A 115,343-nucleotide genomic window follows, 5' to 3' on the forward strand; every position below is an offset into this window, starting at 1 on the left:
CATGATGAGTATGGGCGCCGATGATCACATCAATCTCTTCAAATTCAGCCGCAATCTCCTCATCGCGAAACAAGCCGAGATGAGAAAGCAAAATGACGATATCCGCTTCTTGCCTCAGCGCGACGAGCTGCTCTTTTAGCACAGGCTTCGGCGGAGCAATTCTCCAGCCCAACTGCTGATAAAACGTTGTAAATGGAGCCGTCACGCCAATCAATCCGACCGTCAGCCCGTTACCCAATCTATGTAAAGCCGTCGGTCTTACCCAGTCAGGCCGCCGGCCGTTTTGCTCAAACAGATTAGCTAACACAACCGGAAACGCAGCATCGTCATAAAGGTGCTCCAGCTGCTCCTTCGCAAAGGTGATCCCTTCGTTGTTGCCAATCGTGACATAATCAACTTGCGCTTCATTCAGCAGGCGCGTATTTCCTTGACCAATCGAGGCTTCTGTCACTGGGTTGCTCCGATCGGCATGATCGCCTAAATCAAAATAAAGCGTGTTCTCATCCCGCTGATTTTTAATATGGGCGACCATCTGTGCCCAATGCTCAAAGCAGCTGTGGATATCATTTGTATGAAAAAGCGTAAGACGTTTTACAGCCACTCCCTCGCTGCCCCCCTTCTAACCTGTATCTTTCTTATGTTTGTCCATCGTCAAAGAAGAGATTAAGCTGCCGTGGCGCCAGATCCTGATAATCAATCCCCAGCAGATTAATCATTTGCTTGGCGTTATCGGCGGCATCTCCCCCCGAGTTGTTATTAAACAGAATGTATATATCTTTTGTTTGTTCGTCTACTTTCATGATGTTTTCTTTCCATTCCAAAAGCTCAGCTTCATTGTAACGGTATAAATAGCGCACCTCGCGCCATCGGCCATTGCCAGGATCGTTCCAGCCATGAATGTTCCTGCCGTGTAAGCGGATCAGCGTTTTTTCCGGATGAGTCGCCTGCAAAACCGTCGGAATGGAACCGGCTCCGGCCTGGGGCTCGTCACAAATGCTATGAATCCAGCCCTCCTCCTGCATAAAGGCTAACGTTCTTTCCTTCATTCCCTCTGCAAACCATGATTGGTGGCGAAATTCAAGCGCCAGAGGAAACTCCTTCAGCTCCTGCTTCACATAACGCAGCCATTGGACATTTTCTTTTTTGCAATCAAACCATGGCGGAAACTGACAAAGAACCATTCCGAGCTTGCCCGCCTCGGCGATCGGCCGAACCGAAAGGCGAAATGCTTCAAACATCTCCTCTTTTGTCTCATACGGCTGAATCCCCCGCTGGTGTCCCGTCATTCCCTGATAGGCTTTGACAATGAACTGAAAGCTTTTTGGTGTCTCTTTCAGCCATTTCTCGATATTGCGGCTCGGCTGAATAGCATAAAATGAAGAATCCAGTTCAACAATCGGAAAATGCCCGGCATAGGCCTCCAATCCCTTTCCTCTGCCATCATAAAGGGAATCATGATCGTTCCAGCCCGTTACCCCGATATAGATCATCTGATTCTCTCCTTCGTCCAGCAATTACAATGTACCGTCTCTTTTCCCTGATTCATGTAAAGATAATCCGTTATCCGCACGTTCTCTCTATTATAACGGAATTCGGTCCGATCCTCACGCCTCACCTTTTCTGCCATCCATTTTTACTCTTCTAAAGTCGATTTCCTTTGCTGATTATCTTTATGAATCTTTTTCAGCGTGTTGTTTATATTATGTAAACTTAACAAGATAAAGCCAAGCATGATAAAGGTGATGAGTTCTCCTGTAAAAAAAGCGATGATCCCTAAAATGAGGAAATATAAACTATACCACCAATTGTTCATGTAAAAACACCTCCCACTTTGAATTTATTTTTTTCTATGTCTTTTCTGCTTAATAGCCCTGACGGAGTTTCACACTATAAAACCTCATTGCCCTTGGGACACCTTCTATTTCAAAAACTCCTTTTACCACTAAATGCACGAGTCTATATTCAAAATACTCGTCACCAATCCTTTGATCCAAATGACCAATCACCTCGCCAATCAGTCTTGCTGATTTTATAAAGCCTTTATTTTTCTGCTCATCATGTAATTTTCTTGCTGTCTGTATGATGTATTCATCGTAATAACCATCATCTACATTGAATAATTGTTCATCCTTCCATACTCTCAGGTTCTCTATCTGATTAGATAGCTCGCCCCATTCAAACTCATAGCGTGCCCTTTCTTTTTGAGATAAAGGCTGATTAGTCTTATTTCTATCATAAATCGCCCCTAATTTTTCAGGTACAATTTCACCTGTATGGCTAGGAACAAATTCAACTTCCGGCTTAGCCACAACGGTTTTATACGCAACTGTCGTATTTATTAACATAATAGTATTTCTTTTTTTCCTTAATAAATAAAGGACATAGCGCAACGCTGTTTGTTCATCAGAGTTATTTCCCGTCCAGATGAAGATTCTTACATGCTCAGCAATTGCCTCAATCGCGGAAACTGTCTTTTTAAAGGAAGCTAAATAAGTAAACAAGTACTCCTCCTCTACATTTATATGGTTCATCAACCATTTGTATCGTTGCAAGAGACCCGTTTCTTCGTGCAATTTCCATATTGGTCCAATCGAAAATTGATCCGAAAAGAAGATAACCTTTTCCTCGTCTTGGATGTTTTTTAAACTGCCTGCGGAGGAAGCACCAAATGCAATATGCACAACCTTAACGCTCTTATCATCCTCGGACCTTTTTTGCCTTTCTTTCAAGTCGAGAAAATCGCTGTAAATCTTTTTCATATCCTTTGCCAGCTCTTCATCAGTCTGTGCCTCGATGCCTATCTTACTTAAAAGCAAAAACAACAGAGACCTTACTTCATCTTCACTTGAGTTAGCTACAATTTCCTTTACCTCTCTCAAAATTCCCACCCCCATTTCTTTATAGTAGCATGAATTGCCAAATTCTTTTCTCCATTACATGAATGTAACAAACGACACCAGTCTCCCCATTCATTGCCGCCCTCCTAAAGAAAAAAGAAGACAAACTCTATGAGTCCGCCTTCTAAGGTAACGTCCGTTTCTCCACTACACCTATTGATCCTTCTTCTTTTTTTCCTCCCAAAGCCGCAACCGTTCTTCATGACTGACCTCTTTATGGACTTGATGCAGCATCCATATATAGCCAAAAGAGTCCATAAAGATCGCGTTCGATACCCCGTAGTCCGGAAGCTCCGTCACCGGTTGCACCTCTGTGCAGCCTAGCTCCATCGCCTTGTCGTACGTTTCTTTAATATCCGGCACCGATACATTGATCCAGCTCGTTTTTGGATCTTCAGCCGTTGGGGCGACCAAATGAAACTCAGGATTTTCATCTAACAGATGAAAACGAACGCCGTATAACGTAAAGACCGCCTCATTTTCACCACGGGGCAAATCGGAAACCTCCACCCGCTCAATCTCAAATATCGTTTCGTATAGCTCCAGAGCCTTTAAGCTATCCTTCACAACCATATCAATTTCTACTCCAACCATAACGCTCACTCCTTTCAGACGTATTCTTCCCTTGTCATTTTCCCAATTTCTTGACTAAAGTATACCAAATTCAGGGCGGGATAAGACGGTAAGAAGTTAATCCTTCACTTATAAATACTCTAAAAGAGAGGTAGCGATCGAAAAGTAGATTGATAAACTGAGGATATCACCAATCGCCGTCACAAATGGACCCGAAGCTAACGCAGGATCAAGTTTCAGTTTATTAATAAGTAAAGGCATAACAGCTCCCACGACACATACGACACTTAATGAGGCCATAATTGAGCCACCAACAATTAGCCCCAATAACCACGAACTTTGCAGGAAAGGAATAAGAGAGATCACAATGGCGATCACCAATCCACATAAAAAACCAACAATAATCCCGATAAAAAATTGACGTTGTATTAACTTTCGTACACTTTTTTTATCAATTGTTCCTACAGCTAAGCCTCGGACTACTACGGCTAAAGACTGTGTTCCAATATTTCCAGCCTACCCCATGACCATCGGGATAAAAACAGCAAGCATCACCACTGCTTCCAGCGACCACCTAGAATAATTGCAGTCGCTGACTATTGGAATTACAATTTTTATGGTGGAGTCACTCAAGTTCCTGCAACATCTGTTACTAATGGTTCAAATTATAACCAAGGAAGAATAAGATATGATCATGATCAATCAGTAGATGAAGGATATCATAACTGTAAAGTAGCCGGGCATGAAATTGGACACATTCTTGGACTCAATCATTTTAAAAATAGCCCTGCACACGCAGAAATCACTGGATGAAGAGTTTGTCTACTTCCAACGTCGACTGATATTACGCACTTAAGAGTAAAATGGGGGTATTAAAGTGAAAAAGAGTTTATTCGTTTCGTTGTCCTTGATTTTTATTGCCACTTCCAGTTACGTAGTTGCAGACAATGTCATCGTTAAAGAAGTAAGAAATCAAGCTGAACATGTTTTGTTTGAAAGTGCCGAAGAAATTACGAACCATTCAGACCTTGTTATTGAAGCAGTAGCAACAGATAAATCAGAAAATATTATTATGAATGAGTATGGCTTTAGAGATGGTCGAACAAACACAGAGGTATTGATAACAAATATTATAAAAGATGATCATGCGGTTCTAAAGGAAAATCAAACTCTTAAAGTTACAGAACCATACTATCGAATAGATAACGGAATTCAACCTGGAGAAACCATTTATTTCTACGATGACTATACACCTCTACAAGCAGGAGCTGAATATATATTATTTTTAAAATATAGGGAAGGCTCTAAAAGTTATTGGATCAATTCACTAAACCAAGGTAAATTTAACATTGATGAAAAAGATGAAATGGAAGAAGAATTAAATATAAATAACGAACAATATTCTGAATTGAAAGTAGACGTATTGGAAACCTATGACGATAACTGAAATAGAATATAATCCGAAATAGACGAAGCTGCTGAAAAATACGATTTTCACTTTCAGCAGCTTTTTAGTAATGGGCCTTAAAGCCTTGCTACGAGTAGGTACTTCGAAGCAAGGCGCGCAACGCATCGTCAAAAACATCTCCCATTCCTCTCAATTCCCTCGAAAAACATTCACTCGCTGAACTTCAGGAGGGACATCCCAACGTGCTCCAGCGAATGTTTTTGAGGCATACAAAAGACCCCGGTTATCCAAAAACGATAACCGGAGTCTTTTGATGTTTTTATTAAATTGTTTAGTTCCAGCCTCAATCATTCATTATCCAATAGAGCCTTCCATCTCGAACTTAATCAAACGGTTCATTTCGACGGCGTATTCCATTGGAAGTTCTTTTGTGAATGGCTCGATGAAGCCCATGACGATCATTTCTGTTGCTTCCTGCTCAGAAATACCGCGGCTCATCAAGTAGAACAATTGGTCTTCCGATACTTTTGAAACGGTTGCTTCGTGCTCTAGTGTGATGTTGTTATTTAAAATTTCGTTGTATGGGATTGTATCTGATGTTGATTCGTTATCCATAATCAACGTATCACATTCGATCTTTGACTTCGACCCATCCGAACGGCGGCCGAAGTGGCAGATTCCACGGTAGGTGACTTTCCCGCCATGCTTAGAAATCGACTTCGATACAATCGTTGAAGAACAATTTGGAGCAAGGTGACTCACCTTCGCGCCGGCATCCTGGTGCTGCCCTTTACCGGCAATCGCGATTGAAAGCACTGTTCCTTTCGCTCCTTCGCCACGCATGATAACAGCAGGATACTTCATTGTCAGCTTCGAGCCGATGTTACCGTCAACCCATTCCATTGTTGCGCCGGCATCCGCAACGGCACGCTTTGTTACGAGGTTGTAAATGTTCGGCGCCCAGTTTTGGATTGTCGTATAACGGCAGTACGCATTTTTCTTAACGATGATTTCAACGACCGCACTGTGCAAGGAGTTCGTTGAATAAACCGGTGCTGTACAGCCTTCCACATAGTGGACAGAGCTTTCTTCGTCGGCGATAATCAACGTCCGCTCAAATTGACCCATGTTTTCTGAGTTAATCCGGAAATACGCTTGTAATGGCGTATCCGACTTTACTCCTTTTGGCACATAAATGAATGAGCCGCCGGACCAAACCGCTGAATTCAATGCGGCAAACTTGTTGTCGGATGGCGGAATTGTTTTACCGAAGTGCTCTCTGAAAATTTCCTCATGCTCTTTAAGAGCGGTATCTGTATCAGTAAACAGAATACCTTGTTCAGACAATTCTTCCTTCATGTTGTGATAAACAACTTCTGATTCGTATTGCGCTGAAACACCGGCTAAATACTTCTGCTCCGCTTCTGGAATACCGAGCTTATCGAACGTATTTTTAATTTCTTCCGGCACTTCATCCCATGATTTCTCGGACTTCTCTGATGGCTTTACATAGTAAGTGATGTCATCAAAGTTTAATTCCGATAAGTCGCCACCCCATTGAGGCATCGGCATGCTGTAAAACAATTCTAATGATTTTAAGCGGAAATCAAGCATCCACTGCGGTTCTTCCTTCATCCGTGAAATTTCTTCCACGATTTCACGTGTCAACCCGCGCTTCGAACGGAAAATCGATACGTCACGGTCTGAGAACCCATATTGATATTCCCCGATTTCAGGCATTTTTTTCGCCATTTGAAACCCTCCTTGTAATTATCTTTACCAAAACCTATGAATCATGATGATCATGAAGTCCTTTTTCCATCGCTTTCCATGCCAAAGTCGCACATTTAATCCGAGCCGGAAACTTCGCTACTCCTTGCAGCGCTTCAATATCGCCTAAATCGAAGCGATCTTCATCATAATCCTTCCCAAGCATCATATCTGAAAAGATCGAGGACATTTCCAACGCCTCTTCCGGCTTTAGCCCCTTCACCGCCTGCGTCATCATCGACGCAGAAGCGAGGCTAATGGAACAGCCTTCCCCAACAAACTTGGCTCCCGCTATTTTCCCGTCCTCCACTTTCATTTGCAACTGAATCCGATCCCCGCATGTCGGGTTATTCATGTTCACAGTCAGTGTCTCACCTTCAAATTCACCGCGGTTACGTGGATTTTTGTAATGATCCATGATGACCTGTCTGTACAGTGTATCAAGGTTATTAGAAGACATCACCAAAGTACTCCTTTGTTTTTACTAAGCCCGCCACAAGCGCATCAACATCTTCTTTTGTGTTGTACAAATAGAAGCTCGCCCGCGCAGTTGCTGTGACGTCAAGCCATTTCATCAATGGTTGCGCGCAATGGTGACCGGCTCTGACCGCGATTCCTTCACTATCCAAAACGGTTGCGACATCATGCGGATGCACGTCACTTATGTTAAATGTGACAAGACCCGCCCGCTTTTTCGGATGATGAGGGCCGTAAATCGTAATCCCTTCCACCTCTGCAAGCTTCTCCATTGCGTAATCCGCCAGCTCTGTCTCGTGCTTCTCGATTTCATCCCGGCCGACTTGCTCCAGAAAGTCGATTGCTGCGCCAAGACCGATCGCCCCGGCAATAATCGGGGTGCCGCCTTCAAATTTCCACGGAAGCTCTTTCCACGTCGACTCCTGTAAGCCGACAAAATCGATCATTTCACCGCCAAATTCAATCGGCTCCATCTTTTCAAGCAGCTCTTTCTTTCCGTATAAGACGCCGATTCCGGTAGGCCCGCACATTTTATGAGCGGAAAGAGCAAAGAAATCACAATTAAGCTCCTGAACGTTGACTTTCATATGAGGCGTACTCTGTGCGCCATCAACAACCATGATCGCCCCGGCACGGTGAGCAATCTCGCCGATTTCTTTCACCGGATTGATCGTACCAAGCACGTTGGAAACGTGCACGACAGAGACAATCTTCGTCTTGTCTGTGACCGTTTCTTCCACATCAGCCAGATCAACCGTTCCGTCAGGCTGAAGCGGAATATACTTTAACGTTGCTCCAGTTAAGCGTGCCACCTGCTGCCACGGGATGATGTTACTGTGATGCTCCATCGGCGTAATCACAATCTCATCTCCGGCTTTCAGGTTGTCACGGGCATAACTCGAGGCGACGAGATTCAACGCAGTCGTCGTACCGCGGGTGAAGACGATCTCTTCTCTTTGCTTGGCACCGATAAATGCCCGCACTTTGTCTCGAGCTCCTTCATAGCCGTCGGTCGCCAATGTTCCGAGCGTATGCACCCCGCGATGAACATTCGAATTATAGCGGCGATAATAATCCTCAATCGCCTCAATCACGGCTACCGGCTTCTGCGAAGTAGCGGCACTATCCAAATAGACAAGCTGATTTCCGTTGACTTGCTGATCTAAAATGGGGAAATGCTGCTTAATCTCTTTTTCATTCATTAGCGCACTTTCCTTTCGATAGCCTCGCGCAAACTCTCCTTCACAGATTCAATTGGAAGCTGATTCACGACAGGGGCCAGGAACCCGTGAATGACGAGACGTTCTGCTTCCTTCCGAGAAATTCCGCGGCTCATTAAATAGAACATCTGAAGTGGATCCACTTGCCCGACTGAAGCAGCATGTCCAGCAGTAACGTCATCCTCGTCAATTAATAAAATCGGGTTGGCGTCTCCACGCGCTTTCTCACTGAGCATCAGTACTCGTTCTGTCTGTACGCCGTTTGACTTTGTCGCCCCGTGCTCAATTTTGGAAATACCGTTGAAAATCGAAGACGCTTCGCCATTCATGACACCATGCTTAAGGATGTGACCTTCTGAATGCTTGCCGTGGTGAAAAATTTGCGTCGTGAAATTCTGCTTCTGCGTGCCGCGTCCGATGGAGACGGTTTTTGTATCAGCCCACGAGCCGTCACCAATGAGATGCGTTGTATTTTCTGATATTGTATCGCCATCATTCATTTGACCAAGCGCCCAATCCACACGGCCATCGCGTTCAACATGAGCACGACGGACTACATATGTCGTCACCCCGGCTGAAAGCGTATCAACGGCTCCGAAAGCCACCTTCGCCCCAGCGGCGGCATAAACTTCTGCCACAAGGTTTGCTGAACCTGCGCCATCCGTCAAGGACGTGTAGTTCTCGACATAGGTAACGGAGCTGTTTTCTTCGGCTACGACAATCACATGATTGTAGAGCCCTGTTTCTACCGTATCAATAGTGAATACTGCCTGTAAAGGTACTTCCACCTGAACGTTGCGCGGCACATAGAGGAAAACGCCTCCGTTTACTAAAGCGGCATGCTCGGCAAGCAGACGGTTCTCATTCAGCTTGACCGCTTCGCCGAAGTATGGCTTCACTTTGTCTCCGTGCTCGGCAAGCGCCGTCTGCAAGTCAGTAAAGATCACGCCCTTTGACTGCAAATCAGCCGACAACTGCTGATACACCGTTTCTGCATCCTGTTGCACGAGGAGGTTATCTCCTGAATGCTTTTCACCAATCAGTAGCTGGATCTCCGACGCTAATGCCTCAACAGCGTCCAGTTTTGCTTTTTTGGCCACTTCCGTATTAGGAAGAGTGAAATTCCATTTATCTATTTTTGTTTTGTCCGGCTTTGGAAGCTCCGCCGTTTTCATCTGCTCCAAGCCGTTTAACCGGATCGCGCGGAACCATTCCGGCTCCTTGCGTGCATCCGAGAATGCCTGAACCCGCTCCTTCGCGAACAAAGTGTTCGTCTCGACTGTCATACATACCACCCTTTACTATTGTTTCTGCTGTTTTCTTTTTCTTTAAAAGTTCTTACGCTTCCTGATTGACACGTTCATCTTCAATACCAAGCTCTTCTTTGATCCAGTCATACCCTTCAGCTTCAAGACGAGTTGCAAGCTCTGAGCCGCCGGACTTGACAATGCGACCCTGCATCATGACGTGTACTTTATCAGGTGTAATATAGTTAAGGAGGCGTTGATAGTGTGTAATAATCAGACAGCCGAATTCTGAACCGCGCATCGCGTTAACGCCTTGAGAAACGACTTTAAGAGCGTCAATATCCAAACCTGAATCAATCTCATCAAGAATCGCAATTTTCGGCTCAAGCATTAATAGTTGAAGAATTTCATTACGCTTCTTCTCTCCGCCTGAGAAACCTTCATTTAAATAGCGATGTGAGAATGATTCATCAATTTCAAGCAAGCCCATCTTCTCGTCAAGCTGGCGAATAAATTTCATTAAAGAAATTTCGTCACCTTCTTCACGCTTTGAGTTAATCGCAGAGCGTAAAAAGTCTGCATTTGTAATCCCGCTAATTTCGCTTGGATATTGCATTGCTAAAAACAATCCGGCCTTTGCCCGTTCGTCAACTTCCATTTCAAGTACATCCTCGCCGTCCATTGTAATAGAGCCGGATGTAATCTCATACTTCGGATGACCCATAATCGCTGACGCCAAAGTTGATTTACCAGTTCCATTCGGCCCCATGATAGCGTGAATTTCTCCACCTTTTATCTCAAGGTTAAATCCCTTCAAAATTTCCGTACCTTCAACTGCTACATGTAAATCTTCAATCTTTAAAAATGGTGCAGACATACCAATGACCTCCAATGTATTTTCCTTCATCTACCCTTAGATAGGATGAATCTTTTTTTGTGTTATTCTCAATCTATTCTCATTCTAATCTTATAACAAATCCATTATAAGTTCAAGGCAAGTGAATGATTCTACCTTACATTCCCTGTCGTCATTTTGCAACTAAGACAGCGGGCAAATCTGACAAGCTCTCATGTAAAAAACTGAGCAGCCGGCGCACCACTCAGTTTTCCCTTGTTATGCTGTTAGGTGGTTTCCACTTTCTGATCCATTACTGAATCTGTTTATCTTTACCCGAAAGGTCACGAATCGTCTCCTGCACGAGCGTCACCGCCTGGCTTAAGGCCGCTCCTCCGCCAAAGGCAGCCGTCACGCCAACAGCCTCAAGAATTTCTTCCTCTTCACAGCCTTGATCGAGACAGCCTTTTGTATGGTAAATAATGCAGTACTCATCCTGAGAAAAAATACTGATGCCGAGCGCGATCAGCTGTTTTTCCTTTTGGGAAAGCTTCCCCTTGGCAAAACAGGCCTCAGTGAAAGCATTGTATTTCTTGGCGATTTGCGGCATTTTTTCGGTAAAAAAACCGATTCCTTCTTTATAATCCTGTAGCGCCATTTCGATTGGACTGTTCTCCTGTTGCTGCTCCATCCTTTTCAGCCTCCTTTAGTAATGGCCTTATTATTTGTAAATTGCCCTTAAATATTCGCCAGGACTGATCGATGCTGGATGGTTAAAACAAATTGATGATAAACTCCCTTATTAGTCGGCCCGACCATTGCCGAATACATCATCGCTCCAAAGATGACCGGATAAAGAGGGAAAGTACATGGACACTCCAGCCGCAAAAGCTAAATTAAAGAAAGGGAGTGTGGCAAAAAGGGAACACCTTTTTCTCCACACTCCCACTTTCTTCTTATTTAATTGTTATTGTGAAATCGGAATAACGGCTCCGTTATACGTCTCTAAAATAAACTGTTCGATTTCCTCGGATTGGAGAACTTCCAGCAGCTTTAACACTTCTGGACGTTCTTCATCCTCAGCCCGGACAACAATTAAGTTCGGTTGAAGGACGTCTTCCCCTTCAAACGCGATTCCGTACTGTTCAATGTCGATGCCGCCTTCCAGCGCGTAATTCGTATTAATCGCCACGGCATCTCCTTCGCCGCTTTCAAAGGATGGCGCGAGCATTCTTGCTTCAACCTGAGTTTCACCGAAACGGAGATTTTTCGGGTTGGAGACAATGTTATCGACTGTGGCAAGCTCGCCTTCCGCTACATCCAGCTCAATCAAGCCGGCACGTTCAAAAATCGGCAAAATCCGGCCATGGTCGCTGATTGAATCACTCATAATAATGTTCGCGCCCTCTGGAAGCTCATCGAGGCTGCTGTACTCCTGTGAATAAATCCCGATCGGTTCTGCGTGTACTTCTCCGATACTAACAAAATCATAATCATTTTCTTCGATCTGCATTTCTAAATAACCCGGCGTCTGAAAATAGTTTGCATCAATATCGCCGTCACGCAACGCGTGGTTCGGCAAAATATAATCCTGGAAAGGCACAATTTCGAGCTCAATTCCTTCTTCTGCTAATAAAGGCTTCGCCGCTTCAAGAATTTCAGCATGTGGCACAGCTGATGCCCCCACGCTTAATGTAACAGCTTCCTCCTGCGCCTCACCTGCTTCATCCGCTCCCGTATCAGGTGCTTCTTCATCGGTGCCCCCGCACGCCGCCAAGGACAGGGCCAATGTCGCTGCTCCAATCAAGTGTAAAAACTTTTTCATGTTTGTTTCCCCCTTCGTTATCGTTTGTCTGTTTTATTGGTAAAATAGTCGCCGATCCATTGAATAATAAAGACAATGATCACGATGACTATTGTTGCCACGAATGTAATCTGACTGTTGGAACGCTGGAATCCTTCCAAAAAGGCAAAATGCCCAAGACCGCCGGCGCCGATCACTCCGGCCATCGCCGTATAACTGACGAGCGCGATCGCCGTCACGGTAATGCCGGATAGTAACGCCGGCAACGCTTCCGGAATCAAGACCTTGCGGATAATCGTCCAGTTGCTCGCACCCATTGCCTTGGAGGCTTCAATGACCCCTTTATCGATTTCACGGAGAGCAATTTCCACCATCCGCGCGTAAAAAGGAGCCGCTCCAATAATTAAAGCCGGCAGGGCGGCGTTCGCGCCAAGCATCGAACCGACAAGGGCACGCGTAAACGGGATCAGTAAAATAATCAAAATAATAAATGGAATAGAGCGAAAAACATTAACAAATAAACTGAACAGCTGGTTGATAAACCTGTTTTCCCACAGGTTCCCTTTACTTGTTAAATACAAAATCAAGCCGAGAATAAGACCGAGGAAGAATGTTGCCGCTACGGAGATGCCGGTCATATAAACTGTTTCCACTGTCGCATTCCACAATCCGTCCCATTTCACTTCATTCAACATGCGAAATCACCTCCACCTCAACCTGCTTACTGCGGATAAAGGCAATCGCCGCTTCGATTTGTTCGGGTTTTCCATCAAGAGCAATAAACAACGTTCCATAAGAGCCCGCCTGGATTTTCGTTATTTTCCCTTGAACAATATTGACGTCGATATCAAATTGACGGATCAGCTGGCTAATAAGCGGCCGCTCTGTTTCTTCTCCGACAAATGTCAGTTGGACAACTTTCCCTTCAGGAGATTCAGCCAGCATATGCGAAATCGCGTCGGCTGTTTCCTCCGGCTCGGTTATTTGCTTGACAAACTCCTTTGTCATCGCCTCTTTTGGCTTTCTAAACACTTCGCGTACCGGCCCTTGCTCAACGACCTTGCCCGCTTCCATTACGGCGACCTGATGACAGATTTTCCGGATGACATGCATTTCATGCGTAATCAAGATAATCGTCAATCCAAGCTTTTCATTAATGTCGACGAGTAAGTCGAGAATCGCGTCCGTTGTTTTCGGATCTAAAGCGGATGTCGCTTCATCGCATAGAAGAACCTTCGGATTATTCGCCAGGGCCCTGGCGATCCCGACCCGCTGCTTTTGACCGCCACTAAGCTGTGAAGGATAGCTTTCTTCTCTGCCGGCCAGACCGACAAGTTTAATTAATTCATCAACGCGCCGATCACGCTCTGGTTTCTTTACTCCGGCGATTTCAAGCGGGAATGCGATGTTTTCGCGCACGGTACGGGACCAAAGCAAATTAAAATGCTGAAAGATCATCCCGATTTCCTGTCGCGCTTTCCGCAACTCTTTCTCATGTAACTGCGAAAGGTTGCGCCCGGCTACCGTGACTTCCCCTTGAGTCGGCCGTTCCAGCATATTCACCATTCTGATCAATGTACTTTTCCCAGCGCCGCTATAACCGATAACGCCAAAGATCTCGCCTTCGTTTATCTGTAAATCAATCCCGTCCACCGCACGGACCGGACCATCCTTCGTCTGAAATACTTTGTAAATATCGCGCAACGTAATCATCAAATCACACCTTTCCGATCACTTAACTTTCTTTTTGCACAGTACTTGTTTCCTGGATGTCAGAACGTTTCTCATAAGAAAAACCCTCCTGTGCATCAGCAAATGAACAGAAAGGTTGCGAACACGAGCCTCTCTCTCATCTTTCAAAGCATTCCGCTTTGCAGGATTTAGCACCATTGGTATGGTTGCCGGGTTTCACAGGGCCAGTCCCTCCACCGCTCTCGATAAGAGCTAAATTATACTTACTTTTAGCATGAAGAAATAATAGCACGAGGAAAAAATACTTGTCAATCTTTTTGCCTTTTCCAATGTTAAAGGAAGATATGGAAGATATTTTCTGAAAAATAGAACTATTTAAGAGGAGGAGAGATCATGGTAAGAAGGCGCCAGTGTGCCAGGGGAAATACTTAGTGGATAGCGATGCCTTACTGCTGGCAGTGGCTTCGTTCTGCGCAAAGTCTGTACCGAAGAAAAACGCTTCGGTACAGACTTTTAAACATAAGGCGCAGACTTCGCTTACTGCTTGGGGTTGTATCAAAAGGAAAACCATCTTTTGATACAGCTCTTTAACACCAGCCTTCTTCGCAGCTGTCGACATAGGAGGTGATTTGTTCGGGTTTTTCTTGCTCATAGCGGTAAATTTTGTCCTGTTCAAATTCATAGCCCTGGAACATGTCATGCTGCAGGCCTTGACTCGTTTCCGACACTTTCCCAATTTGGGTGTCACCAATGTAAAGATTCAGCGTCCCCGCTTCGTATTTCCCTTTTACTTGTCCTGTTACATCGACACGGACAAATCCCATGTTCATAACCTCCTTATCAGAAGTTACTGTTATGGTGCCCTTTCATCGTTTTACGATGCCGTCGCACGAGAAAAAAGAGCTGGGGCAACAGGTAACATCAACCTGCTTATCCCAGCTCCATTAGCTTTCTTTTAGTCCTCTGAAATCATTTCCTTGTATTGCTCCGCTGTCATCAGCTTGTCAATTTCTGAAGAATCGCTTGGCTCGACAACGATCATCCACGCTTTTTCATAAGGGGATTCATTGACAAATTCAGGAGAATCATCAAGCTCTTCATTCACTTCAACAACCTTGCCGCTTATAGGAGCATAAAGCTCAGAAACCGTTTTGACCGATTCTACGCTGCCAAAAGGCTCGTCCGCTTCGATGTCGTCCCCGACTTCCGGAAGCTCGACAAACACGATGTCGCCAAGCTCGGATTGAGCGAAGTCCGTAATCCCGATACGAACTTTATCTCCTTCAACTTTTACCCACTCATGCTCTTCAGAATACTTTAACTCATTTGGTAAATTGCTCATAAAAAATCCCTCCATCATGATCCACTGTTTTTTCTAATTATACCTACTTTTTCAATAAAACAAAATGAATTATTGCCAAACCTGTTCAAATTGCTCTTCCTTAAATCCAACGGTTACGTTCTCTCCGTCGGTTGTGAGCGGGCGCTTGATCAGCATCCCGTCAGAGGCCAGAAGTTCCAGAGCCTCATCCTCTGACATTCCCGCAAGCTTGTCCTTTAAACCTAATTCGCGATACTTTTGCCCGCTTGTGTTAAAGAACTTCTTTAATTCCAATCCACTCTTCTTCCACATTGTTTCCAGTTCATTTTTTGTCGGCGGATGATCGACAATATGTATGTCTTTCACGGCAATCCCATGCTCGTCCAGCCATTTTTTGGCTTTTCGGCAAGTCCCACATTTTGGATAGTGGTAGAAGCTAATCGTCATCATACCCCTCCTTTCCATACGCCTGCTTTCATTATTGCCGATCTGCTTTTTTTGTACAATGATTTTGCCTATCATTTTCTTTCAATCTTATGACAACTCTTTTTCGCCACATCCTCATTGTCCCACTTTCCTGCTATTTCATACTTTGGAACTGTCTTTAAAAAAAACTGAAGGGGGAGCGGGAAGGTTGATTTGTCACCTTTTGCCCAGCCCCACCCTCTATTCAAATCTCCTAGCTGATATAGCCGCTCTCCTCGAGAACCGCAGCGGCAATCAGCCGTTTTTTCTTTACAACATCAATCGCTTCGTGCCGTGTCAGCTTGCGCAAAATACCGAGCAGCATCCGCCGCTGATCGCCCTCCTCCATCATAATCAGAGATTCCTTTGCGTTGGTCTCAATCCGCTGAAACGCTTCCTGGCAGAAGATTTGCGTCATGATCAGCTTCCGGTCCCCTTTGTCGTTCGCCCCGCTTCGTGCCTTTTCCGTCCGTAAAATAGCTGACTCCATCTGATAAATATCATTGACAATATCGGCGATATTGGCAAGCAGCTCCTGCTCCTGCTGCAATGCTTCGCCGTACGTTTGAACGCCCAGACCCGCAACAAAAAGAAAGATCTTCTTCGCCATCGAAAGCAGCTGCTTTTCCTGTTCGAGCGGCCCTGACCCGACCTCGGCCGGAAGCAGCTGAACAAGCTCCTCTTGCAGCGCGCCTGCTTTTTCCAAAAGGGGAAGCTCGCCTTTCATCGCTTTGCGCAGCAATGTGCCGGGGACGAGCAGCCGGTTGATTTCATTCGTCCCTTCAAAAATCCGGTTAATTCGTGAATCACGATACATCCGTTCCACTTCATATTCCGCCATATACCCATAGCCGCCATGGATTTGCACCGCCTCATCGACAACAAAATCAAGCAGCTCAGAGCCGGCAATTTTATTCAGTGAGCACTCAATCGCATATTCGGCGATCGCTCCTGCGACAGCGCGCCCGCTTTTCTGCTCCTCCTCTGTTAAGCTGCCGAAGCGTTGCTCGATTAACCCCCCGGTCCGATAGACCGCGCTTTCTGTCGCGTATGTCGCGACCGCCATTTCCGCCAGCTTCTCCTGAATTAAGCGAAATCGGCCGATCGGCGTGTTGAATTGCTTTCGCTCGTTTGCATAGCCTGCCGCCAGCTCAATCGCCCGTTTGGCGCTGCCTACACAGCCGACTCCAAGCTTAAATCGTCCAATGTTCAAAATGTTGAAGGCGATCAGATGACCTTTCCCCGCTTCTCCAAGCAAATTCTCCTTCGGCACCTGGGCATTTTCCAAAATAACAGTCCGAGTCGAAGAGCCTTTAATGCCCATCTTCTTCTCTTCTACCCCTGTCTTCACCCCTTCGAAATCCCGCTCAACGATAAAGGCGGAGAATGCCTTGCCATCGATTTGCGCATAAACGATAAAAAGATCCGCAAAAGCTGAATTGGTAATCCATTGCTTTTCCCCGTTTACTACATAATGTGTCCCCGCTTCATTCAACACCGCCGTCGTTTTCGCACTGAGCGCATCCGATCCCGAGCTCGGTTCAGTTAATGCGTAAGCGGCAATCCGTTCTCCTGTCGCCAAGGAAGGGAGATACTTTTTCTTTTGCTGTTCATTTCCGAAAAAGACAATCGGCAAAGAGCCGATGCCGACATGCGCGCCATGGCTTAAGGCAAAGGAGCCTCCACGCGCCAGTTTTTCGGCGATCAAGGTCGAGCTGATTTTATCAAGCCCGAGGCCGCCATATTCCTCAGGAATGTCAGCGCCGAGCAGGCCAAGCTCGCCTGCCTGTTTCAGGAGCTGAATGGTATGCGAGAATTCATGCTGCTCAATCTTATCGAGCAGCGGTACGACTTCATTGACGGTAAAATCAGCCGTCAGCTTGGCGATCATTTTTTGTTCATCAGTGAAATCCTCCGGAGTGAAACTATCTGCTGCCGCATCCTCAATTAAAAAGCTGCCGCCTTTCACGGTCCGATCCGACGTTTGCCCCATCGTTTTCTCCTCCTTTTTTCGCTACCAGTTAGCCGATTAATTCAAATACGCCGGCTGCTCCCATCCCGCCGCCAATACACATCGTCACAACACCAAACTGCTGCCCGCGCCGCTTCATCTCATGCATTAACGTCAGCGTCAGCTTTGTTCCCGTACAACCGAGCGGATGGCCGAGAGCAATCGCCCCGCCGTTGACATTGACCTTTTCTTCATCAAGCTTCAGCTCGCGAATGACTTGAAGTGCCTGAGCGGCAAACGCCTCGTTCAACTCGAACAGCCCAATGTCCTCCAGCTGCAAACCGGCCATTCTTACCGCCTTCGGAATTGCCTCTACCGGGCCAATGCCCATGATTTCCGGGGCAACACCCGCCACGGCAAAGGAACGAAACTTTACGACAGGACTCAGCCCTCTGGCAACGGCCTGATTTTTCTCCATCACCAGGACCGCCGCCGCTCCATCACTCATTTGCGAAGCATTGCCGGCTGTTACAGTCCCTTTTGGATGAAATACCGGTTTGAGCTGCTTGAGCACCTCAACAGTCGTCTCCCGCCTTACCCCTTCATCAACCGCAAAGGTAAACGGTTCCTCGACGAGCTGCTCCTGATCAACGGCTCGTTTAACACCCTCAACGGCGATGATTTCCTCGTTAAACCGCCCCGCTTCCTGGGCAGCGCCGGCGCGTTTATGACTTTCAGCAGCAAACGCATCCTGATCCTCGCGCGAAACACCAAAGCGGCGCGCGACTTCTTCCGCCGTATGTCCCATTGTCATATAATACTCAGGCTGTTCGCTGATCAGACGGGGGTTGGCGGCAATCACATGACCGCCCATCGGAATCATGCTCATCGACTCGACTCCTCCCGCGATGATCGCATTCGCCTGACCGAGCATAATTTTTTCCGCCGCAAACGCAATGCTTTGCAGGCCGGATGAGCAATAACGATTCACGGTGATCGCCGGCACGCGATGCGGCATTCCGGCCAGCATCGCGATCGTGCGCGCGACATTCATCCCCTGCTCGGCCTCAGGCATCGCGCAGCCGATGATCAGATCATCAATGTCAGCGGCATCGAAATGATTTGCCCGCTTTAACGTCTCCTCGACGGTTAAGGCGCCTAAGTCATCGGGCCGTACAGCGGCAAGGCTCCCGCGCTTTGCTTTTCCGACCGGCGTCCGTGCACCGGCAACAATAACTGCCTCTTTCATATGCCATCCTTCCTTTCTCCTTTAATTGCGAAGCGGTTTTCTTTTCAGTAGCATATGCTGCATCCGCTGCTGTGTCTTCGGTTCTCCGATCAGGCTTAGGAAAGCCTCGCGTTCAAGGTCAAGCAAATATTGTTCATCGACATACGCGCCTTTTGCCACCCGTCCTCCGGCGATGACAAAGGCAAGCTTATCGGCAATTTTTACATCATGCTCAGAAATTCTCCCGCCGGTTTTCAGCGCTTTGGCACCGAGCAGCATCGTCGCGTAGCCGGTTTCCCCGACGACGGGGATCGGCCGCTTTTGCGGAGGGCGGTAGCCTTTTTCAGCCAGATGAATGGCCTGCCGCTTCGCTTCGGCAATGATGAAGGCCTGATTGGCAATCCAATCATCACGTTCGCTGAAAAATCCGATCTCTCTTGCTTCCTCGGCCGAGGTGGATACTTTCGCCATCGCGACCGTTTCAAAAACAGCATTGGCGATTGGCTGCAGATCGAGCTTCACTCCTGACGGGAGCCGTTCCAGCTGACGAAGATACAGCTCCTTATTTCCACCACCTCCCGGAATCAGGCCGACACCGACTTCGACTAAGCCGATATACGTTTCCAATGCGGCTTGAATGCTCGCTGACGGAAGGCATATTTCAGCACCACCGCCAAGCGTCATCCCGTACGGCGCCGTCACAACTGGAACAGCGGCATAGCGAATCGCCGCGGATGCCTGCTGAAATTGCCGGACGACATAATCAATCTCCGGATAGTTGTCATCCTGTGCTTCCATCAGCAGCAGCATCAAATTCGCGCCAACACAAAAGTTTTTGCCGTAATTGCCGATCACAAGCCCCTGATAGTTCTGTTCTACCTCGACAATCGACTTGCGGATCATCTGAATGGCATCAAGCCCGATTGAATTGGTCTCAGAGTGAAATTCCAGCAAGGCGACCCCGTCGCCAATATCATGAAGCGACGCTCCGGCATTTTTCATAATCAGCTTATCCGCTTTTGACAGATGAATGATTTTTTCTGATACAGCCGGTAGCTCATACTGTCCCTGATTGTAAAAGCTGTCCTCATGATAAAAACGATCAAAACCTTTATCGAGCATCTCCTTGATCCAATCGGGTACCGTTTCGCCTTCCTTCTCCATCCGCGTCACAGTTTCGGCGACACCGAGGGCATCCCAAATCTCAAAAGGACCCAGCTCCCAGCCGAACCCCCATTTCATCGCCTGATCAATTGATTGAATCTCATTGGCGATTTCATCAACCTTTTCCGCCGAAAATAACAGCAAAGGCTTGAGAATGGCCCAGACGAGCCGTCCGGCGCGATCCTCGGCAGCCGCCATCATCTTTATCTTTTCCCGTGCGTTTTTTGCTTTCTTTGCCTGCTCAACAGACGGAGCCTGCAGCTTTTTTCGTCGTTCGTATTCAAGCGTATGAGGGTTAATTTCAAGAATGCCGTCCGGCTGTTTTTTGTAAAAGCCTTGCCCAGCCTTAGCGCCGATCCAGCCCTTGTCAACCATCTCCCGGATAAAAGCGGGCGGTGTCATAACTTCGCGTTCTCTGCCGCTGGCGACCTTTGTAACGTTTTGCGCCACATGCAAAAACGTATCGAGGCCGACAACATCGAGCGTGCGAAAGGTCGCGCTTTTCGGTCTACCAAGCAGAGGCCCGGTAACAGAATCGACTTCCCCAATCGAATATCCATTGGCAAGCATCTCGTTGACGGTGCTGAGCAGTGAAAATGTCCCGATCCGGTTAGCGATAAAATTGGGCGTATCTTTACATAACACAACCCCTTTTCCGAGTGTCGTTTCAGCAAACGCTTTCATAAAAGTCGTGATTTCGTCATTTGTGCGTGATGTTGGAATGAGTTCTAGTAAAGGTAAGTATCTGGGGGGATTGAAAAAATGAGCACCAAGAAAATGGGCAGAAAACTCGTCAGAACAGCCGGCTGCTATTTCCTCAATTGAAATTCCGGATGTATTCGAGGTAACAATTGCATCTTGCTTCCGCACCGGCTCAATCATCCGCATGATCTCTTTTTTAACATCAATATTTTCGACGACGGCTTCAATAATCCAGTCAACGGTTTTCAGCTTATGCAAATCATCTTCGAGGTTCCCTGGTTCGATGTAGGATAGACGTTGTTTACTGACAAGAGGGGCCGGTTTTTGTCCTTGCAGTTTGTTGATTGCTTCAAGGCTGTAGCGATTACGCACGCTTTGATCAGCAAGTGTGGCGCCATGCTTCTTCTCCATTGGTGTCAGTTCTTCTGGAACAATATCGAGCAGAATCGACGGAATTCCAATGTTGGCTAAATGGGCGGCAATTCCCGAGCCCATAACACCAGAGCCGATCACTGCGGCTTTACGAATACGACGCATCATCATATCCTCCTTTTGAGCAGGCTAGATCGGATTGAATGAATATTCATTCAGTTTAGTTTAGGATACCGGAATGCTGCCCGTTTTGCAAGGAAGATTCTGAAAAAAATGTAATCTCCTGTTTCCTCGCTAATAACTGGAACTTACTCCTCGTACTGACTGGATAAATGTCACTCGTTTTTTTCACACTATAACATGTATCCGTCCAACGGATATGTCTTTGACAACAAAGGGGGATTCTCATGCAACAGCAGCAAATGAATCAATTTCAAGCCAATCAGCAGCAACCGATTATGCCTGAGCCGCCGGCTGTTATTTCAACGAAGGATCAGCTTTATCTTACAGATATGCTGTCTTGGAACTTACTTGCGATGAAAAAAGCCCACTTCTTTGCTGAACAATGTCAGGACCAGGAAATTAAGCAGGTCCTTGATCAAGCAGGTCAAATGCACCAGCGTCATTACACAAAGATCTTGAACCATCTGCAGGCGACAAATCAGCAAGCTGCATCGCTTCAATAATTTTTCACTATTCGTGAGGAGGCTATTCCATGAATCAACAGCAAAAGATTCAAAATCCGGAAATGCAAGTTCCAAAAACCCCGCAAATGTCAGAGCGCGACTTTCTCAACGACCAACTGTCGACTGAGAAATATATGACTTCCGGCTACGGCATTTTTTTAAATGAAGCCAGCCATCAACAGCTGTATCAGGATATTGCAGGCATTTTCCAGGAAACCCAGGACTGCCAGCGCCAGCTCTATACTACGATGTTCCGTAAAGGGTTCTATGCGCTTGAAGCAGCCGACCAGCAAAAGCTGTCTCAGGAGTACCAACAGTTTTCTGGATATAGCAACCAATTTCCTTATCAGCAGTAGAGAAAAGGACTAAGATGAAAAGCCTGGGTCAGAAAGGTGAAAATCAGCCTTTCTGGCCCAGGCTCATGCTATACTAAGGGCAAAAAGATGAACGCTACGAAAGGAATGTGACACATTGCGCTTAGACTTTTCCCATAAAGATGAACATATCGATGAGCATATGATCAAGCTGGAAGTTAATCTTGATGATATGTCGCCCGAATGGCTTGGTCATTTGCTTGATAAACTGCTCGAAAAAGGGGCAAACGATGTCTTTTACATACCGATCTACATGAAAAAAAACCGGCCGGGTGTGATGCTGCAGCTTCTTTGTGCCGCGAATAAGCTGGACGAGCTTAAGACGCTTATTTTCGCCGAAACGACGACGCTCGGCGTCCGCTACTACCCGCTCCACGTTCACCGGCTTGAACGGCGCTTTCGCCAGGTCGAGACTCCCTGGGGCGCTGTGACGATCAAGGAAGGACTCCATAACGGCCAGGTCGTCCAGGCCGCGCCGGAGTATGACGATTGCAAGCGTCTGGCCGAAGAAGCGGCGATTCCGCTCAAGCATGTGTTTCAGGCTGTTTGGAAGGAGTTACCGCGCTATCAGCGCGATTGACCTAATACGACACGAAGGACATTTGGGTGGTGCGGGAAATCCTTTTCTCCCGCCCCATAACCGATTTTTTCCACGGTCATGCTCGGCATCGGCCCAAATTCTGAGACAATCCCTTTTAAAATTCCCGCGCCTGTCGGTGTCGTCAGTTCGCCACGGATCGTCGTGCTTTCGACAGGGATCTCCGTCAGCATTTCCAATGTGGCCGGTGCAGGAATCGGATAGACGCCATGATCGATATGGATCGTCCCGGAACCGACAACGACCGGCGCGGCGACTATTTTTTCGACCTCCAGCTGTTCCAGCGCGAGTGCCGTTCCGACAATATCGACAATGGAGTCAACTGCGCCGACTTCATGAAAGTGAACCTTTTCCAACGAAGAATGATGAATCTTTGCTTCCGCCTCGGCAATCGGTTGAAAAATTTGCAGGCTCAGCTGCTTGACATTGTCAGAAAGCGCTTCACATTCTTCGATCATTTTTTTAATCGTAGAGAAGTGACGATGATTTGTCGCGCGCTCGTCTTCCTTTTCAATCACTTTAAATTGCTGGGCGTAGATTCCTTTTTTGATGACGCCCTCAGCCTTTAACGTGAATGGCTCAATCGGCAGGCTCGACAGCTTTGCTTCAATCTCGGCCACATCGGCACCAAGATCGATTAACGCTCCCATCGTCATATCCCCGCTAATGCCGGACAGGCTGCAATCGATATATAACGTTTTCATTTGCTGTACTCCTATTCTTTTTTTATTCGTGAAATGAGCGCAGCCTGATACGCCGCACCAAATCCATTATCTATATTCACAACCGAGACGCCGGACGCGCATGAATTAAGCATCGTCAAAAGAGCGGCGACCCCATGAAAGCTCGCCCCGTAGCCAATGCTTGTCGGCACTGCTAAGATCGGCTGCTGGACAAGTCCGCCGACTACGCTGACCAGCGCTCCTTCCATGCCGGCCACGACAATTAATACATCACATGTGCGGATTTGTTCAAGCTGATCAAACAGACGATGGATGCCGGCCACGCCAATGTCATAAAAGCGGGCGATTTCAAGCCCCATTGCCTGGGCCGTTATCGCCGCTTCTTCGGCGACAGGCAGATCACTCGTCCCGGCGCAAAGCACGCCAACTTTGCCATAGCTGCGGAAGCTTTTTCGCTCGTCATAGAGCAGCGTTCGGGAACATTCATCATAGGTCACATGGACAAGCTGTGGCACTAATTGTTCAGCCTTCTCCTTTGATATTCTCGTCGCTAAAACGGTTTCATGATGGGTCATTAAACGGGAGAAGATCGCTTGAATTTGCTCCGCTGTTTTTCCTTCCCCATAAATCACCTCGGGAAAGCCTTTACGCTTTACCCGCTGGACATCGATCTTGGCAAAGCCGTCAATATCCTCATAGCCTTTTATTTGTTCATAGGCTTCCTCTGCCCGAAGCTCTCCAGCTTCGACCTTTTTCAGCCATTCCTTGATTTCATTGCTCATGCATTCTGCTCCTTACTACCTGCTGCCAGTACTTCATTCATGCTTCCGGTACGATACCCTTGAAGGTCAAGTGTCACATACTGAAAGCCGATTTCTTTAAAACGTTTATGAATCGTTTCATGATAATCAATCACTTTTTGCAATTCATTCGGCATCACTTCAATTCTCGCCAGCTTCTCATGATGGCGGACACGCACCTGATAAAAGCCAAGCTTTAATAAAAAGTCTTCCGCGAGGTCGAGCTGATCAATCGCTTCCTGTGTAATTCGTTTACCGTAAGGGATTCGCGAAGACAGGCAGGCGAATGACGGTTTGTTCCACGTTCGCAGATTCATTTCTTTTGAAAGATCTCTAATCTCCTGCTTCGTTAACCCGGCTTCAAGCAACGGGCTTCTCACCCCTTGCGAGCGGGCCGCCTTCATCCCCGGACGATAGTCACCGACATCATCACGGTTTGCGCCGTCAAGAATAAATGGATACCCTTCCTTTTGCGCCAGCTCATTTAAATGCTGATACAAGCCGTCTTTGCAGTGGAAGCAGCGGTCCGGTTCGTTTTTCACAAAGTTCTCGTTCGCCAGCTCACTTACCTCGGTTTTCATATATTTAACGCCCATCTCTTGCGCAAGGGCAATCGCTTCATTGAATTCACGTGTCGGGAACGTTTCTGAAGCTGCTGTTACAGCAATAACTTGATCCCCCAATACTTCTTTGGCACGCGCTAATAAAAACGTACTATCTACTCCTCCGGAAAAGGCCACCAGCACGCGCTCCATGGAACGTAAAATGTCATCGAGATGCGCAAGCTTTTCTGCTGTTGAATGGGTTTGTTCCATCTATCCTACACTCTCCTTTTTCACTCTCTTATGTTTGTATAGGCAAGAGCCTCTTTATACCAAAGAGGCTCTTATCATACGTTATCTTTATTTTAACATAAGTACGGGATAGAACGGGAATTGAAAGATTGCTTATTTACCATTTCCATAGATCTCATCATTCACAATATGAGTCAGCCGCTCCCCCGCCAAGCCTTTTTCAATATTTTCGATCGCCAGGGTGGCCATTTTCATTCTTGTTTCGACATTCGCACTTCCAATATGAGGAAGAGCGATCACATTGTGAAGCGTCAGCAAAGGATGATCGTTTGAAATTGGTTCTGTTTCAAAAACATCCAGACCGGCAGCAAAGATTTTTTCTTCTTTTAACGCCTGATACAATGCTTCTTCGTCAACATTCGTGCCGCGTGATGTATTAATAAAAACAGCGGTCTTCTTCATCATCTCAAATTGCTCATGAGAAATCATGTTTTTCGTTTCCGGAGTCGACGGGGCCAGCAGTACGACGTAATCCGACTGTCGCAGCAGCTCCTCAATGGAACAATACACAGCGCCCAATTCAGCCTCGGCCTCCGGCTTGCGCGAACGGTTATGGTAAAGAATGTTCATATCGAACCCTTTGGCGCGTCTTGCCACACCTTGTCCGATTCTTCCCATGCCGATGATGCCGATTGTCGCTTTGTAAAGGCTTTGCCCTGTTAGCAAAAACGGGCCCCAGCTCTGCCACTCATTGCGCCGGATTACATCCATTCCTTCCACAATTCGCCGGCTCGTCGCGACCAAAAGGGTAAAGGTTAAATCGGCTGTCGCTTCCGTTAACACACCGGGAGTGTGTCCGACCGCAATGCCGCGCGCCGTCGCCGCTTCCATATCAATATTGTCATAGCCAACCGCCATTGTACTGATCACTTTCAACGAAGGTGACTGCTCAATAAGCTGCTTATCAATACGGTCGGCAACATTTGTAAACACCGCGTCAGCATCCTTCATCTCCTGAAGCAGGCGTTCATAAGGCATCGGCTCATTTTCCCGATCCCACATGAAAATATCATATTTTTCTTTCAGAGGCTCTACTAATTCAGTCGGAATCTTTCTCGTAAATACAATCTTCACAGCTCCAGTTCCTCCTTCGTCCCTTACCCGCGTTTTGGCGCTAAATCAATTGCTTGACGCATCGCTTCGATCAAGCTTTGTTCGCTCGCAATTCCTTTTCCGGCAATATCAAAGGCAGTTCCGTGATCGACACTTGTACGAATGATCGGCAGCCCAACTGTAATGTTGACGCCAGCTTCTAAGCCAAGCACTTTGATCGGTCCGTGTCCTTGGTCATGATACATCGCAACCACAATATCAAAGTCGCCACGGTTCGCGCGGAAGAACAGTGTATCAGCCGGAAGTGGACCGACAACGTCGATTCCTTCCTCTTGCGCTTTTTCCACAGCCGGTACAATCTTTTCTTCCTCTTCTCCGTAGCCGAAAAGCCCGTTTTCGCCAGCGTGAGGGTTGATTCCACAGACGGCGATCTTAGGCGCCTTAATTCCGGCACGCTTCAATGTTTCATCGGCAAGCTTAATCACTTTATACGTTCGTTCTGGATTGATCAGCTTCACTGCATCAAGCAGCCCGACATGTGTCGTAACATGAATCACTCGCAATGTCGGCGAGGAAAGCATCATCGCAAAGTCCTTTGTTCCCGTCAGCTCAGCCAAAATTTCCGTATGGCCGGGGAAAATATGTCCCCCTTTATGAAGAGCCTCCTTGTTTAAAGGCGCGGTACAAATTCCTTCAATCTCTCCATTGTTAGCCAGGGCAATCGCCTTTTCCAAGAAACGGAAGGAACCATCACCGGCAACAGCGGAAATTTCACCAAACGGCAAATCAGCAGGGAGTAAATCTAAATCGATACAATCGACTGTGCCATATTCAAATGCAGCCTCTTCGACTGATTGAATCGAACGAACCGTCAAGTTTGTCTTAACGACCTCATTCGCCCGCTTGAGGATTTTCGCATCTCCTACGACGAAAGGAGCACAGCTCTCATAGAGCGATTGATCGGCCAAGGATCTCATAATGATTTCAGGTCCGACCCCCGCTCCATCTCCCATCGTAATGGCAATTCTTGGTTTTTCACTCATGTCCATTCCACCTTCACACTATTAATAAGCTTGCTTTAACAATTCAACCAGGCTGGCTTGATTCGGAACGCGTGGGTTGTTACGCACTAAACGCTCGATTGGCAATGCTTTTTCAGCAATGCTTTCAAGATCTTCTTCTTTCACGCCGATCTCGGACAGCTTCGTCGGAAGGTTAATATCTTTTAGAAGCTGAAGAACCGCTTCTGAGGCTGCTTCTGCGTATTCTCTTGTTGTTTTTGAGCCTTGTTCGATCCCGAATGCCTGAGCAATTTTGACCATTTTGTCTTGCTCTGTAGCTGTATTATACTTCATTACATAAGGAAGTAGTAGTCCTGTCAGCTCACCATGAGGGGATTTTGCTTTTCCGCCAATCGGGTACGCAAGGGCGTGCGCTAAAGCTGTTCCGGCATTCGAGAACGCTAAACCGGCAAGCAGGCTTCCAAGCAGCATATTGCCGCGCGCTTCTAAATTACTTCCCTGTTGAACCGCGACCGCCAAGTTACCGGCAATAAGCTCGATCGCTTGAAGCGCAAGCGCATCTGTAATTGGCAAAGAGCCTTGGAACAGAAGCTTTTCTTTTGATTGAATATAACGGAAATCTTTTGCTGTATATGCTTCTACAGCGTGAGAAAGCGCGTCGATTCCTGAACATGCCGTTACATAAGGAGGCAATCCTACCGTTAATTCCGGATCAAGCAAGGCGACTGCCGGACGAAGGAAGTTATCGGAAATCCCTACTTTGATATTGTTTTCCGTATCGGTAACAACCGCTACTGACGTTACTTCCGAACCAGTACCAGCCGTTGTTGGGATCGCGATTAACGGCGCAATCGGTCCAGGTACGAGGTTTTCGCCGCCGAAATAATCTGTCGGGTGTCCGCCGTATTCCATTAACAGGGCCACAACCTTCGCCAAGTCGATACTGCTTCCCCCGCCAAGTCCAATGATGACATCTGTCTTCATTTGTGATTTTGCAAATTCATACGCTTCGACAACACTTTCAATCGGCGGCTCCGGAATCGCTTTATCATACACAACCGTCTGGTAACCATGCAAATCCAATTGCTCAGTCACTTTCGCTAAAATGCCCGCCTGAGCAACTCCTCTGTCTGTGATGACGAAAACATTTTTAGCCTTTAATCGCTTTAACGCTCCATCAAGTCGAGTAATGGCTCCATTTCCAAAAATAATATTCTCAGTTGAAAAATATTCCCATGTGTTTCTCATTCTCGCTCATCCCTTCAGGTTTGTTTGTCTTTTCCTTTTCTATCGAAGCTGTATGTAGGTTTGATCCGGAAGGCATTCCTCCCCTCCGGATCAGAAAGAAAGCGACAGCTCCAACCTACCACGCTCTTAAAGCTGGATTGTAATTAACTTCTCGTCTGTCATTTCTTCCACCGCGCTGCGTGGACCTTCTTTGCCGACACCGCTGTCCTTCACGCCGCCATATGGCAAAATATCAACGCGGAAAGTGGAGACATCATTGATGTTAACACCACCGAATTCAAGCACTTGAGCAGCCTTCATCGCAAGCTCCAGATTTGACGTGAAGAAGCCGGCCTGCAAGCCGAATTTCGAATCGTTCGCCGCAGCGAATGTTTCATAAATATCATCATAAGGAATGATGCTGACAATCGGCGCAAAGACCTCTTCACACATAACCTTCATTTCTTCTTTTACATCCGTCAATACAGTCGGCTGGAATAACGCTCCATCGCGCTTGCCGCCCGTAATGATGCGCGCTCCATGCTCAGCCGCTTCCTGCACCCATTTCTCGGCACGTTCTGCTTCGTTGATACTGATCATTGGTCCGATGTTCGTTGCTTCGTCCTCCGGATTACCAACGACAAATGCTTCTGCGACTTTTTTCGCTTTTTCGAGTACCTCTTCGTAAATATCACGGTGAACATAAATGCGCTGAACTGAAATACAAGCTTGCCCGGAGTTTACATACCCTCGTGATACACAAAGCTCGACAGCACGGTCAAGATCAGCAACATCATGATGAATAATATTCGGGGAGTTATTTCCTAATTCAAGAGTCACCTTACGAATCCCTGTCTGACTCTTAATCATTTTTCCAACAGTCGGACTGCCGGTGAACGTGTACATCGCAATGCGCTCGTCTTCAAGCAAAAGTGGCCCTACTTCATGACCGAAACCATTGACGACATTTAAGAAGCCTTTAGGCAAGCCGGCTTCCAGGAGGATTTCTGCCATCTTGATTGCGGATACCGGCGTTTTTTCAGCAGGCTTCAACACAACCGTATTGCCAGCTGCGATCGCAGGAGCAACTTTGTGAGCAGTTAAATTAAAAGGGAAGTTAAATGGGGTAATCGCACAGACAACACCAACAGGAACGCGGATAGAAAACGCCATTTTCTCTTCGTTGCCCGGTTGACCGTGAATCGGCATTCCTTGACCGGTAATCCGTTTTGCTTCCTCGGCGGATGCGATAAATGTCGCGATTCCGCGATCTACTTCACCGCGTGCATCTTTAATCGTCTTACCTACTTCGCGCGTAATCGCCAGGGCAATATCCTCTTTCCGCTCTTCGAAAAGCTGAGCCGCCTTCATTAAAATTTCGTAGCGCTTTGTCGCAGGAAGCTTGACAGAGTTAAATGTCTCTTTCGCATTCGCGACCGCTTTATCAACTAATGCTTTATCTGCTTTTGCAATTTCTGCATAAGGCTCATGAGTGTATTTGTTTTCGACCGTAAATGTCTCAGTTCCTTCGATCCATTGACCATCTACCAGGTTTCCGTAGGTAACCACCTTGTCTGTTTGTGTATTCATTTGTTCGTCCTCCTCATGATTTGGTTTAAGAAAACCGCGTAGCGGCTTTTCTTAGAAGCGGCGTGCGAAGCGTTACATCTTTTAAGAATGGCTGAAAACGAGCTTGTTTCCAGCCATCCGCGTAACGTGCGAAGCCGACGCCCTTCCTCGAATCTACCCGCAAGGTAGACTTTCTTATGAACTCTCCTGTCGGTTGACATGATAAGCCCGAAATCAATTAAAATCCGTTAAAATAACCTTCTCCGTCAAATTCCATCTCTTTCAATTGCCCGATTACTTCTACATTATCAAGCTTCTCAACTTCAGGCAATAACGATTCTGAAACATAAAGCTCTTCGAGATGAAGGGTATTCGGAATTCTCATAAAACGGATTTCCTCCGCCTTCTTTCCCCAGCTTCCCCGCAGAGCCGTTTCGATAGCTGCGCGATCGCTTTCCAGAACAATCGGCACGCTTGCCCGCTTCAAAAATGTGCTCGTAATGACATTCTCGTTCATCTTCTTGTAATCAATTTTGTCGAAGAAGCGTTTTGTCGTCAAATCGGCGAGCCCGATTCCGAGTGCATTTCCGTGCGAAGCCTCGCTCAAATCCGAAGTAATAATATAGTCGATTTGCGGTGTTTCAGGCTCCTTCGTATTCAAAATGCGAAGGCGGCCGATCACATTCGTATCCATCCCGGTTCCACTATAGTTTTTGCCGATCTCATCAACGAAAAGAACGTCAATCTTATCGACTGGAAGCTTCGGCATTAACGACTTCGAAAAATTCAATAACGCTTCTTCACGCTCCTTGATCTTTTCCACCGGAATGACTTCAATTTCAGCCGTATCTTCAAAAGCATTCTCGACGATTCCAATTCCCATCAGAATCTTGCCACTTTTGAAAACTTCCTCGGCGACAAGCGGCATATGATCGCGGATTCCGACGACACCAAGCGTGTGGATCGCCTGCGCCTGCTTATGATTACCAAGACCGATTGAAGCTACTTTCATCAAGCCGCTCTCAATGTTCGCAGAGAAATCAGTATGAGCTTTAATCCGGTTGACGAGGATTACGCCGTCCGACTCGTAGGCGATTTTGTCCATGTACACTTTGATGCCAGCTTCTGTCACGCCAATTTCCTCTACTTCCATCGAAGAGCGGATTTCAGCACCACAATATTCTTCCGTCACACCAAGGCTTTCCAGCACTTCAATTTGTCCTTCAGCCGTCGCCCCGCCATGACTTCCCATAGACGGCACGATAAAGGGATGACCGCCGCGCTTTTTCACTTCATTGGCAGCCGCACGGATAATCTTCGCAATATTAGCGATCCCGCGGCTCCCCGCTGTAATGGCAATGCTCATCCCCGGCTTTACACGTTCAGCAATTTCCGTCTTCGCAAACTCCTCCGCCACTTTCTCATCAATGTCGGCAACGGCCGGTCCGGTAAAATGCTGCTTGATCTTCACGACTTTAGGCAAACTCATTCGCTTTCACTCCATTCATTTTCTTTCATCTTGTACTATTTAAAGACATCCAGCAAGATTGTAGAAATTTTCGGAATAAAGCTGATCATCAGAACGTTAATAATCAACATCGCGATAAACGGCAGCACAGCCCGCGATATCTTCTCTAACGAAGTACCGGCTATCGGCGCAGCAACGAACAAGTTAACCCCAACTGGTGGCGTTACCATCCCAATCGCCAAGTTCACGACCATAATAATCCCGAAATGCACCGGATCAATTCCAACCATAACGGCAATCGGCGCTAAAATTGGCGCAAGAATAATAATCGCCGCTGATGTTTCAAATATCATACCGACAAATAGAAGCAACAGATTAATGAGCAGCAGGAAAATAATCGGGCTTTCTGTGTAGTTCAAGAATGATTCTGCCACCATTTGCGGCACACGCTCACGCGTAAGCAGCCAACCGAACACACCGGCATTGGCAATAATAATCATAATAATTGAGGTCGTAATCGCAGAACGCGAAAAGATCCCCATCACACTCTTCCACGTAATTTCGCGGTAAACGAATTTCCCGACGACAAAGGCATAGACAACGGCGACAACCGCAGCCTCGGTCGGCGTAAAGATCCCACCGTAAATACCGCCAAGAATAATAACCGGCATTAACAAGGCAAGCGCGGCTTCTTTAAAGGCAACCAGCTTCTGCTTCGTCGTGCTCGACTCCGTGCCTTTGTAGCCTTTGATGCGTGAAATAAAATAAACTAGCACTAGCAATGAAAAGGACACAAGAAGTCCTGGCAGGATGCCGGCAATGAAAAGATCACCAACAGACACCTCAGCTGTTACCCCATAAAGAATAATCGGAATACTTGGCGGAATAATGACCCCAAGTCCACCGGATGTCGCTTGAACGGCAGCGGCAAAATCACGGTGATAGCCACGGGCGACCATCGCCGGAATCAAAATCGAACCAATCGCGGCAACCGTTGCCGGGCTGGAACCGGAAATCGCGGCAAAGAACATGGAAGTGACAACCGCAACAGCCGCAAGGCCGCCTTTCATTTCCCCAACGAGCGCACTGGCAAAGTTAATCAGACGCTTGGAAATTCCCCCTGTTTCCATAAGACTCCCTGCTAAAATAAAGAATGGAATCGCCATGAGCGGGAACATGTCAACTGAGTTAAACATCCGCTGGACAATCGCCAAAACAGGCATTTCACCAGTCCAGATAACAGCAAGCGCTGTCGCTGACCCGAGCGCAATTGCGATCGGTGTACTAATTGCAAAAAGGATTACAAGCGAAATAAGTAAAATCCAAATCATTTTTCTCCATCCTTTCTAAATAACTCGATAGCTACTACGATGGAGTTTAGCGCCATTAGAACCCCACTTACCGGTATGGAAGCATAGACATATGTCATCGGAATGCGCATAGCAGGAGAACGTTGATTTTCTACCACTTGAACCATTTCAATTCCTTTAACAATTAAAAAAATGCTGAACGCGATACATACGATGCATACGAGCAATTTCAACACTTTTTTAATGTTGTCAGATGAAAGATCGACAATTGCCTCAACCCCGATTAATTCACCTTTTCGGATTGCAAGGGCAGCACCCATAAAGACAACCCAAGCCATTAAATACCGAGCGAGTTCCTCTGACCATGACAACGACGCACCAAGAGCGAAGCGCGAGAATACTTGATACGCAATCGTAGCCGACATTACAATCAACATGATTCCAATGATATAAAAGATTACTTTGTTTAAACGGTCGATGTTTTTTATTAAAGTGAGCATAGTTGTTCTCCCTTCCTATGAGGAGGAGGGTGACTCTTAAAAGCCGGCCCGATACTGGTTCGATTCCGAACGGAAGCACCAATTTCAGAAGCTTTTTTAGATGAGCCACCCTCAACATTGTTACAAATTACTGGTTTCTAATTGAATCAATTAACTCTTGTCCAAATACTTCACTATATTGGTCATAAACCGGTTGAACTGCTTCAATGAATGGATCTACATCAATCTCACGAATGACTTCCATCCCTTGTTCTTCTAATTCATTAAGGTATTCTTCATCCATACGTTGAACGACTTCACGCTCAAAGAGTCCAGCTTCAACGGCTGCTTCTTCAAGTGCTGTTTGAAGTTCAGGCTCAAGGTTGTTAAAGAAGCTGTTTGATGTTAGCAAGATTGACGGGTTATAGAAATGACGGGTCATTGTCAAATAATCCTGTACTTCATAGAAACGCGAGCTGTAGATAACCGGAATCGGATTTTCGTTTCCATCTACTACCCCTTGTTGCATCGCTGTGAAAAGCTCAGTGAATGCCATTGGTGTCGGATCTGCTCCTAGCTCACGGAAAGCAGCCATATGAATGTCATTTTCCATTGTACGAAGCTTTAATCCTTGAAGATCTTCCGGCTTTTCAACAGGACGAGTATTATTCGTCACGTTACGGAAGCCGTTTTCCCACCAAGCAAGACCTTTCAAATCAATACCTTCCAATTTAGCAAGAAGATCCTGCCCAACTTCTCCATCAAGAACAGTGTGAGCATGCTCTGCATCACGGAACAAGAACGGTAAATCAACAACTGTAATTTCTTCAACGAAACCACTCATTGGACCAGTTGACGTTAGAACTAAATCAACACTTCCAATTTGCAGACCTTCCACCATATCACGTTCTCCGCCAAGAGATCCGTTCGGGAAGATTTCAACATCCATACGGCCATCTGTTTTCTCAGCAAGAATTTCCTTGAAATATTCAAGTCCTTCTTGATAGTGAGATGTGTCAGCCAATGTGTGACCTACTTTTAGCGTAATTGTTTCTCCGCTGCTTTCTTCACCTGATGTGTCAGTGCCTTCTGAGTCTGAGCCGCCACCGCATGCTGCTACGATCGCAACCATCATTGCCAGCATTGCTAGCATAAGTAACTTCTTCATGATAGTTCCCCCTATATATGTGTGTTTTTTATAATATCCATTGCATGATGCAATGAAGATTCCTGACCAAATGCGCCTGCCTTTGTGACGATAGCTGTGTCAGCATAAGGACCTCCGACGACTTTCGAGAGTGGAATACCCTCTTCAATTTCTTTCATGACTTCAAGCGCATGAATATCAAGCTTGAGACAGGTTTGATAGGCAATATCGCCACCGGTTAGGATCAGCCCGCTTACTTTCACTTCTTTAATCAGCCTGCTCGCAAATGCGCCAAGCGTCGAAGCAATCTGATTGCCAAGCTCAAGCTTATCGATTCCTGCTTCAGCGATATACGCTTCCAATTCAACCGCTACCTCCGGCGTGAAAACAGTCGTGATCACAAGATCCTTTTTGTTTCCAATGATCCGCTTTGCTTCGTCAAACCAGGTGTTTAATACTTCTTGATCGTTTTTCAGCAAATGAAGCGGATGAATCGCTTGCACAAAAGCACCCTTTTCCTTTTGAAAGGCAATCTGCTTCCTCGTGACAGTGCTTACACTTCCGGCAACAGTTAATGTCGGCAATGGTTTTTCAACTTGCTCCTCAGCATCAGAAGTAAGCTTTTGTGCCTGTTCACTTGTAAATGCTTGCGCCAATCCGGCAGACCCGACCCACAATACCTTTTCTTGGGTTTTCAGGAAATCAGTAACCGTTTTCAAATCGGCATCAATAGCGCTGTCAAAAACAATTACCTCTACCCCGCGAGCAAGAAGTGCATCGACTTCTTCTGCCAGCTTGCCCCTACGCAATGTTTTCACACCGATCAACCCCACACTGCGCTTAGTCTGCCCAGCCAATAGATCAGGTATGAAAGATTCCGTCATCGGGAATTTTACATCGTTTGCAAGTTCACTGTCCTCAAGTAATGTGCCGTGAACTAAATGATAGCCTCCAATCGTCAACCTTCCATTTTGCGGATATGCAGGCACCACCGCACAAAACGAAAACGACAATTCATCCATCAGGCCATCAATTTCTTGACCGATATTTCCTCTTAAAGTGGAATCAACCTTTTTATAAATAAAAGGTTGCTGATCACCCTTCATCTTCTTCGCAAGCTCTCGGTTGCGTTTATATGCTTCATCTGGAGACAAGGAACGGGAATCGGTGTTGATAACGTTTACTTTCTCAGTCTCCGTAAGTGATTCAATGAAAGAAGTCAAATGAACAATCGTCGGCTTTCCTTGTTTCACAAACTGAACACCCGTATCATTAGCTCCCGTTAAATCATCTGCGATGACTATCATTTTTATTCACCTCAAGCCTAATTGATAATTGTGATCATTTTTCAACATTTCCTACTTGATTATAGACCATGACTGTTTAAAAATACAATACAATAAAAAACAGAAAATGTCGCATTTTGCAACGTTTTCTGTTTCTACTCCGAAATATGTTTAATTTTCCGCCATAATGTCGAACGATTGATTCCAAGTCTTCTTGCCGCCTTCGATTGATTGTATTCCTCCTGCTTCAAAACAGCCAAAATCACTTCCTGCTCAATCTCATGCAATGTTTTATTGGCAAGCTGCAGCCCAGTCGGTTCCCGCACTTTTTCGGTTTCTTGTTCTCTCAGCTTATGCAGAAGAGCCTGAACTTCTTTTTTCTCGATAAAAGGTCCGTCACTCATCAAACACATTTGCTCAATAACATGCTTCAACTGCCGGATGTTCCCAGGCCACATAAATGTCTTCAATTCATTCAAGACGTTCTCGCGCAGCCCGGAGATTTGTTTCCCCATCGTCGTATTACAGGCAGCGATGAAGATTCTGATCAAATCGTCAAGATCATCCATCCGCTCTCGTAATGGCGGTACTTTCAACGTAAAGCCGTTTAAAGCATGATAGAAATCATCGCGAAAACGTCCGTCACGCAAATAGGTTTCCAATGGCTGGCGGTGGGCTGCGATAAAGCGGATATCAACTGGAAACGATTCTGTCTCCTGGAAACGATTCATCCGCCCGGAAATTAAGACAAGCAGCAGCTTGCTTTGAATGCTAGGCGGCATCGAACCAATCGCATCGATAAAGATCGTTCCTTTGTGCGCCGTTTCGAGCGCCCCTTTATGGCCGTTTACTCCTGAGGTACCAAAGAGCTCTCTTTCCAGCTGTCCTTCCGAATATGCCTCACAATTAATGAACACATATGGCGCCTGCGCGCGCTCACTATTATTATGAATCGCCTGGGCAAGACTATCCTTTCCGACCCCCGGTTCCCCGTAAATAATAACCGGCAAGTCAGAGCGACTGATTTTCTTCGCTACTGTAATCAACTGATGCATACTTTCCGAACGGGCAACGAGAGAGCTGAAATGAAAGTATGCTGAATGGTCTTGCTTCTGTTCGGTCAGCTTCCGTTTTTCTTCCTTCATAAGTAACGCGAATCCATCAGAAGGACCTTCGGTGGGCAACTCAACCTTTTTCCACTTGATCCAACTATTTTCGAATTCCTCATATACTTCATTAACCGCTTCATCATTTGTCTCCATAAGCTCCTTCAGCTTCGGCACAAGCCCACTTAACGTGTTCACATCCAACAGGCCCGGCTCCTCCACCAGTCGAAAGCGCTTTCTGGCAATTTCATTTAAAAAGATACATTGCCCCTCTTCATCAAACACAAGAACTCCATCATCAAGGTAATGAAAAATCTGTTCGATCTTTTTCAATTTTTCTTTTTGCTTTTCCATATAGTAAACGGTTTGCTCCGCATTCGTAATCGTTTCGAGCACGGCTTCTTTCCCGGAGGAGATTAAAATGCCTTGTATGCCAAATTTTGCAGCAGTTGTTGTCGAAATGACATCGCCAATAATAACTTGTACCCCTTCGTTGGAAGCCCTTTCAATTTCCCCTTCAATTTCTCCTTCTTCCAGAATCGGATAAAAGGTTAAATCCATATTAAGCAGCTTCCCGATCATATTCGCGCCAGGAATTTTGTTTAAATAGGTCATCATCCCGATTTTTCCAGCATAGCCATTCAGCAATGTGAGCGTTCGCAAAATATCATAGCCCGTCATCTGCACTTCCAACACAGGGATGGAAAAATGCTTGCGCAAAAGCTTCGCTGTCGCTCCCCGGCTAATAATCGCATCATACTGGCGGTGTTCAACCGAACGGGCAATCGCCAGACCATCATATAAATTCCCGACGAACACGTCTAAATCTTTTTTCAGCTCCTTATTTACTTCAAGAAAGAGATCCTTCAATCCGCCATATGGTGAAATCACTAAGATTTTACACAACCTAACTCCCCCAATCTTGTTGCAATATTAATCAGATTGTATAGAATAATTTCATTTATTGCAACACTATCTGGGAAATTTCTCTCAAGTAAGCGCCGGTAGAAGGAAAGGAGCACGGGCAAAAGGTTATCTAATCCCGTTTGCCCGGCCCCTATGCATTCTCACATTCTTCTGCGTGCTGCAACTTGAAATGAACATGCCAAGTTCCTCACTGAACCTTTTTTCTAGCGATTTTCCCAGTTCCAAAATGCGACTTCATCTATTTCTAATTCTGTGATCCATGCTTCATCCCGCAGCTGTAATATCTCCTTTGTCGGCCCCGTGATAACCGCTCCATAGTGATGAAATCCATTTTCATTTAGATACTCAATCCGTTCAGCCAGTCGAAGCCTGTCAAACACTAAATTGTTTGCTTTACGCTCATGCCGCTCCAGAAAAGCTAATGTCTTCATAAATTGCTGCTGGAGCACGCTTTGATCCCCAGCCTCATACTCTGGTGAAGACGCACTTTCTGATACAATGCTTCCTCCGAACCATCCACCTGCTTCTTCTTTTCTCTCCGTGACAATAAAATCATCATCATGCCAGATCGGAAATTTCGGAAAACCAATCGGCTCAAAAATAACTCCTTCAGTAAGTTCATTTAATTCAATTCCGGTATCAACTGCAAGCCATAGCAGATCCATGTTTCTCCCTTCAAATGAATCGAGTACTTCTTTTGTTTCCAGCAGCTCGGAAAAAGAGACATAAGCAGAAATGACAGTTCCTTCAGGCAGCTCCTCCAGCTGTGCCCAATCGGACATCCCTCTGGAGCCTGTACCGGGATAAGTAAATGCCGGCCAATCCTGCGATACTCTTCCGTACTTCTGCTCCTCCGGCATAGCCATTAATGAAAAGAGGAAATTCACTTTCATTTCTCCGACAATCATTCGATCATGACCTACCATTTTATTTAGATCTCTTGTCGCCTCTAAGCCAAAGTAAGCCTTTGTGCTCGTACTTGTTCTTCCGAGATAGCCATACGGATTTGTAACCGTAAGCGTGTGATCAATAATATTACGGAACACATCAATTCGGTCGGGCTTTCCCCACGAGTAATAAACCGACGTGAAAATTCCAGACAAGATAGTGAACACGATAAACAATGAGAGCGCCACTAACGCTGTTTGAATTCTCGCTTTCCATTTTCCACGTCTTAAAATTTTCTTTTGCCTTTTATCATGTGCGGCATCGGTTTTTGTGCCTATTTGCTCGTCAGTCGCCTGCAAAAATTCCTGGTATGTTTCCAGCTTATCCAATTCACTTTCAAATTCGTCCACTTCCGCTTCAGGTAATTCTCCTTTTTCATATGCTTCAAGCTTTCGTTTAAATTCATCGTTCATGGTCTCCCGCCTTTCTGCGCCTGATCGCCTGTCTTCCTCTGAATAACAATACTTTGAAATGACTTTTTTGAATGTGCATAATCTCCGCAGCCTCAGCTTGTGATAACCCGTGGAAATCGTGGAGGAGCACCGAGGTTTTATGCTTCTCCGGTAAGCTGTCCAGCAGCGTAATGATCTCATTCATTTCTTCTTTCGTAATGATAGACTCCAATAAGGCTTTTTTAGAATCAAAGACGGTTGAGAAAAAACCTTGCTCCTTGATCACCACTCGTTTCTGTTTCCGGTAATAGTCGATATAGGCTCGATAAGCAACAGAAAACAACCAGGATTTAACAGTTTCCCCATCATAATGCTCAAGATGAAGATAAGCCCGGAAAAAAGTTTCCTGCACCAGATCTTCTGCTGTGTAATGATCATAGCTAAGGGAGAACAGAAATCGGTAAATATCTTGAAAATAATGTTGATAAAGACGATCGATAGATTCTTTCATTGTCTCCCCCTTCATCATTAAAACGAATAAAAGACCAAACGGTAACAGGAAATATAAAATCTCATTATAACTGATCACATCCCTTTAACATTTCTGTCATGATGTATTTTGCAAAAAAAGAAGCCGACCGCCAAAGGTGCTTCTCACCTTCGCGAACGACTTCTGCCATTTATTCATTCACCTATGGAATCGTTAATGGGCCGAGCGGCAGGACGAAAGTCTTTACCCACCCCCCAACAAAGCAGTAACGTAGCGGAGTCTATTTCAGAAGTAGTACCTAAGATCAATATCGCCTCTATAAGAACAGCTTTACATATAAAGAGCCTAAAAATCTCCATGTTGCATCATGTAGGAAAAGAAAGAACATGCAGACCACAATCGTACTTATAAATGAATAGGTCATTAATTTCTTTCTGCTTGTTTTTTCTTTCAGAAAAAAATCCACTGTTTTATTCAAAACGAATAAAAGAATAAATACCAAGATGAAACTCATTAGAAATTCTATTACGAGCATATTAAAAACCTCCATTATGAATTTCTAGTTATTTCTAACTTTATCATTAAAAAAACAGAGTGAATAGCTATTCCCGGTTTTTTGTGCAGTTCAGCATAATGCCGTCCTTCATGAGAAACTGCTCTGTCCGAATCAGCTCAAATCAAAACCGCCCGCAAAAGGCTTTTACCTTCCCGGGCGGTTTGAACTTATTCATTCACATATGGAATTGTTAATGGGCCGAGCGGGAGAACGGCGACCGTCATCTGCTCTCCGTATTTTTGCTTTAGTTGCTCGAGCGTTTGTTCAATGCTATTGGTCGGCGTGAGCATCGCGTCGGCCACATCCTGCTCGGACAGCGTAGAATAGACATAGACATCAGCCCATACTTGGATCACGGCCTGCTTTTGCACTTGCCATTGGTCAAACATTTTAAACTCGGGATCATTAATCATATCAAGAATTTCCTGCGGGCTTTTGCGCATCTTCAAAATCTCGCCGAAGTTGCCGTGATTCGGCAGCCCGTCCGCGCATTCCGACGCGCAAATAATCGTTCCGCCTTTCTTGACAATTTTATGAGCAGCACTCATCCCTTTTACAGCCTGATAAAGATTCTGATCGAGCGGATAGCCTGAATTTGAGGTAATGACTACATCAAAACGCTCCGGACATTCAATCATCGTATGCTCCTTCACGTACGCACATCCGGCGTCATGGGCTTCATACAATTCACCGGCAAACACATTCGTAATTTCCTTTTCTTTATTTAACGTGACATTAAGCATAAAGTCAGGCTTACAGAAGCTGTTCACCTCGCGCGTCATATCCTGGACAGGGTTATTTGTCATGTTCCCCCATGTTGAAAGCGGGTCACCGATCATTCGCGCGTTATGGAAGGTCATGATCGTTTCAATTCCGGCGATACCCGGCATAATCCCTTTTGGTCCACCTGAGAAGCCGGCAAAAAAGTGCGGCTCAATAAAGCCGGTGACAATTTTGAAATCAGCCTCGACGTATTCCTTGTTTAAATACACATCACAGCCAAAGCGGCTTTCTCCGACCTTTTTCAAGCTCTCTTTATCATGACAGTGGTTGTTAATGATCCGGATGTTATCAACGACCCATTGCCCAAGCATTTGGACGAACTCTTCCTCTGTTTGGTCGCGGTGCGTGCCTGTGCCATTAATCACAACAAAGTTCTCAAGCGGCACATGGGACAGCTCTTTAATCAGCCACGGGACGAGCTTCTCATTAGGTGTCGGGCGTGTAATATCGCTAATGACGATCACCACTTTATCCGTTTCTTTGACCATCTCACGAAGCGGCGCCGTCCCGATCGGATTGCGTAAGGCTGACAAAACAGCGGCCTCATCATCCTCGAGCTTAGGTATATCCTTCGGCTCCACGATTGTTGCTTCATCGGGCACAGTGATAGTCAACCCTTGTTTTCCGTACAATAATGTCGTTTCCATGAAAAAAACCCCTCGCTTTTCATTACTTTGTTCGTTTCTTCCTTCATATGGCGAAATCCCCTGAAGTCGCCTACACCTCAGGGGTCGCTCATGTAAAGAGACCGTCATCCATTACCTTGCCATTCTACTTCTCATTATACTCTATTTTAGCATCAATACCTTTTCTCCGTTGATATTTATCCATGAGGATTACAGCAATCGGACAAAGAATCGCAGTCGTCAACGTTGATAAGGAAATTTGCGCCGTCGCAATGTTGACGATGTCATGATAGCTTTGCGCTTCCTCCGCCGTCATCATGCCGGAATTGGCCGCGACCGTCGCTGCAGCCGCAATCGCCGCCGGTGTCGCTGCGGCATTCCCCGATGTCGAGGCTTCTGCCACCGGAGCAATTTGGCTCTTCTCTTTAAACAATTTAAAGACGAGTATGCCGACTCCCCCTGTAAGGACGACCGTCATCAAACCAAGCAGGACTCCCGCGCCGACAACATCCGGATTAAAGAAGTTTGCCAGATTCATCCCTGCTCCTAAAGCAAAAGCAAAGAATGGGACCGGCAGCAATTCTCCCGGACGTAAGAAATCACGAATTTCAGAATCAAGGTTCCCAAGCAGCATGCCAATCCCGATTGGCAATAACACGGCGATGAAAGCGATAACAGGGAAGCTTGAGCCCATCAATCCAAGCGCGATTAATGTCAGGAACGGTCCATCATTTAAGGAAAGAACAGAAACTGCACCGACGTCTGAACGGTTTCCGTATTGGCCTGCCAAAGCGGCATACATTCCACCATTCCCGTTTGTCATCGCCGCGATAATCGCGATCGTCGATAAGCCGAGCAGCCCATCCATCGGATCAAAGAAATAGCCAAAGGTCAGACCGACGGCAAGACCCGTTAAATACTTTGACAGCATGAGCAATGTCCCTTTTTTCAATGCTCTTCCGCCGACGCGCAAGTCCATTTGGCTTCCGGCGCAGAACAGGAAGAGACCGATCAGCGTCAGCGCCCCAGTTTTAAACAGTTCTTCGGCAAAGCCGCCGATCATCAGCATTTCATAGTTACCATCCGCATTCGGCGCAGCGCCCAATGCTTGAAGAATATTCATGATAAACGGGATATGCATCTGGTCAATTGTATTAATGAGTGCTCCGAGCATGAGTGGAACAACCATCAGCCCACCCGGTACTTTTTCAATCGATTGTTTAATTCTCATCTTTCTCACTCCTGTCTTCTTATTATTGATGGAGATACATCGTCCGTATCACTTGCTCCGCTTTTTGCTGGAGCAGCTGTTCAGCCTTGTTCATCGCATCAGCCAGTGACATCGGTCCATTGACAATACTGTGCACGCTTTGAATCCCGTACTGGTAAAGCTCCTCGATGCCTTTTCCAATTGAACCGGCAAAGGCAACTGTCGGAATCCCGTGCTTCTGCGCCGCCTGGGCGACCCCCATCGGTGTTTTCCCTGAGGCTGTCTGATAATCAATCTGCCCTTCGCCAGTTATCACGACATCGGCTCCGGCAAGCGCTTCCTCTAGTCCGGTATATTCAATGACAATGTCGATTCCCCGTCTCATTTCCGCGGAAAAGAACGCCTGAAACGCTCCGCCAATCCCGCCTGCCGCTCCTGCCCCGGCCTTGTTATGAAGGGCGATCCCTGTTTGGGCTTCGACAAGATCAGCCCAGTGAGACAGCTTTTTATCGAGAATCTCCACCATCTCCGGTGTCGCTCCTTTTTGCGGGCCAAATATGTGAGACGCTCCCGTTGGACCAATGAGCGGATTCTGAACATCACAGGCCAGCAGAAAAGTTGAATCTGTAATTCGCCCGTCAAACTCCCGGTCGTCTATCGTAGCAATTTGATCAAGCTCGCCACCGCCAAAACCGACCTCATGACCATCCTTCGTTAAAAGCTTCATCCCGAGCGCCTGCAGCATGCCACTACCGCCATCATTCGTCGCGCTTCCTCCCACCGCTAAAATAAATTCACGGCAGCCGGCATCGAGCGCAGCTTTAATGAGCTGACCCGTCCCGAATGTAGTCGCTTTCATCGGATCCCTTCGTTCGGGAGGGATAAGATATAAACCGGACGCATCGGCCATTTCAATGACACATGTCCTTCCGTCCCCAAGCTGACCGTACGCGGCGCGGACTGGATCTCCTAAAGGCCCTGTTACTTCAAGCTCAACTTTTTTTCCACCTGTGGCCGCGACAAGGCTGTCCATCGTGCCCTCTCCTCCATCGGCGACAGGAATTAATACAGTTTCCGCCTCCGGGAGATACTGTTTAATGCCTTTTTCAATTGCTTTGGCGGCTCCCATCGCGGAAACGCTGCCTTTAAATGAATCCGGCGCGACAATGACTTTCATCTCTCCACCCCCACAGAAGATAACGCTTTCAAAGATTTGACTTTATATTCAAATTACTTTCCTCTTGATTAGTTTTCATTATACAGCGTTTACATGAATAAATCTTCGTGTTCAGTGCACAAAAAAAAGTCGTTTTTTGTTGTCTTTTTTAGGCGAAACACCTAAAATGAAATGGCTAGAAACATCCGAGGCCATTGAAAAACTTCCTTTTTCGCAATTTAAAGAAGAGTAATGGCTCCGCGTTGCGCCTTGCTTCGACAAACCCATTCGTAGCCAGGCTTTCAAAATCAGGCAACGGCTACGCTCATTACGAAAAAAGCTGCTGCAAAAGTGAAAATCGTACTTTTTCAGCAGCTTTGAAACATCCGAGGTGGTTACTGTGCTAACAAAGGAAATCGCAGAAGAAATCGTTAAAGAAACGATGGATCGTTTAAAGCGGAACATTAACATCATTGATCCTGATGGTATCATTATCGCTTCGGGAGACCCAAGCCGGGTTGGACTTTTCCACGCCGGCGGTCTACAGGTGATTAAAACCGGACAGCCATTGGTCATTACAGCGGAAAATGAAAAAAACCTTCCCGGCAGTAAAACCGGCATTAATCTCCCGATCGAATTCCAGCACGCTATCGTCGGGGCAATCGGCATTACCGGGCAAAAAGAGGATGTCGAGGAATTTGGTGATTTAGTAAAAATGACAACCGAGCTGATGATCAAACAGGCTTCGATGGCCTCAAAACAGGAATGGCAGCAGCGCTTGAAGGAAGACACCTTCACCGCCCTGCTCAATCCTCCAATAAATGCGGAGCAGATCGAGCAACAGCTTAAGCAATTAGCGATTCAGCTTCACGCGCCGTACCATGTTTTTTTGATTGACTTGCAGCAGGAGAAGCTGGCTGATACAACTATTTTGAAGCAGATTGAGCAAATCATCTATCCGGATCGTTCACTCGTCGGCTTCCATGAGGGGAGCAAAATATTCGCGCTTACCTCGGGCTATACGCCGCAGCGCTTACGAAAAAAGCTGCAAGCCGTGAAGGAGATGCTGAAAAAAGCCAATGTCCGCTGCCAGATCGGCTACGGCACACCTGCTGAGCAACTTGAAGCGGTCGCAATTTCCTTCAAAGAAGCAGAGCTTGCCCTCCGGATTCGCACGGGCTCCAAAACATTCGTCTCCTATGAGGACATTGAAACAGAGGCGCTGATCTACCAGCTCGATCAGCTGACAAAATCCCGTTTTCTGACGCGGGTGTTTCCGCAGCTCACGCCAAAAACGAAGGAAACATTGCAAACGTTCTTTCAATACAATATGAATATAACCGAAACAGCGCAAGCCCTCTTCGTTCACCGCAACACGCTGATGTATCGGCTAAAGCGAATAAAAGAAAAAACAGGCTACGATCCACAGCTATTTGCCGATGCCGTTACGCTGCAAATCGCGATTTGGATCGCCGCTCATCTCGAAGAAGAAAAGATGTAACGATGCGAATACGAGTGGAAAGCCAAACGGCGACCCACTCGTTATTTTATGCTTTCTTCCCCCGCTTCAAAATGAGGCTGATGAGATAAAGAACAGGCGGAAGAAAAAAGAGTTTGAATATCGCTCCGTTCCCCACCAGCAAAATGTAAAGACAAAGCGGTAAAGAAAGCAAGAACGCCGCCAGCATCAGGTTTCCATTCCCTTTTATCGTTCCATACAACCCGCCAAAGCCTGGCAATAACAGAAATAACACGACATTTCTAACAAAGCTTCCATCATCATGCCGCAGCCCGCTGACCAGCAAGAACAGTGAAAGACCTATCAAAACGAGCGAAGCGACAACGCCAAACCGTTTAAACATTATTCTCCCCCTTGCTTTCATCTTCAGGCTCTCATTTTCACTTTCCCGTTTAACCGGATGGGAATACGGGCATGTAAATACTAATTTCCGAGAGAAGGAGTGTCGATCAAATGCTGGCCTTAACAAATCAGGGAAAAGGGAAAGTTGAAGTAAAAAAAGTAGATGATCCTGCTATTGAAAAGCCGGATGATATGATTATTAAAATAACGTCAACGTCGATTTGTGGATCTGATCTTCATTTATATCATAGCACGATTCCATTGAGCAAAGATTATATTATCGGTCATGAACCGATGGGAATTGTCGAAGAAGTCGGACCGGACGTGAAGAACGTTAAAAAAGGGGATCGGGTCGTGATCCCGTTTAATGTAAGCTGCGGCGAATGTCATTTTTGCCAAAATCAAATGGAAAGTCAATGTGATCATTCGAATCCGCACAAAGATAGCGGCGCCTACTTCGGCTATTCCGAGATGTTTGGAAATTATCCGGGCGGGCAGGCGGAATACATGCGCGTTCCTTATGCCGACTTTACTTCATTTGTTGTGCCGGAGAGCAGTGAGCTCGAAGATGAAAGCCTGCTTTTTATCTCGGACGTGATGCCTACCGCCTATTGGAGCGTCGAGGATGTCAAGCCCGGAGACACGGTGATTATCCTCGGAAGCGGGCCGATTGGCCTGATGACCCAGAAGTTCGCCTGGCTGAAAGGAGCGAAGCGGGTCATTGCCGTCGACCATGTTTCCTACCGGCTTGAGCACGCCAAACGAACAAACAATGTCGAGACTTATAACTTCAAAGACTATAAAGATATCGGCAAGCACCTGCACGAGATCACGAAAGGGGGAGCCGAAGTCGTGATCGACTGTGTCGGGATGGACGGCGATGTTTCGCTGAAGGAACATTTAAAAACGCTTACCGGACAGGTCGGTTCGATTGATCCGATTATTACCGCCGCCCACTCGGTGAAAAAATTCGGCACGATCCAACTGACCGGCGTTTACGGGGCTCCGGCCACAGCGTATCCGCTGCACTCGATCTTTTCACGCAATATTACAGTAAAAGCAGGGCAGGCCCCGGTGATCCATTACATGCCGGAGCTCTATCAAATGGTTGAAAAAGGCACAATCGATCCGACCGACATTATTACCCATAAAGAAAGCCTAAAAGATGCCGCTGCTGCTTACGACATCTTCGATAAGAAAAAAGATAACTGTATTAAAGTTGTGTTAAAGCCTTAATTCACTCACAAAAAAACCTGTCTCAAAAGGGCGAACCGCCATGAGACAGGTTTTTTTGTGCTGGATAAAATCCGCCAAGTTGAAAAAAATAGTAGTATCACTTTTTTAGGAGGATCAAAGCGATGGAAGAACCATGCTTTTATTGTGATGATACATTTGAAGACAGCTATCATCATGGCTTATTCATTTACCAGAACGAGCATGTCGACAAAGCTCTTTGCCCCCACTGCTACAGCGAATGGCTGGAAGGAATCAAGGAGTAACCAACTCGATACGATGAGTAGCCGCTTTTCCTTTTTAAACGATGAAATCAAATCCTTTTTTCCGGACTTCATCAATGATATCCGGTAACACGGCAGCTGTTTGCGGCAGTTCATGGAGTAAAATGATCGAGCCATCCTTTATATGGCTGACGACGTTGTCGATTATCTTCTCAGGCTGCTCCTTAAGCTGCCAATCATAGGAGCTGATTTCCCACATAACCGGAAGCAAGCTAAGCTCCTCAAGGATGTCCATCGTCTCCTCGTTAAACTGCCCGAATGGCGGGCGAAAATGCCTGATCGTTTCCCCGGTGACCGCTTCAAGCTGCTTGACACTCGTTTTGATTTGCTTGTATTGCTGCTCTCTCGTTAATTTGCACAGGTTCTGATGCTTGTGCGAGTGGGAGCCGATAATATGCCCTTCGTCAATCACCCGTTCCCACGGTCTTGCCTCGTAGAACGTCCGCGTTAGCCAAAAAAACATCGCCGGAGCTTCCCGTTCCGCTAAAATATCCAATATCCTTATGAGATGGCGGCCTGGACCGTCGTCAAAGGTCAGAACCACTTTCTTCCTCGTCGGGGTCAGTTGATTTCGATTTGTCAGCCACCTGTCATCCTGCAGATCGTACACGACCTGATCTGTCACTACTCATGGTGTACACATCGTTTACCACCTCATGTCTTTTCTCTTTATTATACAGCAAGTATCCCTTAATCATCCTGCCTTCCCCCTTTTTATCCGGCGTTATTTTTGCTTAAATAAAGAGAAAGAAACAGTAGAGAGAAAGGATGAAGAAGATGCAAGCCACATTTCAACTGAAGACAACAGCCCGCGATCAAATGATTGATATCACTGACCGAATCAGTGAATGGCTGCGTGACAACAATGTAAAGGAAGGAATCGTCGTCGTCTCCTCGCTCCACACGACAGCCGGAATTACCGTCAACGAGAACGCCGATCCCGATGTCAAAACAGATATGCTGCGCCGCTTTGACGAAATCTACCCGTGGCACCATCCTAAGGACCGCCACGCCGAAGGAAACACTGCCGCCCATCTAAAAACGAGCACGGTCGGTCACGCCCAAACATTGATTCTCTCCCAAGGCCGGCTCCTCCTCGGCACATGGCAGGGCGTCTACTTCTGCGAATTCGACGGACCAAGAACGCGATCCTTTGTCGTTAAAGTAATTGCTGGATAAATGCGGAGCGGAGACATCTTTACAATTTTTCTAAAGAATGAATTCCACCCTTTTATTTGATTTATCAAGAGTACGCGAGTAAGACGTTCAAAAATCAATAAGAGAGGCAACCTTCCGTAGGCTCCTCTCTTATTTTCGGCTATTGTCTTATACCGTCAGCATCTTCTCTAAATGCTTAATTGTCGGCGTCAAATTAATCAGGAAATAGGCTTCCCGCAGACGGCGGGCCTCCGGACTGTTGCTCAGGTAGGCCGCTCCACCGCCATGAAGCATCGCTGTATGAACCGCTTCAATCGTTAAAGTGGCGGTTCGTTTGCGGAGCGGGAGCAGCGCCTCCCAGCTTAGACCGCGGGAAGCCAAGTGGGTGACCTCCGTTTGCAGCTCTTCCAGCTCGGCCTGAATCGCTTCCGGCTGCAGCGGCAAAAACTGATTGCAGCCTCCCTGCCGGCTTCGATAGCGCTCAATCGAAGCAAGAGCGGCCTTCGTTACGCCGAAGCCAAGCGGAATTTGATAGGCGAGAAAGTCCGGCCGAATCTGTTTAATAAATGAATCGGCGTCCTCTGCGAGAACATCCTCCTCCGAAATAAACACGTCATCAAAGTGGCAGGCATAGGTACCGCTGCCGTTAATGCCGAGATAATTTGTTTTCGCTTTTCGTATCAGACCATCAGCCGCACATGAGACAAACAGCATCACCCTTTGATCCGCGTTCACTTCAGCAATCGCCCCGAACCAATGCGTCTGATCAAGATTGGAAACCGATGGCAGCGTTCCATTGACGACATAGCCGCCATCAACCTTTGCCGCCTGCAAATGCAGCGTCTCCAGCCCGGCATAATATTTCATCGGATTGGAAAGCCCCGTTCCGGCAAGCGTGCTGCCATTTTCCAGACGCGACAGCATTCTCTTTTTCAGCTTATCATTTTCGCTCTTTCGCATATAGGTGAGCGCAGCTAAATGGCACCAAATCAGAAAGCCTGTCGTCATGCAAAAGCGCGATGCTTCGGCTACGACGTCAAGCTCTCGCTGAAGATAAGCGGAGGAAGCTGCTCCTTCCGAAGAAAAATACCCCTCCTCACCCAATCGCGTTAACAGCTCCTTTGGATAAAAACCGGCATCAATTGACCGGACCTGAGGTTTAAGCTCCTTCTCGAACAAATCGGTAAGGCGTTGCTGAATGTTTGTCATCACGGCTTCCTGGTCCTCCTTTAATTTTACTGATCTGAGGCGATTTCCGTTATCGCGTCAATCGGTGCCTTAACGGCTTGACGCGCTCTTTTTACAGCCTCATCATCCGGTGCATCATAGAAGCAAAGGCATTTTGTCATATCCTCGCATACATACGTTCTTGAAAAGGACACCTCCGGAACTTCCGCATAATGAACGGAATTCGCTTTTTTACGGGCCAAATACCCTTCCATTGTCAAGTTCTCCGGCAAGTTCCATTCCACTAAATAATTGATTTTGTCCTTTTGCTTTTTCACTTCTTCCAAGTCCTGGCCGACGATTCGCACTTCTTTGACAAGTGACGGAACGATGCCGGCATCGCTCAAGTTTTTCGTAAGCGCACCTTCCTCCGCCGCTTCAAAAATAAAGAATGCTCTGTTGAAGTCCTTGGCGACTTGAACTTCAATTAGCTCCTGCCCGCTATCGTCTTCTCTCAATGCCTCTACTTTCCCTTCAAAAGCCGCCTTATTTTGCAGCTCCTCACTCAACTGTGATTCCACTAAATATAACGCCATCATCCAGTCCTCCCTTGAAAGATTGATAGTCATTCGATCGCATCGAACGCTAATGTAATTTTATTATACTAAGTACTAAAAAACAACTTACTTGATTGTGTGGTATACTAGGACTGCTTCTCATAAGAAAAACGTCCAAGATGTCAACTTTAGCAAAGGAGTCTGATGAAAGTGAAAGAGCGTTATAAATTACCTTGCAACATCGCGCAAACATTAAATATTGTCGGCGACCGCTGGACACTGCTTGTCATTCATGAGATCCTCATCGGTCATTCCACCTTTAATGAAATCAAGAAAAACCTTGAAGGCATCTCCTCCAACCTCCTGTCAGACCGGCTGAAGCATTTAGAGGAGGTCGGCCTGATTGAGTCAACCGTCTATTCCAAGCATCCGCCCCGTTACCAGTATACCTTGACTGAAAGCGGACAGGATTTGGAGGATGTCTTTCACGCTTTCGTCCTCTGGGGCAGCAAGCATCTTGAAACCTGTTATAAAAAACTGGTTCACACACGCTGCCAGCATGAAGTCGAACTGCTTTATTACTGTCCTTCATGCAAGCAGCATGTCGACAAAGACGAACTCCAGGCAGTGCCAATTGAACCGGAAAGCCAGGCAAATCAGGCTTAGCCTTGTACGCCCCATTGTCTGCCAACCCAGCGTTCAAACAAGCCAATCGCTTTATCAAGCAGCAGACCGAGCACGCCGATGAAAATAATCCCGGCGAGCACGAGGTCAAGATCAAGCGCATTGCGTGAATCAATGATGAGGTAGCCAAGCCCTGACTGCGCGCCGATCATTTCTCCAGCGACAAGAAAAATCCACGCCGTCCCAACGGCGATATGCAGTCCATTGGCAATGTACGGAAATGCCGCCGGAAAAATGATTTTAAACAGCTGGGCCGGCTGCTTCATCTCCAAATTCTCGGCAATCTTTAAATAAGTCGGGTCGATTTTTTTCACGGCGGACACCGTTGAAAGCAGCACCGGAAAGAAGGCGGCGATAAAAATAATGACAATCGCCGGCATATTCCCAATCCCGAACCAGAGCACGATGAACGGCGCCCAGGCAACCGGAGCGACAGGACGGAGCACCTGGATGACCGGATCGACAATCGCCCACACCTTTGGTGAACGGCCAAGGATTAATCCGAGAACGACAGCGACCACGACCGCCGTCAAATACCCGCTCAAAAAGCGGAACATGCTGATTTGGACATGGGTGAATAATGTTCCATCGCTAACCAAGGCGACGATCCCTTTGCCGACTGCCAGTGGCGGCGGCAATAATGCTTCAGGGTAGCCACCGATCCAAATGACCAGCTGCCAAACGACAAGCACGAGAATAAACGCTATCGTAAAATGCTTCACCGTCTTCATCGCTCTCACCTTCTCTCCAACGCTTCTTCAAAAAATGACTGATCAACAAACTCCTCATATGCCGGCGGGTTCTCAGACAGTCCCATCTCAACTAAACGCTGGCGCAAATACTCGTAATCTTCCTGTTCGATTCGCAGATTATCATAAGAAATCCAGCCAAGCGACAGCGTCAATACGTCCTCATCGACATTTAAAAACTGCTTAAACGGGTCTTCATGCTCGTCATGGGTATGCACATCATAAGCTTCTGCTTTCTTCCCGGCTTCAATGTAGCCTGTCACAAAGGTTTGCGCAAATTCAGGCTGCTGTTCGATAAAGTCACTGCGAAGCACAAGCACGCAGCACAACGAATTGGCCCGGATTTCATTTGACTGAAAAAGCACCTTCCCTGTGTTCAGACTGACGCCAAGCGCGCCGAACGGCTCAGCGACAATATAGCTCTGGATTCGCCCTTCCGATAGAGCTGCCGGCATCTCGGCCGGCGGCATTTCAACCGGATTCACATCCTCATACGTTAAGCCGGCGTTTTGCAGCATTTCATCAAGCAAGAGATTATGAGCGGACAGCGTATGAGGAATCGCGACCGTAGCCCCTTTCAAATCAGCGACCTCCTCGACATCGTGCGAGACCACAACAGCGTTCCCGTCACGATGACCGAGCGCGACAGCCTTTAAATCAATCCCTTTTTCACGCGCCTTCATCGCCAGCTCGAACAAAACCGAAGCGCCGTCAATCCGTCCGGTATTTAAAGCGTCCATCAATTCAATCCACGAACCGAAGCGAATCAGCTCAATTCGCCCGCCGTTCAAATACTGATCCTCAAACTGCTTTTCAAAATAAAGAGGTGCCGCATGCGTAATCGGCAAATAGCCGATCCGGATCACCTTCTCCTCAGGCGGTGCTCCGCCCCCGCAAGAGGAAAGGATCACAGTCAAAGCGAGCATCAGGCTCGCCCACGTTCTTCTCTCCCGATTCATGTTCTCACACTCCACATTTAAATATTAAATTCCAAGGTTGCCCCGTCCTTTGAAAAATGAAAGGAATCCAAAATCAGCTTGCGGTAATACTGAAAGTCACTATGACTCCGGTCACGCGGGGAAGGCAGATTAATTTCAAGGGTTTGCTTAATTCGGCCGGGATGAGCATCCATAATCAGAATGCGGTCCGACAAATAAATCGCTTCATCAATATCATGTGTGACGAGCACAATATTGTTTTTCTCGCGCTCACGGATGCGCAGCAGCTCATCCTGCAAATAGTAGCGATTAAATGTATCCAAAGCGGCAAACGGCTCATCCATCAGGATCAGCTCCGGCCGGATCGCCAACGCCCTGGCAATTGCCACGCGCTGCTGCATCCCGCCGGACAGCTGCGCCGGAAAACGATCCTTGCTCTCCTCAAGACCTACGAGCTTAATAGAATCAAGGGCGCGCTCCCTTCTTTCTGCCGTTGAAAGAGACTTTTCCGGCTCCAGCCCAAGCTCGACATTTTTCAGAACCGTGCGCCACGGCAAAAGTCCATAGTGCTGAAAAAGCATGATCGCCCTGCGGCTCGGCTTTTTCACCTCTTCCCGGTCAAAATAGACACTGCCTTCAGACGGGCTGTCAAAGCCGCCGATCAAGTTAAGCAATGTACTTTTTCCGCACCCGCTTTTCCCGAGTACAGATACAAATTCGCCTTTCTTCATCGTAAAGGAGATATTTGAGAGCACTCTGATAGTCTTTCCCTGAGCAGAAAATTCCTTCCCAACCTCGTTAAGCTCGACAAACGCCTCTGCCTTCAATGTCACTAACCCCTCTCTCCACGCTATATAGGTTAATTCCTATAAAAATAATATGAATAATAAGTTTATTTTAGTATACAAAGTTGAAAAAATCAATCTAATTATCAACAAAGCAAAATTCTTATTCCACATCGACAAAAAAGCCGCTGCCATGCCGGCTGCGGCGTGAGTTATTTTTATCTTTTAAGACTTTACGTCGACTTAAATAAAAAGAAGGGCCGTAGATAAAACAGATCACCTGTCTTTATTTGAGGAGAAGCAAGCTCCCTTTTTCCCACTAGAAAAAGCGGACGGGAGGGGCGGGAAGCGCAGGTTGACATCCACCGGCGCAGCCGGTTAGTTCAACGCCCGCCTGCGGAAAGCGTTTCCCCATCCCACAAGCGAGGTCGAAGAGTAAAAAAAACCTATTCGACGTAAAATCGTACAGTTTCTCCCTCTTCTGCTTTAAAAGTCGGTCACGTCCATTTTTCATTCCACTATTTTTTCAAACTTACTAAATCCCGCTTGCCCCGGATCACTATATAAAACTCTCCCGTCTTTGAACCATACCCTAAGATGTTGATTTACGTTTATCTCTTCGATTGGAAAATTTGAAACCCAGACCGCAGCGTCACGATTTTCGATTAAAATTGAACCACTCGTGTTATCTCTCTTTACATAATTAAAACAAGCTTAATATCAGCATAATTATCGAACCGATTTTCCTCATGCGCTGTCATTGAAAAAGTCAAAACACCTTATTTATCGAAGCTGCTGAAAAAGGACGATTTACACTTTTTCAGCAGCTTTTTCGTAATGAGCGTAGCCGTTGCCTGATTTTGAAAGCCTTGATACGAGCGGGTTTCTCGAAGTGAGGCGTGCAACGCGCGGAGCCATTACTCTTCTTCGAGTTACGAAAAAGGACGGTTTTCAGTGGGCTCTATTTATCAGTATTTCTTCTCACTTTTACGTTCCTTCACTTTAATTTAACACCACCTTAACCAACTTTATATGAAACTAGTTTAATATAAGCCCCAAGGAGTGATGCACATGGTGACGATGAATGATGTTGCCAAACAAGCTGGTGTCTCCAAGAGCACAGTATCCAATGTTTTCAGTAAAAAACGACCGATCAGCAAGGAGGTGAGCGAACACGTTTTACAAGTAGCCAGACAGTTGAACTATAAGCCGAATTATTTCGCGAGGAGCTTAACGACACGGGAAACAAGAATTATCGGTTTAAATATGCGCGGCGAAAAGGCGAAATTCAGCCAATTCCATTTATCCCTGATCAACGGCGTGCTGCGCCAGTGCTACGAGCGCGGCTACCGGCTGTTAATCAACACGTTGGCGGAAAAATATGCAAACCGGGTCGAATTTCAATCATCCGACCCCGTTGACGGCGAGATTTTGCTTGATCCGATTGAGAAGGACCCAAGAATTGAGGAATGCCTTGAAAAAAACCTTCCGATGGTCGTCATCGGCCGGACAGCACGGGAATACAGCGCCAAAGTAGCGACCGTCGATAACGATAATGTCGAAGCGGCCGCACTCGTGACCGAGCATTTAGTGGGTCTCGGTCATCGCCATATTCTGTTTCTGAATGCCGCCAAAAAACGCACGGTTTCGATTGACCGTGAAGCCGGCTTCCAAAAAATTATCCGCGCTACATATCAGGACATCGACCAGCCTTTCATCGCCTACAAGGCGGAAGAGGAGACGGCAATCGACTACGGCTACGAGCGGACGTTGGACATGCTGCGGCATAACCCGGCGATCTCGGCCGTGATCGCCGATACTGACAAAGTCGCGCTCGGGGTGTATAAAGCGGCAGCTGAATTAGGGCGAGTGATTCCCGACGATTTATCGGTGATGGCCTTCAGTGATGAGCCTGTCTTCTTATCGGAGTTTTCCCCGGCGCTTTCAAGCATGAAGCTCAATTCCGAGTTACTGGGAATGGAAGCGGCCAATACGTTGATTGACCAAATTGAAGCCGACTCTCCTTCCGTTAAAAGGACGACGATTGCAACTGATCTGATCCTGCGCGCTTCCACCGAAAAAAATAAACGATAACACGATAGGAGGACCCTATGAAAAAGTTAATGGTAAAACTATTGCTTGCCGCATTGTTAATGACGTTGCTGGCGGCATGTCAGCAAACGTCGACTGCCGATGAGTCAGGAGAAGAAACGGACGCCGACCAGGAAGAAAAAACATTACGCATCCTGACGAGTGTCGTTGGCGGAAAAACGCCTGAGGAACACGCTGAATTTGAAAAGGAAATTGAACGTTTGACAGGGATTAGCGTCACCATTGAAAAAGTACCGACTGATTACGACCAGCGTCTGCTTACCTCGATGTCGGCCGGTGAACAATATGACCTTGTGTATATGACAAAGCCAATGATGGATGTGCTCGTTGACCAAGGGGCGCTGACAGAGCTCACTCAATCGATCCAGGATTCCGAGATTCTCTCCGACCCGACGGTCATTCCAACGGAAGAATGGGAGCTAATTACGTACGACGACGGTAAAATCTATAGTGTTTTCAACAAGTTTGAAGGCGGAACGATGCCGCTTATCCGTCAGGACTGGCTGGAAGCTTTGGGGCTTGAGGAGCCGACAACGCTTGATGACTACTATCATGTGCTGAAGGCCTTTACAGAACAGGATCCGAACGGGACCGGACAGGACGACACGTACGGCTTAACGACGGCCGGCCTTTACGACATTCAAGGGTTTATGAGCGCGGCGGGCGTAAAGGCGCGTTATGTGATCAAGGATGACGGATCGCGGACAATTCCGTACGCAACAGAGGCGGCGATTCCGGTGTATGAATGGTTTGCCAAGCTTTACGCGGAAGGAATTCTCGACCCGAACTTCGCGACAAATGACAGTGGTAACATGCAGGAGCTGTTCCTCTCCGACCGTGTTGGCGTCGTCACATATTGGGATGCCTGGGTCGGGCTCTTTAACAACATCCGTTTGAACGATGACCCGAATACGAGCTTTATGGCCAAAGGACTGCCTGGTGTGCCTGATGAAAATGGGGAATTTATGCTGCGCCGTGGTGACCCGAGTGTATGGGCGATCCCAGTTAACGCCGAGCATCCGGAAACAGCACTTGAGTTTCTTGAGTTCTGGCATACTCCAGAGGGTAATACGGTCAGTACGTTGGGCGTTAAAGACCTGCATTACACAGTCGATGAAAACGGGGAATATGAATTAACTGAATTAGGCGAGATCGCCAATATGGATCACGGGGTTGTCTTCCCGAATAACACGAATTGGGAAAACCCGTTCGGCACACTGCCCGGCGTTGAAGAGGCGCAGGCGGTCATTATCGAGCATGCCCAGCCGGAAGTCTCAACTGCCGATTGGCCGCAGGCCGAGAAAATCGTCGAGCGCTACGTGTTTGCAGCGATTACCGGCGACATGCCGGCCGCAGAAGCGGTGGAAAGAATGCATGGCGAGCTGCTCGCTGCTGATCTGATTGACAACTAAACAGCTATGAAATGAAACGAACCAAACAGCAGTACGGCCCTGTCGTAAATGAGCAGCCGGAAGTGCTTTTCATCATGCCGCTTCCGGCTGCTGTTCCTGCTGTTATTCAAATGCAGGAGGACGATTGGCATGCTTTTTAAACGTCATTTTACTCTTTATATCATGATGATTCCGATCTTTATCTATTTTCTTTTATTTGCATATTACCCGCTGGTTCGCGGATTTTTGATCAGCTTGCAGGATTTCAGGCTGATCGGCGACCGCCCCTTTATCGGCTTCCAGAATTACGTCACCGTGCTGCAGGACCCACAATTCTGGCTCGTAATGAAAAACACCGTTCTGATCGGCGGCGGCATCTTAATCATCGGCTTTGCGTTCCCAATCATTGTCGCGATCGCGATTAATGAACTGACGAAACAATTCCTGAAAAAGTTTACGCAAACGATCATCTATCTCCCCCATTTGTTTTCCTGGGTCATCGTCGGCGGCATTTGGATCTTTATTCTTTCACCGGACGGGGGGCTTGTCAATGAATTATTAAAATGGTTTCAGCTGGAGCCGGTGCAGTTTTTAACCCAGGAGCAATACGCCCGTCCAGTGATGATCTTCACCGCCATCTGGAAGGAAATGGGCTACATCTGCATCATCTATTTAGCAGCGATCGTCGGCATCAATCCGTCGCTCTATGAATCAGCGCGAATCGACGGGGCTAATTTCTGGCATGAAACCCGCTATATTACGCTGCCGCAGCTGATACCGACGATGAAAATCGTCCTGATGCTGAACATTATGTCCGTGCTGAAAATCTTTGATCAAATTTTTATGATGAGCAATCCGGCGATTGCCCACAAGGTGGATGTCATTATGATGTACACCTATGAAAAAGGAATTTTGCAATTTCAAATGGGTGTCGCCTCGGCTGCTGCTTATTTAGTCATCTTAGCAACATTTCTACTAACGATTGTCACGCGTATTCTCATTCGCTATGACAAGGAGGATTGAGCTTCTTGAATCGAGGAATAGCTTTTCGACTTATCAATGGAATTTTTTTAACGGTGCTTGTCCTGACGATGCTGCTGCCGGTCCTGAATACGCTGGCGATTTCACTGTCCACCAGCCTGGCATCGATGTCACCCGGCGTGAAGCTCTGGCCGCGCGAGTTCAGCCTTGAAGGCTATACGACCGTCTGGAGCCGAATCGAGCTGTGGCGCCCTTTTCTAAACAACTCGATTGTGACAATTTTCGGTACGTTTTTTCACGTCTTCCTGGCGGCGATTGCCGGCTATGTCCTGATTCAGCATGACTTGCCGGGAAGGAAGCTGTTGACGACCTTCATTATTGTGACGATGATTATCCCGGCTGAGGCGATTATGATTCCGCTGTATATCGTCAATCGTGACCTCGGCCTTTTAAATACACTGGCCTCCCTCGTGATCTCTGGTCTCGTTTCCGGCTTCAGCATTCTTTTAATGAGAAATTACTTCCTCAGTGTGCCGAAATCGTTGGCGGAAGCGGCCAATATTGATGGAGCCGGTCATATTCGCATCCTGTTTTTGATTTACTTGCCTTTGTCCTTACCGGGACTGGCGACGGTGACCTTGTTTGAATTCGTGAGCAGATGGAATCAATTTCTTCCGGCACTCCTTTATATTACGGACTCAAGCAAATATACATTGCAGGTTGCCTTGCGTTCGCTCATTTTGCAAGCGGACGCCTCATCAAGCAGCTATTTTTTAACGCCGAATATTCGCATGGCCGGAATTATGATCGCGCTCATTCCGTTGCTGATCATCTACCCGTTCATCCAGAAATATTTCGTCAAAGGGATTATGTCAGGTTCAACGAAAGAATAGGAGGACGACGCGTTGAAACAAAAACAACTCACACTTACGAGAATGATTATGCCCGAAGAACAACATCAGTACATTGAGCTTTCCTTCGCCGTCCCGCCGCGGACAGCAAGCATTCAGGCCGACTATCACGTTGAGGAAAATGAGTGCGTAATCGACCTCGGTGTCCGGGACACGGAACAGGTTCGCGGCTGGAGCGGCGGCGCCCGCTCGTCTTTTACCATTGAGGAAACGACGGCGACTCCGGGCTATCGGGCCGGCAGCATCCCTGCGGGAGAATGGGCGATCATCCTCGGTGCCTACCGCGTACCAAAGCCGTGCAACGTCACGGTAACAGTGATACTTACCGAAATGGAATCCGTCTGGCTAAAGGGCGATCTTCATATGCATTCCGTTCACAGCGACGGCTCGTACACGCTTGATGAAATCGTGGAGCTTTGCGAGCAAAAGGGCTTGGATTTTATCGCGACGACCGACCATAATACAACAAGCCAAAATCAGTTTATTCATAAAGAAAGCCCGCTTACGATCATACCGGGTATGGAATTAACGACCAACTTCGGTCATTGTAATTTTTTCGGCGTCGCTGACCCGGTGCGTGATTTCCGGGCGATCACCGGCGACCAGGTCAGAGAACGGCTTACCGAGGCGAAGACGGCCGGCGCCACAATAAGCCTCAACCACCCCCATTGTCCTCAGTGCGGCTGGCACTGGGCTTGGGATCTCGACTATGACTTTGTCGAGGTATGGAACGGCCCTTGGCGCGAGGCAAATGCAAAAACAGTTGACTGGTGGCATCAGCAGCTTTGCCAGGGGAAACGAATTCCCGCCATTGGCGGCAGTGATACGCACCGGCCGCACCGCTATATCCAGCACGGTTCGCCGACAGTGTGGGTGTACAGCGACTCCCGCTCCGGCGAAAGCATCTTACGGGCGATCGAACAGCGGAGAGTGTCGTTAAGCTATTTACCGGAGGGACCGTTTGTCAGCCTGTCGTGCGAGCACTATACAACGGGCGATGTCGTCCCGCTTCCGTCTCCTGCACAGACCACCGTTCGGTTTGAGAGGCTGTCGCGCGGGGACCGAATCAAGATTATTTCAAATGATCAGGTGGAAAGCGAATCGATTCATCAGTCTGACGAGGGGCAGCTGCAAATTCCAGTCGAAGTGAACGGGCAATTATTTCTCAGAGTCGAGGTATGGCGGTATATGGAAGAGGCGGGACGGGAGATGATGGCGGCGATGAGCAACCCACTGTACTTTGAAGGAAAGCCGGGCCGTTGAACGAACTCTCCTTGCAGCATGAAGCAGTCCTTCCCCGTGAGACGAAGCTGCTTCTGGCCATTATCAGCATCAATGCTCTGGCAAACAGTTTATCGAATGTGTTTGTGAATGTCTTTCTCTTTCGTCTGTCTGACAATATTTACGAGGTGGCTCTCTTTAATTTCATCGCCTATGTCACCTGGCTGCCGGCCTTCGTCTTTGCCGGCTGGCTCTGTAAAAAGAAGGATCGGAAAATCGGCCTGATCATCGGCGGCTGCTTGCAGCTGCTGTTTTATCTCGCTATTTTAGCGTTAGCAGAGCAGGCGATCGACTGGGTGCCGTTGCTAGGTTTTGTTTTCGGAGTCGGCTCAGGCTTTTATTGGCTTTCGATTAATGTTCTCTCCGTTGATTTAACGAGTGAGCATAACCGGCTTTGGTTTAACGGAGTCAACGGGTTGTTCGGCTCTCTTTCGCAAATGCTCGGTCCTTTTATCGCCGGGCTGATCGTGACTTTCCTGCCTGATTTTTACGGCTATCAGCTGATTTTTTTCCTGTCTCTCCTCTTGTTCGCCAATACAATCTGGCTCACAACGCTATTGCCGGCCTACAAGCTGGAAGAACGGTTTCGCTGGCGAAAAATCATCGACGTTCATCGCAACCGTGAATGGAAACTGCTCTCCCTCGCCTTTGTCGGGCTATCTTTCCGGGACGGGGTAATCTCCTTTGTGATTGTCGTCTGGGTGTTCATGGTAACCGGCAGTGAATCGGTGTTGGGTAATTTCGTCTTCGTCACGACGCTTCTGTCGGTCATCACTTATTACGTCGTCGGAAAATGCAAAATGAGTCTCTCGCAGCAAGCATTGCTCATTACAGGCAATCTTGGTTTAAGCAGCGCGCTCAGCCTGTTCCTTTTCGATGTCAACTGGGTGATTCTCATCGCGTACGGGATTGTGGCGGCGATCAGCATTCCGCTGTTTGAGGTGCCGTTTAACACAATGTCGCTGAATAATATTGCCGAGCTGGATGACCAAGGGGCTACAAGAGTTGAATTGGTCATCTCTCGTGAAATCGCCTTAAGCGCCGGACGGGTGACAAGTGTCGGATTACTCGCGGCCGTTTACAGCTCCAGCTTGACAGAATCCTACCTCCCGGCCTTTTTAGCACTACTGATCGCCGTTGGCATGACCCCGCTTCTTCTCGTAAGGAAGTTGAAGCTGGCGGGAAAAGCGTGAGTGGGTTACATGAAGCTGCTAAAAAAGTGGAAATCGTACTTTTTCAGCAGCTTTTCCGTAATGAGCGTAGCCATTTCCTGATTTTGAAAGCCTTGCTACGAGAAACCCACTCGTAGCAAAGCGCGCAACGTGCGGAGTCATTACTCTTCTTCAAGTTACGAAAAAGGACGGGATCGTGGCGGTTACGCTCATGGCTTCGGACTTGTATAGGTCATGAGGAAGTGGAGGACGGTTATTTCTGAGGTGGGATTTTGGTAGGCGTGCACTTTGTCTCCGTTGAAGGTGATCGAGTCATATTGGTTTAACTCGTAGTGCTCCTCTTCGATTTGTATTCTTAAACGGCCTGTCATCACTGTGACGTATTCTGTCACGCCCTGCTGATGCGCGCCGGGACGATACTCGCTATGCGGTTGAAGAAACGCCCGATGAATCTCGCTAGATCCGTAGCTGGACACTTCAAACATCGGTTCGAGCGTGCACACTTCATTGGCACTGACTACTTTATTTCCTTCATGGCAGCGAGAAATTTGAATATCCTTTTGTTCATTTAGCAGAACGGAAAGCGGCACTGCCAGCCCATTCGCGATTTTCCAAATGACGGCCAGCGACGGATTCGATTCCCCCCGCTCGATATTGCCAAGAGTTAGCTTGCTGACGGAGGTGATCTCCGCTAGCTCCTGCAGGCTCATTTTCCGCTCCTGTCTTAGCTTCCGCAATGTCGCACCAAGATGTTTGGCCAATGCTTCTGCATCGTTCATATGCGAATTCATCAGCAGACCTCCTTTTTTAGTAGTTTTTTCACTCGAAAGGTAGTATATTATAGTTTATCAACAGTATATTTTAATATACAAAATGAAAAAGGTGAGTCGATGAAAGAAATTCTTATCGGAATCATTGCATCCATGTTTTTTGCCGTGACCTTTATTTTAAACCGTTCAATGGAAGTAACGGGGGGAAGCTGGATTTGGAGCTCGTCGTTGCGCTTTATTTTCATGTTTCCTTTTTTTCTTCTTATTGTACTTGCAAGAAAGAATATGAAACAAGTTTTATTTGAAATAAAGAGCCGTCCGCTGTCGTGGATTGGCTGGAGCTTTGTCGGCTTCGTGCTCTTTTACGCGCCGATCACCTATGCCGCCGCCTATGGACCGGGCTGGCTCGTCGCCGGCACCTGGCAGCTGACGATTGTCGCCGGCGTACTGCTGACCCCTTTCTTTTTCCATGAAGTAAAAACTACGACGGGTCCGAAGCGAATAAAAAACAGCTTGCCGCTCAAGTCACTGGCGATCTCTTTTATCATCCTTGCGGGTGTCATGCTGATCCAGCTCCAGCACGCGACGACGGTTTCAATTCAAGTTGTGCTGTTCAGTACACTCCCTGTCATTGTCGCGGCGTTTGCTTACCCTTTAGGCAACCGCAAAATGATGGAGCTGTGCGGCGGGCGGCTCGATACATTCCAACGGGTGTTTGGCATGACAGTGGCAAGCCTTCCGTTTTGGCTTGTACTGGCAAGCTATGGCTTGATCACAGTTGGTCCTCCCTCTTCAAGCCAGCTGCTGCAAGCGTTTATCGTTGCCGTCAGCTCCGGCGTCATTGCCACGACGCTGTTTTTTATCGCGACCGACCGCGTTCATGAAAACCCTGATCGTTTAGCTGGCGTGGAAGCGACCCAGTCAGCCCAGGTTTTATTCGTCCTGCTCGGTGAAATGTGGCTGCTCTCAAGTCCATTCCCTTCTGCCGCGGCGATCATTGGCCTGCTGATCATTATGGGCGGCATGCTAGCCCACAGCTATTTAACCAAGAAACCACAAAAACAAAGGACAGCCCCGTCACAGGGATAAAAAATCCACGTGGCGGTTTTTTCTTTGCAAACGATGTGCGGAGCTAAGGTCTTCCTCAATTCCTGTACTGCCTCACCATCAAAAAAACTATTTTTTCAGATAAGTTAGAAATTCGTTTTCAAATTGCGTTTTTCGGAGTATGATAGAAGTAAGCTTACAAGAAGGAGGAAACGGCTGTGAAACGATTTTGTGCTTTGACAATCTTGACTGCGTTTCTTCTTTCCATCTATGTCTACTTTCATGATCAGTCCAGCTATTCGACGGTGCATCCGCTGGAGACAGCCGACATCACTCACTTCTATGATCATGGCAGCGGTCATGCTTTTTATGACCTTGGAGACGGTAAGCTGAAAGTGGTCGTATCGTGGGCTCTCCCGGTTGAGCAGCTCCTGCCGATACTGCTTCTTGTCTTCGCCGTACCGGTATGGTATTACTTACGGGTCTTTCTTTTATTAAGGCCGATTATGTACCAAAGTAATTACGTTATCTCATCCCCTTCCTATACACGTTAAAAAAACTAACTTACTAGGGAGGTCGTTCGATTATGATGTGGATGAGATTGGTTGTAGTTGGCATGCTGTCTGTTACTGCGGTTAGTATTTTTGCCTTTCAATTTGTGGAAAGCTTCAATGCGTTTTTTGACATGTTTAAAAACAAATAAAACTGTTATGTAAAAAAAGGATGTCTCTCTCGTTCAAAACGTGCTGAGACATCCTTTCCTTTTTACCCAATCACATCTTTTTCAATTTCCTTCATTTGATAAAAGTAGCCGTTCGCTTTCATTAACTCCTCAAAGCTGCCTGCCTCAACTATACGGCCATCTTCCATCACAATAATTTGATCCATCCGTTCCAAACCGGTTAGACGATGACTGACCAGCACGACAGTCGCCCCCTCAGCCTGCCGGAAAAGCTCCTGATAAAGGCGCTCTTCCGTCAAAGCATCAACAGAGGAAGTCGGCTCATCGAGCAGCCAGACACGCGCCTGTTTCAGCATCGCCCGAGCCAGCGCCAGCCGTTGTTTCTCCCCGCCGGAGAGGTTCTCTCCCTTTTCAAGCACTTGATCATCTAATGACAGATGCTCCAACGCCACCCGCTTTAGCACAGCCTTCATCTCTTGATCGTTGGCCTCAGAAGAAGCAAGCTGCAAATTGTCACGAATCGTTCCGTAAAAGAAATGATTTTCCTGCAGAACCACATTCGCCTGCTCCCATATTTTTTCTTTCGATAGCTGCCGCAGCTCACTTCCGTTCCAACGGACGACGCCCTGCTCAGGCCCGACGATTCCGAGAAGCAATTGGAGTACCGTCGACTTGCCGGAGCCGCTCGCCCCGACGATCGCCGTTTTCGAGCCTCGCTTCAGTTCAAGGCTTATGTCCGTTAACGCCCGTCGCCCCTCCCCTGGATAGGTGTAGCTGACACGCTCAAACCAAATCTCCGGCACTTCATTCCCCGGCGACTGTAGCTCCGCTTCTGTCTCTGTCTGCGCTGGCTGCTCCACGACGGAAGCCAGGCGCCGCGCCGCACTTCGGCTATCTTCAAAATAGCTCGGGAAAGCAGCCATCGGTGTCGCGTTCTCAAAGACCGTGAGCGAGATCATGACAAGCATCGCTAAAAACAAACCGTCAAGCTCTCCTGTCGTCACCAAATAGGCGCCGAGAGCAAGCACAACCCATGAAACGAGCAGCGAGGCAGCCGTATTGACCGCTCGGCTCGCCAGAATCTGCCGTCCTTCCCTCTCCTGCTCACCAACATATTCAGCAGCGGCCCGCGACAGCTCAGCTTCTTTATTCGCCTGCTGCTGGTAAAGCGTAAGATCTTTAAAACCGTAAAGGAACTCCGTCACTTCCGTTGACAGCTCGCCCCGCTTGTCACGCAGATTACTATTCAGCCTGCGCTGGCGCAAAGCGAACCATGCCGGAATGAGGACACCAGTCAAAAAAAGACCGGTCAGCAGGACGAGCGCAATCGCCACTGAATAAAAAGCGGTGAAGACAATCGTCGCGAAAAAAACGAGCAACAGGACAACGAGCGGATAAAAGACCCGTAAAAAGAAATGCTGCAGGCTTTCAACATCGCCAACAATCCGCGCCAGCAGATCACCACTGCGATACGTTTGAAAAAGCGACGGCGCCAACGGTTCAAGCTTTTCATAAAAGGAAAGGCGCAGCCGGCTCAACATCGTAAACGTAGCGCGATGCGAATAGTACCGTTCGACATAGCGTCCGAGCGCCCGCAAAAAGCCAAAGAGCTTGACGAAAGCAATCGTCACCGTCAAGGCGTACAATGGCGGCATTAGCGCCCCCTTGGAGATCAGGTAGCCGCTTGAAGCAAACAGGCCGACAGCGGCGATCCCGGCCAAAAATCCGGCGATAACCGAGTAGACAATGTCCCTTTTTTCATGAAGCATCAGTTTCATAACCGCGGCAAGTTCCTTCATCCATCTCTCCCTCCCCTCTGTATCGAGATCATCTTACGGTAGTCCTCAACACGCTCCAGCAGCTGCTCATGTGTGCCGGCTCCAATCACCTTCCCGCCCTTTAGAAAAAGGATGTGGTCGGCATGCTTAATCGTGTGCAAACGGTGCGCAACCGTGATCACTGTCGATGATTGGGCAAGCTCGGCTAGCCCCTCTGAGAGAATCCGTTCTGTGCGCAAATCAAGACCGGTCGTCGGCTCATCAAAGACAATCACCGCCGGCCGCTTTAGAAAAGCGCGTGCGAGAGCGATTCGTTGCCGTTCTCCACCTGAAAGGCCACGGCCTCCCTCGCCGATTTGCGTTTGATAACCGTCTTTCAAATTTGCGATTACCTCGGCCATCCCAGCCTGCCGGGCCGCCTCTTCAATTTCTTGCCTGCTTACATCACGGGTGCTGCCAATCGCAATATTCTCAGCGATCGTTCCGCTGAATAAGTAAGGCTGCTGGGAAATATAGCTTACCTTGGCGAACCATGCTGTTTCGTCATAGGAAGAGAGCGGCTTTCCATCCACCAGCAATTCACCTTGGGAAAGCGGCAGCAGACCACTCAGCACATTGAGAAGTGTCGTTTTCCCCGATCCACTTGGCCCAACAATCGCCACTTGCGCGTACGGTGGAATATCCACGGTCACATCCGTTAAAGCAAACCCTTTCTCTTCATAACGAAAGCCGGCATTTCGTAAGGCGATCGCCGGAGGCTGATCATCCGGCAGCGTCAGACCTCCCCATTCCAGCCTCTGTCCTTCTTTCGTCAGCTCTGCTGAAATTTTTGCCGCGGCGCCCTTGCTGCTGCGGCCGGTATGAAAGGCGCTTCCCAGTTCCTTTAACGCCAAATAAAATTCAGGAGCGAGCACGAGGACAAAGAAGGCGGAGAAAAAGCTGATCCCCTGAAAGATAATAAGCTGCAAGCTTACTTCGAGCGCGATAATCCCCATGCTGAGCATCGAAATAAATTCAAGCATCAATGAGGAAATGAAGGCAATTTTCAGTACTTCCATCGTCGCCTCGCGAAAGCCGAGACTGCTCGCGCGGATTACTTCCTTCTGGCGCTTCGCCTGGCCAAAAAGCTTAAGGGTTACGAGGCCTTGAATCGTATCAAGAAATCTACCCGAGAAGGAGGCGAGCTTCTCCAGTTGCTCCTCCGACTTTGCCTGTGTCTTCATCCCGATAATCGCCATAAAGAGCGGGATAAACGGCGCTGTCACGATCATAATAATTCCAGTCGGAATATGCTGGGAAAAGACCGCGCCGAGAATGACGAGCGGCACGACCGCTGTTTGTATCAGCTGCGGAAGATAGGTGCTGTAATAGCTGTCCAGTTCATCGACCGCATCCATCATCATGCTCACCTTCTCTCCCGACTGACGCTGAAGCGCGGCCTGAAGCGGATCATCCCGGTATTTTTCGAGCAAGGCCCGACGGACCCGCTGTTTCACGCGGGTGGCGATCCCCACGCCGATTCGGCCGTTGATGTACGTGAGAAGCGCTCTTGCTCCAAGGACGGCGAGCAGCCCGTATAAAAATGGCAGAACTTCGGCAAAAGACTGCCCCGCTAAAAAGACCCGCTCGACAACCGTCACGAAGAAATAAGCCTGAGCGACAATCGTCGCCGCCGTCAGCACCGCAATGATGACGAGCCAAATCCGGCTCATTTTATATTCATTTGCAAATTGCTTGAGTTCCTTCATAGTAAGAATCTCCTCACTGCAAATTATTGTTTCAATTTAGTGAAACATTTCACATATCAACTGAAGCAAATACACCTTCGGAACATCAGAAAGACTTTGCTTCTCCTATTAGTATAGTGGAAACAGGAGAACAATGCCCGCTTTGAGAGTGACTGTTTTATGACAAAAAAAAGCCTGTCCCCCCCTGGAACAAAGCGATTAAAGAGCTTACAACGGTCCGTACTTCAGAAAACCAAGCCCATTCCAGTTCCCTTCACTCATAAACCATTTCTTTCAGTAAATAAATCGCAAGAAAACTACTGTATATGATTCCATCATAGACTTGTGAATTCATCATAATCAAGCTCACGATCCCAATAAAGAAAAAAAGCTTTATCACCAATGAAGAAGAAAAGGAAAACTTCTTATTAATAAAGCTCAGAATTACTTGAAAGATCAACAAGATAATCAGAAAATACACAGAAAATACCACTATACCCAAAACCAGATCTTGCTTTGAAAAATGGAGAAGGGTTTCTTTACTTTCACTAATAGAGATAAACATGACGGAAGCAATGAAACTATAAAAACTGATAAATATGAAATTTTTAACACTGACAAATTCTCTCTCATTCTCCATCTGATTATCACATCCCTATCATTACTTAGAAGTAAAGTGAACTACTTTTGACCGTCGCAAGTGGAATTAATAGCGACTTATTAGTACTTATATTATCTTTTTTTGGTAATATATTCAATGTTTTCCATTCTTGGCAATGGCTTCACACGCCACAAGCCCGTTGTGAGAAATCCACTCACAACGGGCTTTTAAAAAAATCGTGACGGTTCCGCTCATTGCTTAGAGGATGGGGCAAAAGGTAAAAAACAACCTTTTATCCCGGCCTCTACTAATGTTACGGTGTTTTGCTGTTATTGATTTCCTTTTTTCAGCGACTCGGCTACTTGTACGGTGCGTTTCGCTTGGTACTTTGCCGCTTCTTCTACATTTTCCTGCATATTGCCTTCCTGGTCGACGGTTACACTTGTTCCGTACGGGTTTCCGCCGGAAGCAAACAGCAATGGATCTGTATAGCCAGGAGCGGCGACAATCGCACCCCAGTGATACATTGTCGTATAGATGGAAAGAATTGTTGCTTCCTGACCGCCGTGGGCGTTGCTCGCTGAAGACATCGCGCTGACAACTTTATTCGCTAATTTGCCTGTCGCCCATAATCCGCCAGTCGTGTCAAGAAACTGCTTTACTTGCGCAGGTACGTTACCAAAGCGTGTCGGTGCGCTGAAAATAATCGCGTCCGCCCATTCAAGATCGTCAAGCGTTACTTCAGGGACGTCTGAAGTTGCCTCAAGATGAGCCTTCCACGCCGGGTTTGAGGCAATCGCCGCTTCCGGGGCAAGCTCAGGAACTTTCAGCACTTTCACTTCAGCACCCGCTGCTTTTCCACCTTCTTCAGCCCACTTTGCCATTTGATAATTGGTTCCTGTCGAACTGTAGTAAATCACCGCTAATTTGATTGACACATGCTCCAACTCCTTTTGATTAGATTGACCAAATAATTTCGCAAAGAAACCCATTGCTATTCACCTACTTTTCCCCATTTTGGCCGTGGGTAACCTTCGATAAACGAAAAAACCGGCTCGTTTATCTCTGCTTTATATAGTACCACGTAATATATTCTTAATTCAAGATATTTTACTTTAATTTTGTAAGTGAATTTAGATTTCTATACTTGGTCTTTCTACATCACTAGGTTGCACATTTCGGTACGATCTATCCCTCGTCTTTCGCATCGCGCAGCTTATCGACACCTTGAGCGTAATAGCCTAACTTCTTTAACAATTCAATCAAGCTCGTTTTCTCTTCTGACTCCAGCCCGGCAAAAATCGTCATCAGCGCTTCCTTATGGAGAGGGAAAATTTCGTCCATCCGCTCTTTGCCTTTCTCTGTAATCGAGGCATGGATGATCCGACGGTCTGTCGGACAGGGCTTTCGTCTGATCAGCTGTTTTTTTTCTAATTTATCGACGACATAAGTGATACTGCTGCTGGCAATTAACACCTTTTCGCCGATCTTCTGAATGGGCTGGTCCCCTTTATGGTAAATAAGCTCCAGCACAGCAAACTCGGTCGGATTCAACCCATAAGACCGGATATCTTCTTCCACCTTTTTTCTTACCGTCTGCACAGCACGGGATAATACGATAAATAACTTTAACGATAGTTCCTCACCCGTTGACTCAATCTTCTCTAAAGTCACTTACTATCCCTCCTTTGAACGTAATCTTTTCTCTTTGATGTTCAACATTCCCCACAATCAAAAATCACTCCCTTGATCCGCCATTACCATCTTCTTCGACTACATATTTAAGAGCCGTCATCTTATTATCCCAAAATTGCTCATAAAAGGAAAGCCACTCCTTCACCTCAAGCAGGGCCTGCGCTTCAAGCTGATAACGCCTTTCACGTCCTACCTTTTTAGCAGACACAAGCTTTGATTCTTCAAGGACGCGCAAATGCTTAGAGACCGCAACACGGCTTATTTGGAAATGCTGACTGAGCATCGTCACCGACTGACGTTTCCCGGCAAGCAATCGCAATAATTTCCTTCTTGTCGGATCAGCAATCGCCTGAAAAATATCAAGCTTTTCAGCTCCCATTATGCTTCCACCACTTGTCGCAGTCTTTCTTGAACAATAGCCTCCCAACCTTGATTCATCCGCTCGCGAATCTCTTTATTCGTTTGTCCAGGTCCTCCCGGATGAATCTCATCAGCGGCTCCCCAGCCTGAGTGAATGAGGGTAAATTCAGTTTCATCGCCTGTCTCTTTTAAAAGAAAAGTGACTTGCCAGCCCTCTTCTCCCCAGGAAAACGCCAGGCGGTTCGGGGGATCGAGTTCAAGCACTTTACACGCTGTCGGTCCAAAAGGAGAATGGATCGTAAACGAATAGCCCATCTCCGGCTTGAAATCATTTGGCATAAACCAAGCTTCCATTCCCTCCTGTGTTGCGACTGTCTTCCATACTTTCTCAATTGAAGCGCGAAACGTCGCCTGCTTGCGAATTTCAGGTACTTCCATTTTGCTCATCTGCCATTCCTCCTGTTTCAGTTGCTTTTGCATTCATCATACGAAACCTTTTGGTTACATGTCAACAAAAAAACCACAGTGCGGCTTTTTCTTATCGTCCCTTACATTTCCACTATAATTTTGCAACATAAGGCTACACTATATGTACGAACTCAAATGAGAGGTGATAAAAATGGCAAAGAAGGAAGAGGAATATACGGACTTTTCAAATGTCGAGACACAGCGCTCGTTTCTGACAGCGGAGGAATTTCCGGAAGGGTCTTACGGTACGCCGAAAGGGAAGGACGTACCCGTGGAGAATAAAGATACCCCGTGGCGAGAGCATCAAACATACTACAATAGCTACGGCTATGAATTTCGCAATTTGCATCAGGACCTTCCCCGCCAGTTTCCCGAGGCTCATCATACGCATGATGAAGCCGATAAAAATGAAGAAGAGCCTTACACATAACAAAGCTGCTGAAAATGTGAAAGTCGGACGTTTTCAGCAGCGGCCTTTTTCCCTTTTTTGAAAAGGAATAACGTTTGAAAATTGGTAGAAGGCCTGTCGTTCTTTTTCATGTGGAATGAGGCGGTGGACATCTTCGAGCTGCGCAACTCGCCTTAATTCCGCCAGCAGAACATCATGAAGTGACCTCGTCTCCAATTCAGCAAGCAAAACTGCGTTTAAGGTAAACCACTCGATGCTTTTCGTTTGAAACTGTTCTAGTTCATTCCAGCGTAAATAGCGGTAGGCAATCGGCGGCAAGGCCGCCTCGCATGTCGGTTCCAGCAGACTTTCGCAGCATTTCTTTACGGTTTGTTGATGTTGGTTCATGAGCGCACAATCCTTTTTCCAGTCTTCCTTTCATTATATAGAGGAGCCGCCCGCATCCTCTACAATAAAATACAGGCTCCGCTTGAAGATATTAGCATTGAAAAAAAGGATAGGCCGGACGAAAGGTAAAAGAATCTTTGTCCAGCCTCTTTGCTCATACTCCGATTCGGCAATAGCCCGTCACAGGTTTATTAGGAGGGGGGCTTCCCAATAACCCTTGTGCCTGAAGAGGCTGCTGAAAAAGGATGATTTTCACTTTTTTCAGCTTTCAGCGGGCCCCTGCCCGAACGGCTTATTGCTGGAACTGCGCTTCTTCGGTAGAGCCCGTCAAGGCAGTCGTCGAAGCTGTCCCGCCTGATACGACCTGTGCCACCTCGTCAAAATAGCCCGTGCCAACCTCACGCTGATGGCGCGTCGCGGTATACCCGTGCTCCTCCGCCGCAAATTCAGCCTGCTGAAGCTCCGTGTACGCGCCCATTCCACGCTTTTTATAGTCTCTGGCCAGCTCAAACATACTGTAATTTAAAGAGTGGAAGCCGGCTAATGTGACAAACTGGAATTTGTAGCCCATTTTACTCAATTCGATTTGATACGTTTCAATCGCCTCGCGGTCGAGATTGGCTTGCCAGTTGAAGGAAGGAGAGCAATTATAGGCCAGCATTTTTCCAGGAAAACGAGCATGAATCGCTTCAGCGAACTGCCGTGCCTCCTCCAGACTTGGCTTCGAAGTTTCGCACCAGAGCAAATCAGCATACGGCGCATAGGCGAGACCGCGAGCAATCGCCTGATCAATTCCAGCCTTTGTCCGGTAAAAGCCCTCTGCTGTTCGCCCCCCGGTAATGAACGGGGCATCCGCCGGATCGATGTCACTCGTAATCAGGTCGGCTGCGTCGGCATCCGTCCGGGCAATAATGACAGTCGGCACACCAGAAACATCGGCCGCCAGCCGGGCGGAGACGAGGTTGCGAACCGCCGTTTGTGTTGGAATAAGAACCTTCCCACCCAGGTGGCCGCATTTCTTTTCCGAAGCGAGCTGGTCTTCAAAATGAACGCCCGCCGCCCCGGCTTCAATCATCGCTTTCATCAGCTCAAAGACATTAAGCTGTCCGCCAAAGCCGGCCTCCGCGTCAGCGACGATCGGGGCGAAATAATCAACGTCGCCTTCTCCTTCCATATGTTGAATCTGATCAGCCCGGGCAAGTGCATTATTCATTCGCTTCACAACCTGAGGGACAGAGTTCGCCGGATACAAGCTTTGATCGGGATACATCTGACCGGCAAGATTGGCATCCGCCGCGACCTGCCAGCCGCTTAAGTAAATCGCTTTCAAACCGGCCTTCACCTGCTGGACGGCCTGATTTCCTGTCAGGGCGCCAAGTGACTGAACAAACGGTTCTTCTCTTAACAGCTTCCACAGCTTCTCCGCTCCTGCCCTCGCAAGTGTATGCTCAATCTGAATCGAGCCTCTTAGACGCATCACGTCGTCTGCTGTATACGGCCGCTCGATCCCCTGCCAGCGCGCCTCTGTTTCCCATTGCTCCTGCAGCCTTTCCGCTTCCAATCGTCCATTTTGCTTCATCATACTCTCCTCATCTCCTGTCTTTATAATGTTTTGCAAAATATCTGTCGTCCCCATTTCATACTAGCAATGTACTATAACAGAATATATTTTGCATTTTTATAATATAACAGAAACAACATAAAAACAATCACTTATTTTAAAATTTTTTGACTATTTTAATGATTTGTCTTATAAATCCTCTAATTCCTCTTTTCTGTTATACATCAGAACAACAAAAAAATGCCGCCAAAGGTTGTGTTTCAACCTTGTGACAGCATTCCTTTCGCTATGATTTTACAGCATGCAGCCGTTTAGAGACTAAGCCGTGCTTCGGCGAAAAAATAAAACTGATCAGAAACACCAGGCCTGTCGCAAAAGCCATTGAACCGGAGATCGACGTATCGATCCAGGCTGCGAGATAATAGCCGACGACTGCTGAAATGACGCCAAAGGAGCTGCTCAGAACAAGCATTGTCAACAGCTTATCTGTCCACAAATAGGCGGAAGCAGCCGGAGTAATCAGCATCGCCACGACCATAATTGCTCCAACAGCATCGAACGAAGCGACCGTCGTAATCGAAACGAGGCTCATAAAAAGATAATGCATCAGCAAGACTGGTATACCTAAGCTTGCCGCCAGCGCCGGATCAAATGAGGTGATTTTCCACTCTTTATATAAAACAATGACAAAGAAGAGGACAATCAGAAAGACAAGGGCCAGCATCGCCGTCGTTCTTGGGATTTCCCCGATGATCGGCAGCTCCATCATGTTAAAGGGAACAAAGGTGATCTCGCCCATTAACGCATGCTTCACATCAAGATGAGCATTTCCAGCTGACGTCGCAATTAAAATAACGCCAATTGAAAATAAAGTCGTAAAGACAATTCCCATTGACGCATGAAGCTCAATGTCCAATGAATGGAGCCATTGGACGAGAAAGGCAGTCAGCAAACCGGCGAGAATCGCTCCGATTAACATATGCGGGCCTTGGAGTTCCCGCGTGATCAAAAAAGCAATGACGATCCCGAGCAGGACGGTATGACTGATCGCATCCGACATCATCGCCATCTTTCGCAAAATAAGAAACACGCCGATCAAGCCGCAAGACAGACCAACTAAAGACGCCGTCAAAAGAATCCAGGCTGTATACGTCATGATCCTACCCCTTTAGTATAAAGCTGTGCCTTCTGCTGCTCCCGCTCTACTTGCTTTTTCTGAGCCTTAAATTGCAAATGTTGGACCAATACCCCTTTTTCCTTGCCGAAAAGAAGGGAAACGACAAAGCAGGCAGCCGCGGCGACAACGATAAACGGACCTGTCGGCCAGCCGCTTCCTAACGCACTGATCGCGGTGCCGACCGAGCCAGCTATCCCGCCAACGATTGCTGATAGCAGAACCATCCATTTAAACGATTGCGTCCAGTAACGCGCGCTGACCGGCGGAATAATCAGTAAAGCAGCGATCAAGATGACGCCGACCGCTTGGATGCCGATAACGATCGTCATGACCAGCACAGCTGTATAAAGTATATTCATCCACGTTAGCGACAAACCGAGCCCTTTGGCAAAGCCCGCATCAAACAAATAAAGCTTCCACTCCTTAAAGCCGATTACAACTACGAAGATGACGAGAAGCGCTAAGCTGGTCATCGTATACACATCGGCGCGGACCATCGAAGCTGCCTGACCGAAAATGAAGCTGTCCAGACCGCTCTGATTTCCGCCGGCTGTCCGGTTCACCACCGTTAACAGCATAATTCCGAGCCCAAAAAAGACCGAAAGCACCATGCCCATCGCTGTATCAGCGGTTACCCGTGTCGCCGTTTGAATCCATTGAATAAAGAAGGCACCGAGCAAGGCACTGATCGCCGCTCCGATAATCATAATGAACAAATTCTTTTCTCCTAATAGGAAAAAAGCGAGCACCACCCCAGGCAGGGAGGCGTGAGCAAGCGCATCACTCATCAGGCTCTGCTTGCGCCAATAAGCGAGGCAGCCAATCGTGCCAGCCGCAATTCCAAGAATCATCGTACTAATCAATACCCATTGAGTGTTACTACTTAAGAGAATGGACCACATGCTGCTGCTCCTCTCTTAGTAAACGCATATTTCCTCCATATGCTCTTGTAATATTATCATTTGTAAAGACTTCCTTCGTTTTACCATGATCGATCACCGTGCGGTTCAGCAGCAAGACATGGTCAAAATAATCCGCAACCGTCTGCAAATCATGGTGGACGACCATCACCGTTTTCCCGCGCGCCTTTAATTCCTTCAACGTCGTCATAATCGCCCGTTCCGTCGCGGCATCGACCCCGGCGAGCGGCTCATCCATAAAATAGAGATCAGCCTGCTGCACCAATGCCCGCGCTAAAAAGACACGCTGCTGCTGGCCGCCTGACAGCTGGCTGATCTGCCTGTTTGCATAATCAGCCATCCCCATTTTATCGAGCGCTTCATAAGCCTTTTTCTGATGCGAACGGGATGGCCACTTGAGCCATCCGATCTGTCCATATAACCCCATCGTCACAACATCCAAAGCATCGGTCGGAAAATCCCAATCAACCGATCCCCTTTGCGGCACATAGCCGATTCGCTTCTTCGCTTTTTTGAATGGCAGGCCGAAAAAGCGGACCGTTCCTGACAAAGCAGGATGAAGCTGCAGAATCGTTTTCAAAAACGTCGACTTTCCCGCGCCGTTCGGGCCGACAATTCCCGTTAACGAACCGGCCTCTACTTCTACATCGACATCGTGCAACACCGTTTGCTTCCGGTAAGCCGCAGCTAAATTTTCCACTTGCAGCACTGCTTCTGCCATCTTACTCATCTCCTCCGCTTAACGCTTCATAGATCGTCTCGACATTGTGGCGGTACATCCCGATGTACGTTCCTTCCTCGGTGCCAGCTTCACCCATCGCATCCGAATACAGCTCTCCGCCCAATTCAATCTCAACGCCCTCATTTGCCGCTCCTTCGATCACCGCCTGGATCGTCCGGGCCGGTATACTCGTTTCAACGAAAATAGCAGGAATTTGGTGCTCCTTCACAATCGCAATCGTTTCATTAATGTCAGAAACCCCCACTTCATCTTCTGTGCTTAGCCCTTGGAGACCGATAACTTCCATCTCAAACGCATTTCCGAAATACCCAAAGGCATCATGAGCTGTGACAAGGACGCGCTGCTCCTCCGGGATCCCGCTGAGCTTCTCCAGCGCCTCCTGATGCAGCTCTTCAAGCTCGGCGAAATACGCTGCTTTATTGGCTTCAAAATCATCAGCATGATCAGGAGCATAAGCTTTTAATTCCTCTACCGCCGCCTCAAGCGCCTGCTTCCAAAGACGGATGTCAAACCAGATATGAGGGTCAACCACTCCGTCCTCCTCTTTTAACAATTGATCCTCTGAAATCGTATCACCAATCGCCACAACCGGTTTTTCCGCAGCAATTTGATTGAAAATCTCAACCATATTGACCTCTAAATCAAGACCACTGTAAAAAATCACGTCCGCTTCCTGCAATGTCGCAATATCTCCCTGAGTGGCATTATAGAGATGAGGATCAACGGATGGTCCCATTAAACTGTTTACCTCAATATAGTCGCCGCCAATCACCGATAACGGTTCCCCGATTTGTGCAATCGTCGTTACGACTTTTATCGTTTCTTCCGCCTCTTCCCCTTCACCACCTGTCCCGGTCTCCGCTTGATTACAAGCAGCGATCATCCAACCGAATAGGACAGCCAACACAACAAACCTCCAACTTTTCTTTTTCATGATTTCCCCTCCAAATTCTTACTCGATTATCCTGGTTGCAAATATGCGTACATGCACAAACATTTTATGTAGACAAATATATTTGTCTAGGTAATGTTTGTTTCCCTAAGGAAACTTTACTCCCAAAAAAAAACATTGTCAATATCTTTTTTTCCGCTGCCGGTCTTTCCTAACAAAACCATGAACGTATTTTAGCAAAAGAGAATGGACCAGACTGGACCATTCTCTCCCTTTATTCTATGCAATTGTATTCATCCGGGCTACTGGGGTTATCCCGTTCTCTTATAACCTAAGCCTCTCGTATTCCGGGCAATAAACTGCTGAGTTTCTTCCACAATCCGTTCCTGGTCGTAATCGAGTGAAGCGACATGATAGGAATTTGTCAGCGTACGCACCTCTTTTTGTTCTGAGCCAATCGCACGTAAAATGAGATCGGTGCTCGCCGGCGGGACGACATGATCTTCCGTTGATTTGAAGCAAAAAACAGGTGTATTGATTTGGGCGAGCTTCGCTGGAGTACGGTTCATTAATGTCTGCAGCTGGTGAATCGCGGCTACCGGTACTTTGTCATAGGTGATTTCCTGAACATCCTGGCGTTTGATGTCTGGGTTGACTTCATCGACATATGCAGGAGCTGAGACATCCCGCAAATACTCATAGCCTGGAACGCGCAAAGCGGCATTGATGAGCACCAGTCCTTTCACTTCCGGGTATTTTTCGGCCAGCCAAAGCGCCAATGTTCCTCCCATTGATTGTCCGACGACAAATACAGACGAGCATTGCTCCTTTACGTATTTGTAGCCTGCTTCGATATCAGAAAACCAATCCTGATAGGTCGCGCGCTCTAAATCCTGATAATGTGTGCCATGTCCCTTTAAGCGGGGCGCATAAACAGTGTAGCCGTATTCCGCCAGCTTTTCCCCGAGAAATGCAACACTTTGCGGCGTACCGACAAAGCCGTGCGAGATCAAGATTCCAATGTCGTTTCCTTTCTTATAAAAGGCTTCTGCTCCTTCGATCACCGGGTAGCTTTCTTTCATCTCTGTTTCCTCCTTAGCTTTGTTCGCTTTTATGAAGCGCTCTTCGTTTCCGAACATTGTCATATTCTGTTTCAACCTCTGATAAGGTCAGCTCGTAAAGATGATGGCCATCTTTCTTATAAACGCCTAAGTGCAGTAATTTTTTAATTAATTCTTCTTTCCTCCGAAGAACTGCTTCACTTAATTGTGACATTTGCTTACCTCCTCAACTGATAGGTTCATGTATCAAATTGACATTGGATAAACCAGTTCCTAGCTTTCAGCTGACCTAAACAAAAACGCCTAACCTTAAAACACGAAAAGGTTAGGCCTTCGTTTGCCGATCAGCTTAAGATACACCTATTATAAATCTTATTATTCCGACCTGTCAACTATATTTTATAACAAAAAGAAAAGCAGGGCTAAGACAAAAGGGTTTTTTTATCTTTTGCCCAGCCCTTACCGAAAAAACAAATAATACATGAGGCGACTTCAATCTGAAGCCGCCGGCAGCGAAAACCTGAATACATAGGCTTGCTCGTATTGCGCCTTCACCTGATCCTGAACCGACTGAAAGTATTCACTCTCTCCAGAAATGTCGATAAAGCTGCCAGGTCTTTTTCTCATCAACTGGACATGGAAGCCTTCATTCGTAAAAGCCGAGGCAATCTGATCAAGCGTATGGACATTCGCCTTTAAATGACTGTACTGTTCAATCGTCTTTTGAAAATGAGCGGCGCTCGGGTTATCACTCAGGTCGGTATACGTTACATAATATACGCCACCCGGCTTCAATGCCTGCTTGATTTTACGCGCATGTGTTTTCAAATCGTCGATTAAATAAATAACCGACAAAGCGAAGGCTAGATCAAACGTTTGCTCCAGCTGTTCAGGAGAGCCTGTCGCCACATAGCTAAGCGGCAGATCCCGCTTTCTTTCATTGGCGAGCTTGACCGACTCCACCCCGCGATCAATGCCGACGCCTGCCTTAAATGGCTTCACGCTGTACAAATAGCGTAAAAAACCGCCGCGGTTGCAGCCGAAATCAAGCACCGAATAAGTGGAAAGATCCTCTTCCTTCATATACGAAACAATCTCTTTCCATCCATCAATATGCTGCGCTTCCATGTTTTCTTCCTCTGCGGCATGATCCCACCAAACATCGTAAAGCTGCTCATTCTTACTCATTGCTGTCGCCACTCCTTCTCTATTTTAGTTAAACAGGTTCGGATAAAAGCCTTGCGCTAAAGTTTCCACCGTATAGGCCATCCGATTTCCAGGAAGAACACTTTCGAGCGTAATTGCGACAAAACGTTCATTTTGTACGGCTTCCAGTTGCGAAAGCGCCGGATCATTTTTAATATCCTCTATTTTCTGCTCCAATGACGGCGAATCGTAATCGTGAACGACGATCACGTCTGGGTCTCGCGCCAGCACTTCCTCGTAGCTTACGGTCGTCCACTGCTGGTCGGTAATATCATCGAATACATTCCTTCCGCCGGCATATTCAATCAGTAACGTTTCAAAATTCGTCCCTCCGGCTGTGAAGACGCCATCACCACCACTGTCATAAACGAGGACCTTCACCGGTTCTTCGCCGGAAATTGTCTCCTCTACAGCGGCAATCCGCGCTTCCTGATCGGCAACATACGCTTCCGCCGCCTCTTCAATCTCGAAAATTTTTCCGATATCGCGAATTTCCTGATACATTTCTTCAAGAGACGTTGCGCTGTTCATGTATGTTGTCATCCCTAATCCGGCTAATTCGTCAACATCCAGTCCTTCGCCGCCAAATTCCCAGTCAATGCCGTAAATAAAGTCGGCTCCGCTCGTCGTCACCGCTTCTCGCGTCGCTGAGCCATACGTCAATTCAGGAATCTTCGCATACTCTTCTTCATACTCAGGAAGCGGTCCTCTGCTGTGATTTTTAAGGCTGTTGCCAATCACATAATCCGTTAAGCCAAGAGCAATAAACAATTCAGTCGTGTTCGGACCTAATGTCAGCACCTTCGTCGGCTTTTCCGTTACCGTTACTTCTCTGCCGTAGTTATCTAAAGTCAGCGCTTCAGAATCCGTCGCGGCCTCTTCAGCCGTTCCTGTTTCCTCCTGCGAACCCGTTCCTTCTGCTTCCTCCGTTTCGCCTGTTTCCTGATCCGCCGTCCCGCAGCCGGCCAGTAGTAAGCCAATCAGCGCGATCATTATGAAGCCACCTATCCATCTTTTTTTCATCCTGTTCCTCTCCTTTATAAGTGTAGGCTTTCCGGTAAATAAGTAATTGAGATTTTTTTCGTTACCGGATGTATCATCACATCGGCTTTAATGCCGTAAACCTCCTGAATCGTTGCCGGGGTCAAAATGTCCTCCGGCGTTCCGGCCTTTTGCAATCGACCGTCTTTTAGTACGTAAAGCCGGTCACAGTACAAGGCGGCGAGATTCAAATCATGGATCGCCGATAACACTGTTACGCCGAGCCCTTTGATCAAATCAAACATTTGCAACTGAAAGTGGATATCCAAATGATTGGTCGGCTCGTCCAAAAGCAGAAAATCTGTTTGCTGCGCGAGCACCCGTGCCAGTAACACCCGCTGTTTCTCCCCACCGGAAAGTTGAAGATAATTTCGTTTCGCCATCTCTTTCATCCCGGTCTGCGCCAACGCTTTTGCGACAATCTCTTTATCCGCCGGCGTGTCGCCATCAAACAGCTTCTTATGCGGGCTCAGCCCCATCGCAACAATTTCCTCGACTTTAAAATCAAACGGGACTGCATTTTCCTGGCCGACGACTCCGATTTTCTGAGCGGCTTTCCTGTTGTTCATTTTCAGCAGATTTTCGCCGTCTAAGAGCATCGCCCCGGAATCCGGCTTAAGTGCCCGGTATAAATTTTTCAGCACGGTCGATTTGCCGCTGCCATTCGGACCGATAATGCCGATAAACTCCCCCTTCGTCACATGAAGGTGAATATCTTCAATGATTTTGTTCTCGTCATACGAAAAGCTCAGCTGCTCTACTTGCAGTTTCATCATTTCACCACCTTCATACTCGTGATTTCCGCTTCAAAAGCCAAATGAAGAACGGTCCGCCTACTAAAGCGGTCAATAGCCCGATCGGCAATTCCTGCGGGGCGATCACCATTCGCGCCGCGACATCGGTCCAGACGACGATAATCCCGCCGAGCAAAGCGCTCACAATCAGTACCCGCTTATGGTCTGAACCAATGAGCAAGCGTGTCATATGCGGCACCATTAAGCCGATGAATCCAATCGATCCGCTGACGGCAATCGTCACCCCGGCTAAAAGCGAGGCAATCAGGACGAGCAGCTTTTGCAGCCGGCTCACATTGAATCCTAACGTCCCGGCTGCTTCATCTCCCAGCAATAAAGCATTTAATGCCCGATGCTGAATCATCAGCACCGTCATACAAATGACGATCACAATGAGAGGAAGCTGCAAATATCCCCACTTCGCCCCGGCGAGACTGCCCGACATCCAAAAGGTGGCGTTATGTAACCCTAGTGCATTCGGGGCGCTTAAGGTTATAATGTTTGTAATTGCATCCATGATCATCGCGATCGCGACACCTGAGAGCAGAAGCTGGGTAATGTTGATTCTTCCTTTCACCCGGGAAATCGTATAGACGATGATAATCGTCGCCGCCGCTCCGATGAAGGCGCTGATCGAAAGCGCATATGTTCCTAAAAAGGCAAAAACCCCGAACAGCATGCCTAATGTTGCCGTTGCCGCCGCCCCTGACGAGATCCCGAGAATAAACGGGTCAGCCAAATGGTTGCGGACTAATGCCTGCATCGTTACCCCGGTGACAGCAAGCGAAGCGCCAACAATCATGCCGAGCAGCACCCGTGGCATCCGCAAGCCCCAGACAATATTTTCATCGAGGTCCGTCCAGCTCACAACAAAAGACTCGGACAGAAAGGGAATCCTGCTAAGAACGATTTTGGCGACGGTCAGCGGATGAACCGAAACAGGGCCGATGCCGATTGCTAAAATAATCGATAAAATACCGATGAGGACGAGTAATGAGACAATCACCTTCATATTCGGCTCATCTCGGTTAAATCGTTTTCTTATTCCGGCTATTTTCTTCCCAGACATGATCTTTCCTTTCGCAGTGTTTATTTTCGATTAAGAAAAACGCGTAGTGGCTTTTCTTTGAATCATCCCGCACATTGTTCCCCATTCTTATCTTTTCTACCTAACATTGAATTCACTATAAAACGATCGGTGTTACGTTTCTGTAAAATTGTAACACGGTTGGACTGGCCTGTATAGTTTTAATTATCAATCTTTTTTCGCCGCAGAAAAAAACGGCAGTGGAAAAAGGGGAACAAACATCCCTTTGCCACTGCCGTTGTCACACGCTCTCGTCTACTTCCTTAAAAGTCAAAATGATCCGGATCGGGACCGACCCGTTTGTTCTGATTCAACTGATTGATTCTCTCCATGTCTTCTTGCTCAATCTCGAAATCAAAGACGGAGCTATTTTCAATAATACGCGTTTCCTTTGTCGACTTCGGAATCGTCACGACACCATTTTGCAAGTCCCAGCGTACAATCATTTGCGCTACGCTTTTTCCATATTTGGCCGCCAGCTCGTTTAACTCTTCATTCTGCAAAAGCTGCCCCTGCATCAATGGAGACCACGCTTCCAGCTGAATCCCCTGCTCGTGGCAGTAAGCATGCAACTCTTTTTGCGCCAGGCGCGGGTGGTATTCGACCTGATTGACCATCGGTTTGACAGTTGCTGCCTTAAGCAGCGTCTCCAGATGATGAATATGGAAATTACTAACGCCAATCGCTCTCACTTTTCCCGCTTGATAAAGGGTTTCCAGCGCTCTCCACGCTTCTTCATACTTCCCTTCCACCGGCCAGTGAATTAAATAAAGGTCAAGGTAATCGAGCCCCAGCTTCTGCAAGCTGGCATCAAACGCAGCCAATGTTTCCTCATAGCCTAAATCCGCATTCCACACCTTCGACGTCACAAACAATTCTTCCCGCGTGAGATCGTTCTCCCGCAAGGCTTCACGAATGGCTTGTCCGACTCCTGCTTCATTGCCGTAAATCGCTGCAGTATCAATACTGCGGTAGCCATGCTTAATCGCTGCCTTCACAGCGGCTACAAGCTCCGCTCCCTCTTCGACTTGAAAAACACCAAGGCCAAGCCACGGCATCTTGACTCCATTATGCAAAGTTGTTGTTGATTGTAGGTTCATTTTTATCGCTCCTTAAAATAATTAGTAATTATGCAGCGTCTGCTGCAAGCTGCTCTTTCTTTTCCAGCGCGCGGCTGATCACCGTTAAGATGACGGCGATGACGACCATCAGCGCGCCAATCCAGGCCGTATGAATCAGTCCGATCGAGTCGACAATCTGACCACCCATGTACGAGCCAATCGCGATCCCGGCGTTGAACGCGGCGATATTCACCGCAGAAGCCACATCAACGGCGCTCGGCACAAAACGTTCCGCGAGCATGACGACATAGACCTGCAAGCCCGGTACATTCATAAAAGCAAGCAGCCCCATCGCCAATACGGTAAGTAAGCCGGCGACTTTAAACGGGATCGTAAACGTCAGCACAACTAGGACGAGCGCCTGTAAACTGAACATCACGAGCAATGCCCGCAACGGATTGCTGTTCGCGACTTTTCCACCAATCATATTCCCAATGGCAATCGCCAAACCATAGATAAACAGGATGAATGTCACCGTTCCTTGCTGGAATCCTGTTATTTCCTGAAGCAGCGGTGATAAATAGGTGAAAACAACGAATGTCCCGCCATACCCACATGCCGTCATCAAGAAAACGAGCAACAAACGTCGATTTTTCACAAGCTTAATTTGCTCGGAAAAGCGGGTTGCGACTCCCCTTCTCAAGTTAGATGGAACAAGAATACTGTTGGCGATAAAAGCAAGCAGCCCGACCGCCACGATCGCGACGAATGCTGTCCGCCAGCCAAATTGCTGTCCGATGAATGTCCCGATCGGCACGCCGGTGACCGTCGCCACCGTTAACCCGGTGAACATGATCGAGATCGCACTTGCTCTCTTATTGGCCGGCACCAGATCGGCCGCCATCGTCGAGCCGATCGACATAAAGACGCCGTGCGCCAACGCGGAAATGACCCTTGCGACAAGCAGCATACCGATGCTTGTCGCACCGGCGGCAAGGCTGTTACCGATCATAAAGACAAGCATGATCCAGAGCAGCAGCGATTTCTTTGACATGCCTGATGTTAATGCCGTTAAAACCGGCGCGCCGACCGTCACCCCCAATGCGTACAACGAAACGGTTAAACCCGCCAATGAGACGGAAATTCCCAAATCGTCAGCAATTAACGGCAGCAGGCCGACGCTGATAAATTCAGTCGTCCCTATCGCGAACGCACTGACCGCCAAGGCGAGCAGTGCGAGGATATGTCTGTTTTTTCCTTCTGTCATTCTGCAGCCTCCCCTTGTTTTATTCGTCCAAAAAAGCGATCATGGACGAAGCAATTGTTATTATGCGCCCTACACTTGCAAAAAGGAAGAACGCACTTTAAAGTAAGATAAGCACCAAAAAGTGCGATAGGTACTTTTTAGTGCCTATGAACATGGAGGTTATTATGAAAAGGAAAAAATATAATATTTCGGTCGAAGCGACGTTGGAAGTCATTGGCGGGAAGTGGAAGTGCGTGATTCTTTGCCATTTGACACATGGAAAAAAACGCACGAGCGAGCTGAAGCGGCTGATGCCCAATATCACACAAAAAATGCTGACTCAGCAGCTGCGTGAGCTGGAGGAAGACGGCGTGATTAACCGCATCGTCTATCAGCAGGTTCCTCCGAAGGTCGAATATGAGCTAAGTGATTACGGACAAACATTGCGGGGAATTTTAGATGCGCTTTGCAATTGGGGGGAAACGCATATCACCAAAGTATATGGCGATAAATTCGCCGTCCTTGAAAAAAGCGTTTTAACTGAGCAGCCGGAAGAGGCGCAAACGGAAGAAGATCTTGCGCCGAACAGAAGCTAAATATGAAATCTAGGGGCAGCGCCAAAAGGTAAAAAAATAACCCTTCGGCACTGCCCCGTTGAGAATACGAAGTCTCGTCTTACATTGCGGATTGATGGGCGCGGCGTCACACTCATCAAACTACTTTATTTAGCACCTCGTTTAATCCCCAATCGTTCTTTAATCGCAAACTGAAGCAATTGAGAAAAGTTTAGCTTCTCTGCTTCTCCGGCATCGTTCAACCATTTGGGAATCGTCAATGTTTTCTTTATCGATTTATTTTCAATCTCCTCAAAGCTCCGCCGTTGGATTTCCACCTGCCCTTCCCTCCTGCAGGAGTCGACCCTCCCATCCCGTCCGCTTTTTTAGAGGAGATAAGGAAATCTACTTCTTGCTTTCACCATGTTCACAGAATAGTTCATTTTCTTCTCTCCGAACTTATCATTGTATTGAGATTATTTTCATTTATCGGTATGATAAGAATAGTGCAACGTTAAAGGAGGACTTTTCAATGACAGAAGCAGTGAATAACGAGCAGGGATCGGTCAAGCTGGAGCGGCAGGGAGCCGTCGCCGTTCTCATTCTTTCCCGTACCCATGCGTTGAATGCGATTACATGGGAAATGTATAAGCAGTTTCAAGAATACCTTCAACAATTAGCAGAGGATTCGACAGTGCGGGCATTGGTCATTCGCGGTGATGGCGAGAAAGCGCTTGCTGCTGGAACGGATATTTCCCAATTTGAAGGCTTTACCGGAGCGGACGGAATCGCCTATGAAAAAAGAATTGATAAAATTATTGATGAGCTCGAAAACTTTCCAAAACCAACCATTGCCGCAGTCCACGGGTATGCCGTTGGCGGCGGAATGATGATTTCAGCCACTTGTGATTTGCGCTACGGAACACCAGATGCCCAATTTGGCGCGCCAATGGCGAGAACACTTGGAAACTGCCTCAGTCTGGCAAACTATCAACGGTTAGATCGCCAGCTCGGTTCGATGGTGCTGAAAGACTTACTGTTCACGTCCCGCCTGCTAAAAGCGGAAGAAGCTCTGTCACGCGGCTTTTTAACTGCGATTTTTGATCAGGAGAATTTCTTCGACGAAGTTATGGCCATTGCAGAGCGGATCAGTAAGAACGCCCCATTAACGATTGAAGCGACGAAAGAAGCGCTAAACCGGATCCACCAGACTCAGGCTTCCGCTTTGGATGAAGACAGCTTCGATGATGTCGTTTCCAAAGTGTATGGAAGCGACGACTTTGCCGAAGGCGTAAAAGCCTATATGGAAAAACGCAAGCCTAATTGGCAAGGAAAATAAGCCGTTCAACGGCAGCACTGCCGATTTGCAGGCATGCAGAATGAAGCGAAAGAGAGTGTCCTCCGTTGGATACTCTCTTTTTGCCGTGCGCTTCTCCAACAGAAACAACCATCCATCGTCATTGATGAATGGCTGCTTCGTTCATTGCCGCGTATTATCTTACATGCATCTCATTCGGATGTGAGCCGCGGCGTCTATTGATGTTCAGCTGACTGATCTGTTCGATCTCCTCTGCTGTTAACGCAAAGTCGAATACATTAAAGTTCTCTTCAATTCTTGAAGGTGTTACCGATTTTGGAATAACAATTGTGTTGTTTTGCAAATGCCAGCGCAGCACAACCTGTGCCGGAGTTTTCCCGTGAGCCGCTGCGATTTTTGTAATGACATCGTCCTTTAACACATCCCCGCCCTGTTCAAGCGGGCTCCAAGCCTCAACAAAAATATCATGCTTGGCGCAAAATTCCTTTATTTCTTTTTGAACCAAATATGGATGGCACTCAACCTGGTTAAGCACCGGCTTGACATCACATTCATTCAACAGGCGCTCAAGATGCTCAATCTCAAAGTTACAAACGCCGATCGCTTTTACGCGGCCATCGTTATAAAGCTTTTCAAGCGCTTTATATGTATCTACATATTGATCAAATTTCGGTGTCGGCCAGTGGATCAAATATAAGTCAACATAGTCAAGGCCGAGCCGTTCCAAGCTTTCATCATAGGCGCGCAGCGTATTGTCGTAGCCCTGATCACTATTCCACACTTTTGTCGTAATAAACAATTCCTCGCGCGGAATAGACGATTCCTTCAACGCTTTCCCGACGCCGGCTTCATTTTTGTAAATCATCGCCGTGTCGATGGAGCGGTAGCCGACTTCCAACGCCTTTGCCACAGCTGCCGTTGCTCCGTCATTCTCCACCTGCCATACACCAAATCCAAGTTGAGGCATCTTTAAACCGTTGTTTAAAGTTACAAATTCCATCTTCGCTTCTCTCCTTTTTCTTCATACTTTGATCGTATAGCTTTTGTTACTTCGTCGTATGTTATTCTTGGTGAATGGATGATAGCATGAAATCATCTATTGTTATTTTACAAAAGCTACTATAGTATTGAAAGTAGTGATTTAATTATAATATAGTTAAATTTTGAAAGTAACTTATTTAATGTAAGTAAGGAGAAAGAGGATGAAAACCTATCCATGCAGCATCGAGAAAGCATTGAACATTATCGGAAATAAATGGTCTTTTCTCGTACTTAAGGAACTATATGACGGCAAGAAACGATTTAACGAGCTTAAAAGAACGATTAACGGCATCAGTCCAAACGCGCTGACAACAACGTTAAAGCATCTTGAGAAAAACGCGATTTTAAAGCGGACTGTTTATCCGACGGTTCCCGTCACGGTTGAATATGAACTGACTGAAAAGGGTCAGGCTTTCCACAGCGTGTTAAAGGAAATGAAAAAGTGGGGCGCCGAATGGGGAGATGTCACCCTTTAGACTTCATTGGGGCATCCCCCTGCAGCCCTTCCCCTTCCCTATTATTACATGGAGGAATCAATATCTTGATCAACTTTCTTTTTTATTCCTTTCAGCATAGCCGGCAGAATCAGCACAAGTCCAATAATGACGATAATCACTAATGAAACAGGCCGTTCAAAGAATATTAACCAGTTTCCGCTTGCCGAACTGATCGCCCGGCTCAAATTTTGTTCAATTAAAGGACCCAATATGACCGATAGCACTAAAGGTGCCAGTGGAAAGCCAAACTTTTGCATCCCGATACCGAGCAAGCCAAATAAAAATAGCAGCATTAAATCAAATTGATTCAAATTCAGCCCATATACCCCTAAGACAGCGAAGGCGAGAACACCTACATAAAGCGGGACGCTCGGCAGCTTCAAAATCGAGGCAAACAGCCCGACCAATGGCAGGTTTAAAATCAATAGAAAAATATTCCCGACGTACATACTCGCAATAATCGCCCAAATCAGATCCGGATTTTGCTCCATCATCGCCGGACCCGGCTGAAGTCCATACATCATAAAAATGACAAGCAACAGCGCCGTCGTGGCCGAGCCGGGAATCCCCAAAGTGAACAACGGAACGAACGCGCCGCCAACCGCCGCATTATTTGCTGCTTCCGGACCCGCGACTCCTTCAATCGCCCCTTTGCCGAATTGCTGCGGTCGTTTCGATACTTTCTTTTCCATTGCATAGGACATAAAAGAGGCCAACGATGGACCGATGCCTGGCAAAACCCCAATTAAAAAGCCTAATACAGAACCTCTTCCATATGATTTTCCGGAACGCTTCCAATCATCTTTGGTCATCCAGAGAGAGCCTTCCATTTTTTGCATGTTGCTCATATTTTTATTTTTTTTCGTGACATTCATCAATGCTTCCGGAACAGCAAATAAGGCGATCGCAATTAAGACAAAGTCAATTCCGTCAAGCAAATTCGGAATTCCGAAGGTGAATCTTGACTGTCCTGTCTGTAAATCGATGCCGATTGTCGCAATGGCAAGTCCCAGCAACGTGGATAGATAAGCCTTTAAACGTGAGCCTGTCGTAAAGCTTGTAACCATCGTGATCGCCAAAATCATCAATAAAAAATATTCCGCCGAACCGATAATTTGCGCGGCATTTGCTAACACAGGCGCCAGTGTCATCAGACCAATCACCGACACCGTTCCCCCGACAAATGAGCCGATCGCCGAAGTCGCCAGCGCCGGCTTCGCCCTGCCTTGCTTAGCCATCTCATACCCATCCAGTGTCACAACAACGGCAGAGACATCTCCTGGAGTCCGGACCAGAATGGAGGTGATGGAGCCGCCATACATCGAACCGTAATAAATCCCGCATAACAGGATGAGGCCATTTACAGGAGCCAGCCCATATGACATCGGGATCAAAAGGGCAATGGCTGTGATTGGACCAATTCCAGGCAGAATTCCAATCAATGTTCCGATCAACACCCCTAAAAAGGCAAATAACAGCGTTTCTAAAGACATCATTTGACCGAAACCTGTTAGTAGATTTGAAAAGATCTCAGACATTGTAACCCCCCTTTAAAAAATAGTCCCCGAAGGCAAATAAACGGATAAAATATGGTTAAATAAAAAATAGATGACGAGCGGAAAAAGGATGGAATAAAGCGTATTTCGAACCCATTTCTTTTTTTCCAAAAACATCGTCATACCGAAAATAAATAGAAAAGTAGATAATAGATAGCCGAACGAAATGAAAATGGAAATGTAGAGGAGCAGCATCAGCAGTAGAACAATGACCTTACGTCTCGTTCTTTTTAATGAACCGCCCTCTTCCTCATGCGATTGTTCTGCCTGCGGCTCAGCTCCCCTTTGCTGCCGTTGTTCCTTCAATCCGGATAGGAGTAGTACGGCTGAAATAATCATTAACAGAACACCAATCGTCAAAGGGAAAATCCGGGCGCCAATCTGATGCGCTGTTGCGGAAGAAGGAATACCGTATGCTAAAATCGTAAAGATTATGGCTCCGATTAGAACCACACTTCCTGACATAACGTTTTTATTCATAAGAACCTCCTCGCCTTTTGACCGTAAACGTTTGGGTATGGGCACACCCATACCCAAACGGTATATTTGCTGAAAATATCTGATGACAGATACTGAATATTCTTATTTTTCCACTTATTCAAGTTCCCCTGTTTGCTCCATTCCTGTTCTTAAGAGCTCATTTGAGCTGTCGAGGAACTGTTTGAATTCATCGCCCTTTTTAAACTCGGTCGACCATTGGTTGCTCTCTGCCAGCTCATTCCATGTGTCTGTCTGCAGGGCTTTTTCGATCGTCTCCTCCCAAAATGCCACTGCCTCCGGTGCCATATCTGGCGCTCCCATTACACCTCTCCAGTTACCAAATACGACATCAATGCCTTGCTCTGCTGCAGTCGGCACGTCGCTGAAAACCCCACCTAGCCGCTCTTCACTCGTTACCGTCAACGCCCGAAGCTGACCTGCTTCTACTTGTCCAATGAGTTCCTTCGGTCCTGATACGCCGGCTTGAACATCGCCGTTTAACAACGCATTTGAAATTTCACCGCCGCCATCATAAAGGACAAAGTTAATATTTTTAGCATCGCCGCCCGCTTCGTCAACCATTAACGCAAAAGGAAGACGGTCATCGGCGCCGGAACCAATCGGAATATTATCCTCCTTCACCGCCTGTAATAAATCGTCCAACGTTTCATAAGGCGAATCATGGGGCACTACAACCGCATAATAGTCAATCATAAGCTGAGCAATCATCGTCACATCCTCATAGCTGTACTCAGAGTTCCCGCGCAAATAATTGTACATAATCGGACTCGACGTCACGCTGATTTTGTTTACTTCTTCCGGATTTCTCGTCACAAGCTGCGCCAGAGAAACAGCGCCGTCTGCCCCATTTTCATTAACAACCGGTACCGGAAAATCAACCAACTCTTCCTGCTGCAACGTTTCAGCCAACGCCCGCGCCGTTAAATCCCAGCCGCTTCCCGGCGCAGCAGGGGCGACAATCTCCACGGCCCTTCCATCCGCGTAAACGGATTCACCGCTTGATGCCTGTTCATTCCCTTCCGGCTGCTCAGCAGGCTGTTCACCAGCCTGAGGCTCTCCTTCCGTCTCTGCCCCTCCGCATGCGGAGATGACCAACAACATCAAACAAAAAGTGATAAACAGTGCTGGATGCATCTTTTCTTTTTTCATTTCCTTCACCTCTACTCAATTAATCTAGCGCTCCCATCCTCACCTATCCTATTTGAATGAGTCTCTACGTTCTGCCACTCTGAAAAGCCTCCCAAAAAAGAAACCGCTTACATTTCTTTTGAAAATATTCCTTTCATCTGCTCACTCCTATCCATTGCTTCCCGGTTTCCATCGCTCTTTCACTTGCGAACCACCCCCTTTCATTCTGCACAATACTCTTCTTCGAATTTTTTCATAATATACTGTAAGTCACTTAATAAGTGAGCTTTCATTAATTGGTCGGATTTTTCAGCATCTTTGTTGGAAATCGCTTCAAAAATCGCTTCATGCTCTTCCAGCCAGTTCGGTTTAACACCGTAGGAATTAAGAATGCTTCTGCTCCAAATGCTTTGATCTTTTATTTGATTCATCAAATGGATGAGCGATGCGTTTCGGCTTGAATGGACAATTGTTTCATGGAAGATCGTGTTTTTCTTGATCATCTGCTTAATATCTCCTTTTTGAAAATATTGCTTTGCAAGAATGAGCGATTCTTCCAGCATAATGCGGTCATTTGTCTCCATATTTAGCGCGGCTTTTCCAGCAGCCAAACCTTCTAACACAGCTCTGCATTCATATAGCTCAACGATTTTCGCCTGATTTAAATCAATCACTTTCGTTCCAATGGAAGATTGATAGGTGACAAACCCTTCGTTTTCCAGCTTTCTTAATGCTTCCCGCACCGGCGTTCTGCTTGTATGAAATCGTTCTGCCAGCTTCATTTCCCGCAAGTGTTCATTTGGTAATAATTCCCCCGTTATAATTGCCTGTTTGATTAAGCTGTACACTTGCTCATGTAAACTTTGATCTTTTTCCATTTATTATCCACTACCTATCAATTAAATTGTATTCAATCCACCTATATTGTATTCAATTTATTTTTTTGTCTTCAATTAACTAATTTGTATTCAATCATAATTAGCTCGCATTGTCAATAATATTCAGAATTTTATGTTCTTTACTGAAATCAAATCGGGAAAAAAGCAAAAAAACCGCATCAAAGAGATGACACAGTTTTTTTATTAAGCAGCCTGTCGACAAAGTCTCGCAAAAGCGAGACGGTCGACAGGCTTTTTTTGGTAGTCAGGGTTTGGCTCTTCGACCTCGCTCCCGATGGGGGGCACGCTTTCCGCAGGAAGGCGTTGAACTAACCGGCACGCCGGTGGATTTCAACCTGCCCTCTCCTCCTGCCGGAGTCGGCCCTCCCATCCCGTCCGCTTTTTCTTGTGCGGTACCGTGAGTACAGCTCCAATCCGAGTGTGTGTCAGAACTGTCCTCGAAAAAATTTCATGCAGGCAATGCTTGGTTTTGCTGCCATGTAGCCGGAAAACCATACGAAAAATGCAAACATACTAAGATTAGTGGTAAGTCATCAAGTTCACTATATGCCTATAGAAGCCGTGATTGTATTGCGCAGGCTCCGGATATCGCTAATTGGCGGCAAGCCGAACATTCGCGCATATTCCCGGCTGAATTGTGATGGACTTTCATACCCGACGATGAACCCGGCTTCTGCTGCATCGAGATTTTCAGCAAAGAGCAGTTGACGTGCTTTTTGCAGCCGGATTTTCTTCTGGTTTTCATTGTAAAGCAAGCAACGGGGCGGAAGGATGTCCCTTTTTCGGTATCCTCCTGTCGCCTTCCCTGTCTGTTTCCTGGCACTTTTCCCAGTATCACCGCGCTTCGGTCGTTCATGTCTTTGCTTTCTTTCCGTTGGCTCTTCCATAATGAAAACATACCGCTAGACACCAAATAACACATTGACCAGATAAAGGATGAACGGAATCGTCAGCAGCGAGAAGACGGTGGAATAAATTGTTGCCATCAGCCCTGTCGTTTCATCGTTCGTATAGCGCGCAAGAAGGACAGGCGCCAGCGTAATCGTCGGCATCGCCAGCAGCACATAAGTAACCTTTCGCACCATTTCCGGCAACGGAAAAAAGCTTAAGAGAGCGATCGTCAGCAATGGAATTAGCAGCAGCTTCATCACCAGCGAAAGGCTGACAAATTTCACCGGAATGTTAATCTTCTTGCGGAAAAATTCGGGTATGAGCAGCCCAATATAAATCATCGCCAACGGCGCGGCGAGACTCGCCAGAAACGCGGCCAAATTTTTTGCAATCAGAGGCGGCTCAAATCCAATCAACGCGATCACAAAGCCGGTGATAACCGCCAGGAACGGCAGATTAATAAGCGTTTTCATCCTTTTCAGGGAAAACCCGCTTCCTTCTTGAAGCATGATCACGACGAGAGAGAAGACGACGACATCCAAACCAGCATCAAAAATCCCGGCGAGCAGCCCGCCAGTCGGACCAAATAATTCCGAGCAAAGCGGAATGCCGATAAACCCGGAATTGCCGACCCCCGCCAAAACAGCAAACTTTTTCGCCTTGATGGAGCGGAAGCCAAACAAATGCGCGGCCCCCCAGCTAAGTGTCAGACAAAAAATGTTCAACGCAATCGAGAGCAGAAAGATCGTAAGCATCATTCCGAGTAAACCGTCGTCTATTTTCGTGTTGAAGATCCCGTTTAAGATGACAGCCGGGATCGCTATATTTATGATAATGATCATTAACAGCTTTTTTGCATCTTGCGTAATCGTTATTCTTGATCCAATCAACATGCCAAGCACCACGACAAAGCCGAGCATGCTGATTGACGTCACTACACTCATCATATTCATTATGTGTCACCTGCTGTTTCTACCTTTTTTATGTTATGTGTCATTTTTTAGAACGCCGGTGGCGTCACGGAAAATAAAATCGATGCTGGTTGCTGAAAGTCATTTTCCCATTTGTGTTTCATTTGCGCCGGAATCTTCACACTGTCGCCGGCTTCCAATACATATGCCTCATCATTTAAATAAACTTTGACCTTGCCCTCCAGCACATAGGCGACCTCCTCCGCCTTGTGCGCCAGCAGCTTTTCAGACGAAGCAGCCTTCGGCGGAACGTGCAAAATAGCTGTTCCCAATGTGCCCGTAAAGTCCGGCGAAACAAGCTCATAGGCTAAATCCTCGATCACCATCTTCTTCCGCTGACCGGCGCGCACGACTAAATCGGCCGTCGGCGTATCCTCCATTAAAAAATGGAACGTCGGCACATCGAGCGCTTTGGCGACTACGCGAAGTGTCGTAATCGACGGATTAGCCAGCCCCCGTTCAATCTGACTTAACATTGATGGCGTAATCTCGGCCACCCTCGCCAGCTCCCGGATGCTCCAGCCCTTCTCTTTCCTGTACTTTTCGACCTTCTTCCCGATATCAATATTCTCCATGGCAGCATTCTCCTTACATACGAACCGATTTTGTTAATTACAGATTAACATACGTTAAATATAATTTCACTATTAAATTTTTTTAAACAAAAAAAGAGGGTGTCATACGAGACCACTGAAAAAGTGTAAATCGTCCTTTTTCAGCAGATTCGTGCATACACCGCTCTTGAAATAGACTCCGTTAAGTTATTGCTTTGTTCGCATCAGCCTCCCTTGCACTTAGCGACCTTCATCCTTATCATACCAATAGGCAAGGAATTTGTAGGCTCCCCATTTATCATAGACGCTTTCCATTTTGCGTCCCTTTACCTTTTCACCGTTGAAGTATTTTGTCATAACATGTGCTTTATAATCAGAATCAACCGGTAAGGAATCATATTTTCCAAGTATCATGGAAAGAGTATTGAACGCATAGGGACCGACACCTTTAATCTCGATTAATTTTGCCAAGCTGTCTGTAGCGGAGGTAAGTCCCTCCAGCTTAAAAGCCGGGTCCAGCGCTTTTTCAGCAGCATCAATGATATAGGTACTGCGATAGCCGACTCGTATTTGTTCTTTTAAAAAGGCTTCGCCTGCTTCCAGGATTCTCTCCGGTCCGGGAAAAATTTTATACTCCTGTTGATTGATAGGTAGTGTCTCTCCGAGCTGAACGACGAGGTTCCGAGCCATATTGATCGTCTGTCCCCACCTCGTATTCGTTGTTAAAATCACTTTAACAACATCCTCAAAAAGTGTCGGCGAGCGCAAAAGTCGGCCTCTTCCATTATGAGGGAGATGAAGCAGCTCTTTAAAGTCGCTACACATCGTATAAAAGGGTTCAAATGTCTCGTCCAGCCTGAACATCCACGCTACCTGCTCCTTGATGTCCTGCTGATCCGCATCATCCAAAGGGGCTTCACTTTCCATCTCAAGCTGCAAATGATGCTCAAGCTTGGAGATACGAACAAGCGCCTTTTTCTGATTGCGCAATCTTACTGGGCGGCTAAGTATGTGTCGCTGATCGTCCCACTCATTCGGAGAGAGCATCCACCAGCCGTGATCGGTTACCGCCGCTGCGAAATTAAAATCCTCCTGCAAAGGAATTTTCATCGTCGAAATCATCCTTTTTCTTCTATATTACCATTTATCCTCCAATTAAAAAGAGTCCGTTTTAGAAAAAAATAAAAAGCGGGTTATAAAAAAAAGTTATCCCGCTTAAATGTGTTCGTCCAAGCAGCTTTTATCCCACAATCAACCTGAACTATTGGAGAAAATGATTTGACAGAAGCGTTATTAGATGATAAATTTTGATCGACCAATCAAAATAAATATTGATCAATCAAATTGGAGTTGATCGCTGTGAGTAATAATGTAGATGAATTTCGTGACTTTCCCCGTTGGCTTCAACGTATGATCCCATTCATAAGCGTGATGTTAGCGATGCTTGCCTTTTCATATGCGTTATATCTATACAACCAAGAGTCATTAGGATTTGTACACTGGGTTCGTTTGATTGTTTTTACGATGATAAGTGTGGTGTTACTTCTTTCTGCTATTCTTTATTTTTTTCGTGCAGAGTTGGCTTGGAAATGGTTCATTGGCGGGTTAGGGTTGTTGCCTATCCTGCTCCTGCTGCAGCTTATTCTATTTCTTATGACGATGATAAAAATGGTGATTGCTTCCCTCTTTCAAGGAAGCCTTCCTGAACCGGTTCGATTGTTTATTGAAAACTACCCAAGCCCATTTGATAGTGTGATCCTAGCAGTGCTTTTTATCGCGGGGCTAGTATGGCTCATTCAAAAGCTGAAAAAACAAAAAACGAAGGAAAGGGAGGAATGATTATGGCGGATCGACCGTCGTTTATAGCGGAAGCAAGAAGAGAACAAATTATAAAAGCGACGATTGAAGTATTGGATGAAATCGGCTATGTCAATATTAGTTTGGCTAAAATCGCCAAAAAAGCGAAGATCAGTACGGGATTAATTTCCTATCATTTTAACGACAAGGAGGATGTGCTCAATCACACATTATTTTATTTAGTAAAAACGCAATTTGATTATATTAAAGAACGAGTCTCCAAAAAAACATCGGCCTATGATCAACTCGTTACTTTTATTGAGGCTTCGTTAGCTTATCATCAGACGCATAGCGTCAATAATATCGCCCTGCTGGAGATTCTCTTTAATGCCCGTACGGAGGATCATATTCCCTATTATAAATTATCAGCGGAGGAAGAAGATCCTTTGTATGTCTATTTGCAGGAGATTTTACAGTATGGACAAGAGACAAACGAGTTTTCCAAGTTTCAACCAAAAAGCCTTTCTACTATGCTACAAGGAGCCATCTCTGAAAGTATGCTTGTGAATGGAGAAGAATTTAACCTGGAAGAATACAAAAATGACTTAGTGACGATGGTGACAAAAATCGTTACGTAAAATGGGGAGGCTTATTTATGACTGAATTGGATGCTGCTGAAACAGCTAAAAAACAACGGGCGCTATCTTTAGATATCGCCCGGGGCTCGATGCTCTTTTTGATTATCCTTTCGCATATCCCCCTGTTTTTATACATGATAGAACCGGGCGTGCTAACGAAAGTCGCTGGTAGTACCGCTTTAGATCATTTGTTGAATGTTTTAATGGAAATCATCGTAGATAACCGGGCGCGCCCCTTATTCGCCATCCTGTTTGGTTACGGGCTGGTCATGATTTACCGTAAGCAACAGGAAAGAAAAGATGCCGCTGAAGCAAAACGGATTATAAAAAGACGGTGCTGGTACTTCATCGTATTTGGCGCCATACTCGCTGGTGTTGCCGGTGGGCAGGATATTCTCATGACGTATGGGATTGCCGGTCTCCTACTCGTTTCCAGTTTAAACAAGGACAACAGCAAAATTCTAAAATATGTCCTTGTTTCTACAATGATATGTCTCCTGTATATCCCCCTTTTGTGGGGCGGTATTTTACTTGGCAATCAAGCTTACGGCTTGCCAATAGAATTAACCGGTCAAGAAACATACGTGAACACCTTTCTTGAAGGGCTAATTGCTATCCCTATCATTCCCTTGTTTACTCATCTCTTCTTTCCGGTGATCCCCTCCGTCCTAATGGGCATTTGGCTCGGAAATAGAAATCTCTTAAGTAAGCCGCATGACCATATCAAACTGCTGAAGCAATTAACGATTGGCGGTCTCACCCTTTCACTTGCGGGCGCCATCCCACTAGTACTGATTAATGATGTTTGGTTTCCCGGCTTTTTCGCTGCAGGGATTGCATACGGGGTCCATATTATTACCGGTTTCGCAGGCGGTGTTGGGTATGCTGCACTGTTTGGGTTGTTAGGAATCACGATAAAAAAGCACGGCACGATTGTTAAAGCGATCACGGCCATGGGGAAACGCTCGCTTACCTTTTTTGTCACACATGAAGTTTTGATTGTACTCTTCCTGTCGCCGATCGCTTTCAATTTGGGGGCAGTCTTAACTGTCACCACTTCCGTCCTATTCGGTTTCGCGATGTGGGTCGTGACGTTATCAGTCGCCTACTTGATGGATCGTCGTCAAATCGAGGGACCATTAGAGCGATACATGCGTTATGTAACGTATAAAAAAGGATAGGAACAAAAATGCCGGGATAAAAAACATTAATCCTCCTTTTCGCATGCTATCTTTGTATCTTTCATCGTACATTCTACAGGTACTCCTTTCTTCCCAAAAGGAAGTGGGGAATTAGAGGGGAAAAATAGAATCATGTCGAATGTACATTAGAAAAGTACGAGGCGCTTGGGGGTGAAGTCGTGAGTCTGGAGATCGGGATGTTTTTGATTTTGCTCGTTGCGACGCTTATCACGCTCTTCATTTCCATTCTGGCAAATCGCAGACGGGATCAACTTTCCAGATACTTCGCTTTGATTATGCTGGCCATCTCGTTTTATTCACTCGGCTACGGCTTTGAAATCATCAGCACAAGTCTTGCTCAGGCGAAGTTTTGGCTTAATGTGCAATATATCGGCATTCCGTTTATTTCAACCTTTTGGCTGATGATGGTGATGGGCTTTACAGGGCATCTGGCTTCCTTAAAAAAATGGGTCGTACCGCTCTTATTCATCATCCCTGTCTGTACGTTGATCCTTTATTATACGAATGATTTCCATCATCTTTATTACCGCGATATCCAGTTTGAACCGGACAGCACCCACCTGTCGTCCATTCTTTTATTCAAAGGGCCGTGGTATTGGATCCATATTACACATTCCTATCTTTTGAATGCAATCAGTGTCATCTTATTCATCGTGATGTTCACAAAGGCGTTGCCGATTGTTCGCAAGCAACAGCTCGTGTTAATGTTCGGCGCTATCGCTCCATGGTCGGCTAATCTCATCTATGTGTTCATGCCTGACAAAGTGAATATGGACATGACACCGCTTGGCTTTACGGTCACAGGGCTCGTCTACATGTGGGGAATCTACCGCTTCAATTTGCTGCGCCTCGTTCCCATCGCTTATCAGACGATATTCGAGACGATGCAGGACGGCGCGGTCATTATTGACGATGCTCATAAGATTACCCATGTGAATCAAGCCGCCAAAGAGATTTTTCAACCATTGCAAAAATGGAAAGGCGAGACGGTGTCCGTACAACAAATCTTTGCGTCGCATCCTGATCTGTTAGCGTTCATACACTCTACGGAAAGCGGCGAAACCCGGCTATCGATTCGGAAAGGAGCGGAAACTTGCCACTATCAAGTGAAGATGTCCATTATGGTGGATAAATGGCGGATCACGCTCGGAAAAATCATCATCTTTACCGATATGACACAAATCGTCTTGTATCAGGAGCAGCTTCTTACCAACGCGAAACAATTAAAGGAAACACAAGCCTTCAAGGATAAGCTGTTTGCGGTAATCACTCACGACATTCGCGATCCCCTCGCTTTGTTGATCAACTTGACGGAGCTTATCGAAGAGGATTATATCGATTCGACCAGCGAACAATCCCGTGTTTTTCGAGAAGTCAGCAGTCGAGTCCGGGGTACCTATCTCCTCGTGGAGAATCTGCTCGATTGGTTCCGGAGCCAGAAGGGAGAGATCCATTTCAAACCGCTCATGTGGGAGCTCGAACCGATCGTCCGCCATGTTGTTCACGAGATAGAGCCTCGCGCGGAGATCAAGCAAATCAGGTTGTCTATGACCATTCAGGAAGATGTACACGTCTATGCGGATAAAGAAATGCTGGAAATGATCCTTCGTAATCTGTTGTTCAATGCGATTAAGTTTACAGAAACGGGCGAAAAGGTTCACCTCACGTTCACCAGGATAGCTGATTCCGTGACCATTTCTGTCCGCGACTCGGGTACCGGTGTCGATCCCGTGGTCGGCCAATCGCTATTTCACAAGGTGCAGGAAATTTCCTCGCCGGGCACAGACGGTGAACAAGGAACGGGATTAGGTTTATACCTTTGCGGGAAGCTCGTTCGCTTGCACGGAGGCGACATCTGGTATGAATCAAATCCGGGACGAGGCAGCACATTTTGCTTCACGCTCCCAGTTGATGAATCGTCGAGCTTACGTCAGAGGACGAGGAGAGAGGTGGACGCCTGATGAAAGTGATTATTATTGACGATGAGAGTGCTATGCATCTCATCATGACAAGGATGCTTGGCAAGCTCCCTGACCTTGAAGTCGCAGGATGCTTCTCCGATACGGCCTCCGCCTCGAGGTTTATCGCACAGCATGAAGTTCATATAGCGTTCGTCGATATCAGCATGCCGCAGGAAAGCGGGATGCAGTTCGCGGAACGGATGGCGATGAACCATCCTGATCTGTATATCATCTTCGTCACCTCGCATAAGGATTATGCACTTGACGCGTTCGAATTATCCGCGCTTGATTATATCGTAAAGCCGGTTTCTTTGGAGCGAATCGAGAAGGCGGTCACCCGGGCGAAAGCGGTGCATCAGTTCAATCGAACTTCCGTGGTCGAACCGGCGGCGAATTCAGTTCAAATCTACACATTGGGAGGGCTTGAGGTAAGAACGTCTGCCGGCAGTGTGAGATGGATTTCCCGCAAAAGTTCAGAGCTGTTCGGGTTCTTGTTGCTGCATCGCAGGCGGATCGTAACGAGAGCGAGGATCATTCATGAAGTGTTCGCCGATACATCGACCAAGAATGCAGAGACTTATCTTAATACGTCAATCTATCAGTTAAGAAAAGCATTGGATCCTCATGGGTTGAAATCTATCATTCAATCAGATGCGGACGGATATGGAATGAATCTCGACAAGGCCACTATCGATCATCTCGAATTTGAAGATCGATTGAAAAAACTGGAGGTGATTGAAGCCGCTAATCTGCCATTCGCTTTGGATACCGAGAAGATGTATGTCGGGGATCTGTTTGGAGAAAAAGGATTCGGTTGGGCGTTGCATGAGGTCGAGCGCTTATCCGTTTTGTACAACGCCTTTGTCAAAAAGGTAGGAAACGCGCTTCTGGAGCAAACCAAAGTCGAGAAAGCGATCCTGCTGCTGAATAAGCTCTTCCATCGAAATGAACTGGATGAAGAGACGGTCATGCTACTTCTTCGCGCTTATGCCGCGAAAAAGGATCGAATATCGTTTACGAAACTGTATCGAGGGTATACGAAAGCATTGCGTCTGGACCTTGGCATCGCTCCATCCAAGGAATTGGAAGAGTTGTACGAGCGCCTTCGATCGTCATTTCGTATTGGATAAAGCCGAGCGGATTTCGCTGTAAAAAAAGGAACTCCTTCAACTCCTAGTTTCATCGTTGAAGGATTCCTTTTTCTCGATTTAGAGCAGCACGGCAAGCATCCTTAGACTTATTTCTCCTAAATAAAGCATAAAAAATGTGACTTTTACCATATTATTGCCTCATCTTTAATCATATCGTTGCCCCCATAGATATACGAAGGCTTAGGAAACAATTACAAAATTTAAAATATCATGCTTTTCAATTTAAAATATGGAAGTAATAAAAAAAGTATAATTTACGGCAATAATTAACTTAACAAAAGTATTACCGGCAATTATACGATTAATTAATATTTGCATCAAATAGAGCAACCGGTTAAATCATTCATAGTACGACTTGTTTTTCTCCAATATTCCCTCTATATATTCTCTAATTTCTAGGTTTGCAAATTGTTTACCTATCTTGACTTTACTTTGAATATAACCGTGGTTTAAAACCTTTCCTTCCTCCAATGCTGTAGAAACGCATTCTCTAATTGCCTTTTTTGCCAAGTGGACCTTTTCAGCATTAATTTTGGATTTATATTCTTTATATCTAGAGCTAATTAAACTACATTCAGCTGGAAAGTGATATCTTAATGATTCATTGCTTTTATAACCAATCTGTTTAGTTACTTCGTTTAAACTAAGTGGCGGGTATTCATTACTGTTAATAAATTTATACAATAAATTTCTTTTTTCCTCAGTGGTAAGTGTAATATAGCTTTTTTTCTTTATTAGGTCATTCTTAAATTTACTAATATGTTTAATATTAATTTCATTTTCCCTAAATAATATCACTTCTATGGGGGTATTTACACAATAACTTAATACTAATAAGGATTCGAAAGAAAGCTGTTGTGCTTTCCGTTTCCATTGTGTAAGGGTACACCTATCATAATTCATGTTTTCAGCTAATTTATTTAATGGATTACTAGTTCGATTAAAATGTCTACTCAAGAAGTGACTAACTTTATTTAAAATGAAATCACGATCAACAAATTCAACCGCTTCATTTTTTAATAAGTCTTCTACATTTTTATTTACCCATTTTTGCCAAACAATATTTTCTTCATTTGTATTATTATTTACAACCATATTAGATCCTAACCACCCTTTACATTTTGGGCAATAGCCTATAACTGAATATAAGTCCAACTGTTTTATTTCGTTTGTACAGTTAGGACAAGTAGATTCTAAAACACAATTATGTTTTAAACATATTGTTAAGGACTTAAGCGACCATATAAGCTTTTCGTATATTATATTTTCATTCTTTTGTTCATTTAAACAGGCCGGGCACCAATTCCTTGAAACTTTTATATCGCCAATGGTTAATAGTGGACTTAGTTTCAACCATGATAAACTTTTAAGGTCTCTTCTATTGGTTAATTCCTTCAGGGCACGTAAAAAAAATGAAGTCTGTTGATTAAATCCATTTATAGAGTATGATTTATAATACACCCTATATAGATCATTTTCGCTATAATCCTGGTTTTTGTCTGTATATAAAGTTGGAAATATTAAATGTTTTACAAAGCTTGAAACGGAGATTGAATGTGCTTCAGAAAGACGCTGAATATAACTAGTTAAACTCTCCGTATCTAGACTATTCATGGACATTGGTTCCAATGAATAACATTTACTCCTCTCAGGTGTTCTGACTTTTTTCTCATTCCAAACGGTAAACATTTAATCACCCTCAATCTATGAATTTAATTTTTCGTTTTTAAATTCTTCAATTCCAATTTGATCTCGAGTTGGTTTTCTTTCACCGACTTTGGGTTTCTTAGATTTCGAAGCTAAATCATTGACCTCATATTGGTTTGTCATTAATCCAAGCTTTGTGCTAACTCTCTCCTTTTTCTTATTGTCGTTACTTTCCATTTGTTTTTCCATTTCAATAGTCTCATCCGCCATTTTTTCAATCTTATCTATGCTTATTTCAAATCTTTTAAAATCGTTTAAAGCCAAGGTCTTTTTATGTTGATCATTCGTAAGATTATATTCGACTGTCCTATTTAACCAGATCTTTAAATTACCAACACAACCTACTGAATGCATATAAAAGTACTCCCAGTGATCTACTAATTGTGGTTCTTCATAGAATGGAAGATGCTTTTGAAAAGTCCATAAAACATTCTGGAAAGCTGCCCTATCGTCCTTTATTTCCATTTTATATCTGGGCAAATGTACATCAATACCTCGTCGTATTAATTGACCACTAAGGTTTCTAAATTTAAGAATTTCATAAGTACCAAATAAAACAAATGGAACCTTGCTTACTGATGAAAGAGATTTTAAAGTATCCATCTGATTCCTCAGACTTCTACCTCTTGCTACTCTTGCAATATGTTGAGCTTCGTCAATTAAAAAAGCTCGAGGTTTCCTATATATTAATGCATTTTCCATTGCTCTTCTGTAAGCATTCTTACTATTTCTACTTGGAATTATCTCCTTTGTTTTAACGTCAATATTTATTTTATAATCGATTAAAGGCTCATTAAGTAATGACAAAGCTCTAATATAAAAGTCTTTCCAATCAAACCGACCATCGTCAGGAGCTATTGCCTCATCTCCAACAATGGGTATAAATCCCTTGTCATTAAACATATCTTCCATATGAGTTTCATTATAATGATCAATTATCTTTTTAAATAATGTAGACTTACCAACCCCGCTCGGCCCAAAAATAAGTAATATTTCATTTTTATCTGCTACACTAATGATATCTTTAAATTCCTTAAATGCATTCATTAATTTAGGATGAGCGATAGTCAAGTTTTTAAAATAATTTATTCTTTCATAGGCTGATTTTTTGGTGAGTTCTATTGGAAATAACTGTCCATCCATTTTTAAAACTCCTCATAGGTAATAAATTTTTTTGGATCCTTTTCTACTAATGTAATTTCGTTTGATTCTTCAACAACATATTGATGTTTTTCTTTAGGTGTAAATTCATGTCCTTTATAATGACTCTTTTCTCCATTATTCACTTTAAAAGTTGATCTTACTGCCTGATCTTTTAAATTTTGTAATTGTAGTATTTCTTTCGATTCTATAGATTCAAGAAATCTCGCGATCATTGATCCCGTCATTTCAATAGCTATTTCAGTACTCTTCATGCGGTTTCTAATTTCCATAGTTGCTATTTTTATTTCCTTTTCAGTACGGTTTTCAAAAACCAAAAAATTTTCCGATCGAAGTTTAGTCCAATTTTTATTAACATAAGCATAAGCTACAGACATATCAAAAGGATCGTATCGAACATAAACACTCTGGCCTTCAATTTCTGGATGATCAAGCATATCTGCCCAATAGTAGATATTGTTAATACGCACCCCTCGTCCTGGTTGAACCTTAGCTGTTTGTTTTGGAGTAGATGGTAAAGTCATTATTTCAAACAATTCATCATACCTAACAAAGGTATGCTCCCGCTTTCCCGTTTTGTATAATCTGTTTTCATAATAGTCTCGGGGGGAGGTAGCTAATGTTGAATGGATTTGTCTATCGTATATTTCATAACACCACTCATTCATCATTTCGAACAATGCTTCATATGTCCAAGTTGCATTATGTTTAGGGTTAAATTTCTTTGTTACTTCTCTAACTTTCTTCATTATTTGTGTATTACCTAAGAGATTATGAATAAATTCTGTGTTAGTAGTCCCGAATATCCTCTCACAGACAGAACCAAATTTAGGTTTTGACCCTGGCCGTTGTGCTTTAGTAACTTTGTATTTCGCTAACAATGTGTCAAAATAAATACTATGAAATTCCTTTCCACCATCGATAACCAACATATTTGGTAACCTTGAGTTTCTCTTAACACATTCCCGTATAGCCATCATACAAGACCGATAACTTGGTGGATCGAATGTTAGATAGAAAGCTAGTATTCTTCGAGAATAAGCATCTATCAGCAGGGTAAGCCAAGGTCTCCCTAAATTTACAAGCGTCTCCGAACAAATCAGTTCAACATCTAATTCTGTATGATCTAAATGACAAATCTGATATGGATAGTCTCCATGTCTTGGAGTAGTTTCTTTTATCTCAAAATAAAACTTTTCAGTGTCATATGCGGCTTTGGGTCCTTTTCTTTTCATAGCTTGAACATGAGTTGATCTTTTATTTGATTCTTTCCAAAAGGTGACAAAACTAGGGGGAGTCAAACTTCTATCTTTACACTCTTGATAAAATCTCTTATAAATTGAATTAAGATTAGAACTACGAGGATTTTCATATTTTTCTTTTATATACTCATTCATTAACTCAATAACTTCAGGAGATAGCCTTTTTTCTCTATTTCCTTGATTATTTCTTTTATCTATCAAACCTACAAAACCATTTCCAAACTGGCTTTCAGCATCTTTATATTTTTTTGCCCAATCTCTAAATGTTCTAGGACTAACATTCAATTCTTCTATAGAAAGACCATTCCAATGCCTTTGCAACACATTGAATTTACGGTTAGCTTCCTCCAAACTCTTTGGAGAAGCACTAAGCATTAGATCTAAAACTTCATTTGAATAGGAAATATCATTATTTAGGTTTGTGAGTGGCTTTATCGTACCTTCATGATATAATTTTTCAAACAGTGAATGAGGGATTTTAACTTCTTGTTTTCCATTCATAATTGAAATAGTTGAATCAAAAATACTTAAAATTGTACATTGTTCTCCTGCCCATAAAATAGGTTGTAGGGGTGAAATATCGAGGGTTGATCCACTCAAAAAGTCATTTGTTTTTGACCTAGTCATATTGATAAAGGCATCTAAGGACTCTTTATTGGGATACATTGAAACTTTATCAAAATCAGTAATTAAAGTAGCTTTAATGTCCGCATAAATTTCGTTTTGTGCAAGTAAATGATAAATATCATCGGCATCAATACCAGTATCCATAAATAGTAATTTTTCTAGACTTATACCTGGTTTCCCGTTTATTATTTTAATAATTTGATCTTTCTTTTTCTGTGAAACATTAATTTTATCACCAATCAGATAATCCTCCAAAAATCTAATATTTCTTTGGCGTATCCAGTCAATTTCATTTGAAGTACGAATTCTAAAAGACAGACCATACTCTTTAGCATATTCTTCAACTGGTGGACATCGGTAAGTTCCTGATTCATCTACATTGTATCGATTAGGGTACTTTAGTATTAAATTGGCTAATTCTTTTTCTGTTTTCCATTCTTCATAACCAATCCAGTCCTCTTCAATAATGAAAAAATCAGGTGTATAATAATGCCCCATTTTCCGACTTTTGTTTTCATAACGAATTAGAATACTTTCTGGTTGATCATAGTATTCTATGACCTTTGAATTAAATTCCTTCTCATAAATTGCTGCTAATTCAAGGGTTCTACTTTCAAACTGAATGGTCACTCCCATCTTCCGGCTTGGATAAGAACCGGAAACATTTTTTCTACTTGACCTTACTCTTCGTGATGGCTGTGAATTCCTTATATTTTCAACTTTTTTTATGGTATTTTCTTCGATATTTAATCTATTATAAAGTTCACTTAAATCCTTTTTCAAAATTTCTCCTCCTCACCTTCATTTGATTGATTGTTTTTCAAGTATTAAGATCACTTCCCTTATTCTCTCTCCAATAATCCTGAAATTTTTTTTCATGCAATTTACCGTTACCTATTATTTCTTCTATTTTTCTACTACTAGGATAAATTCCTTCTTGTTCTAATGTATAAAGGGCATTGTCAATTTTCTCTTTAAAAAGCTTGTCTTTATTTTGCTTTTTTATTTCCATTTTTTCTAGATAGTTTATTTTGATATACCTACATTCATTTGGGTATCTTTGAGCCAGCAGTCTTCGATCACACTTTAGTCGTTTCGCTATTTCACTTAATGAGTATGGTCTCTTTTCCTTTACTATAACATTGAGGAATTTTTCAATTTCATTATGTTCCTTACTAACTCTTTTGGCCCTGCATACTTTATTAATGTAATGGTCTGCGAAGGATACTTTTGGTTTTCTCATATTTAGAAAATCTGTTAAATCAAGTTGTAATTTCATAGTAATATCTATTAGTACATGTAATGGAGGAGAACTTTTACCTTCCTTCCACATCCAAAAGGTGGACTTAGGATAATCAAAAAAATCTACTGCTTTTGTTAAAGAACCTTCGAAATGATTTTCAATATAAAATAATAAAGAATATGGAACATTATTTTTTTCGAATGACGTGCAAATAAGTTCTAAAAAGAATTTTTTTATAAATTGATTGTATAGTCGGTTGTCAACACTTATTTGATTGCTATCCTTAAAATTTCCTAACCAATGATGACACCTAGAACAAAATCCTGGTAACGACTTTCTTTCTAAGATGTACATGAATGATTTACAATATGGACAGACATTTTCTAATGATCTGTCGTGGATTAAACACTTATGAATTGGTTGAAGTGTCCAACTAAGTCTTTCATAAATAACCCCACTATTTTCTAGATCAGTTTGATAGCAAGAAGGACACCAGTATTTAATATTTTTTAGTAACCCTCTAAACGGAACTAAATCCCGACAATTACCAAAAGTCGTGTTTCCGATATCCTCCCTACATGTTAGGAAAGCAATTACTTTTATAAAGTCATGTGCAATGACTCCATGACTATTAATGGCAGACGATGACTTATAAAAACCGTTCCCGCCTTTAAACACAATATTATTAATATATTTTTTGTTTATATTAGGGGCAATCAAATGGTTCATTAATTCACCAACTGTTATACAATGAACATACGCTAACCTAGAAATATAACCGCTTAGGGACTCAACTTCTATCGTTTTAATTCCGATTGGGGCAATATTATATAGACTGCTTCGTTGCAACTCCATTATACCACCAGCCATTCATATATTACAGAATATTCAGTTCCAATAAACTGTACATATAGTATTGGCTAAAATCGCTCCTTCTAAGCAATTATTCCGGAAGGGGGTTGTATTTTACAACCTCTCTCTTTAAAATGCTGATAGTCATGTCCCATCTTGTTCTTGTCCTTTTTTTATGCAGTATAATAAATCACAGTCGCTACATTTCTTCTTAACTATCTTTTCGCATATGTTCCATTATGTACTGAGCGATAAGTACGTTTCCTTTTCCTTAGATTCTACAGCAATCTGAGCACCACTCCTTCCTCCTCCGACCACTAGCACATTGCCTTGTAATAGATTTGATGGATTTTTGTACTGGGAAGAATGTAATTGGAGAACTTCAGACGATAATGATTGTGCAAAACTTGCTATGTTTGGTTTTTTGAAAAGGTCCTGTCGCAATGACAACTTCTGTCCTGCCTTAATAGTAATGGAAAACAAACCCGCCATCTCAAGGTCTTGTAAAATTACATAAATTAAAAAAGTGTAAGATTTTCCATATCCAAAGGTCATGTTCATTGGTTTTAACTTCATTTAATGATGATTGCTTAGTCTCTTGCTTTTCAGAAGGGTCCGCTAGCTTTCTAAGCTCTTGTTCAAAAATAACACTCCCATCCTCCCCTATTAAGATTAAGGAGTTCCCACGAATATTTTCTGAAATTTCTTCATTCTTAGGGATAGTAACAATCATTGGGGTTTCAATTTTGTAACGATTCTTGCTTTCATCAAGATATACCTTATCGGTTGATAGCATTTTTGAAGAGAAATTGTTAAACCCGTAGTCAAGTAAAGCAGCTGTATCATCATACGCATATCGAGAAGAAGGTGCATTTAACGTGACAGCTATTAATTCCATTCCATCCCGTTCGGCTGATGTTACCAACGTAAAGCCTGACTGGGAGACATAACCGTTTTTAATCCCTGTCACTCCCTCATAGTCCCATAGCATTCGATGATGGTTATAGATTGTCGTTTGCCATCCCTCACCATTCCAGTTTAACTCCTTCGTTCCTACAATTTTTTTGAATATGTCATTTTTCATTGCATATTGTGAAATCATCGCCATATCATAAGCTGTCGTATAGTGATTTTCATCAAATAAACCATGGGGGTTCGTAAAGTTCGAATCGATTATACCAATTTTAGCCTTGACAAAATCATTCATTCTAGCTGCAAAGCCTGATTCGCTACCAGAAAAATACTCAGCAATGGCTGTCCCTGCGTCATTCCCCGAGTTGATCAGAAGACCTTGTACTAAACGTTTTAACTCCACTGTTTCATTTTCCACTAAATAGACTCTTGTCCCATGGACCTCGGTCGTTTCTTTACTCACAGAAACGAAGTCATTTAAGTTCCCTTCCTCAATTGCCATGATTCCAGTCACGATTTTCGTAATACTAGCAGGATACATTTGCTTTTTTGGGTTTTTATCATATAGGATTTGACCAGACTTTACATCAATTAAAATCGCTGCTTCACTTAAGAGATTTGGTTTTTCCTTCGAATGAGCAAGTGATATTGAGTTTGATGAGAAAAAAAGAAAAATTATTAATAAAAGGATAGGTATAGATTTCTTGCTCAATATTGTACCGCCTTTCTAAATTCAAAATCACTTATTAAATATACTAAAAGTTGAATAAATGAAGTTAAGACATGATACTCGCATCAAATATACAAAAGAAAAAGAATCGGTTACTATCTTTGATAAGACCCGATTCAAATTGGAGTATTGGAGAAACTATATAAACTCTTTGTTTAACTATTATGCAAAATTAGCTTTTTTCTAAAGAAATTATAAGTTGGAAGCACTAAGATAACTGCATTGTTGTTATACAAGTATTGTCGCCTTCAAATGTAGATATTTCAGATTCTGTTGTTTTTCCTTCATATTCCATTTTAACTTGATATGTTTTGTCACGAGGTAACCATAAATCAATAAAACCATTAGCGAGTGATGTCATGGTTTCGTCGACAATCACATGGCCATCTTCATCTTCAATATATACATCAAAATCCTTCTCCACCAATTCTCCTTGGCAACTAGTTAAACTGTGATTGGTGCAAGGATGTGTTGTATTAATAAATGGCGCAATTGAAACAAAAAATTCATCCGCTGGAAGGTCATAGGTAGTTTCTTTATTTTTGTTATCAGTTACAATAAGTTCTCCTGAAGTAATGGAAGCAGATACGTCATCAAAATTTCCAACACTGTAATCCTGAACCATTGTCTTAATATCCTGAGCTTCCGTTTTATTTGAAGGACTTTCATTACAAGCTACAACTGTTAAGGTGAGTACTAAACCTAACACGGCTAATAAACTTTTTTTCATCTGTTTTTCTACTCCTTTTTATCTAGTTCATTTAATTATTTAATCTTAGTATAATAAATTGTAGTGTATTATTTGAGCAAGGGCTTTCAATAACACAGTTTATAATAATCGTAAATTGTGATGAATGTTTGAAGTTACTGTACTCCTTTATAAAATATGTGTAAGTCGTATCGTGAACGGGAGGAACCTCTTCTTGTACTAGATATTATTATTTCATTCGATTCTTTAAAGTAATAATCAAATAGATAACTCCTGCAATGACTACTGGTATTCCTGTCCACAAACAAATTTGAAGGAAGTTTACAGAATAATGTTTAATTGATTGTGGATGAGACATCCAAGTAGCCGACATCGTCCAGCAACATAAACCTACAGACACCAACAGAATAACAATGATCCACTCTTTTCCTCTCATCCATCTCTCTCCCCCTTAATTTCCACATTTTCAGTGATGGGAAACAAGATGTCAAATCGAGTCCCCTCCCCCTGACGACTAGATACATGAATCGTTCCATTTTGTAATTCAACTAGTTGTTGCACGATTGGTAGCCCTAAGCCTGAACCACCACTTTTTCGTGAGCGTGACTTTTCCATCCGATAAAAACGCTCAAAAATATGCGACAACTCTTTCTCTGGAATCCCACTTCCTGTATCTTCAATAATCGTTTTTATTTTATCTTCAACCTGCCTTATCTGGATTAAAATGGTTCCGCTATCCGTGTAGCGAATCGCATTTTCGACCAAGTTAAAGTAAATTTGTTCCGTTCGTAAGCCATCGCCATAAAAAAGGGGTAGCTCTTCCTCATAGGTAACTTGAAACGAGAGTCCACTCTTTTCTGCCTCTGAGGCAGTTCTTAATAAAACATTCTCCATCACTTCTGTTAAATCAATCCATTCAAACTCTAAGCTAATCCTGCCTTCCTCAATTTTTGATAGTTCCAATAAATCATTGCTCAGTTGAGTTAATCGCTTTGTTTCTTGCTGAATGATATCTAAATATTGATGTTGTTCTTTCTCGGATTCATACAGACCTTTTTTTAAAATTTCAGCGTATCCTTCTAAATAAGCCATTGGTGTGCGTAATTCATGAGAGATATTTGCAAGAAACTCTTTTCTTGTATCTTGATAACGTTTTAAGTCTTTTGCTAAATCATTAATTGCTACTGCTAACGAGCCGATTTCATCTTTTGCAATAACTTTTACTCGAGTATCCAAATTACCCTTGGCAATTTTTCGAGCGGCCACCTCCATCTCGACTAAAGGTTGTGACATCGTTTTAGACAAGACAATCGTCATGCCTAGAGCTACAAAGAAAGAACCTAAACCCGAAAGAATTAATAACGTTCTAACCTTGCTTAAAGACTCATTAACTCCCTCAATGGACGATAGGACAAACACCCCACCGTAAAAGGTACTTTCGTCCATTATTGGTGTCCCTATCACATAAAAAGATTCTCCTTGATTTTCTACAGTTTTTTCAATCTGTTTTCTACTAGCCAATACTCCTAACTCTGCATCTCTCATTATTTCTCCCTTTGCGATTCCAGCTACATTGGAAACAGCAACTATTTCTCCCTTAGCATCTACAATAATTAAAGGTATTTGTGAGAACTGAGCGATCACTTCTAACATTTGTATCGTCGTCTCACTACGGTTATTAGAAATAAGATCGGCATACTGGGACGACAATTGGTTGGTTTCCTCATTAGCTTGATTTAAATAAAAGCCAGAAAATATCTGGTTCATCACAAAGCCAAGCGGAAATAAGAGAACAAGAAAAAAGAGGATGATCGTTGCACCTAACTTGATATTAATTCGATTAAAATTCATTTTACTCTTCCTGCTTTTTCATTTTATATCCAACACCCCATACAGTGTGGATGAGATTATAAGGCAAACCCGCCTTTCGAAGCTTTGATCGGATGTTTTTAATGTGGGTATCAACAGTTCGGTCATCCCCAAAATAATCTTCTCCCCAAATTTGTACTAAAATATGGTCACGTGTAAATACTCGTTCCACGTTATTTGCTAGTAACAGGAGTAAATTAAATTCTTTTGAGGTAAACTCAACAGGTTGTCCTTTCACTATCACTTCTCTTCCTATCGGATCAACACTAAGGTCTGTAAAAGACAATAATTCGTTATCTAGCTTTGAGTCAGTCATCGTTGCTCTTCTAAGTAATGCATTGACCCGTGCAATCAATTCCACTGGATCAAATGGCTTTGTAAGATAGTCGTCCGCTCCAACGTTGAGCCCTTCAACTTTATCTCCAATTTCTGTCCGAGCTGTTAACATTAATATAGGAATAGTCATAGATTCTCGAATTTTGGTACATAGTTCAAAACCATCCATATCAGGCATCATTACATCCAGGATAATTAAATCGATTGGCTGTTTCTTTACTATCTTCAATGCTTCGGTCCCGTTTTGTGCTTCGATCATTACGAATCCTTGCTTCGTTAAATGGAGTCGTAAAAGATTCCTCATTTCCCATTCGTCATCTACTGTTAATATATAAATTTTTTTAAAACTCATGATTGCACCTTTCATTTCATTTATTCCAGTTAATACAATAGATAGTCAAAAAGTATCGTTTCATTATAATGACCAGAAAGTTATCGTATCAAGAATTCCTAAAACGATCATAAAGATACCTGCAAAACGCTGAATGAGTGTTCCTATTTTCCTGCTTTTTTTCATTAACGAACCATTTAAATCAAAACACCAAATTAAATAAATAGCTACGATAAAAGGAAGTGCTGTCCCAATCGCAAAGATACTTGGTAAGACAAAACCATAACTCGTTGAAATAACCATAGGCATGAGCAACATGAAAAATAAGAGAAACATGGTCGGACAAAAGCCTAAGGAAAAACTACTCCCTAATAGAAAGGCACCTAATTTATTATTTTTAAACTTTCTATCTTGTCTAATGAAATTTATTGACCAATTAAGTTTAATCAATCCTACCAAATATAACCCAATAAAAATTAATACGGGGCCAAGTAGTTTACGGATCCATGGTAAATACCCTATCAATTCCTTTTGAAATTCAGAACCTAAAAGCCAAACAATAAAACCCAAGCTAGAAAAGACAAACATTTTTCCAAATAAGAAAAAAATGACTTCACCCCAAGGTACATTTTTTTGGAATGATCGATTTCCATAAAGTGTAATTGCCCCAATATTTCCTGTGAATTGGCAAGGTGCTACAGCCCCAAGGGTTCCTAGTATTAAAGCTGATAAAAGTGGAATGTGCTCTAAGCCAAAGGATAATTCGGTTAATGGGCCATAGAAAAGACGACTGATTAAATTAAATATATCGTACATTTTTTCCCCTCGTTCGTTTAATATTTCCTTTTTATAATGATCAAAACGAATGTAGCAAAAAAGTGTGTGTGAAATGTGATGGATTTATCATATGGTCAATGTGTTTTCATTTTCTCCATACTTATTTGAGCTTCAGCATCAACAAAAAGCATCGGTGAGATAAATATTTATTGCGTTATCAATGCTGGATATGACGACTGATACGGTGCTGAACACATTGCGGCAATCGAAATGCCATGCTCAAAGTAATTAATTAGTCGCCTTCCAATTAACCTACTACATCTTTCTATATAATTGTGCAAAGACAAACATCAACATAAATTAATGTGTTGATATTTCGCCGTTTATGAGATTAGGCTTATTTTCATTGTTTTCAAAGTCATCCGACCGACTCGTGATTAATAAGTTGATTAGAATAAATAATACGATCAACAACCATAACCACCATTTTTTCAGCATATTTAAACTTCTCCTTCTATTTTATGCTCTTTAAAAGAGGGGTACCGCCATCATTTCGGAAATTTTGTACGCTAAGCGAATTATAACCTAAAAAAGTCGAATTCCCGTACGCTAAAGATTCGACTTTTTTAGGTTAGCTTGTTCCACTAAAGCGCCCTATTGTGGCATAGTAAGGAATTTTCAAATAAGTAAAGGTTAAATTATTGAACAATTTTTTTAGTAATCCTTGTAGCATCGTCGCCCACACCATAAATTAATGCTGAACTTCTTTTACTTTGCCAACTCAAACCAATAAAATAGAGTCCTTTTATGTTTGTAATTCCATAACGATGAATAGGTTTTCCATTTTCATTGGTGACACCATCAATTTTAATCCATGAGTAATCATTACGATAACCAGTTGTCCAAATGATTGATGACACTTTCCTTGGAGATGAACCCTTAAAGTATACTTGACCATCATTTACGCTCTTAACACGTCCCAAAATCTCAACATGCTTTTTAACAACCTCATAATCATTCCCTATTATTGGATCTCTCTTCTGAAGAAACTTCCCTAGCATTGATTCAGGCTTTGCTTCAGATAGCTTTAAAAATTCAAACCACCAAAACAAACTTTTTCCCGCAATTCTTTGAGGTAATCTTTTAATAGGTTTACTTTTAGCAAGCAAAACAGAGTGAGTTCGGCTTAATTCTGCAGCAATTTGTATACCTGTGTTTCCAGCACCGACAATTAAAACCTTCCCTTCAGGAATTTGTGAGGGGTTTTTATATTCAGAAGCATGTATCATAAAAGGAATCGAATTATCATGTATTTTTGGAATAAAAGGATGATGAAAAGCCCCAGTAGCAACCACAACATGTTTTGCTGTATACCTTTGATTTTGGGTAATCATCAGGAACTTTTGGTCATTCTCTTGTGAGAGTTCCATAACTTTTTGATTGTATATCACAGGTAAATCGTTTTCTTCTTTAAAACGCTTCAAGTAATCTACAACTTCGTTCTTTAGCGGGAATCCACCCGGTTCCCCTTTAAACAAGAAACCATGTAATTGGCTGTAATTCCTTGGGGTAAACAACTGCAAAGAATTATAGCGTTGTCGCCAAGATTCACCTGTCGATTCGTTTTCATCAAGAATTGTAAAGCGCTTATTTTTCTTTTTTAATGAGTAACCCATTGCTAACCCTGCTTGCCCTCCGCCAACTATGATAACATCGTATTCCATGGAAACCTCCAATTAAGGATTATACTTTATAAAAGGGAAAATAGAGTGTTGATCGTACCATTCTCATACATAATATATAACCCTAACCCTATGAATACAATTGGTACAATCCAACGTTCATATTTCTCAATTTTTTCCGATACAGCTGGTTATACGGATCAAATTTTTGGATTAAGTCATTTATTAGGATTTCGTTTTGCACCAAGACTAAGAGGTATAAGTGACGCAAATTTATATACCATTTCTCCTCCAAAATTACATTTTGTGTCTTTAAGTGTCTAAAGTTAGTTCCGAAACCAGATGTTTGTATGCATTATCCTCCTCTTTTCATTATCAATACCAGTATAAACTGTAAATTTGTTAAAAATATGAAGAAGGGCGCAAGATATTTCAACTGGATCTTTTGAGGAAAAAGACTACCGTACTCCTGAGCAAGAGGAGTTAATCCGACTTCGAAAAGAAAACCAACGTCTTCTTGCCATGGAGAATGACATTTTAAAACAAGACGCGCTTAAAAAATATCTTCAATCTGTAACGGAACTTTACAGGTTTACTTCAACAATGTATCCAAAACACTAAAATAAGTTACATT

The 115,343-nt window shown here is 45.3% G+C and carries 113 protein-coding genes, 6 pseudogenes and 1 riboswitch (1 of these 120 cut by a window edge); of the genes and pseudogenes, 30 read left to right on the plus strand and 89 right to left on the minus strand.

Going from position 1 to position 115,343, the window contains the following annotated elements; all coding sequences use genetic code 11:
• From ABMB67_RS11745 to ABMB67_RS11770, 6 genes are all read right to left on the minus strand, one after another.
• Positions 1–601: the beginning of a bifunctional metallophosphatase/5'-nucleotidase gene (locus ABMB67_RS11745; protein WP_354572173.1), read on the minus strand. Its footprint begins 770 nt before the window's first position; 601 of the gene's 1,371 nt are visible here — the first part of the coding sequence; it begins with the start codon at positions 599–601; its stop codon lies off the left edge, out of view.
• A 34-nt stretch (positions 602–635) separates the two neighbouring features.
• Positions 636–1,490 (minus strand): DUF72 domain-containing protein, encoded by an 855-nt coding sequence (locus ABMB67_RS11750; protein ID WP_354572174.1) that lies wholly within the window; start codon positions 1,488–1,490, stop codon positions 636–638.
• 143 nt (positions 1,491–1,633) lie between these two features.
• Entirely contained in the window at positions 1,634–1,813 is a 180-nt protein-coding gene (locus tag ABMB67_RS11755; protein ID WP_251222820.1) for a hypothetical protein, read from the minus strand.
• 49 nt (positions 1,814–1,862) lie between these two features.
• Positions 1,863–2,888 (minus strand): DUF1835 domain-containing protein, encoded by a 1,026-nt coding sequence (locus ABMB67_RS11760; protein ID WP_354572175.1) that lies wholly within the window; start codon positions 2,886–2,888, stop codon positions 1,863–1,865.
• Positions 2,889–3,050: 162 nt separating this feature from the next.
• Positions 3,051–3,491, minus strand: a complete 441-nt coding sequence (locus ABMB67_RS11765) for a VOC family protein (protein ID WP_354572176.1) — start codon at positions 3,489–3,491, stop codon at positions 3,051–3,053.
• 108 nt (positions 3,492–3,599) lie between these two features.
• A complete protein-coding gene (locus ABMB67_RS11770; RefSeq protein WP_354572246.1) occupies positions 3,600–3,977 on the minus strand; it encodes a magnesium transporter in 378 nt (125 codons plus the stop codon).
• Positions 3,978–4,052: 75 nt separating this feature from the next.
• Between ABMB67_RS11770 and ABMB67_RS11775 the strand changes: the two genes are divergently transcribed.
• Positions 4,053–4,283, plus strand: a complete 231-nt coding sequence (locus ABMB67_RS11775) for a matrixin family metalloprotease (RefSeq protein WP_354572247.1) — start codon at positions 4,053–4,055, stop codon at positions 4,281–4,283.
• A 64-nt stretch (positions 4,284–4,347) separates the two neighbouring features.
• On the plus strand, positions 4,348–4,917 hold the full coding sequence (locus ABMB67_RS11780; RefSeq protein WP_354572177.1) for a hypothetical protein: 570 nt from the start codon (positions 4,348–4,350) through the stop codon (positions 4,915–4,917).
• 315 nt (positions 4,918–5,232) lie between these two features.
• Here ABMB67_RS11780 and sufB read toward each other — a convergent pair whose 3' ends face one another.
• The 15 genes from sufB to ABMB67_RS11855 all read right to left on the minus strand — a co-directional run bounded on the left by sufB (position 5,233) and on the right by ABMB67_RS11855 (position 21,294).
• A complete protein-coding gene (sufB, locus tag ABMB67_RS11785) occupies positions 5,233–6,630 on the minus strand; it encodes a Fe-S cluster assembly protein SufB (RefSeq protein WP_251222816.1) in 1,398 nt (465 codons plus the stop codon).
• A gap of 34 nt (positions 6,631–6,664) precedes the next feature.
• Positions 6,665–7,108, minus strand: coding sequence for a Fe-S cluster assembly sulfur transfer protein SufU (sufU, locus tag ABMB67_RS11790; RefSeq protein ID WP_354572178.1), 444 nt, complete (start codon positions 7,106–7,108; stop codon positions 6,665–6,667).
• On the minus strand, positions 7,098–8,327 hold the full coding sequence (locus tag ABMB67_RS11795; protein WP_251222814.1) for a cysteine desulfurase: 1,230 nt from the start codon (positions 8,325–8,327) through the stop codon (positions 7,098–7,100). Before ABMB67_RS11795 ends, sufU begins: the two co-directional genes overlap by 11 nt.
• Positions 8,327–9,631, minus strand: coding sequence for a Fe-S cluster assembly protein SufD (gene sufD / locus ABMB67_RS11800; protein WP_251222813.1), 1,305 nt, complete (start codon positions 9,629–9,631; stop codon positions 8,327–8,329). The genes ABMB67_RS11795 and sufD overlap by 1 nt, the downstream gene beginning before the upstream one ends.
• A gap of 52 nt (positions 9,632–9,683) precedes the next feature.
• On the minus strand, positions 9,684–10,469 hold the full coding sequence (sufC, locus tag ABMB67_RS11805; protein WP_251193221.1) for a Fe-S cluster assembly ATPase SufC: 786 nt from the start codon (positions 10,467–10,469) through the stop codon (positions 9,684–9,686).
• A gap of 271 nt (positions 10,470–10,740) precedes the next feature.
• Positions 10,741–11,118 (minus strand): carboxymuconolactone decarboxylase family protein, encoded by a 378-nt coding sequence (locus ABMB67_RS11810; protein WP_251222812.1) that lies wholly within the window; start codon positions 11,116–11,118, stop codon positions 10,741–10,743.
• A gap of 276 nt (positions 11,119–11,394) precedes the next feature.
• Positions 11,395–12,252 (minus strand): MetQ/NlpA family ABC transporter substrate-binding protein, encoded by an 858-nt coding sequence (locus tag ABMB67_RS11815; RefSeq protein ID WP_354572179.1) that lies wholly within the window; start codon positions 12,250–12,252, stop codon positions 11,395–11,397.
• Between the two features lie 17 nt (positions 12,253–12,269).
• Entirely contained in the window at positions 12,270–12,926 is a 657-nt protein-coding gene (locus ABMB67_RS11820; protein ID WP_251222810.1) for a methionine ABC transporter permease, read from the minus strand.
• Entirely contained in the window at positions 12,916–13,944 is a 1,029-nt protein-coding gene (locus tag ABMB67_RS11825) for a methionine ABC transporter ATP-binding protein (RefSeq protein WP_354572180.1), read from the minus strand. Before ABMB67_RS11825 ends, ABMB67_RS11820 begins: the two co-directional genes overlap by 11 nt.
• Positions 13,945–14,077: 133 nt before the next feature.
• Positions 14,078–14,175, minus strand: a riboswitch (SAM riboswitch).
• 335 nt (positions 14,176–14,510) lie between these two features.
• A complete protein-coding gene (locus tag ABMB67_RS11830) occupies positions 14,511–14,747 on the minus strand; it encodes a YusG family protein (protein WP_251222808.1) in 237 nt (78 codons plus the stop codon).
• Positions 14,748–14,878: 131 nt separating this feature from the next.
• Entirely contained in the window at positions 14,879–15,265 is a 387-nt protein-coding gene (gene gcvH / locus ABMB67_RS11835) for a glycine cleavage system protein GcvH (protein WP_251223280.1), read from the minus strand.
• Between the two features lie 69 nt (positions 15,266–15,334).
• Positions 15,335–15,691 carry an arsenate reductase family protein gene (locus tag ABMB67_RS11840; RefSeq protein ID WP_251223281.1) on the minus strand — a complete coding sequence of 119 codons (357 nt, stop codon included), beginning with the start codon at positions 15,689–15,691 and terminating at the stop codon, positions 15,335–15,337.
• 232 nt (positions 15,692–15,923) lie between these two features.
• Entirely contained in the window at positions 15,924–17,702 is a 1,779-nt protein-coding gene (locus tag ABMB67_RS11845; protein ID WP_354572181.1) for an acyl-CoA dehydrogenase FadE, read from the minus strand.
• Between the two features lie 28 nt (positions 17,703–17,730).
• The gene (locus ABMB67_RS11850; RefSeq protein ID WP_251223283.1) at positions 17,731–18,909 is read right to left on the minus strand and encodes an acetyl-CoA C-acetyltransferase; all 1,179 of its coding nucleotides are present in this window, start codon (positions 18,907–18,909) and stop codon (positions 17,731–17,733) included.
• 21 nt (positions 18,910–18,930) lie between these two features.
• On the minus strand, positions 18,931–21,294 hold the full coding sequence (locus ABMB67_RS11855) for a 3-hydroxyacyl-CoA dehydrogenase/enoyl-CoA hydratase family protein (protein ID WP_251223284.1): 2,364 nt from the start codon (positions 21,292–21,294) through the stop codon (positions 18,931–18,933).
• 239 nt (positions 21,295–21,533) lie between these two features.
• Here ABMB67_RS11855 and ABMB67_RS11860 point away from each other — a divergent pair, with 239 nt between their 5' ends.
• From ABMB67_RS11860 to larC2, 3 genes are all read left to right on the plus strand, one after another.
• Entirely contained in the window at positions 21,534–21,812 is a 279-nt protein-coding gene (locus ABMB67_RS11860; RefSeq protein ID WP_251193232.1) for a hypothetical protein, read from the plus strand.
• Positions 21,813–21,841: 29 nt separating this feature from the next.
• Positions 21,842–22,168 (plus strand): spore coat protein, encoded by a 327-nt coding sequence (locus ABMB67_RS11865; RefSeq protein WP_251193233.1) that lies wholly within the window; start codon positions 21,842–21,844, stop codon positions 22,166–22,168.
• 115 nt (positions 22,169–22,283) lie between these two features.
• Positions 22,284–22,766, plus strand: coding sequence for a nickel pincer cofactor biosynthesis protein LarC2 (gene larC2, locus ABMB67_RS11870; protein ID WP_285890397.1), 483 nt, complete (start codon positions 22,284–22,286; stop codon positions 22,764–22,766).
• Here larC2 and larC read toward each other — a convergent pair.
• From larC to ABMB67_RS11960, 18 genes are all read right to left on the minus strand, one after another.
• Entirely contained in the window at positions 22,754–23,488 is a 735-nt protein-coding gene (larC, locus tag ABMB67_RS11875; RefSeq protein WP_354572182.1) for a nickel pincer cofactor biosynthesis protein LarC, read from the minus strand. The two genes, larC2 and larC, sit on opposite strands and share 13 nt — an antisense overlap.
• Positions 23,489–23,499: 11 nt before the next feature.
• Positions 23,500–24,249, minus strand: coding sequence for a nickel pincer cofactor biosynthesis protein LarB (gene larB, locus ABMB67_RS11880; protein WP_251223286.1), 750 nt, complete (start codon positions 24,247–24,249; stop codon positions 23,500–23,502).
• Positions 24,246–25,082, minus strand: coding sequence for an ATP-dependent sacrificial sulfur transferase LarE (gene larE / locus ABMB67_RS11885; RefSeq protein WP_251223287.1), 837 nt, complete (start codon positions 25,080–25,082; stop codon positions 24,246–24,248). The genes larB and larE overlap by 4 nt, the downstream gene beginning before the upstream one ends.
• A 132-nt stretch (positions 25,083–25,214) precedes the next feature.
• The gene (locus ABMB67_RS11890) at positions 25,215–26,195 is read right to left on the minus strand and encodes a 2-hydroxyacid dehydrogenase (protein ID WP_251223288.1); all 981 of its coding nucleotides are present in this window, start codon (positions 26,193–26,195) and stop codon (positions 25,215–25,217) included.
• Positions 26,196–26,218: 23 nt separating this feature from the next.
• On the minus strand, positions 26,219–27,217 hold the full coding sequence (gene pdxA, locus ABMB67_RS11895; RefSeq protein ID WP_251223289.1) for a 4-hydroxythreonine-4-phosphate dehydrogenase PdxA: 999 nt from the start codon (positions 27,215–27,217) through the stop codon (positions 26,219–26,221).
• A gap of 21 nt (positions 27,218–27,238) precedes the next feature.
• Positions 27,239–28,444, minus strand: a complete 1,206-nt coding sequence (locus ABMB67_RS11900; protein ID WP_251223290.1) for a hydroxyacid-oxoacid transhydrogenase — start codon at positions 28,442–28,444, stop codon at positions 27,239–27,241.
• Between the two features lie 126 nt (positions 28,445–28,570).
• Positions 28,571–30,013, minus strand: coding sequence for an aldehyde dehydrogenase family protein (locus tag ABMB67_RS11905; RefSeq protein WP_251223291.1), 1,443 nt, complete (start codon positions 30,011–30,013; stop codon positions 28,571–28,573).
• 217 nt (positions 30,014–30,230) lie between these two features.
• Positions 30,231–31,481, minus strand: coding sequence for a nickel pincer cofactor-dependent isomerase, group 22 (locus tag ABMB67_RS11910; protein ID WP_354572183.1), 1,251 nt, complete (start codon positions 31,479–31,481; stop codon positions 30,231–30,233).
• Between the two features lie 35 nt (positions 31,482–31,516).
• Positions 31,517–32,791, minus strand: coding sequence for a TRAP transporter large permease (locus ABMB67_RS11915; RefSeq protein WP_354572184.1), 1,275 nt, complete (start codon positions 32,789–32,791; stop codon positions 31,517–31,519).
• Positions 32,788–33,270, minus strand: a complete 483-nt coding sequence (locus ABMB67_RS11920; RefSeq protein WP_354572185.1) for a TRAP transporter small permease — start codon at positions 33,268–33,270, stop codon at positions 32,788–32,790. Before ABMB67_RS11920 ends, ABMB67_RS11915 begins: the two co-directional genes overlap by 4 nt.
• Positions 33,271–33,397: 127 nt before the next feature.
• Positions 33,398–34,417 carry a TRAP transporter substrate-binding protein gene (locus tag ABMB67_RS11925; protein ID WP_354572186.1) on the minus strand — a complete coding sequence of 340 codons (1,020 nt, stop codon included), beginning with the start codon at positions 34,415–34,417 and terminating at the stop codon, positions 33,398–33,400.
• Positions 34,418–34,428: 11 nt separating this feature from the next.
• A complete protein-coding gene (locus ABMB67_RS11930) occupies positions 34,429–35,703 on the minus strand; it encodes a four-carbon acid sugar kinase family protein (RefSeq protein ID WP_251223296.1) in 1,275 nt (424 codons plus the stop codon).
• A gap of 134 nt (positions 35,704–35,837) precedes the next feature.
• On the minus strand, positions 35,838–37,694 hold the full coding sequence (locus ABMB67_RS11935) for a sigma-54-dependent Fis family transcriptional regulator (protein WP_251223297.1): 1,857 nt from the start codon (positions 37,692–37,694) through the stop codon (positions 35,838–35,840).
• Between the two features lie 224 nt (positions 37,695–37,918).
• Positions 37,919–39,076: an anti-sigma factor gene (locus ABMB67_RS11940; RefSeq protein ID WP_251223298.1), complete on the minus strand. Its 1,158-nt coding sequence runs from the start codon at positions 39,074–39,076 to the stop codon at positions 37,919–37,921.
• Positions 39,066–39,566 carry an RNA polymerase sigma factor gene (locus tag ABMB67_RS11945; protein ID WP_251223299.1) on the minus strand — a complete coding sequence of 167 codons (501 nt, stop codon included), beginning with the start codon at positions 39,564–39,566 and terminating at the stop codon, positions 39,066–39,068. The genes ABMB67_RS11940 and ABMB67_RS11945 overlap by 11 nt, the downstream gene beginning before the upstream one ends.
• A 702-nt stretch (positions 39,567–40,268) precedes the next feature.
• Positions 40,269–41,531: a nickel-dependent lactate racemase gene (gene larA, locus ABMB67_RS11950; protein ID WP_354572187.1), complete on the minus strand. Its 1,263-nt coding sequence runs from the start codon at positions 41,529–41,531 to the stop codon at positions 40,269–40,271.
• Between the two features lie 124 nt (positions 41,532–41,655).
• Entirely contained in the window at positions 41,656–42,741 is a 1,086-nt protein-coding gene (locus ABMB67_RS11955) for a 2-keto-3-deoxygluconate permease (protein WP_251223301.1), read from the minus strand.
• Between the two features lie 22 nt (positions 42,742–42,763).
• On the minus strand, positions 42,764–43,897 hold the full coding sequence (locus tag ABMB67_RS11960) for a glycerate kinase (protein ID WP_354572188.1): 1,134 nt from the start codon (positions 43,895–43,897) through the stop codon (positions 42,764–42,766).
• A gap of 379 nt (positions 43,898–44,276) precedes the next feature.
• Here ABMB67_RS11960 and ABMB67_RS11965 point away from each other — a divergent pair, with 379 nt between their 5' ends.
• Positions 44,277–45,377 (plus strand): CdaR family transcriptional regulator, encoded by a 1,101-nt coding sequence (locus ABMB67_RS11965; protein WP_354572189.1) that lies wholly within the window; start codon positions 44,277–44,279, stop codon positions 45,375–45,377.
• Positions 45,378–45,423: 46 nt separating this feature from the next.
• On the opposite strand, the gene ABMB67_RS11970 is transcribed toward ABMB67_RS11965, so the two are convergent.
• Positions 45,424–45,738, minus strand: coding sequence for a hypothetical protein (locus tag ABMB67_RS11970; RefSeq protein ID WP_251193253.1), 315 nt, complete (start codon positions 45,736–45,738; stop codon positions 45,424–45,426).
• Positions 45,739–45,848: 110 nt separating this feature from the next.
• On the opposite strand from ABMB67_RS11970, the gene ABMB67_RS11975 reads away from it, so the two are divergent.
• Together ABMB67_RS11975 and ABMB67_RS11980 are read left to right on the plus strand one after the other, a co-directional pair.
• On the plus strand, positions 45,849–46,973 hold the full coding sequence (locus ABMB67_RS11975; protein WP_354572190.1) for a zinc-dependent alcohol dehydrogenase: 1,125 nt from the start codon (positions 45,849–45,851) through the stop codon (positions 46,971–46,973).
• Between the two features lie 122 nt (positions 46,974–47,095).
• On the plus strand, positions 47,096–47,236 hold the full coding sequence (locus tag ABMB67_RS11980) for a hypothetical protein (RefSeq protein WP_354572191.1): 141 nt from the start codon (positions 47,096–47,098) through the stop codon (positions 47,234–47,236).
• A gap of 34 nt (positions 47,237–47,270) precedes the next feature.
• On the opposite strand, the gene ABMB67_RS11985 is transcribed toward ABMB67_RS11980, so the two are convergent.
• Positions 47,271–47,879: a polysaccharide deacetylase family protein gene (locus ABMB67_RS11985; RefSeq protein ID WP_354572192.1), complete on the minus strand. Its 609-nt coding sequence runs from the start codon at positions 47,877–47,879 to the stop codon at positions 47,271–47,273.
• A 152-nt stretch (positions 47,880–48,031) separates the two neighbouring features.
• Between ABMB67_RS11985 and ABMB67_RS11990 the strand changes: the two genes are divergently transcribed.
• Positions 48,032–48,433, plus strand: a complete 402-nt coding sequence (locus ABMB67_RS11990) for a secondary thiamine-phosphate synthase enzyme YjbQ (RefSeq protein ID WP_251223306.1) — start codon at positions 48,032–48,034, stop codon at positions 48,431–48,433.
• A gap of 147 nt (positions 48,434–48,580) precedes the next feature.
• Here ABMB67_RS11990 and ABMB67_RS11995 read toward each other — a convergent pair whose 3' ends face one another.
• Positions 48,581–49,621, minus strand: coding sequence for an acyl-CoA dehydrogenase family protein (locus tag ABMB67_RS11995; RefSeq protein WP_354572248.1), 1,041 nt, complete (start codon positions 49,619–49,621; stop codon positions 48,581–48,583).
• A 26-nt stretch (positions 49,622–49,647) separates the two neighbouring features.
• A complete protein-coding gene (locus tag ABMB67_RS12000; RefSeq protein WP_251223430.1) occupies positions 49,648–50,175 on the minus strand; it encodes a DUF4242 domain-containing protein in 528 nt (175 codons plus the stop codon).
• A gap of 171 nt (positions 50,176–50,346) precedes the next feature.
• Here ABMB67_RS12000 and ABMB67_RS12005 point away from each other — a divergent pair, with 171 nt between their 5' ends.
• Positions 50,347–50,802, plus strand: coding sequence for a winged helix-turn-helix transcriptional regulator (locus tag ABMB67_RS12005; protein WP_251193257.1), 456 nt, complete (start codon positions 50,347–50,349; stop codon positions 50,800–50,802).
• Here ABMB67_RS12005 and ABMB67_RS12010 read toward each other — a convergent pair.
• The 3 genes from ABMB67_RS12010 to ABMB67_RS12020 are packed head-to-tail and all read right to left on the minus strand — an operon-like array spanning position 50,799 to position 53,334.
• Positions 50,799–51,551 (minus strand): ABC transporter permease, encoded by a 753-nt coding sequence (locus tag ABMB67_RS12010; protein WP_251223307.1) that lies wholly within the window; start codon positions 51,549–51,551, stop codon positions 50,799–50,801. The genes ABMB67_RS12005 and ABMB67_RS12010 overlap by 4 nt on opposite strands.
• A gap of 5 nt (positions 51,552–51,556) precedes the next feature.
• Positions 51,557–52,528: an ABC transporter substrate-binding protein gene (locus ABMB67_RS12015; protein ID WP_251223308.1), complete on the minus strand. Its 972-nt coding sequence runs from the start codon at positions 52,526–52,528 to the stop codon at positions 51,557–51,559.
• A 17-nt stretch (positions 52,529–52,545) separates the two neighbouring features.
• Positions 52,546–53,334 (minus strand): ABC transporter ATP-binding protein, encoded by a 789-nt coding sequence (locus tag ABMB67_RS12020; RefSeq protein ID WP_354572249.1) that lies wholly within the window; start codon positions 53,332–53,334, stop codon positions 52,546–52,548.
• Between the two features lie 1,029 nt (positions 53,335–54,363).
• Here ABMB67_RS12020 and ABMB67_RS12025 point away from each other — a divergent pair.
• From ABMB67_RS12025 to ABMB67_RS12055, 7 genes are read left to right on the plus strand one after another with little or no spacing between them, the layout of a single operon-like run.
• Positions 54,364–55,386, plus strand: coding sequence for a LacI family DNA-binding transcriptional regulator (locus tag ABMB67_RS12025; protein WP_251223309.1), 1,023 nt, complete (start codon positions 54,364–54,366; stop codon positions 55,384–55,386).
• Positions 55,387–55,403: 17 nt separating this feature from the next.
• Complete coding sequence (locus ABMB67_RS12030; RefSeq protein ID WP_354572193.1) at positions 55,404–56,816, plus strand: extracellular solute-binding protein; 1,413 nt, start codon at positions 55,404–55,406, stop codon at positions 56,814–56,816.
• 11 nt (positions 56,817–56,827) lie between these two features.
• The gene (locus ABMB67_RS12035; RefSeq protein WP_285890399.1) at positions 56,828–56,956 is read left to right on the plus strand and encodes a hypothetical protein; all 129 of its coding nucleotides are present in this window, start codon (positions 56,828–56,830) and stop codon (positions 56,954–56,956) included.
• Positions 56,946–57,818 (plus strand): ABC transporter permease subunit, encoded by an 873-nt coding sequence (locus ABMB67_RS12040; RefSeq protein ID WP_251193262.1) that lies wholly within the window; start codon positions 56,946–56,948, stop codon positions 57,816–57,818. Before ABMB67_RS12035 ends, ABMB67_RS12040 begins: the two co-directional genes overlap by 11 nt.
• Before the next feature lie 5 nt (positions 57,819–57,823).
• Positions 57,824–58,669, plus strand: coding sequence for a carbohydrate ABC transporter permease (locus ABMB67_RS12045; protein WP_354572194.1), 846 nt, complete (start codon positions 57,824–57,826; stop codon positions 58,667–58,669).
• A gap of 12 nt (positions 58,670–58,681) precedes the next feature.
• Positions 58,682–59,950 (plus strand): CehA/McbA family metallohydrolase, encoded by a 1,269-nt coding sequence (locus ABMB67_RS12050; RefSeq protein WP_354572195.1) that lies wholly within the window; start codon positions 58,682–58,684, stop codon positions 59,948–59,950.
• A complete protein-coding gene (locus ABMB67_RS12055; protein ID WP_354572196.1) occupies positions 59,947–61,161 on the plus strand; it encodes an MFS transporter in 1,215 nt (404 codons plus the stop codon). Before ABMB67_RS12050 ends, ABMB67_RS12055 begins: the two co-directional genes overlap by 4 nt.
• 188 nt (positions 61,162–61,349) lie before the next feature.
• Here ABMB67_RS12055 and ABMB67_RS12060 read toward each other — a convergent pair whose 3' ends face one another.
• Positions 61,350–61,931: a helix-turn-helix domain-containing protein gene (locus ABMB67_RS12060; protein ID WP_354572197.1), complete on the minus strand. Its 582-nt coding sequence runs from the start codon at positions 61,929–61,931 to the stop codon at positions 61,350–61,352.
• Positions 61,932–62,030: 99 nt separating this feature from the next.
• Here ABMB67_RS12060 and ABMB67_RS12065 point away from each other — a divergent pair, with 99 nt between their 5' ends.
• Entirely contained in the window at positions 62,031–62,999 is a 969-nt protein-coding gene (locus ABMB67_RS12065) for a DMT family transporter (RefSeq protein WP_354572198.1), read from the plus strand.
• Between the two features lie 176 nt (positions 63,000–63,175).
• Complete coding sequence (locus ABMB67_RS12070) at positions 63,176–63,511, plus strand: hypothetical protein (RefSeq protein ID WP_354572199.1); 336 nt, start codon at positions 63,176–63,178, stop codon at positions 63,509–63,511.
• Positions 63,512–63,722: 211 nt separating this feature from the next.
• Here the strand turns inward: ABMB67_RS12070 and cydC are convergent, their stop codons facing one another.
• The 6 genes from cydC to ABMB67_RS12100 all read right to left on the minus strand — a co-directional run bounded on the left by cydC (position 63,723) and on the right by ABMB67_RS12100 (position 70,247).
• Positions 63,723–65,438: a thiol reductant ABC exporter subunit CydC gene (cydC, locus tag ABMB67_RS12075; RefSeq protein ID WP_354572200.1), complete on the minus strand. Its 1,716-nt coding sequence runs from the start codon at positions 65,436–65,438 to the stop codon at positions 63,723–63,725.
• Positions 65,435–67,165 (minus strand): thiol reductant ABC exporter subunit CydD, encoded by a 1,731-nt coding sequence (cydD, locus tag ABMB67_RS12080; RefSeq protein ID WP_354572201.1) that lies wholly within the window; start codon positions 67,163–67,165, stop codon positions 65,435–65,437. Before cydD ends, cydC begins: the two co-directional genes overlap by 4 nt.
• Positions 67,166–68,074: 909 nt before the next feature.
• On the minus strand, positions 68,075–68,737 hold the full coding sequence (gene wrbA, locus ABMB67_RS12085) for an NAD(P)H:quinone oxidoreductase (RefSeq protein WP_251223319.1): 663 nt from the start codon (positions 68,735–68,737) through the stop codon (positions 68,075–68,077).
• Between the two features lie 196 nt (positions 68,738–68,933).
• A complete protein-coding gene (locus ABMB67_RS12090; RefSeq protein WP_251223320.1) occupies positions 68,934–69,419 on the minus strand; it encodes a MarR family winged helix-turn-helix transcriptional regulator in 486 nt (161 codons plus the stop codon).
• 64 nt (positions 69,420–69,483) lie between these two features.
• On the minus strand, positions 69,484–69,819 hold the full coding sequence (locus ABMB67_RS12095; protein WP_354572202.1) for an ArsR/SmtB family transcription factor: 336 nt from the start codon (positions 69,817–69,819) through the stop codon (positions 69,484–69,486).
• Entirely contained in the window at positions 69,819–70,247 is a 429-nt protein-coding gene (locus ABMB67_RS12100) for an SRPBCC family protein (protein WP_354572203.1), read from the minus strand. Before ABMB67_RS12100 ends, ABMB67_RS12095 begins: the two co-directional genes overlap by 1 nt.
• 172 nt (positions 70,248–70,419) lie before the next feature.
• On the opposite strand from ABMB67_RS12100, the gene ABMB67_RS12105 reads away from it, so the two are divergent.
• Positions 70,420–70,698 carry a cytosolic protein gene (locus ABMB67_RS12105; RefSeq protein ID WP_354572204.1) on the plus strand — a complete coding sequence of 93 codons (279 nt, stop codon included), beginning with the start codon at positions 70,420–70,422 and terminating at the stop codon, positions 70,696–70,698.
• Positions 70,699–70,731: 33 nt separating this feature from the next.
• Here ABMB67_RS12105 and ABMB67_RS12110 read toward each other — a convergent pair whose 3' ends face one another.
• From ABMB67_RS12110 to ABMB67_RS12175, 14 genes are all read right to left on the minus strand, one after another.
• On the minus strand, positions 70,732–71,064 hold the full coding sequence (locus ABMB67_RS12110) for a hypothetical protein (protein ID WP_354572205.1): 333 nt from the start codon (positions 71,062–71,064) through the stop codon (positions 70,732–70,734).
• 292 nt (positions 71,065–71,356) lie between these two features.
• The gene (gene aceA / locus ABMB67_RS12115; RefSeq protein WP_354572206.1) at positions 71,357–72,646 is read right to left on the minus strand and encodes an isocitrate lyase; all 1,290 of its coding nucleotides are present in this window, start codon (positions 72,644–72,646) and stop codon (positions 71,357–71,359) included.
• Between the two features lie 265 nt (positions 72,647–72,911).
• The gene (locus ABMB67_RS12120; protein ID WP_354572207.1) at positions 72,912–73,781 is read right to left on the minus strand and encodes a metal ABC transporter permease; all 870 of its coding nucleotides are present in this window, start codon (positions 73,779–73,781) and stop codon (positions 72,912–72,914) included.
• Positions 73,778–74,704: a metal ABC transporter permease gene (locus tag ABMB67_RS12125; protein WP_354572208.1), complete on the minus strand. Its 927-nt coding sequence runs from the start codon at positions 74,702–74,704 to the stop codon at positions 73,778–73,780. The genes ABMB67_RS12120 and ABMB67_RS12125 overlap by 4 nt, the downstream gene beginning before the upstream one ends.
• On the minus strand, positions 74,682–75,443 hold the full coding sequence (locus ABMB67_RS12130) for a metal ABC transporter ATP-binding protein (RefSeq protein WP_354572209.1): 762 nt from the start codon (positions 75,441–75,443) through the stop codon (positions 74,682–74,684). The genes ABMB67_RS12125 and ABMB67_RS12130 overlap by 23 nt, the downstream gene beginning before the upstream one ends.
• Position 75,444: 1 nt before the next feature.
• Positions 75,445–76,398 (minus strand): metal ABC transporter solute-binding protein, Zn/Mn family, encoded by a 954-nt coding sequence (locus tag ABMB67_RS12135; RefSeq protein ID WP_354572210.1) that lies wholly within the window; start codon positions 76,396–76,398, stop codon positions 75,445–75,447.
• Positions 76,399–76,667: 269 nt separating this feature from the next.
• The gene (locus tag ABMB67_RS12140; protein WP_354572211.1) at positions 76,668–77,438 is read right to left on the minus strand and encodes an alpha/beta hydrolase; all 771 of its coding nucleotides are present in this window, start codon (positions 77,436–77,438) and stop codon (positions 76,668–76,670) included.
• A gap of 13 nt (positions 77,439–77,451) precedes the next feature.
• Positions 77,452–77,631 (minus strand): Fur-regulated basic protein FbpA, encoded by a 180-nt coding sequence (locus ABMB67_RS12145; RefSeq protein WP_251193281.1) that lies wholly within the window; start codon positions 77,629–77,631, stop codon positions 77,452–77,454.
• A 278-nt stretch (positions 77,632–77,909) separates the two neighbouring features.
• Positions 77,910–78,605, minus strand: a complete 696-nt coding sequence (locus ABMB67_RS12150) for a class I SAM-dependent methyltransferase (protein ID WP_251223331.1) — start codon at positions 78,603–78,605, stop codon at positions 77,910–77,912.
• A 24-nt stretch (positions 78,606–78,629) separates the two neighbouring features.
• On the minus strand, positions 78,630–79,646 hold the full coding sequence (locus tag ABMB67_RS12155; RefSeq protein ID WP_354572212.1) for an ABC transporter substrate-binding protein: 1,017 nt from the start codon (positions 79,644–79,646) through the stop codon (positions 78,630–78,632).
• A gap of 14 nt (positions 79,647–79,660) precedes the next feature.
• Positions 79,661–80,437, minus strand: a complete 777-nt coding sequence (locus ABMB67_RS12160) for a heme ABC transporter ATP-binding protein (protein WP_354572213.1) — start codon at positions 80,435–80,437, stop codon at positions 79,661–79,663.
• Between the two features lie 13 nt (positions 80,438–80,450).
• Entirely contained in the window at positions 80,451–81,527 is a 1,077-nt protein-coding gene (locus ABMB67_RS12165; RefSeq protein ID WP_354572214.1) for a FecCD family ABC transporter permease, read from the minus strand.
• A 281-nt stretch (positions 81,528–81,808) separates the two neighbouring features.
• Positions 81,809–82,645 carry an aldo/keto reductase gene (locus tag ABMB67_RS12170; protein WP_390188844.1) on the minus strand — a complete coding sequence of 279 codons (837 nt, stop codon included), beginning with the start codon at positions 82,643–82,645 and terminating at the stop codon, positions 81,809–81,811.
• A 28-nt stretch (positions 82,646–82,673) separates the two neighbouring features.
• Positions 82,674–83,873, minus strand: a complete 1,200-nt coding sequence (locus ABMB67_RS12175; RefSeq protein ID WP_354572215.1) for an MFS transporter — start codon at positions 83,871–83,873, stop codon at positions 82,674–82,676.
• 164 nt (positions 83,874–84,037) lie between these two features.
• Between ABMB67_RS12175 and ABMB67_RS12180 the strand changes: the two genes are divergently transcribed.
• On the plus strand, positions 84,038–84,448 hold the full coding sequence (locus ABMB67_RS12180) for a winged helix-turn-helix transcriptional regulator (RefSeq protein ID WP_354572216.1): 411 nt from the start codon (positions 84,038–84,040) through the stop codon (positions 84,446–84,448).
• Between the two features lie 125 nt (positions 84,449–84,573).
• Here the strand turns inward: ABMB67_RS12180 and ABMB67_RS12185 are convergent.
• A pseudogene (locus tag ABMB67_RS12185) lies at positions 84,574–84,720 on the minus strand (type II toxin-antitoxin system HicB family antitoxin); the annotation flags it as partial.
• Between the two features lie 218 nt (positions 84,721–84,938).
• Here ABMB67_RS12185 and ABMB67_RS12190 point away from each other — a divergent pair.
• On the plus strand, positions 84,939–85,745 hold the full coding sequence (locus tag ABMB67_RS12190; RefSeq protein WP_354572217.1) for an enoyl-CoA hydratase: 807 nt from the start codon (positions 84,939–84,941) through the stop codon (positions 85,743–85,745).
• 154 nt (positions 85,746–85,899) lie between these two features.
• On the opposite strand, the gene ABMB67_RS12195 is transcribed toward ABMB67_RS12190, so the two are convergent.
• Complete coding sequence (locus ABMB67_RS12195; protein WP_354572218.1) at positions 85,900–86,724, minus strand: aldo/keto reductase; 825 nt, start codon at positions 86,722–86,724, stop codon at positions 85,900–85,902.
• A 202-nt stretch (positions 86,725–86,926) separates the two neighbouring features.
• Between ABMB67_RS12195 and ABMB67_RS12200 the strand changes: the two genes are divergently transcribed.
• Positions 86,927–87,241 (plus strand): winged helix-turn-helix transcriptional regulator, encoded by a 315-nt coding sequence (locus ABMB67_RS12200; protein WP_354572219.1) that lies wholly within the window; start codon positions 86,927–86,929, stop codon positions 87,239–87,241.
• Positions 87,242–87,285: 44 nt separating this feature from the next.
• Here ABMB67_RS12200 and ABMB67_RS12205 read toward each other — a convergent pair whose 3' ends face one another.
• The 8 genes and pseudogenes from ABMB67_RS12205 to ABMB67_RS12240 form a co-directional block, all read right to left on the minus strand.
• Complete coding sequence (locus ABMB67_RS12205) at positions 87,286–88,800, minus strand: tripartite tricarboxylate transporter permease (RefSeq protein ID WP_354572220.1); 1,515 nt, start codon at positions 88,798–88,800, stop codon at positions 87,286–87,288.
• Between the two features lie 12 nt (positions 88,801–88,812).
• Positions 88,813–89,298 carry a tripartite tricarboxylate transporter TctB family protein gene (locus tag ABMB67_RS12210; RefSeq protein WP_354572221.1) on the minus strand — a complete coding sequence of 162 codons (486 nt, stop codon included), beginning with the start codon at positions 89,296–89,298 and terminating at the stop codon, positions 88,813–88,815.
• Positions 89,299–89,412: 114 nt separating this feature from the next.
• Entirely contained in the window at positions 89,413–90,468 is a 1,056-nt protein-coding gene (locus ABMB67_RS12215) for a tripartite tricarboxylate transporter substrate binding protein (protein WP_354572222.1), read from the minus strand.
• A gap of 200 nt (positions 90,469–90,668) precedes the next feature.
• Positions 90,669–91,325 (minus strand): GntR family transcriptional regulator, encoded by a 657-nt coding sequence (locus tag ABMB67_RS12220; RefSeq protein ID WP_354572223.1) that lies wholly within the window; start codon positions 91,323–91,325, stop codon positions 90,669–90,671.
• 563 nt (positions 91,326–91,888) lie between these two features.
• A pseudogene (locus ABMB67_RS12225) lies at positions 91,889–92,083 on the minus strand (helix-turn-helix domain-containing protein); the annotation flags it as partial.
• A 165-nt stretch (positions 92,084–92,248) separates the two neighbouring features.
• Positions 92,249–93,190 carry an AEC family transporter gene (locus ABMB67_RS12230; RefSeq protein ID WP_354572224.1) on the minus strand — a complete coding sequence of 314 codons (942 nt, stop codon included), beginning with the start codon at positions 93,188–93,190 and terminating at the stop codon, positions 92,249–92,251.
• Positions 93,191–93,237: 47 nt separating this feature from the next.
• Positions 93,238–93,783, minus strand: a complete 546-nt coding sequence (locus tag ABMB67_RS12235) for a cupin domain-containing protein (protein ID WP_354572225.1) — start codon at positions 93,781–93,783, stop codon at positions 93,238–93,240.
• Positions 93,784–94,002: 219 nt separating this feature from the next.
• Positions 94,003–94,872: a DNA-3-methyladenine glycosylase family protein gene (locus tag ABMB67_RS12240; RefSeq protein WP_354572226.1), complete on the minus strand. Its 870-nt coding sequence runs from the start codon at positions 94,870–94,872 to the stop codon at positions 94,003–94,005.
• Between the two features lie 249 nt (positions 94,873–95,121).
• Between ABMB67_RS12240 and ABMB67_RS12245 the strand changes: the two genes are divergently transcribed.
• The 5 genes from ABMB67_RS12245 to ABMB67_RS12265 all read left to right on the plus strand — a co-directional run bounded on the left by ABMB67_RS12245 (position 95,122) and on the right by ABMB67_RS12265 (position 100,490).
• Positions 95,122–95,601: a hypothetical protein gene (locus ABMB67_RS12245; protein ID WP_354572227.1), complete on the plus strand. Its 480-nt coding sequence runs from the start codon at positions 95,122–95,124 to the stop codon at positions 95,599–95,601.
• Between the two features lie 2 nt (positions 95,602–95,603).
• The gene (locus tag ABMB67_RS12250) at positions 95,604–96,197 is read left to right on the plus strand and encodes a TetR/AcrR family transcriptional regulator (RefSeq protein WP_354572228.1); all 594 of its coding nucleotides are present in this window, start codon (positions 95,604–95,606) and stop codon (positions 96,195–96,197) included.
• A 17-nt stretch (positions 96,198–96,214) separates the two neighbouring features.
• Entirely contained in the window at positions 96,215–97,378 is a 1,164-nt protein-coding gene (locus ABMB67_RS12255) for a DUF418 domain-containing protein (RefSeq protein ID WP_354572229.1), read from the plus strand.
• 179 nt (positions 97,379–97,557) lie between these two features.
• Entirely contained in the window at positions 97,558–99,360 is a 1,803-nt protein-coding gene (locus ABMB67_RS12260; RefSeq protein WP_354572230.1) for a histidine kinase N-terminal 7TM domain-containing protein, read from the plus strand.
• Complete coding sequence (locus ABMB67_RS12265) at positions 99,360–100,490, plus strand: response regulator (protein ID WP_354572231.1); 1,131 nt, start codon at positions 99,360–99,362, stop codon at positions 100,488–100,490. The genes ABMB67_RS12260 and ABMB67_RS12265 overlap by 1 nt, the downstream gene beginning before the upstream one ends.
• Before the next feature lie 360 nt (positions 100,491–100,850).
• Here the strand turns inward: ABMB67_RS12265 and ABMB67_RS12270 are convergent, their stop codons facing one another.
• The 12 genes and pseudogenes from ABMB67_RS12270 to ABMB67_RS12325 form a co-directional block, all read right to left on the minus strand.
• Positions 100,851–102,200 (minus strand): TniQ family protein, encoded by a 1,350-nt coding sequence (locus tag ABMB67_RS12270; protein WP_354572232.1) that lies wholly within the window; start codon positions 102,198–102,200, stop codon positions 100,851–100,853.
• Positions 102,201–102,215: 15 nt separating this feature from the next.
• A complete protein-coding gene (locus tag ABMB67_RS12275) occupies positions 102,216–103,361 on the minus strand; it encodes an AAA family ATPase (RefSeq protein WP_354572233.1) in 1,146 nt (381 codons plus the stop codon).
• A 2-nt stretch (positions 103,362–103,363) separates the two neighbouring features.
• Positions 103,364–106,051: a TnsB C-terminal domain-containing protein gene (locus ABMB67_RS12280; protein WP_354572234.1), complete on the minus strand. Its 2,688-nt coding sequence runs from the start codon at positions 106,049–106,051 to the stop codon at positions 103,364–103,366.
• Between the two features lie 37 nt (positions 106,052–106,088).
• Complete coding sequence (locus tag ABMB67_RS12285) at positions 106,089–107,366, minus strand: TniQ family protein (protein ID WP_354572235.1); 1,278 nt, start codon at positions 107,364–107,366, stop codon at positions 106,089–106,091.
• Positions 107,367–107,609: 243 nt separating this feature from the next.
• Positions 107,610–107,817: pseudogene (locus tag ABMB67_RS12290) on the minus strand (NAD(P)-binding domain-containing protein); the annotation flags it as partial.
• A 39-nt stretch (positions 107,818–107,856) separates the two neighbouring features.
• Entirely contained in the window at positions 107,857–108,987 is a 1,131-nt protein-coding gene (locus ABMB67_RS12295) for a D-alanyl-D-alanine carboxypeptidase family protein (RefSeq protein ID WP_354572236.1), read from the minus strand.
• Between the two features lie 226 nt (positions 108,988–109,213).
• Complete coding sequence (locus ABMB67_RS12300; protein WP_354572237.1) at positions 109,214–109,735, minus strand: CueP family metal-binding protein; 522 nt, start codon at positions 109,733–109,735, stop codon at positions 109,214–109,216.
• A 411-nt stretch (positions 109,736–110,146) separates the two neighbouring features.
• Positions 110,147–111,565, minus strand: coding sequence for an ATP-binding protein (locus tag ABMB67_RS12305; protein WP_354572238.1), 1,419 nt, complete (start codon positions 111,563–111,565; stop codon positions 110,147–110,149).
• A 1-nt stretch (position 111,566) separates the two neighbouring features.
• Positions 111,567–112,286: a response regulator transcription factor gene (locus ABMB67_RS12310; RefSeq protein WP_354572239.1), complete on the minus strand. Its 720-nt coding sequence runs from the start codon at positions 112,284–112,286 to the stop codon at positions 111,567–111,569.
• A 48-nt stretch (positions 112,287–112,334) separates the two neighbouring features.
• Entirely contained in the window at positions 112,335–113,066 is a 732-nt protein-coding gene (locus ABMB67_RS12315; RefSeq protein WP_354572240.1) for an urease accessory protein UreH domain-containing protein, read from the minus strand.
• 659 nt (positions 113,067–113,725) lie between these two features.
• Positions 113,726–114,751: a flavin-containing monooxygenase gene (locus ABMB67_RS12320; RefSeq protein ID WP_354572241.1), complete on the minus strand. Its 1,026-nt coding sequence runs from the start codon at positions 114,749–114,751 to the stop codon at positions 113,726–113,728.
• A 26-nt stretch (positions 114,752–114,777) separates the two neighbouring features.
• Positions 114,778–114,894, minus strand: a pseudogene (locus ABMB67_RS12325) (cadmium resistance transporter); the annotation flags it as partial.
• Here ABMB67_RS12325 and ABMB67_RS23440 point away from each other — a divergent pair.
• Both ABMB67_RS23440 and ABMB67_RS23445 read left to right on the plus strand, forming a co-directional pair.
• Positions 114,884–114,988: pseudogene (locus tag ABMB67_RS23440) on the plus strand (Tn3 family transposase); the annotation flags it as partial. The pseudogenes ABMB67_RS12325 and ABMB67_RS23440 overlap by 11 nt on opposite strands.
• A gap of 144 nt (positions 114,989–115,132) precedes the next feature.
• A pseudogene (locus ABMB67_RS23445) lies at positions 115,133–115,252 on the plus strand (IS3-like element IS655 family transposase); the annotation flags it as partial.
• Positions 115,253–115,343 lie beyond the last annotated feature (91 nt).

Origin of the sequence: Halalkalibacter oceani, from assembly GCF_040544555.1 — a bacterium.
In the GTDB taxonomy this organism is placed as follows: Bacteria; Bacillota; Bacilli; order Bacillales; family Bacillaceae_D; genus Halalkalibacter; species Halalkalibacter oceani.

Coding starts and splice junctions, on each gene's coding strand:
- ABMB67_RS11750 (WP_354572174.1), bottom strand. CDS start 1,490: ATGATCTATATCGGGGTAACGGGCTGGAACGATCATGATTCCCTTTAT.
- ABMB67_RS11755 (WP_251222820.1), bottom strand. CDS start 1,813: ATGAACAATTGGTGGTATAGTTTATATTTCCTCATTTTAGGGATCATC.
- ABMB67_RS11765 (WP_354572176.1), bottom strand. CDS start 3,491: ATGGTTGGAGTAGAAATTGATATGGTTGTGAAGGATAGCTTAAAGGCT.
- sufB (WP_251222816.1), bottom strand. CDS start 6,630: ATGGCGAAAAAAATGCCTGAAATCGGGGAATATCAATATGGGTTCTCA.
- sufU (WP_354572178.1), bottom strand. CDS start 7,108: ATGTCTTCTAATAACCTTGATACACTGTACAGACAGGTCATCATGGAT.
- ABMB67_RS11795 (WP_251222814.1), bottom strand. CDS start 8,327: ATGAATGAAAAAGAGATTAAGCAGCATTTCCCCATTTTAGATCAGCAA.
- sufD (WP_251222813.1), bottom strand. CDS start 9,631: ATGACAGTCGAGACGAACACTTTGTTCGCGAAGGAGCGGGTTCAGGCA.
- sufC (WP_251193221.1), bottom strand. CDS start 10,469: ATGTCTGCACCATTTTTAAAGATTGAAGATTTACATGTAGCAGTTGAA.
- ABMB67_RS11810 (WP_251222812.1), bottom strand. CDS start 11,118: ATGGAGCAGCAACAGGAGAACAGTCCAATCGAAATGGCGCTACAGGAT.
- ABMB67_RS11815 (WP_354572179.1), bottom strand. CDS start 12,252: ATGAAAAAGTTTTTACACTTGATTGGAGCAGCGACATTGGCCCTGTCC.
- ABMB67_RS11820 (WP_251222810.1), bottom strand. CDS start 12,926: ATGTTGAATGAAGTGAAATGGGACGGATTGTGGAATGCGACAGTGGAA.
- ABMB67_RS11825 (WP_354572180.1), bottom strand. CDS start 13,944: ATGATTACGTTGCGCGATATTTACAAAGTATTTCAGACGAAGGATGGT.
- ABMB67_RS11830 (WP_251222808.1), bottom strand. CDS start 14,747: ATGGGATTTGTCCGTGTCGATGTAACAGGACAAGTAAAAGGGAAATAC.
- gcvH (WP_251223280.1), bottom strand. CDS start 15,265: ATGAGCAATTTACCAAATGAGTTAAAGTATTCTGAAGAGCATGAGTGG.
- ABMB67_RS11840 (WP_251223281.1), bottom strand. CDS start 15,691: ATGACGATTAGCTTCTACCACTATCCAAAATGTGGGACTTGCCGAAAA.
- ABMB67_RS11845 (WP_354572181.1), bottom strand. CDS start 17,702: ATGGGGCAAACGTCGGATCGGACCGTGAAAGGCGGCAGCTTTTTAATT.
- ABMB67_RS11850 (WP_251223283.1), bottom strand. CDS start 18,909: ATGAAAGAGGCAGTTATTGTTGCCGGTGCACGGACGCCGGTCGGAAAA.
- ABMB67_RS11855 (WP_251223284.1), bottom strand. CDS start 21,294: ATGATGCGTCGTATTCGTAAAGCCGCAGTGATCGGCTCTGGTGTTATG.
- ABMB67_RS11860 (WP_251193232.1), top strand. CDS start 21,534: ATGCAACAGCAGCAAATGAATCAATTTCAAGCCAATCAGCAGCAACCG.
- ABMB67_RS11865 (WP_251193233.1), top strand. CDS start 21,842: ATGAATCAACAGCAAAAGATTCAAAATCCGGAAATGCAAGTTCCAAAA.
- larC (WP_354572182.1), bottom strand. CDS start 23,488: ATGAAAACGTTATATATCGATTGCAGCCTGTCCGGCATTAGCGGGGAT.
- larB (WP_251223286.1), bottom strand. CDS start 24,249: ATGAGCAATGAAATCAAGGAATGGCTGAAAAAGGTCGAAGCTGGAGAG.
- larE (WP_251223287.1), bottom strand. CDS start 25,082: ATGGAACAAACCCATTCAACAGCAGAAAAGCTTGCGCATCTCGATGAC.
- pdxA (WP_251223289.1), bottom strand. CDS start 27,217: ATGAGTGAAAAACCAAGAATTGCCATTACGATGGGAGATGGAGCGGGG.
- ABMB67_RS11900 (WP_251223290.1), bottom strand. CDS start 28,444: ATGAGAAACACATGGGAATATTTTTCAACTGAGAATATTATTTTTGGA.
- ABMB67_RS11905 (WP_251223291.1), bottom strand. CDS start 30,013: ATGAATACACAAACAGACAAGGTGGTTACCTACGGAAACCTGGTAGAT.
- ABMB67_RS11910 (WP_354572183.1), bottom strand. CDS start 31,481: ATGAGTTTGCCTAAAGTCGTGAAGATCAAGCAGCATTTTACCGGACCG.
- ABMB67_RS11915 (WP_354572184.1), bottom strand. CDS start 32,791: ATGATTTGGATTTTACTTATTTCGCTTGTAATCCTTTTTGCAATTAGT.
- ABMB67_RS11920 (WP_354572185.1), bottom strand. CDS start 33,270: ATGCTCACTTTAATAAAAAACATCGACCGTTTAAACAAAGTAATCTTT.
- ABMB67_RS11925 (WP_354572186.1), bottom strand. CDS start 34,417: ATGAAGAAGTTACTTATGCTAGCAATGCTGGCAATGATGGTTGCGATC.
- ABMB67_RS11930 (WP_251223296.1), bottom strand. CDS start 35,703: ATGATAGTCATCGCAGATGATTTAACGGGAGCTAATGATACGGGTGTT.
- ABMB67_RS11940 (WP_251223298.1), bottom strand. CDS start 39,076: ATGAACGATGAATTTAAACGAAAGCTTGAAGCATATGAAAAAGGAGAA.
- ABMB67_RS11945 (WP_251223299.1), bottom strand. CDS start 39,566: ATGAAAGAATCTATCGATCGTCTTTATCAACATTATTTTCAAGATATT.
- larA (WP_354572187.1), bottom strand. CDS start 41,531: ATGGAAACGACATTATTGTACGGAAAACAAGGGTTGACTATCACTGTG.
- ABMB67_RS11955 (WP_251223301.1), bottom strand. CDS start 42,741: ATGAGAATTAAACAATCGATTGAAAAAGTACCGGGTGGGCTGATGGTT.
- ABMB67_RS11960 (WP_354572188.1), bottom strand. CDS start 43,897: ATGAAAGTCATTGTCGCGCCGGATTCATTTAAAGGCAGCGTTTCCGCG.
- ABMB67_RS11970 (WP_251193253.1), bottom strand. CDS start 45,738: ATGTTTAAACGGTTTGGCGTTGTCGCTTCGCTCGTTTTGATAGGTCTT.
- ABMB67_RS11975 (WP_354572190.1), top strand. CDS start 45,849: ATGCTGGCCTTAACAAATCAGGGAAAAGGGAAAGTTGAAGTAAAAAAA.
- ABMB67_RS11980 (WP_354572191.1), top strand. CDS start 47,096: ATGGAAGAACCATGCTTTTATTGTGATGATACATTTGAAGACAGCTAT.
- ABMB67_RS11990 (WP_251223306.1), top strand. CDS start 48,032: ATGCAAGCCACATTTCAACTGAAGACAACAGCCCGCGATCAAATGATT.
- ABMB67_RS11995 (WP_354572248.1), bottom strand. CDS start 49,621: ATGACAAACATTCAGCAACGCCTTACCGATTTGTTCGAGAAGGAGCTT.
- ABMB67_RS12000 (WP_251223430.1), bottom strand. CDS start 50,175: ATGGCGTTATATTTAGTGGAATCACAGTTGAGTGAGGAGCTGCAAAAT.
- ABMB67_RS12010 (WP_251223307.1), bottom strand. CDS start 51,551: ATGAAGACGGTGAAGCATTTTACGATAGCGTTTATTCTCGTGCTTGTC.
- ABMB67_RS12015 (WP_251223308.1), bottom strand. CDS start 52,528: ATGAATCGGGAGAGAAGAACGTGGGCGAGCCTGATGCTCGCTTTGACT.
- ABMB67_RS12025 (WP_251223309.1), top strand. CDS start 54,364: ATGGTGACGATGAATGATGTTGCCAAACAAGCTGGTGTCTCCAAGAGC.
- ABMB67_RS12030 (WP_354572193.1), top strand. CDS start 55,404: ATGAAAAAGTTAATGGTAAAACTATTGCTTGCCGCATTGTTAATGACG.
- ABMB67_RS12035 (WP_285890399.1), top strand. CDS start 56,828: ATGAAACGAACCAAACAGCAGTACGGCCCTGTCGTAAATGAGCAGCCG.
- ABMB67_RS12040 (WP_251193262.1), top strand. CDS start 56,946: ATGCTTTTTAAACGTCATTTTACTCTTTATATCATGATGATTCCGATC.
- ABMB67_RS12060 (WP_354572197.1), bottom strand. CDS start 61,931: ATGAATTCGCATATGAACGATGCAGAAGCATTGGCCAAACATCTTGGT.
- ABMB67_RS12065 (WP_354572198.1), top strand. CDS start 62,031: ATGAAAGAAATTCTTATCGGAATCATTGCATCCATGTTTTTTGCCGTG.
- cydC (WP_354572200.1), bottom strand. CDS start 65,438: ATGAAGGAACTTGCCGCGGTTATGAAACTGATGCTTCATGAAAAAAGG.
- cydD (WP_354572201.1), bottom strand. CDS start 67,165: ATGAAGGAACTCAAGCAATTTGCAAATGAATATAAAATGAGCCGGATT.
- wrbA (WP_251223319.1), bottom strand. CDS start 68,737: ATGGGTTTCTTTGCGAAATTATTTGGTCAATCTAATCAAAAGGAGTTG.
- ABMB67_RS12095 (WP_354572202.1), bottom strand. CDS start 69,819: ATGGGAGCTGAAAAGCTTGATATTTTTCAGGCGATTGCTGATCCGACA.
- ABMB67_RS12100 (WP_354572203.1), bottom strand. CDS start 70,247: ATGAGCAAAATGGAAGTACCTGAAATTCGCAAGCAGGCGACGTTTCGC.
- ABMB67_RS12105 (WP_354572204.1), top strand. CDS start 70,420: ATGGCAAAGAAGGAAGAGGAATATACGGACTTTTCAAATGTCGAGACA.
- ABMB67_RS12110 (WP_354572205.1), bottom strand. CDS start 71,064: ATGAACCAACATCAACAAACCGTAAAGAAATGCTGCGAAAGTCTGCTG.
- aceA (WP_354572206.1), bottom strand. CDS start 72,646: ATGATGAAGCAAAATGGACGATTGGAAGCGGAAAGGCTGCAGGAGCAA.
- ABMB67_RS12120 (WP_354572207.1), bottom strand. CDS start 73,781: ATGACGTATACAGCCTGGATTCTTTTGACGGCGTCTTTAGTTGGTCTG.
- ABMB67_RS12125 (WP_354572208.1), bottom strand. CDS start 74,704: ATGTGGTCCATTCTCTTAAGTAGTAACACTCAATGGGTATTGATTAGT.
- ABMB67_RS12130 (WP_354572209.1), bottom strand. CDS start 75,443: ATGGCAGAAGCAGTGCTGCAAGTGGAAAATTTAGCTGCGGCTTACCGG.
- ABMB67_RS12135 (WP_354572210.1), bottom strand. CDS start 76,398: ATGAAAAAGAAAAGTTGGAGGTTTGTTGTGTTGGCTGTCCTATTCGGT.
- ABMB67_RS12140 (WP_354572211.1), bottom strand. CDS start 77,438: ATGAAAGAAAGCTACCCGGTGATCGAAGGAGCAGAAGCCTTTTATAAG.
- ABMB67_RS12145 (WP_251193281.1), bottom strand. CDS start 77,631: ATGTCACAATTAAGTGAAGCAGTTCTTCGGAGGAAAGAAGAATTAATT.
- ABMB67_RS12150 (WP_251223331.1), bottom strand. CDS start 78,605: ATGAGTAAGAATGAGCAGCTTTACGATGTTTGGTGGGATCATGCCGCA.
- ABMB67_RS12155 (WP_354572212.1), bottom strand. CDS start 79,646: ATGAAAAAAAGATGGATAGGTGGCTTCATAATGATCGCGCTGATTGGC.
- ABMB67_RS12160 (WP_354572213.1), bottom strand. CDS start 80,437: ATGAAACTGCAAGTAGAGCAGCTGAGCTTTTCGTATGACGAGAACAAA.
- ABMB67_RS12165 (WP_354572214.1), bottom strand. CDS start 81,527: ATGTCTGGGAAGAAAATAGCCGGAATAAGAAAACGATTTAACCGAGAT.
- ABMB67_RS12170 (WP_390188844.1), bottom strand. CDS start 82,645: ATGAACCTACAATCAACAACAACTTTGCATAATGGAGTCAAGATGCCG.
- ABMB67_RS12175 (WP_354572215.1), bottom strand. CDS start 83,873: ATGACAGAAGGAAAAAACAGACATATCCTCGCACTGCTCGCCTTGGCG.
- ABMB67_RS12180 (WP_354572216.1), top strand. CDS start 84,038: ATGAAAAGGAAAAAATATAATATTTCGGTCGAAGCGACGTTGGAAGTC.
- ABMB67_RS12190 (WP_354572217.1), top strand. CDS start 84,939: ATGACAGAAGCAGTGAATAACGAGCAGGGATCGGTCAAGCTGGAGCGG.
- ABMB67_RS12195 (WP_354572218.1), bottom strand. CDS start 86,724: ATGGAATTTGTAACTTTAAACAACGGTTTAAAGATGCCTCAACTTGGA.
- ABMB67_RS12200 (WP_354572219.1), top strand. CDS start 86,927: ATGAAAACCTATCCATGCAGCATCGAGAAAGCATTGAACATTATCGGA.
- ABMB67_RS12205 (WP_354572220.1), bottom strand. CDS start 88,800: ATGTCTGAGATCTTTTCAAATCTACTAACAGGTTTCGGTCAAATGATG.
- ABMB67_RS12210 (WP_354572221.1), bottom strand. CDS start 89,298: ATGAATAAAAACGTTATGTCAGGAAGTGTGGTTCTAATCGGAGCCATA.
- ABMB67_RS12215 (WP_354572222.1), bottom strand. CDS start 90,468: ATGAAAAAAGAAAAGATGCATCCAGCACTGTTTATCACTTTTTGTTTG.
- ABMB67_RS12220 (WP_354572223.1), bottom strand. CDS start 91,325: ATGGAAAAAGATCAAAGTTTACATGAGCAAGTGTACAGCTTAATCAAA.
- ABMB67_RS12230 (WP_354572224.1), bottom strand. CDS start 93,190: ATGAATATGATGAGTGTAGTGACGTCAATCAGCATGCTCGGCTTTGTC.
- ABMB67_RS12235 (WP_354572225.1), bottom strand. CDS start 93,783: ATGGAGAATATTGATATCGGGAAGAAGGTCGAAAAGTACAGGAAAGAG.
- ABMB67_RS12240 (WP_354572226.1), bottom strand. CDS start 94,872: ATGAAAATTCCTTTGCAGGAGGATTTTAATTTCGCAGCGGCGGTAACC.
- ABMB67_RS12250 (WP_354572228.1), top strand. CDS start 95,604: ATGGCGGATCGACCGTCGTTTATAGCGGAAGCAAGAAGAGAACAAATT.
- ABMB67_RS12255 (WP_354572229.1), top strand. CDS start 96,215: ATGACTGAATTGGATGCTGCTGAAACAGCTAAAAAACAACGGGCGCTA.
- ABMB67_RS12265 (WP_354572231.1), top strand. CDS start 99,360: ATGAAAGTGATTATTATTGACGATGAGAGTGCTATGCATCTCATCATG.
- ABMB67_RS12270 (WP_354572232.1), bottom strand. CDS start 102,200: ATGTTTACCGTTTGGAATGAGAAAAAAGTCAGAACACCTGAGAGGAGT.
- ABMB67_RS12275 (WP_354572233.1), bottom strand. CDS start 103,361: ATGGATGGACAGTTATTTCCAATAGAACTCACCAAAAAATCAGCCTAT.
- ABMB67_RS12285 (WP_354572235.1), bottom strand. CDS start 107,366: ATGGAGTTGCAACGAAGCAGTCTATATAATATTGCCCCAATCGGAATT.
- ABMB67_RS12300 (WP_354572237.1), bottom strand. CDS start 109,735: ATGAAAAAAAGTTTATTAGCCGTGTTAGGTTTAGTACTCACCTTAACA.
- ABMB67_RS12305 (WP_354572238.1), bottom strand. CDS start 111,565: ATGAATTTTAATCGAATTAATATCAAGTTAGGTGCAACGATCATCCTC.
- ABMB67_RS12310 (WP_354572239.1), bottom strand. CDS start 112,286: ATGAAAGGTGCAATCATGAGTTTTAAAAAAATTTATATATTAACAGTA.
- ABMB67_RS12315 (WP_354572240.1), bottom strand. CDS start 113,066: ATGTACGATATATTTAATTTAATCAGTCGTCTTTTCTATGGCCCATTA.
- ABMB67_RS12320 (WP_354572241.1), bottom strand. CDS start 114,751: ATGGAATACGATGTTATCATAGTTGGCGGAGGGCAAGCAGGGTTAGCA.